This window comes from Myxococcaceae bacterium JPH2 (genome assembly GCA_016458225.1).
Lineage (GTDB): Bacteria > Myxococcota > Myxococcia > Myxococcales > Myxococcaceae > Citreicoccus.
Genome location: JAEMGR010000043.1, coordinates 1 through 101,739, shown reverse-complemented (window position 1 = coordinate 101,739; position 101,739 = coordinate 1). Strand labels below are relative to the sequence as shown.

General features: G+C 69.4%; 96 protein-coding genes and 2 pseudogenes. 59 read left to right on the top strand and 39 right to left on the bottom strand.

The window, feature by feature from the left end; translation table 11 throughout:
* Nucleotides 1-652 (bottom strand): non-ribosomal peptide synthetase (locus JGU66_34785; protein MBJ6765949.1); only part of this gene is annotated, 652 nt, incomplete at its 3' end.
* A 202-nt stretch (nt 653-854) separates the two neighbouring features.
* Here JGU66_34785 and JGU66_34780 point away from each other — a divergent pair.
* On the top strand, nt 855-1,493 hold the full coding sequence (locus tag JGU66_34780; protein MBJ6765948.1) for a hypothetical protein: 639 nt from the start codon (nt 855-857) through the stop codon (nt 1,491-1,493).
* A 243-nt stretch (nt 1,494-1,736) separates the two neighbouring features.
* Here JGU66_34780 and JGU66_34775 read toward each other — a convergent pair whose 3' ends face one another.
* Together JGU66_34775 and JGU66_34770 are read right to left on the bottom strand one after the other, a co-directional pair.
* Entirely contained in the window at nt 1,737-2,084 is a 348-nt protein-coding gene (locus JGU66_34775) for a calmodulin (GenBank protein MBJ6765947.1), read from the bottom strand.
* Nucleotides 2,085-2,231: 147 nt separating this feature from the next.
* A complete protein-coding gene (locus JGU66_34770; protein ID MBJ6765946.1) occupies nt 2,232-2,567 on the bottom strand; it encodes a thioredoxin fold domain-containing protein in 336 nt (111 codons plus the stop codon).
* A 169-nt stretch (nt 2,568-2,736) separates the two neighbouring features.
* Between JGU66_34770 and JGU66_34765 the strand changes: the two genes are divergently transcribed.
* A complete protein-coding gene (locus tag JGU66_34765; protein ID MBJ6765945.1) occupies nt 2,737-3,135 on the top strand; it encodes a VOC family protein in 399 nt (132 codons plus the stop codon).
* Nucleotides 3,136-3,144: 9 nt separating this feature from the next.
* On the opposite strand, the gene JGU66_34760 is transcribed toward JGU66_34765, so the two are convergent.
* Both JGU66_34760 and JGU66_34755 read right to left on the bottom strand, forming a co-directional pair.
* Nucleotides 3,145-3,582 (bottom strand): nucleoside deaminase, encoded by a 438-nt coding sequence (locus tag JGU66_34760; GenBank protein MBJ6765944.1) that lies wholly within the window; start codon nt 3,580-3,582, stop codon nt 3,145-3,147.
* Between the two features lie 507 nt (nt 3,583-4,089).
* A complete protein-coding gene (locus tag JGU66_34755; GenBank protein ID MBJ6765943.1) occupies nt 4,090-6,075 on the bottom strand; it encodes a rhomboid family intramembrane serine protease in 1,986 nt (661 codons plus the stop codon).
* A 74-nt stretch (nt 6,076-6,149) separates the two neighbouring features.
* Between JGU66_34755 and JGU66_34750 the strand changes: the two genes are divergently transcribed.
* From JGU66_34750 to JGU66_34735, 4 genes are all read left to right on the top strand, one after another.
* Nucleotides 6,150-7,025 carry a metallo-mystery pair system four-Cys motif protein gene (locus JGU66_34750; GenBank protein ID MBJ6765942.1) on the top strand — a complete coding sequence of 292 codons (876 nt, stop codon included), beginning with the start codon at nt 6,150-6,152 and terminating at the stop codon, nt 7,023-7,025.
* Between the two features lie 17 nt (nt 7,026-7,042).
* Entirely contained in the window at nt 7,043-8,185 is a 1,143-nt protein-coding gene (locus tag JGU66_34745) for a di-heme enzyme (GenBank protein MBJ6765941.1), read from the top strand.
* Nucleotides 8,186-8,338: 153 nt separating this feature from the next.
* Nucleotides 8,339-8,617, top strand: coding sequence for a hypothetical protein (locus JGU66_34740; protein ID MBJ6765940.1), 279 nt, complete (start codon nt 8,339-8,341; stop codon nt 8,615-8,617).
* A complete protein-coding gene (locus tag JGU66_34735; protein ID MBJ6765939.1) occupies nt 8,514-8,843 on the top strand; it encodes a LysR family transcriptional regulator in 330 nt (109 codons plus the stop codon). Before JGU66_34740 ends, JGU66_34735 begins: the two co-directional genes overlap by 104 nt.
* Before the next feature lie 25 nt (nt 8,844-8,868).
* On the opposite strand, the gene JGU66_34730 is transcribed toward JGU66_34735, so the two are convergent.
* Together JGU66_34730 and JGU66_34725 are read right to left on the bottom strand one after the other, a co-directional pair.
* The gene (locus JGU66_34730; protein MBJ6765938.1) at nt 8,869-9,501 is read right to left on the bottom strand and encodes a DUF1275 domain-containing protein; all 633 of its coding nucleotides are present in this window, start codon (nt 9,499-9,501) and stop codon (nt 8,869-8,871) included.
* A 21-nt stretch (nt 9,502-9,522) separates the two neighbouring features.
* A complete protein-coding gene (locus JGU66_34725; protein MBJ6765937.1) occupies nt 9,523-9,708 on the bottom strand; it encodes a hypothetical protein in 186 nt (61 codons plus the stop codon).
* Nucleotides 9,709-9,820: 112 nt separating this feature from the next.
* Between JGU66_34725 and JGU66_34720 the strand changes: the two genes are divergently transcribed.
* The 5 genes and pseudogenes from JGU66_34720 to JGU66_34700 all read left to right on the top strand — a co-directional run bounded on the left by JGU66_34720 (nt 9,821) and on the right by JGU66_34700 (nt 13,865).
* Nucleotides 9,821-9,982, top strand: a complete 162-nt coding sequence (locus tag JGU66_34720; protein MBJ6765936.1) for a transposase — start codon at nt 9,821-9,823, stop codon at nt 9,980-9,982.
* A gap of 50 nt (nt 9,983-10,032) precedes the next feature.
* Nucleotides 10,033-10,339, top strand: a pseudogene (locus JGU66_34715) (DUF3293 domain-containing protein).
* Nucleotides 10,339-12,273, top strand: coding sequence for a bifunctional metallophosphatase/5'-nucleotidase (locus JGU66_34710; GenBank protein ID MBJ6765935.1), 1,935 nt, complete (start codon nt 10,339-10,341; stop codon nt 12,271-12,273). The pseudogene JGU66_34715 and the gene JGU66_34710 overlap by 1 nt, the downstream one beginning before the upstream one ends.
* A 545-nt stretch (nt 12,274-12,818) precedes the next feature.
* Nucleotides 12,819-13,292 (top strand): nuclear transport factor 2 family protein, encoded by a 474-nt coding sequence (locus JGU66_34705; GenBank protein ID MBJ6765934.1) that lies wholly within the window; start codon nt 12,819-12,821, stop codon nt 13,290-13,292.
* Nucleotides 13,293-13,325: 33 nt separating this feature from the next.
* Nucleotides 13,326-13,865, top strand: coding sequence for a TetR/AcrR family transcriptional regulator (locus JGU66_34700; protein MBJ6765933.1), 540 nt, complete (start codon nt 13,326-13,328; stop codon nt 13,863-13,865).
* 87 nt (nt 13,866-13,952) lie between these two features.
* On the opposite strand, the gene JGU66_34695 is transcribed toward JGU66_34700, so the two are convergent.
* Nucleotides 13,953-14,681: a hypothetical protein gene (locus JGU66_34695; protein MBJ6765932.1), complete on the bottom strand. Its 729-nt coding sequence runs from the start codon at nt 14,679-14,681 to the stop codon at nt 13,953-13,955.
* Nucleotides 14,682-15,175: 494 nt separating this feature from the next.
* Between JGU66_34695 and JGU66_34690 the strand changes: the two are divergent.
* Nucleotides 15,176-15,554, top strand: a pseudogene (locus tag JGU66_34690) (hypothetical protein).
* Nucleotides 15,555-15,585: 31 nt separating this feature from the next.
* Here the strand turns inward: JGU66_34690 and JGU66_34685 are convergent.
* Complete coding sequence (locus JGU66_34685) at nt 15,586-15,885, bottom strand: transposase (GenBank protein ID MBJ6765931.1); 300 nt, start codon at nt 15,883-15,885, stop codon at nt 15,586-15,588.
* Nucleotides 15,886-15,911: 26 nt separating this feature from the next.
* On the bottom strand, nt 15,912-16,292 hold the full coding sequence (locus tag JGU66_34680) for a transposase (protein MBJ6765930.1): 381 nt from the start codon (nt 16,290-16,292) through the stop codon (nt 15,912-15,914).
* A 161-nt stretch (nt 16,293-16,453) separates the two neighbouring features.
* On the opposite strand from JGU66_34680, the gene JGU66_34675 reads away from it, so the two are divergent.
* The gene (locus JGU66_34675) at nt 16,454-17,245 is read left to right on the top strand and encodes a hypothetical protein (protein ID MBJ6765929.1); all 792 of its coding nucleotides are present in this window, start codon (nt 16,454-16,456) and stop codon (nt 17,243-17,245) included.
* Nucleotides 17,246-17,350: 105 nt separating this feature from the next.
* Here the strand turns inward: JGU66_34675 and JGU66_34670 are convergent, their stop codons facing one another.
* Nucleotides 17,351-17,839, bottom strand: coding sequence for a VOC family protein (locus tag JGU66_34670; protein MBJ6765928.1), 489 nt, complete (start codon nt 17,837-17,839; stop codon nt 17,351-17,353).
* 391 nt (nt 17,840-18,230) lie between these two features.
* Between JGU66_34670 and JGU66_34665 the strand changes: the two genes are divergently transcribed.
* Nucleotides 18,231-18,446: a hypothetical protein gene (locus JGU66_34665; GenBank protein MBJ6765927.1), complete on the top strand. Its 216-nt coding sequence runs from the start codon at nt 18,231-18,233 to the stop codon at nt 18,444-18,446.
* A gap of 584 nt (nt 18,447-19,030) precedes the next feature.
* Here the strand turns inward: JGU66_34665 and JGU66_34660 are convergent.
* Nucleotides 19,031-19,720: a hypothetical protein gene (locus JGU66_34660; GenBank protein MBJ6765926.1), complete on the bottom strand. Its 690-nt coding sequence runs from the start codon at nt 19,718-19,720 to the stop codon at nt 19,031-19,033.
* Nucleotides 19,721-20,230: 510 nt separating this feature from the next.
* Nucleotides 20,231-21,484, bottom strand: coding sequence for a DEAD/DEAH box helicase (locus JGU66_34655; GenBank protein MBJ6765925.1), 1,254 nt, complete (start codon nt 21,482-21,484; stop codon nt 20,231-20,233).
* A gap of 367 nt (nt 21,485-21,851) precedes the next feature.
* Between JGU66_34655 and JGU66_34650 the strand changes: the two genes are divergently transcribed.
* Nucleotides 21,852-22,610, top strand: a complete 759-nt coding sequence (locus JGU66_34650) for a hypothetical protein (GenBank protein MBJ6765924.1) — start codon at nt 21,852-21,854, stop codon at nt 22,608-22,610.
* A gap of 238 nt (nt 22,611-22,848) precedes the next feature.
* On the top strand, nt 22,849-23,439 hold the full coding sequence (locus JGU66_34645) for a S8 family serine peptidase (protein MBJ6765923.1): 591 nt from the start codon (nt 22,849-22,851) through the stop codon (nt 23,437-23,439).
* Nucleotides 23,440-23,506: 67 nt separating this feature from the next.
* Here the strand turns inward: JGU66_34645 and JGU66_34640 are convergent, their stop codons facing one another.
* The 5 genes from JGU66_34640 to JGU66_34620 form a co-directional block, all read right to left on the bottom strand.
* Nucleotides 23,507-24,643: a beta-lactamase family protein gene (locus JGU66_34640; protein ID MBJ6765922.1), complete on the bottom strand. Its 1,137-nt coding sequence runs from the start codon at nt 24,641-24,643 to the stop codon at nt 23,507-23,509.
* Between the two features lie 591 nt (nt 24,644-25,234).
* The gene (gene fdhF, locus JGU66_34635) at nt 25,235-27,898 is read right to left on the bottom strand and encodes a formate dehydrogenase subunit alpha (GenBank protein ID MBJ6765921.1); all 2,664 of its coding nucleotides are present in this window, start codon (nt 27,896-27,898) and stop codon (nt 25,235-25,237) included.
* Nucleotides 27,886-29,355 (bottom strand): NADH-quinone oxidoreductase subunit L, encoded by a 1,470-nt coding sequence (locus JGU66_34630; protein MBJ6765920.1) that lies wholly within the window; start codon nt 29,353-29,355, stop codon nt 27,886-27,888. Before JGU66_34630 ends, fdhF begins: the two co-directional genes overlap by 13 nt.
* 827 nt (nt 29,356-30,182) lie before the next feature.
* The gene (locus JGU66_34625) at nt 30,183-30,713 is read right to left on the bottom strand and encodes a hypothetical protein (GenBank protein ID MBJ6765919.1); all 531 of its coding nucleotides are present in this window, start codon (nt 30,711-30,713) and stop codon (nt 30,183-30,185) included.
* 53 nt (nt 30,714-30,766) lie between these two features.
* Nucleotides 30,767-31,705, bottom strand: coding sequence for a hypothetical protein (locus JGU66_34620; GenBank protein MBJ6765918.1), 939 nt, complete (start codon nt 31,703-31,705; stop codon nt 30,767-30,769).
* Between the two features lie 1,135 nt (nt 31,706-32,840).
* Between JGU66_34620 and JGU66_34615 the strand changes: the two genes are divergently transcribed.
* The 3 genes from JGU66_34615 to JGU66_34605 are packed head-to-tail and all read left to right on the top strand — an operon-like array spanning nt 32,841 to nt 36,099.
* A complete protein-coding gene (locus JGU66_34615; protein ID MBJ6765917.1) occupies nt 32,841-33,410 on the top strand; it encodes an RNA polymerase sigma factor in 570 nt (189 codons plus the stop codon).
* Nucleotides 33,407-34,228, top strand: a complete 822-nt coding sequence (locus JGU66_34610; protein ID MBJ6765916.1) for a hypothetical protein — start codon at nt 33,407-33,409, stop codon at nt 34,226-34,228. Before JGU66_34615 ends, JGU66_34610 begins: the two co-directional genes overlap by 4 nt.
* On the top strand, nt 34,225-36,099 hold the full coding sequence (locus tag JGU66_34605) for a hypothetical protein (GenBank protein ID MBJ6765915.1): 1,875 nt from the start codon (nt 34,225-34,227) through the stop codon (nt 36,097-36,099). The genes JGU66_34610 and JGU66_34605 overlap by 4 nt, the downstream gene beginning before the upstream one ends.
* 234 nt (nt 36,100-36,333) lie before the next feature.
* Here JGU66_34605 and JGU66_34600 read toward each other — a convergent pair whose 3' ends face one another.
* From JGU66_34600 to JGU66_34590, 3 genes are all read right to left on the bottom strand, one after another.
* The gene (locus JGU66_34600; protein ID MBJ6765914.1) at nt 36,334-36,507 is read right to left on the bottom strand and encodes a hypothetical protein; all 174 of its coding nucleotides are present in this window, start codon (nt 36,505-36,507) and stop codon (nt 36,334-36,336) included.
* 200 nt (nt 36,508-36,707) lie between these two features.
* Nucleotides 36,708-37,535 (bottom strand): hypothetical protein, encoded by an 828-nt coding sequence (locus JGU66_34595; GenBank protein ID MBJ6765913.1) that lies wholly within the window; start codon nt 37,533-37,535, stop codon nt 36,708-36,710.
* Nucleotides 37,532-39,973 carry a hypothetical protein gene (locus tag JGU66_34590; GenBank protein MBJ6765912.1) on the bottom strand — a complete coding sequence of 814 codons (2,442 nt, stop codon included), beginning with the start codon at nt 39,971-39,973 and terminating at the stop codon, nt 37,532-37,534. The genes JGU66_34595 and JGU66_34590 overlap by 4 nt, the downstream gene beginning before the upstream one ends.
* Nucleotides 39,974-40,317: 344 nt before the next feature.
* Between JGU66_34590 and JGU66_34585 the strand changes: the two genes are divergently transcribed.
* The 6 genes from JGU66_34585 to JGU66_34560 all read left to right on the top strand — a co-directional run bounded on the left by JGU66_34585 (nt 40,318) and on the right by JGU66_34560 (nt 45,386).
* Nucleotides 40,318-41,247: a ferritin-like domain-containing protein gene (locus tag JGU66_34585; GenBank protein MBJ6765911.1), complete on the top strand. Its 930-nt coding sequence runs from the start codon at nt 40,318-40,320 to the stop codon at nt 41,245-41,247.
* Nucleotides 41,248-41,443: 196 nt separating this feature from the next.
* Nucleotides 41,444-41,791, top strand: coding sequence for a hypothetical protein (locus JGU66_34580; GenBank protein MBJ6765910.1), 348 nt, complete (start codon nt 41,444-41,446; stop codon nt 41,789-41,791).
* A gap of 100 nt (nt 41,792-41,891) precedes the next feature.
* Entirely contained in the window at nt 41,892-42,434 is a 543-nt protein-coding gene (locus tag JGU66_34575; GenBank protein ID MBJ6765909.1) for a hypothetical protein, read from the top strand.
* Nucleotides 42,431-43,372, top strand: coding sequence for an HTTM domain-containing protein (locus tag JGU66_34570; GenBank protein ID MBJ6765908.1), 942 nt, complete (start codon nt 42,431-42,433; stop codon nt 43,370-43,372). Before JGU66_34575 ends, JGU66_34570 begins: the two co-directional genes overlap by 4 nt.
* 154 nt (nt 43,373-43,526) lie before the next feature.
* Nucleotides 43,527-44,537, top strand: coding sequence for a bifunctional methionine sulfoxide reductase B/A protein (locus JGU66_34565; protein ID MBJ6765907.1), 1,011 nt, complete (start codon nt 43,527-43,529; stop codon nt 44,535-44,537).
* Between the two features lie 87 nt (nt 44,538-44,624).
* On the top strand, nt 44,625-45,386 hold the full coding sequence (locus JGU66_34560) for a hypothetical protein (protein ID MBJ6765906.1): 762 nt from the start codon (nt 44,625-44,627) through the stop codon (nt 45,384-45,386).
* Nucleotides 45,387-45,440: 54 nt separating this feature from the next.
* Here the strand turns inward: JGU66_34560 and sthA are convergent, their stop codons facing one another.
* A complete protein-coding gene (sthA, locus tag JGU66_34555) occupies nt 45,441-46,838 on the bottom strand; it encodes a Si-specific NAD(P)(+) transhydrogenase (protein ID MBJ6765905.1) in 1,398 nt (465 codons plus the stop codon).
* A 71-nt stretch (nt 46,839-46,909) separates the two neighbouring features.
* On the opposite strand from sthA, the gene JGU66_34550 reads away from it, so the two are divergent.
* Nucleotides 46,910-52,018, top strand: a complete 5,109-nt coding sequence (locus JGU66_34550; GenBank protein MBJ6765904.1) for a hypothetical protein — start codon at nt 46,910-46,912, stop codon at nt 52,016-52,018.
* 50 nt (nt 52,019-52,068) lie between these two features.
* Here JGU66_34550 and JGU66_34545 read toward each other — a convergent pair whose 3' ends face one another.
* Complete coding sequence (locus JGU66_34545; protein ID MBJ6765903.1) at nt 52,069-53,697, bottom strand: hypothetical protein; 1,629 nt, start codon at nt 53,695-53,697, stop codon at nt 52,069-52,071.
* Between the two features lie 350 nt (nt 53,698-54,047).
* On the opposite strand from JGU66_34545, the gene JGU66_34540 reads away from it, so the two are divergent.
* Together JGU66_34540 and JGU66_34535 are read left to right on the top strand one after the other, a co-directional pair.
* Nucleotides 54,048-54,875, top strand: a complete 828-nt coding sequence (locus tag JGU66_34540) for an SH3 domain-containing protein (protein ID MBJ6765902.1) — start codon at nt 54,048-54,050, stop codon at nt 54,873-54,875.
* Between the two features lie 20 nt (nt 54,876-54,895).
* Entirely contained in the window at nt 54,896-56,029 is a 1,134-nt protein-coding gene (locus tag JGU66_34535) for a PQQ-like beta-propeller repeat protein (GenBank protein ID MBJ6765901.1), read from the top strand.
* 7 nt (nt 56,030-56,036) lie between these two features.
* Here the strand turns inward: JGU66_34535 and JGU66_34530 are convergent, their stop codons facing one another.
* The 3 genes from JGU66_34530 to JGU66_34520 form a co-directional block, all read right to left on the bottom strand.
* Nucleotides 56,037-56,648 carry a DUF2378 family protein gene (locus JGU66_34530; GenBank protein ID MBJ6765900.1) on the bottom strand — a complete coding sequence of 204 codons (612 nt, stop codon included), beginning with the start codon at nt 56,646-56,648 and terminating at the stop codon, nt 56,037-56,039.
* Nucleotides 56,645-57,319, bottom strand: a complete 675-nt coding sequence (locus JGU66_34525) for a TIGR02265 family protein (protein MBJ6765899.1) — start codon at nt 57,317-57,319, stop codon at nt 56,645-56,647. The genes JGU66_34530 and JGU66_34525 overlap by 4 nt, the downstream gene beginning before the upstream one ends.
* A 100-nt stretch (nt 57,320-57,419) precedes the next feature.
* On the bottom strand, nt 57,420-57,959 hold the full coding sequence (locus JGU66_34520) for a hypothetical protein (protein ID MBJ6765898.1): 540 nt from the start codon (nt 57,957-57,959) through the stop codon (nt 57,420-57,422).
* Between the two features lie 233 nt (nt 57,960-58,192).
* Here JGU66_34520 and JGU66_34515 point away from each other — a divergent pair, with 233 nt between their 5' ends.
* The 3 genes from JGU66_34515 to JGU66_34505 are packed head-to-tail and all read left to right on the top strand — an operon-like array spanning nt 58,193 to nt 61,294.
* Nucleotides 58,193-59,728, top strand: a complete 1,536-nt coding sequence (locus tag JGU66_34515) for a two-component sensor histidine kinase (protein MBJ6765897.1) — start codon at nt 58,193-58,195, stop codon at nt 59,726-59,728.
* Between the two features lie 58 nt (nt 59,729-59,786).
* Nucleotides 59,787-60,509, top strand: a complete 723-nt coding sequence (locus tag JGU66_34510; protein ID MBJ6765896.1) for a YebC/PmpR family DNA-binding transcriptional regulator — start codon at nt 59,787-59,789, stop codon at nt 60,507-60,509.
* Nucleotides 60,510-60,523: 14 nt separating this feature from the next.
* Entirely contained in the window at nt 60,524-61,294 is a 771-nt protein-coding gene (locus tag JGU66_34505) for an alpha/beta fold hydrolase (GenBank protein ID MBJ6765895.1), read from the top strand.
* 10 nt (nt 61,295-61,304) lie between these two features.
* On the opposite strand, the gene JGU66_34500 is transcribed toward JGU66_34505, so the two are convergent.
* The gene (locus JGU66_34500) at nt 61,305-61,571 is read right to left on the bottom strand and encodes an acyl carrier protein (protein ID MBJ6765894.1); all 267 of its coding nucleotides are present in this window, start codon (nt 61,569-61,571) and stop codon (nt 61,305-61,307) included.
* Nucleotides 61,572-61,743: 172 nt separating this feature from the next.
* Here JGU66_34500 and fabG (JGU66_34495) point away from each other — a divergent pair, with 172 nt between their 5' ends.
* The 6 genes from fabG (JGU66_34495) to JGU66_34470 are packed head-to-tail and all read left to right on the top strand — an operon-like array spanning nt 61,744 to nt 67,645.
* Entirely contained in the window at nt 61,744-62,472 is a 729-nt protein-coding gene (gene fabG / locus JGU66_34495; GenBank protein ID MBJ6765893.1) for a 3-oxoacyl-ACP reductase FabG, read from the top strand.
* Between the two features lie 35 nt (nt 62,473-62,507).
* Entirely contained in the window at nt 62,508-63,728 is a 1,221-nt protein-coding gene (locus tag JGU66_34490) for a beta-ketoacyl-[acyl-carrier-protein] synthase family protein (protein MBJ6765892.1), read from the top strand.
* Nucleotides 63,729-63,732: 4 nt separating this feature from the next.
* The gene (gene fabZ, locus JGU66_34485) at nt 63,733-64,194 is read left to right on the top strand and encodes a 3-hydroxyacyl-ACP dehydratase FabZ (protein ID MBJ6765891.1); all 462 of its coding nucleotides are present in this window, start codon (nt 63,733-63,735) and stop codon (nt 64,192-64,194) included.
* Nucleotides 64,195-64,216: 22 nt separating this feature from the next.
* Nucleotides 64,217-65,758 carry an NAD(P)/FAD-dependent oxidoreductase gene (locus JGU66_34480; protein MBJ6765890.1) on the top strand — a complete coding sequence of 514 codons (1,542 nt, stop codon included), beginning with the start codon at nt 64,217-64,219 and terminating at the stop codon, nt 65,756-65,758.
* Complete coding sequence (locus JGU66_34475; protein MBJ6765889.1) at nt 65,755-66,981, top strand: beta-ketoacyl-ACP synthase; 1,227 nt, start codon at nt 65,755-65,757, stop codon at nt 66,979-66,981. The genes JGU66_34480 and JGU66_34475 overlap by 4 nt, the downstream gene beginning before the upstream one ends.
* Before the next feature lie 52 nt (nt 66,982-67,033).
* Entirely contained in the window at nt 67,034-67,645 is a 612-nt protein-coding gene (locus JGU66_34470) for a hypothetical protein (GenBank protein MBJ6765888.1), read from the top strand.
* A 33-nt stretch (nt 67,646-67,678) separates the two neighbouring features.
* On the opposite strand, the gene JGU66_34465 is transcribed toward JGU66_34470, so the two are convergent.
* Complete coding sequence (locus tag JGU66_34465) at nt 67,679-68,392, bottom strand: DUF3261 domain-containing protein (protein ID MBJ6765887.1); 714 nt, start codon at nt 68,390-68,392, stop codon at nt 67,679-67,681.
* Nucleotides 68,389-68,991, bottom strand: coding sequence for an outer membrane lipoprotein carrier protein LolA (locus tag JGU66_34460; GenBank protein ID MBJ6765886.1), 603 nt, complete (start codon nt 68,989-68,991; stop codon nt 68,389-68,391). Before JGU66_34460 ends, JGU66_34465 begins: the two co-directional genes overlap by 4 nt.
* Between JGU66_34460 and JGU66_34455 the strand changes: the two genes are divergently transcribed.
* The 8 genes from JGU66_34455 (at nt 68,990) to JGU66_34420 (ending at nt 76,038) form a co-directional block, all read left to right on the top strand.
* The gene (locus JGU66_34455; GenBank protein ID MBJ6765885.1) at nt 68,990-69,814 is read left to right on the top strand and encodes a 1-acyl-sn-glycerol-3-phosphate acyltransferase; all 825 of its coding nucleotides are present in this window, start codon (nt 68,990-68,992) and stop codon (nt 69,812-69,814) included. The genes JGU66_34460 and JGU66_34455 overlap by 2 nt on opposite strands.
* Nucleotides 69,815-69,844: 30 nt before the next feature.
* On the top strand, nt 69,845-71,023 hold the full coding sequence (locus JGU66_34450; protein ID MBJ6765884.1) for a hypothetical protein: 1,179 nt from the start codon (nt 69,845-69,847) through the stop codon (nt 71,021-71,023).
* Nucleotides 71,024-71,237: 214 nt separating this feature from the next.
* Nucleotides 71,238-72,053 carry a hypothetical protein gene (locus JGU66_34445; GenBank protein MBJ6765883.1) on the top strand — a complete coding sequence of 272 codons (816 nt, stop codon included), beginning with the start codon at nt 71,238-71,240 and terminating at the stop codon, nt 72,051-72,053.
* A gap of 60 nt (nt 72,054-72,113) precedes the next feature.
* Nucleotides 72,114-72,854, top strand: coding sequence for a 3-oxoacyl-ACP reductase FabG (gene fabG / locus JGU66_34440; protein ID MBJ6765882.1), 741 nt, complete (start codon nt 72,114-72,116; stop codon nt 72,852-72,854).
* A gap of 42 nt (nt 72,855-72,896) precedes the next feature.
* On the top strand, nt 72,897-73,169 hold the full coding sequence (locus tag JGU66_34435; GenBank protein MBJ6765881.1) for an acyl carrier protein: 273 nt from the start codon (nt 72,897-72,899) through the stop codon (nt 73,167-73,169).
* Nucleotides 73,170-73,173: 4 nt separating this feature from the next.
* Nucleotides 73,174-74,340, top strand: coding sequence for a beta-ketoacyl-[acyl-carrier-protein] synthase family protein (locus JGU66_34430; GenBank protein MBJ6765880.1), 1,167 nt, complete (start codon nt 73,174-73,176; stop codon nt 74,338-74,340).
* A complete protein-coding gene (locus JGU66_34425) occupies nt 74,337-75,323 on the top strand; it encodes a beta-ketoacyl synthase chain length factor (protein ID MBJ6765879.1) in 987 nt (328 codons plus the stop codon). Before JGU66_34430 ends, JGU66_34425 begins: the two co-directional genes overlap by 4 nt.
* Nucleotides 75,310-76,038 (top strand): polysaccharide deacetylase family protein, encoded by a 729-nt coding sequence (locus JGU66_34420; GenBank protein MBJ6765878.1) that lies wholly within the window; start codon nt 75,310-75,312, stop codon nt 76,036-76,038. Before JGU66_34425 ends, JGU66_34420 begins: the two co-directional genes overlap by 14 nt.
* A gap of 36 nt (nt 76,039-76,074) precedes the next feature.
* On the opposite strand, the gene JGU66_34415 is transcribed toward JGU66_34420, so the two are convergent.
* Nucleotides 76,075-77,289, bottom strand: coding sequence for a tryptophan 7-halogenase (locus JGU66_34415; protein ID MBJ6765877.1), 1,215 nt, complete (start codon nt 77,287-77,289; stop codon nt 76,075-76,077).
* A 4-nt stretch (nt 77,290-77,293) separates the two neighbouring features.
* Nucleotides 77,294-78,475, bottom strand: a complete 1,182-nt coding sequence (locus tag JGU66_34410) for a DUF2062 domain-containing protein (protein ID MBJ6765876.1) — start codon at nt 78,473-78,475, stop codon at nt 77,294-77,296.
* Between the two features lie 134 nt (nt 78,476-78,609).
* Between JGU66_34410 and JGU66_34405 the strand changes: the two genes are divergently transcribed.
* Nucleotides 78,610-80,607 carry a glycosyltransferase family 2 protein gene (locus tag JGU66_34405; protein ID MBJ6765875.1) on the top strand — a complete coding sequence of 666 codons (1,998 nt, stop codon included), beginning with the start codon at nt 78,610-78,612 and terminating at the stop codon, nt 80,605-80,607.
* 107 nt (nt 80,608-80,714) lie between these two features.
* On the opposite strand, the gene JGU66_34400 is transcribed toward JGU66_34405, so the two are convergent.
* Nucleotides 80,715-82,211: an aromatic amino acid lyase gene (locus tag JGU66_34400; protein ID MBJ6765874.1), complete on the bottom strand. Its 1,497-nt coding sequence runs from the start codon at nt 82,209-82,211 to the stop codon at nt 80,715-80,717.
* On the bottom strand, nt 82,208-83,551 hold the full coding sequence (locus tag JGU66_34395; protein ID MBJ6765873.1) for an AMP-binding protein: 1,344 nt from the start codon (nt 83,549-83,551) through the stop codon (nt 82,208-82,210). Before JGU66_34395 ends, JGU66_34400 begins: the two co-directional genes overlap by 4 nt.
* A 213-nt stretch (nt 83,552-83,764) precedes the next feature.
* Here JGU66_34395 and JGU66_34390 point away from each other — a divergent pair, with 213 nt between their 5' ends.
* From JGU66_34390 to JGU66_34365, 6 genes are all read left to right on the top strand, one after another.
* A complete protein-coding gene (locus JGU66_34390) occupies nt 83,765-84,343 on the top strand; it encodes a DJ-1/PfpI family protein (protein ID MBJ6765872.1) in 579 nt (192 codons plus the stop codon).
* A gap of 24 nt (nt 84,344-84,367) precedes the next feature.
* Nucleotides 84,368-85,672 carry a dicarboxylate/amino acid:cation symporter gene (locus JGU66_34385; protein ID MBJ6765871.1) on the top strand — a complete coding sequence of 435 codons (1,305 nt, stop codon included), beginning with the start codon at nt 84,368-84,370 and terminating at the stop codon, nt 85,670-85,672.
* A gap of 154 nt (nt 85,673-85,826) precedes the next feature.
* Nucleotides 85,827-86,072, top strand: coding sequence for a DUF1059 domain-containing protein (locus JGU66_34380; GenBank protein ID MBJ6765870.1), 246 nt, complete (start codon nt 85,827-85,829; stop codon nt 86,070-86,072).
* 50 nt (nt 86,073-86,122) lie between these two features.
* A complete protein-coding gene (locus tag JGU66_34375) occupies nt 86,123-87,151 on the top strand; it encodes a lipoate--protein ligase (protein ID MBJ6765869.1) in 1,029 nt (342 codons plus the stop codon).
* A 193-nt stretch (nt 87,152-87,344) separates the two neighbouring features.
* Nucleotides 87,345-87,563, top strand: coding sequence for a hypothetical protein (locus JGU66_34370; GenBank protein ID MBJ6765868.1), 219 nt, complete (start codon nt 87,345-87,347; stop codon nt 87,561-87,563).
* Nucleotides 87,560-88,453: a hypothetical protein gene (locus JGU66_34365; protein ID MBJ6765867.1), complete on the top strand. Its 894-nt coding sequence runs from the start codon at nt 87,560-87,562 to the stop codon at nt 88,451-88,453. Before JGU66_34370 ends, JGU66_34365 begins: the two co-directional genes overlap by 4 nt.
* Before the next feature lie 15 nt (nt 88,454-88,468).
* On the opposite strand, the gene JGU66_34360 is transcribed toward JGU66_34365, so the two are convergent.
* Nucleotides 88,469-89,896: a hypothetical protein gene (locus tag JGU66_34360; protein MBJ6765866.1), complete on the bottom strand. Its 1,428-nt coding sequence runs from the start codon at nt 89,894-89,896 to the stop codon at nt 88,469-88,471.
* Entirely contained in the window at nt 89,893-90,681 is a 789-nt protein-coding gene (locus JGU66_34355) for a hypothetical protein (GenBank protein MBJ6765865.1), read from the bottom strand. The genes JGU66_34360 and JGU66_34355 overlap by 4 nt, the downstream gene beginning before the upstream one ends.
* 78 nt (nt 90,682-90,759) lie before the next feature.
* Between JGU66_34355 and JGU66_34350 the strand changes: the two genes are divergently transcribed.
* The 3 genes from JGU66_34350 (at nt 90,760) to JGU66_34340 (ending at nt 93,943) form a co-directional block, all read left to right on the top strand.
* Nucleotides 90,760-91,914: a histidine kinase gene (locus JGU66_34350; GenBank protein MBJ6765864.1), complete on the top strand. Its 1,155-nt coding sequence runs from the start codon at nt 90,760-90,762 to the stop codon at nt 91,912-91,914.
* Between the two features lie 22 nt (nt 91,915-91,936).
* Complete coding sequence (locus tag JGU66_34345; protein ID MBJ6765863.1) at nt 91,937-92,746, top strand: response regulator transcription factor; 810 nt, start codon at nt 91,937-91,939, stop codon at nt 92,744-92,746.
* A gap of 141 nt (nt 92,747-92,887) precedes the next feature.
* Nucleotides 92,888-93,943 carry an EamA family transporter gene (locus JGU66_34340; protein MBJ6765862.1) on the top strand — a complete coding sequence of 352 codons (1,056 nt, stop codon included), beginning with the start codon at nt 92,888-92,890 and terminating at the stop codon, nt 93,941-93,943.
* A 27-nt stretch (nt 93,944-93,970) separates the two neighbouring features.
* On the opposite strand, the gene JGU66_34335 is transcribed toward JGU66_34340, so the two are convergent.
* Nucleotides 93,971-94,915, bottom strand: a complete 945-nt coding sequence (locus JGU66_34335; protein ID MBJ6765861.1) for a LysR family transcriptional regulator — start codon at nt 94,913-94,915, stop codon at nt 93,971-93,973.
* 98 nt (nt 94,916-95,013) lie between these two features.
* Between JGU66_34335 and JGU66_34330 the strand changes: the two genes are divergently transcribed.
* The 4 genes from JGU66_34330 (at nt 95,014) to JGU66_34315 (ending at nt 98,607) form a co-directional block, all read left to right on the top strand.
* Nucleotides 95,014-95,499 carry a DoxX family membrane protein gene (locus JGU66_34330; protein MBJ6765860.1) on the top strand — a complete coding sequence of 162 codons (486 nt, stop codon included), beginning with the start codon at nt 95,014-95,016 and terminating at the stop codon, nt 95,497-95,499.
* Nucleotides 95,496-96,470, top strand: a complete 975-nt coding sequence (locus JGU66_34325) for a polysaccharide deacetylase family protein (protein ID MBJ6765859.1) — start codon at nt 95,496-95,498, stop codon at nt 96,468-96,470. Before JGU66_34330 ends, JGU66_34325 begins: the two co-directional genes overlap by 4 nt.
* Nucleotides 96,471-96,510: 40 nt before the next feature.
* On the top strand, nt 96,511-96,978 hold the full coding sequence (rnhA, locus tag JGU66_34320; protein MBJ6765858.1) for a ribonuclease HI: 468 nt from the start codon (nt 96,511-96,513) through the stop codon (nt 96,976-96,978).
* A gap of 93 nt (nt 96,979-97,071) precedes the next feature.
* Nucleotides 97,072-98,607: a hypothetical protein gene (locus JGU66_34315; protein ID MBJ6765857.1), complete on the top strand. Its 1,536-nt coding sequence runs from the start codon at nt 97,072-97,074 to the stop codon at nt 98,605-98,607.
* Nucleotides 98,608-98,614: 7 nt separating this feature from the next.
* On the opposite strand, the gene JGU66_34310 is transcribed toward JGU66_34315, so the two are convergent.
* The 3 genes from JGU66_34310 to JGU66_34300 form a co-directional block, all read right to left on the bottom strand.
* Nucleotides 98,615-99,898, bottom strand: coding sequence for an RNA polymerase sigma factor (locus JGU66_34310; GenBank protein MBJ6765856.1), 1,284 nt, complete (start codon nt 99,896-99,898; stop codon nt 98,615-98,617).
* A gap of 96 nt (nt 99,899-99,994) precedes the next feature.
* Nucleotides 99,995-100,441: a response regulator gene (locus JGU66_34305; GenBank protein MBJ6765855.1), complete on the bottom strand. Its 447-nt coding sequence runs from the start codon at nt 100,439-100,441 to the stop codon at nt 99,995-99,997.
* Nucleotides 100,438-101,664: a chemotaxis response regulator protein-glutamate methylesterase gene (locus tag JGU66_34300; GenBank protein MBJ6765854.1), complete on the bottom strand. Its 1,227-nt coding sequence runs from the start codon at nt 101,662-101,664 to the stop codon at nt 100,438-100,440. The genes JGU66_34305 and JGU66_34300 overlap by 4 nt, the downstream gene beginning before the upstream one ends.
* Between the last annotated feature and the right edge of the window lie 75 nt (nt 101,665-101,739).

Below are 101,739 nucleotides of genomic sequence, written 5' to 3'. Positions count from 1 at the left end.
AGTCGAGCTGTGTTTCGAGCGCGTCACCCTGCAGCCATTGACGCTGCCACGCGGTGTAGTCCGTGTACTGCATGGGAATCGGCGCGAGCGTGGGGGCGGTGCCGGAGGCGAAGGCTTGATACAGCTCAGCCAGCTCCCGCACGAGCACGCCCATGGACCAGCCATCCGAGACAATGTGATGGACAGTCACGAGCAACAGGTGCTCGTCGTTCGTGAGGCAGAAGCGCACCACGCGCAGCAAGGGGCCTCGCTCCAGGTCGAACGGGGTGCGGACCGCTTCCTGGATGCGCCGCTGCGCCTCGGGCTCGCGCTCGGCGTCTGGCAGGGCTCGGAGATCAATCTCCGGCAGCTCCAAGTCCAGGCTGGGGGCGACGTGCTGGAAGGGACGCCCGTCCTGCTCGACGAACGTGGTGCGCAGGGCGTCGTGGCGCGCGATGACTTCCTGGAAGGCTCGGGCGAGCGCATCGGGGACGAGCGGGCCGGTGATTCGAACCGAGACCGCCATGTGCAACGCGGTGTTTCCGGGCGTCAGCCGCTCCTGGAACCACATGCGTTCCTGGGCCGAAGAAGCAGGCACGCGTGAGGACAGACGGGTCTTCTCACGCAGCAGTTCAGCCAACCGCGCACGCATCGAATCGGAACGGGATGCCATGTCTGCACCAACTCCTTCGTGCCGCGCCGAAAGACGAAGTGCATGCCGTGAACCGGCATCTCCAAGAATTGCGCGGCAACGCAACCTGTGTTCAGTTAAGTCCCGAGTTTGGGACTTGTCCAAAACGTGGGAATAGTCCTCCTGTAGCGGAATCTGTCTCGCCTCCCGGGTTCGTGCGGGACGACGACAGCGAGGGGTGCGCGTGGACGCCGCGGCGTTGGAGGAGTTCCTGCAGCGTGTTGGCAGGGAGGGGGAGCTGGAGTGGGCCCAGGGGCGGACGCTCGCCGAAGTCTGGCGAGAGAGCCCGTCTGGCTTCTTCTTGATTCAGCTCGCCGTGGAAGCAGGGATGGCCCGACGTCGTGTCATGCGGGCGCTGTTCGCGTGCGTGCGCCCGATGTTGAAGTACACCCTCGTGGAGGGGCCGTCGTATGAGCCGCTGGACACACCATGCATGTCGATCGCCTTGGATGTCGCCGAGGCGTGGGCTCAATGCATCCCGGGGGCCGAGTTCGACGCGGTCAAGGAGCTGGCGGTCCAGGCGAAAGATGCCGCGAACGTGGTGGATTGCATGCAGGGCTATGCCCAGACGCCCTATGCGCCTGGCGCGGTGAGCGCGGCGCTGGCGATCTCATATGCCATGGAAGCGGCATGCGAGGAGAGCGCGAGCGAGTGTCTCAACAAGGTCGGGTGGGCGCGCTTCTACTCAGGGAGCGCGACGGCCGCCCAGCATGGGTATTCAGAAGAGAGTCGCCGCGAGTTCGATGAGACCTGTGCTCGGGTCGTTCGGGAGCTCATCCGCGCCGAGGACGTCGCCACGGCGGCGGAGAACTCCCAGGGGTGACCTCGCCCTACCAGCCCTTCTTGTACGCAGCCCAACGCCAGGTGCTGATGGCGTCCAAGAGCGTGTAGACCTTTCTCATCACCCGGGGCTGTGTCCATGGCCGGCGATCACCCTCTGCGCCCGGCGAGCGTGTGCGCTCGCGAACAGCCCGAGTGGCGGACGGTATCGGAGGGAGAACGGCCGGGAAAGGACTCAGGTGGGGAGTGGGCACGACCGGCGACCCACTCCCCGAAGCTGCCCGAGCTACTTCACCTCGCGCGCCAGCGTGGAACTCCACGGGCACCAGTGGCCGCCCGGGAGGAACGCACCGCCGGCCTCATCCAGGTGATCCTCGACGTAGACCATGTCCGCGTCGCAGACCTCGATGGCCATCGAGAAGAACCGGATCGTCGCCGGGTCGAGGTGGAAGGAAAACTTCGGGTTGTAGGGCTGCGTCCGCTTGATGATGCGGCCGTGCACGTGGACCTCGTTCTTCTCCTCCCCGGAGAGGATCCGGCGCGCATGGTTGATGGTGTTCTCATCGTTCAACTCGATGATGAACTCCTGACCACGGGAGGAGGGCTGCGTGAAGGCGAAGCGAGCGGTTGCCATTGCGGGACTCCTTGGGTGGGGGAGCCCCTGTGTAGTGTTGGCCGGATGTCTGGTTCAATCCTCCGGGCGTGAGGGTGTCGGATAGCCTTCAGTGTCGTGTATTGGATTCATGCGTCGGAGCGCGACCCGGGTCCCTACACCATGGCCTTACTCAGGGGTGGCGAGTGCGTCGAGCTGCCGGAGAATCTTTGGCTTGGGCTGATTGCCCAGCAGCTCCGCGACCTTCTGCCCCTCGCGCATGAAGACGAGGCAGGGCAGCTTGGTGATTTCAAACGAGGTGGCCAGGGTCCGGTTCTGCTCGATGTTGATGCGGAGGATCCGCACCGTGTCTGGGTGCTCCTGGGCGATCTCCTCGAGGGTCGCGGCCAAGGGCGTGCAGGGGCCACACCAGTCCGCGTAGAAATCCAGGAGGACGGGTGTCTTGCTTTGCATCACGTCCGCCTGGAGTTCATTGCCGGTGACTTCCAGAATGAGGTTGGACATGGGCTGCTGATTACCTGTCCGCCTCGGTGCTCGCCAGCGGTGCTCCGAGCCCGCGCATGCGTGTGTTTCCCGCGCGACAGCGCCCGGTGCATTCAAGAGGTGCGCGAGCCGCGCCTGGGGTGCGAGGATGCGGACCTTCACCGCGGTCGAGAGGGAGAGGGTCGTTCACATGGTCAGGAGGACCGCCGTGCAATCAGTCCGAGCGCAGCCGCTGATTGCCGTCGAGGATGTGCGCCGCAGCAGCGAGTGGTACCAGGCCTTGCTTGGCTGCCGCAGCGGCCATGGCGGCGCCGCTTACGAGATGCTCATGTCGGGCGAGGAGATGATCCTCCAGATTCACGCCTGGGAGGCCGATGACCATGTGCACATGGGACGGGCCTCCTTGAAGTCTCGGGGCAACGGCGTGCTGCTCTGGTTCAAGGTCGAGGACTTCGACGCGGCGGTGACGCGCGCCACGGCGCTCAAGGCCACGGTCCTGGAGGCCCCGCACTTCAATCCCAACGCGGGGCATCGCGAGGTGTGGCTGCGGGACCTGGACGGCTACGGCGTGGTGGTGGCGGGCGAGTAGCGCCGCGCCTCAGGGCTGGCTCCCCTTCCACAATTCATACAGCCCCGCTTCGCCCTCGGGCCGGAGCGGGGTCAGCTTGAGCTTGCGCGCCTCCATGGGCCGGCCGAGCTCCTCGTAGACCGCGGCGGTAGACAGGCCGAACGGCGCACCCTCCTCGTTGGAGTAGCCGTAGTACGCCGCCGAGACGCCACACATCGTCATCGCGGCGAGGCACATGGGGCAGGGATGGCCACTCGCGTAGACGATGCAGCCGTCCAGTCGGGGGCTGCGCAGGATTTGACTGGCCCGCCGCAGCGCCAGCATTTCCGCGTGCGCGGTGGGGTCGTGCGTGGCGAGGATTTCGTTGGCCGCGGTGGCGATGACCTGTCCTTCGCGGACGAGCACGGCGCCGAAGGGGCGTCCCCCCTGACGGACGTTCTCTCGCGCCACCGTGAGCGCCTGTCGCATGAACTCGATTCCTCGGGGTTGAGCGACGCGCGTGAACGTCACCGACTCCGTGCTCGCGTCGCGCCCGCCCGTGGAGTTCGGAGCCCCCGGCGAGAAGTCCGTGTCGCCGAGTCGCGCGCGCGCCTGCATCGCCACGCTCAACGGCGCGTAGAGCGCGTGCGCGATGGGCTGCCGCACCGCGATGCGCTTGAGGGCGCCCTCCGCGCCATACGCGAGGGTGAGGCCCGCGCCGGGCGCCTCGCCGCCTCCCGGCGTGCCCCAGGCGGTGAGCTGGGCCGCGCCCGTGCGCGCCGCGAGCGAGAAGAGGGCATCGGCGAGGGCATCGGGAGTCTCGACGATGGGCGCGGGCTCGGGCGGGGCGTGGCCGGCCTGAGTCATCTGCTCGCACAGGCGCGCGAGCACCGCGGAGGGCGTCGTGGGCGGTGAGGTCGTCGTCATGGCGAGACGACGATGGCACGGCTCTTCGGTCGTGTGCCATGCGCCCCGCCGCGTCTGGGCTCCGAGCTGTCAGTGCCTGACAGTGACGAGCGCCTCGGTCATGGCCTGGAGGTCGGCGTAGCGCGGATACTCGCCGCGGAGGATGGCCTCGGGAGACGACGACACGAGCGTCGCCCCCGAGCGACGCACCACGTCCTGGAGCCACCGCGCATAGCCCTCCTTGGGAGGCAGGTCGGGGTAGTGCGTGGTCAGTCGGAGCTGCGCCAATCCAAGCCGCACGGCCACCGGGCCCTGGGTTGCGTCTCCCCAATGCAGCACCAGGTCCGTCACGGGTTGCAGGCGCGGCACGGTCTGTCCGGCGACAGGCACGGGAACCAGCGCCGGTGAGACGCCAATGATGCGCGCATAGGGCAACTCGCGCTGCTCGCCCGACGTCAGGTGCATCCTCAGCCCCGTCTCCGAGGCGCCCACGATGCTGCCGCCCATCAAGCGCGGCGCTGGACGCGGGGGCGGAGCGTGGGGCTCCAGCACGCCGTCGAGGCTCAGCGCGCGTGGCCCGGCAGGACGCGCAGCGGGCAGGGGGCTCGGCTCGGGTTCATCGACCAGCGCGATGGGCCGCAGGCGCAGGTTCAGCTCGTCGGCGCGTTGAGACACGTCCCCCGGGACGCCTGTCATGCCCGCGAGCGTGTCCAGGTGCGCGCGTGCGAGATCGCGACGCCGAGACTCCATCGCCAGCTCCGCGCGTCGGAGCATCGCGCGCGCGCCCGTGGCGCCACCGGTCTGCGCCGCCACGCCCAGGAGCGCGTCCAGGTGCTGTCCCCCCAGGCCGCGCGCATCGAACAGTGTCGCCAGCCGCGAGGCCGTCAGGGGCCGCAGCGCGGTGGGCTCGAAGTCCGCGCCCAGCTGCTCCACGGCCACGAGCACCGCCTCCTGTTGATCCATCGTGAGCAGCTTGAGCAGCGTCCGATCCAGCCGCGCCCCCGCATCGGGGAGTCCCTCGCGGCGCTCGACCTGGAACATCAACAGCGAGGCCTCCGCGCTGTCGGGATAGGCCGCCAGCACGTCGGTCAGGGCCTTGCGCGCGCGAGCAAGCTGCCCCTCGCGCAGGGCCTGCTCGGCGGCATCGAGTCCCCGGTGGCGCACGTAGTTGCCCGTCTTCCGCGTCACCGCAGGGGTGAGGTAGCGATCCTCCAACCCCGAGAATCGCAGCGTCACGGCGGTGGCCAGTCCGAACGCGAAGCCTCCGACATGGGCCATGACGGCCACGCCGCTCGTGTTCCCCGTGACGAGGCTGTACACCTCCAGGCCCACCCACACCGCGCCCGCCATCCATGCGGGCATGTTGAAGGTGCCGCGGAAGGCGCGAATCATCATCCACACGAAGTAGCCCATGCGGATGCGCTTGGTGGCGAAGCGGAACGAGAACGCCCCCATGGCGCCCGCCACCGCACCCGACGCGCCGGCCATCATGGTGGTGGGCTCACCCGCGAGGAACACCTGCGCGAGGGCCGCGACGAGTCCGCTCACCAGGAAGAATGCGCCGAACACGGGCCGGTCCCAGACGTCCTCCAGCATCGGGCCCACGAGGTACAGGAAGAACATGTTGCCCAGCAGGTGCATCCACCCGAAGTGCAGGAACATGTGGAACAGCCAGCCCCACTGAAGCGCTCCGCGTTCAGGCACGAGCGACAGCCGGCGCAGGAGGGAGGCCTCGGTGGCCTGGACGTACTCGGTCGCCCAGGCGTCCATCTGGGACTGAAGCGCGGCGGAGGGCTCCCCGAGTTTCTGGACCGCCTCCGTGTGGAGGGACTCCATTCGGGCGCGCACGTCCGGGCGCAGGCGCTCGACGAGCACGGCGGGCGGCGCGAGGTTCGGGTGCTCTTGCCACGTGTCGAACATCTGCTCGAGCAGGGTATCGCTGCCGCCCATGGGCGACTCGGGGACGACCCACGTGATGAAGAAGAGGACGGCGCAGCACGCGACAATCCCGAGCGTCACCCAGGGGCGGCGATCCAGCTCCAGCTCTTCGACACCGAGGGGATGAACCAGGACCATAGGGTGCGGCAATATGCCATGGCCCCCCCGTGAGCGAGCCGCGCTAGAGGACGTCCACCCTCAAGGAGTTTCGCATGCGCTTCGCATCATTCCCCGGTCTTGCCCTCTCCCTGACTTTCCTCGGCGTCACGGGGTGTGGCGATGAGGCACCGACCCCGCCGGCGACTCGCTCGGTGACCATCCCCGTGGAGGCTCGCGTGGGCAGCGAGTCGTTCGCGTGTGGTCGCACCTATTCGAAGGTCGGGACGTCCGGGGCCAGCTACGAGCCCATGGACTTCCGTGTGTACGTCCACGACGTGCGGCTCGTGTCCGACAGCGGACAGGAAGTCCCCGTCACGCTGACGGAGGACGGGACGTGGCAGCGTGGCGGTGTGGCGCTGCTCGACTTCGCGAACAAGGATGGGCAGTGCGCCAACGGCACGGCGGGCATGAACGCCGTGCTGAAGGGCACCATCCCCGAGGGCACATACACCAGCCTGCGCTTCACGCTCGGCGTGCCTGAATCGCTGAACCACGGCGATGTCACCACCGCGTCCGCGCCCCTGGGGGACTCCAGCATGTACTGGAACTGGCGCATGGGTTACCTGTTCGCGCGGATTGAAGGCCGGACGGCGGGGGTGCCCACGGGCTACTTCATGCACCTGGGGAGTACGGACTGCGCGCCGCCCCCCGCGGGGCAGACCTCGGGCACGGCGGGCTGCGCCCATGACAACCGCGCCGAGGTCCGGCTGGAGCACTTCACGCCCGGGTCGAGCAAGGTGGTGATGGACCTGGCGGTGCTCTTCGCGGACTCGAACCTGGACATGAACGCCTCCGTGCCGAATACGGCCGAGGGCTGCATGTCGCAGCAGGAGGATCCGGACTGCGCGCCGGTGTTCGCGCGGCTGGGGCTCGCGTTCGGCGACCTGGCGGCCAATCCCGCGGGCCAGCGCTTCATCCGCGCCGAGTAGAGAAGGAACGTCTGCCCATGTCACGACGATGGTTGTGTTTGCTGCCCACGGCGGCGCTCCTGGGGGCGTGCGGCGAGTCCACGCCGCCCACGGTCCCTGAGCCCACGCCGGGATATGTCTGGAAGCTGCCCGCGGGCTTCCCCACGCCGAGCGTGCCCGCGGACAACCCGATGACCGACGCGAAGGTGGAGCTGGGGCGGCGCCTGTTCTACGACAAGCGCTTGTCCCTCAATGGCACCCAGGCCTGTGCCTCCTGCCATGAGCAGGCCCGTGCCTTCTCCGACGGACGCGTTCATGCGGTGGGGAGCACGGGACAGGTTCACCGCCGCAATGCCCAGGCGCTGGTCAACGTGGCTTATGCCACGAGCCTCACCTGGGCCAATCCCGCGCTCACCACGCTGGAGGCTCAGGCCCTGACGCCGCTGTTCGGCACGGAGCCCGTGGAGCTGGGCTTCGCGGACAAAGAGGAGGTGCTGCTCACGCGGCTGCGGGAGGACTCGCAACTGACGGCGCGCTTCGCCCAGGCGTTTCCGGACGAGGCGACGCCGGTGTCCCTGGCGACGGTGACGCGCGCGCTGGCGTCCTTCCAGCGCACGCTCATCTCCGGCACGTCGCCCTACGATCGCTACCTGCAGGGCGGCGCGGTGGACGCGCTGAGTGCGTCGGCCAAGCGGGGCCTGGAGCTGTTCCTTTCCGAGCGATTGGAGTGCGACCACTGTCACTCGGGCTTCAACTTCCAGGACGCCACGCGACACGAGGCCACGACGGAGCCCCTGCTGCCATTCCACAACACGGGGCTCTACAACGAGGACGGGACGGGGGCCTATCCCGCGACGGACCGGGGGCTCATCGAGCTGACGGGCCGTGCGGACGACATGGGCCGCTTCAAGGCACCCTCCCTGCGCAACGTGGCCGTCACCGCGCCGTACATGCACGACGGCAGCGTGGCGACGCTGTCCGATGCCTTGGACCACTACGCCGCGGGAGGGCGGGCCCGAAAGGACAACCAGGGCGCGCCCAATCGCTACCAGAGTGGCTTCGTGATGGGCTTCACGCTGACGGCGCAGGAGAAGGCAGACCTCCTCGCGTTCCTGGAGTCCCTCACGGACACGGCGTTCCTCACGGATCCGCGCTTCGCGGACCCCACCGCGTCGCCGTAGGCCGGGGGCGCTGGGCGCGGCCAGGGTTGTCATTGCGTCCGTCCGCGGAATGCCGTGGCAGCCAGCGATAGACAAGACGGCGATGAGGTCGGTCGCCGTCTTCTTCAGCCCGATACGTACGGCAGCGCCGTCGTTGAGGAAATCACCTCCGGCATGTCGATGGGGGTCGATGCCGCGGTGTCCCTGTGCCTGGATGCCTACTTTCCCCAGAAGGCGCTCATCCGCCTCTGCACCACGTTCACCCAGGAGTTCCCCGCGGTCGATCTCCGCATCAACACCCAGGTGCGGTCCGCCGTCTCCGCTCGTGTGCTCGACGGCTCGGCCACCCTTGGCGTCGCAACCCCAGCGGGGCTGGCACGGGGGCTCGAGGTGCAGACTCTGTCGCCCGTCGCCGCGGACCTGGCGCGTCGGGGACCTCTACACCAAGCATGAAATGCTGCGCGCGGGACTCGGCTGGGACAACCTGCCGGAGCACTTGATTCGCGAGGACCTGCGCAAGGGCACGCTGGTCGTCCTCCGAACGACGGCCTGGGGCAATCACGAAGACTCGCTCAGCCTCCTGGCCATCTACCGCAGCGACACCGTGTTCGGTCCGGCGCATCGCTGGCTGCTGAAGCAACTCGCCCAACTGTGCGCGAAAGAAGCACGCCTCCGATAGTAGACGCCCGAGGGCGACAGGGCCGCTACAGCCGGCTGCGCACCAGCAGCGAGAGCCCCATCGGCGCGACGAACGCCGCGAACCCCAAGTGGTGGACCCCAAAGGCTCCACCCAGGCACCCCAGCGCGAACGCCAGGATGATGAGCCCCAGTGAGCGATGCTTGCCAACGTTCTCCGGGGCGCCGGGGATCACCTTCTCCACGAACCACTGCGTGACGTTGCCGGTCATCACGGTCGTCATCGGTCCCAGCGCGGGAGCCACCCGGTGCATCGCGTTCTGCATCCCCATGGCGACGACCGCGAGGACCACGACGAACCAATGCGCCGTGTTCCCCGTGAAGGCCAGGGGGACAGCGGCCGCCGCGCCAAAGGCCGCGGCTTGGAGGAGCAGGAGCAACCGCGCGGACCGTTCCACCCGACGGTGCAGGTGCGTGGAGAGGAAGACGGCCAGGACGAAGATGGGAAAGGTCGCCAGCTTGAGCCACTCGTCGGCATTCGCATGGCGCGCGAGGTCCGCCGCGAGCACGACGAAGTTGCCGGTGACGTGCGCGCAGAAGATTCCTCTCGCGCCGACGAAGGTGACGGCGTCCGCGTAGCCGGCGATGAATGCCAGGGCGGTGGGAATCAGCAGCGGCGGAGGCGAGGAGGTCGGGGTCATCGAGAGGGGCGGTGCCGTCGGTCAGTAGGTGAAGGTCGTCCAGGTACCCAGGAAGTCAACGTCTTGTCCGGTGACTGCCCGCAGCGAGGGGCCGGCGACGACGTGCGCGGACTCGGCGTTGAACGTGAAGTGGCGGGTGACGCGATACCCGAGCGACACCGAGAGCTGCGCGCCGGTGTACCGCGAATCCGAAACCGCGGGCGACATGAGGACGCCCCCTGGCGGTGTGCAGACGGCGTCGTGGACCTGACATGCCCTGGGATTATCGGACCACCTGAAGCTTGAGAGGATGTCGCTCCGGTTACGACGGAGGCAGGCGGTGAAGAAGAGTCGGTTCAGCGAAGAGCAGATGGTCGCGATTCTGCGCGAGGCGGAGCGGGCCTCGGTGCTGGCGACCGTGAAGAAGCACGGAGTGAGTGAGCCCACGGTGTACGCGTGGCGCAAGCGCTTCGGCTGTTCGCGCCTCGCGCACTCGCATTGACGCGCTGCCCATGGTGGCCTTGAGTCACCCATGACGCAGCGACCGAGTTTTTGGGTAGGCACAGGGCCTTCCTGACCGCGTGGAACCCGGGCTCACGGCCTCGCGGCAAGGAAGAGAATCAGCGGGCGCAGGAGCGGCTGACGTCCCAGCTCGTCGCGGGCGGCTGAGTGGTGGCGCCCGCCATTGGTGAGGCAGGGCCTCTTCATCCCGGGTCGGCCCCGCGCGGAGGCGGAGCGCTTCGGTCGCGCGCACGGTCAGGTGGCCGTCCTGGTGGGGCGCCCGTGCCGCCATGAAGACGCGCCATCATCCACGAACCAGAGTAGGTTCCCCCCTCCCTGCTCGTTGGAGTCCCGCTGATGCCACAATCCACACCGCGCTCGTCACTTCCGGGATCGCGCCCCAGCGTCTTCCTGCTCGCCGGAGCGTTCGTCACCGGCATCTTCCTCTTCGTCCATGGCGGCTGCGGAGGTGACGAATGCCAGGACGCCGCCGACTGCCGTGAAAGCAAGGGACCGCCGACTTCGAACACGGAGTGGGTCTGCGAGGACAATCGCTGTGTGCATCATCCCGTCCAGATTCCGCCCCCGGATTCCGGCACGGACGCGGGGATGCCCGACTCGGGGACGCACGACTCGGGGACCCCCGACTCGGGGACGCACGACTCGGGGACCCCCGACGCGGGTCCCACCACGGTGAGCGTGCAGGTGTTGGCGTTCAATGACTTCCACGGGCAGCTCGAGGAGCCCGCGGGCCAGATTCTGGCGGGCGTGGCTCCCGACGGTGGGTCGGTGCGGGTGAACGCGGGCGGCGTGACGTACTTCGCCCGGCACATCGCGGCCCTGCGGGCCACCAATCCGAACACGGTGGTGGTGGCGGCGGGAGACCTCATCGGCGCTTCGCCGCTGCTGTCGGCGCTCTTCCACGACGAGCCCACGGTCGAGGCGATGAACCTGATTGGCCTGGACCTGGTCGCGGTGGGCAATCACGAGTTCGACGAGGGCAGCACGGAGTTGTTGCGCATGCAGTCGGGCGGCTGCCACCCGGTGGATGGCTGCCTGGACGGGGATGGCTTCGCGGGCGCGAAGTTCAAGTTCCTGGCGGCCAACGTGGCCACGGGCGTGGACCGCACGCTGTTCCCCCGCTACGACGTGCGCGAGTTCGAGGGCGTGAAGGTGGCCTTCATCGGCATGACGTTGGAGGACACGCCGGAAGCCGTCACGCCCACGGGCGTGGCGGGGCTCACCTTCAAGGACGAAGTGCAGACGGTGAACGCGCTGGTGCCGGAGCTGCGGCGGCAGGGCATCGAAGCCATCGTCGTAGTGGTGCACCAGGGCGGAATTCCGACCTATGGCTCGCTGGTGAACGATTGCAAGGGCGCGGGGTCGGACGGGCGCATCTCAGGTGCCATCGTGGGCATTGCCAAGGGCCTCGATGACGCGGTGGACGTCATCGTCAGCGGCCACACGCATCAGGCCTACAACTGCGTCATCGATGGCAAGGTCGTCACGAGCGCCTCGTCGATGGGGCAGCTCGTCACGGACATCGACCTGACGTTGAGCAAGGCGACGGGCGACGTCGTGGAGGCGCGCGCGAACAACGTCATCGTCACTCGCGACGTGCCGGAGGTCGGCGCGGTGAAGGATCTGGTGGCGAAGTACCAGGGGCTCGTCACGCCGATGGCCAACCGGGTCATCGGCTGGGTGTCTCAGACGCTCAGGACACAGTCGGACTCCGTGGGCCAGTCCACCCTGGTCTTCGTCATCGCGGACTCGCAGCTGGAGGCGACGAAGCCCGCGAACCTGGGTGGGGCGCAGGTGGCCTTCATGAACCCGGGCGGCGTGCGCGCGGACATCGCCCAGGGCGAGGTTACCTACGGCGAGGCCTTCACCACGCAGCCGTTCGGCAACACCCTGGTCACCCTGACGCTGACGGGCGCGCAAATCGATCAACTGCTGGAGCGGCAGTGGCGGCCGTCGGGAGCTACCCTCATGCTGCTTCCGTCGGCGGGCTTCACCTATGCGTTCAGCGCGTCGGCGCCCATCGGAAGCCGCGTCGACCCGGCGTCCATTCGGATCAACGGCCTGACGGTGGACCCGGCGGCGAACTACCGCGTCACCGTGAACAGCTACCTGGCGGCTGGGGGTGATGGCTTCCCGGTGCTCGCCGAGGGGACGAACCGGCTGGGTGGCGCCGTGGACAGCGACGCGCTGGAGGCATACCTGAAGGCACACAGCAGCCAGGCGAGCCCCTTGCCCGCCCCCGCGCTCAATCGCATCACCATGCTGCCCTAGAGTGGGAACGAGCTTGAGAATGCGCGGCGTTTCGAGCGCGTGAGTCACGATCGGAGGGGCTGCGCGGCCATCGCAGAGCGCAGCCGCTCGAGCGTGCGCTCCATCCGCGCGGGTGAGACAGTCTTGAGGAGGGAGTCGAGCGCATTCACCTCGAAGGCCCGCACGGCGTGCGGGGGCCTCGCGGTGACGAACACCACCGTGATCTCCCCAGCTCTTCGTCGAGGAGCTCGAAGCCGGAGGCGTCCGCTCAGTGGATGTCGAGGAACACCACGTCGGGATGCCGGGCACACAGCGCGCTGGCGGCGCCAGGTATCCCCAGCGTCTTGGACGTTCGGGCCTGTCGAGGAGGAGGAGACGTCGGCAGTTTAGCCCCCCTCGGTGGTAGCCCCACATCGCAGCCACTCGCGCGCACCTGCCTCGTGCGCGCCTCGCTCACTCGCCCTGATGTACGCATGACGCAGCGACCGGATTTTAGGAAGGCACAGCTTGACGGGACCAAGTCGCAGGACTAGTTATCGGTCGACCACTAACTGATGGAGTCGAGCGTGAGCGCAATCGAAGACGTCACCGGATGCCGCGCTGCAGCTCAGCGCACGGTCGCCGAGCACCTGCGTCTTACGGCTGAAGGACGCACCGAGGAATGGGTGGGCCTGTTTGCCCCGAATGCGGTCCTCGAGTTCCCGTTCGCTCCCGCCGGGGTGCCGACAAGGGTAACGGGGCGCGACGCACTGCTCGCGCACATGAGCAACTTTCCCAAGATCTTCGACGTGCAGTTCGTCGACTTGGTCTTCCACGACACGGTTGATCCCCGTCTCGTGGTTGCCGAGTTCCGCTCGACGGGCACAGCGCGTACGACCGGCAAGCCATACGAGCAGAAGTGCATCTCGGTGGTCCGAACCGATGAGGACGCGCGGATCACCCACTACCTCGACTACTGGAACCCGCTCGTGGCCATCGAAGCGCTCACCCCCACCAACGTTGCGTCCGGTCCTGGCCTTGGCGTGACTTTCGGCGACTGATGGAACTCGTTGGTGAATGCTTACGTGGCACGTATGAAGAGCACTGAGCGACGTCAGGCCGTCGTGGCCGCTGCGATTGGCTGCTTCGCGCAGAAGGGCTTCTACGGAACGACGACCCACGAGATTGCCGAGTTGGTTGGCATCTCTCAGCCGTATCTCTATCGCTTGTACTCAAATAAAGAGGCGCTCTTCGCGGCAGCGGTTGACCATGTCTCCGTTGTGATGGCCGACACCTTGGTCTCGCACTCGCGAGACATGAGGAATGGCAGGGTTGCGTTCGACAATGTGCGCAGGGCTTACGCCACTCTCGTCGCAGATCGGACAATCCTGCGCTTCCTCATGCAGGCCAACTGTGCGGTGGGTGAGCCGCTTGTGGGTGAAGCTGTGCGCCGATGTTACGCAAAGCAGGTTGATATCGTTCGGCGGATGCTTGGCAATGACGACGCCGCCGTGCGACGCTGGTTCGGTGCCGGAATGCTTGACAATGTAGTCGCTGTGCTGGGCCTCGCCGACATCGACGAGCCGTGGGCCCGTATCCTCTCTGCTCGCGAGGGTGGCCTCCCGGGATCGTGAGCACCGCACGCGAGCAGCCGCTTGGGGGGGCGGCTCAAAGGGGGCAGCGCGAGCCCGCAGGCCACATGGCGGGCGTGAGGCACCGCGTCACTCGGAGTGCGTCCACACGGCGCCGTCGAACGAGGCCACGTCGTCGCGGCCAATGGACCACAGGATGTTCTCCGCCGTGGCCAGCCCATAGCACGAGGGCGTTCCCGCCGCGCCGAAGTCCACCTTGACGAGCCTGTTGCCATCCAGCGAATACCGCGCGGACAGGGTGGCGACGTAGAGTTTGTCGCGGAACCAGCACAGCTCCCACAAGTCACTCGTCACTTCTTCGGCCCAGGGAACCACGGCGAAGGAGGTCCCGCGCCCCTTGAGCAACGCGCCCTGCCGCCTCGCCACATAGACGGTGCCGTCCGGCGCGCAGCAGACGGCGCTGAGGATGCCGCCCGTGGGGCTCTCGCAAGGCGACCAGCTCTTCCCGTGGTAGCACCACACTGCTCCGCCCCAGCCCGCAGCGTAGAGGTCGTTTTCGGAGGAGCCATCGATAGCCTCGAAGCCGGCCGCCTCCGTGGCCGCCGCGAGCGGCGCATGCGTCGCCACCCAGTTCGCATCGCCGACGCGCTTGTAGACCTGCCGCTTCATCCCGCAAGGATAGACCCACCCCGCGATTTCGCGCGCATTGCGAATCATCACGGGCGCGGGCTTCAGCGCCTCCTTCTTGCTCTCCCCGCTGGCAAAGGTGACGACCTCGCCGTCCTCCCCAATGACAACCCTCTTCTCCGTTGGCCGCCGGGCCACCGCGATGGCCGTCGAGTTCCAGGTCGTGTCCACAGCGTCAGCCCAATCCCCCCGTCGATGGCCACTGCACTGGTATGCGGAATCTCGTCTTTGAACAGCGTCTTGCCCTTGCTGATGACATAGACGAGGTCATGAAGCCGTGCTGCACCTCGGACGAGCTCTCGTGTTGCTATTAAGCGAGCAGATGGGGAGGCTGTCGCGGGAACGGCATTTGCTTGGATAACTCACATTTCAGAGCTATGCTAAGGCTTGGGGCAGGCTCACGCCGGTGTGGGCCTGCCCGTTGCCGTGGCGGGACAAGCGGCGAATTGCCGCTCCGCTTCCGTCGCCTTGACCCAACACGGGTGCCTCCGATGCGGCGCCCGCCCCAGGAGGCCCCAATGAGCACACGGACGACCCTATCGATTGTCATGTTGGCTATGCTGGCAATGCTCTCGCGCCCGAGTCTCGCTGCTCCGCCCAACCAGATCACCGTGTGCACGGATCAAGGCTTGCCGCCGAACGGATTTCCGAGCTGCGTATGGGCGATCCCCGCGACGGGCGGAGAGGTACTGCTCGACACGGTGGGCAGCACCAGTGAGACGGAGGTCCGACAGGCAATCGCCGAGAGGCGCGCGCCGAAGCTCGCGCCGCACTCGGTGACCCATGCGGAAAGCGCGCTCGCGGTCGACGCCGTGCAGCGCTCGACATTCGAGTTCACCGGCGTGCTCGACGACAATCTGCCGGGCTACGCGCCGCCGGGCGGCACCGAGCCGGTGACGGTGATGGTCGGCCAGTTCGAGACCGATGTCGGGGGAATCCACATCACGATCTTCGTGCACAACAACGGCGGCGTCACGATCGTGTACGAGTTCGCCAACGGCGGTGGTCTCATCTACGACAGCGAGCACGGTTGGTTCACCCTGATGTGACCCGCTCGTCTAGGGGTCCTCCCTGACTAATGCAGCCACAGAGCCATGGCCGCGACGTGGAGGACGGCGAGGTTGCAGGTCGCCGTCTTTTCGTAGCGGGTGGCGACGGCGCGGCATCGCTTGAGGTCGTGGAAGCAGTACTCCACCCGGTAGCGCAATCGGTAGCGCGCTCGGTCCAACTTCAGCGAGTGCTTTCGGCTCGGGTGCGGGTGAATGACTGGCTTCATCCCGAGCTTGCGAACGCTGGCGCGAATGAAGTCGGCGTCATGGGCCGTATCCGCGATGAAGGCGTCTCCCTCGGTATGCACCAGGAGTTCCTCGGCCATGGTGGACTCGTGCTGCTGGCTTTGAGTCAACGCGAGGTGGAGTGGCTTCCCGCTCGTCGTTGTGACGGCGTGAATCTTCGTTGAAAAACCGCCTCGAGAACGCCCCAGAGCATTGCTTCGGTTCCCCCTTTTCCGCCCGAGGCATCCTGGTGTGCCCGGACGACAGAGGCATCCGCCAGCGAGCCGGCCGCATCCACTTCGAGCCGAAGCTCCTTGAAAATGGCCTCCCAACGCCCGGTTCGCGCCCACCGGTGGAAGCGATTGTAGACGGTCTTCCAGCTGCCGAACCGCTCGGGGAGGTCCCTCCACTGAACCCCGGTCTTCACTCGCCGCACCGCCGCGTTGATGAAGTTGCCATCCCCTCGCTTCGAGCGCGGGCCAGTCCTGGGACTCAGAACAGCCTCAATGCGGCTTCACTCGGCATCGCTCAGTTCATGTCGGCGCATGGGCCTGTGCTGAGCATTCAGGGCCCCTGCCAACAACCGCGCCCGATGGAGAGTTGGTCGAACTGAACGTTCGGCCAACGCCGAGTTGTTTTCCCGACACAAAACCAGGGACAGCCCCTAGCATGAAAAGCCAAGAGGCCGCCGAGTGGGTGAGTCGGCGATTCGAGAACGTGCATGCGCGGTTCGCCGTGACGGCGGCGGCGAGCAACGACAGCATCGTCTGCACGGTCACGACGTACGATGAACAGGGCGCGATCTCGGATATCAAGGAACAGCCACTCGGTGGGCTTGCCGCCGCTGGGCATGTGACGGAGCCCGCGCGGTTCGACGCGTTCCTGCGCGCGAGCGCAGCGGCACTCCGCACCATGCTTGCCGCGAGCGACTTTGAGAGCATCTCCTTCGAACTCCTCCCGCACGAACTGTTCGTGCTCGAATTGCTCGCCGATGCGTCCCTTCTCCTCGAGGAAGACTTTCTTCGTGTGCTTGAGGATTCAGCCCGCCGTGAGGTCTATGTCGCGCGCGCAGCGCTCGCGGACTTTCTTGTCCGAACGGGCGTTGAGTCGATCGACGACGACACGCTGCGCTCCCTTCATGCACTCACGCCAGCTGGCCGCGTCCACGGTCTGGCTCACGCCGTCGCGAGCGTGAAATCTCTCGCGGCGCGCGGCCACCCAGCGCACGCGTTGCTCGTTGCGATGATGGAGGAGTGGGTCGAGGAGGAATCCGACCCATCTGATCAAGCGTGGGCCAAGGGACCCCTCGTCACGGACTTGCTTCTCGCAGGCACGTTCGAGCTGCTCGAGCCAACGCTCACAGGCGAGCTTCGGCGACACGCCATCGAATGTGTCGACCGGCTCGCCAGGCGCCCGTCCTGCCCCATGCTGGACCGCGCGGGATTCCTGTCGCCATCGTGAAGGTTGAGCAGGACGAAGCAGCAGGTCGCCTCATCACCCGGCCGCCCACATGCCACTGGCGCATCACGCCGCCGAGCCACCTCCGAGGCTCGGCGGCCCTGCGCATCAGCCTCCCCCGCGGACCGCGGCCTCAATCTTCGCGATGTCGATCTTTCGCATCGTCATCATTGCGTCCATCGCACGCTTGGCCGCCGCCTTGTCCGGGTGGGTCGTCGCATCGAGCAGCGCGCGCGGCGTGATCTGCCACGAAAAGCCCCAGCGGTCCTTGCACCAGCCGCACGCGCTCTCCGCGCCGCCATTGCCGACGATCGCATTCCAATAGCGGTCGGTTTCTTCCTGGTTCTCGGTGACCACCATGAAGCTGACCGCCCCGTCAGGCTTGAACGCCGGCCCGCCGTTGAGCCCGATGAAGTCACGGCCGAGGACGGTGAACTCCACGGTCAGCTCGTTCCCCGCCTTGCCATCAGGAAAGTCACTCGCGGCTTCGTGGACCGGACCAACGCGGCTGTTGGGGAACACGCTGGCGTAGAAATTCGCGGCTTTGCGCGCCTCGCCATGGTCGAACCACAGGCAATTGATAATCTTCTCCGCCATTTCGTCTACCCTTTCCTTGCTCCGACCCGCGCGAACATCGCGCCTTTCGGATCGACCCCGTTCATCGACAAATCGCCGCCGGGGATTTCGTTCGGACCGTTGAGTACCTGCCCGCCAGTGACCTCGATTGCCGCCTTCGCCGCGTCGATATCGGCGACGCGGAAATAGAGGGAATCTCAGAGTTGCCTCAAGCGGATGAGGATGTACCCCAGGTGCGGCCCCATTTCAAATGGACAGGTCCCTAACGTTCTGACAGCCCTCTTGTTGGGAGGCTCACTCGACTTGCTCCCGAAGGTGCTGTTCTTGCTGCGGACTTTCAAGTCGTTCCAGACGAACCCCGAGGCGAACCTTTCGCCGCCGCAGCTCTTCGGCATCTTGTTGGGCGCGGTGAATGCAGAACAAATCACTGCCTACGGAATTCGATGAAGACCGGCGTGCCGTCCTTGAGAATCCAGACGGGGCTCAACATTTGGTGGGCGTGTCTCCCGACCAATGGAAGCAGGTGGCGAAGTCCGGCGACGAAGCGCTGAGCAATCTGGGCGCGTGCCTGGCTTCGTTGAAGGAAGACAAGATCACCTTCACCGCTGCGGAGCAGAGGGAAGGGTAGGCAGTGCTGGACCCAGGCGGCGAGCTTCGTGAGAGGAGTCGGCGCACCGCCTGATTCACGCCTCGGCAGATGAGCCGTGAATGAGGGCCGGGCTGGCGACTGTTCTTGTCAAGCGTCTGGGGGACCACTCGATGCCGAGACGAGGCACGGCATCGAGTCCCGAGGGTTTGATGGGATGAGTGCTTTGAACGAGAAGTGGCTTTCATTTGCAGCCCGTTCAGGCACTCACGGTCCTCCAATAGGAATGCGGCGGGGCGTGAGCGTTTGGGCGCCAGGGCGCGAAGCTTGCTCCTGGCACCACCCAGCAACTCCAGCGTCCCTTCACGGCCGCTTCATTGGCAGCTCTTGCCGCAGACGCTCCCGGTCTGCTCGACACAGATGCTGTCCCAAGAGACGGAGCAGCAGAATGGGTCGACCGCGCAGATCGCTGAAACGCAGTCAGCCTTCGCGCTGTCGCAGGGGTTCACGAGAGAGGCGCCTGGCGTGCAGAGCAAGTGCCCACACGTGCCGTCCGATTCTGAGCACGTCAGGCTGCCACAGACCGTTCGGACCGCGCCGACACAACGGCTGTCCCATGAGGTGCTTCAGCAGTACGCGTCGGCCGCGCAGACCGACGAGACACACGGGTCGGAAGCCGGCGCCAACGCAATTCCGGATGTGCACTTGTCGTGTATGGGGGCGCGCGCGCCGGCGGAGAAGGACGTTCCGTTGCTCACGGCCACCGCGGCCACCGCCGTGGGGGCCGAGGCGGAAGCAAGGCCAAAGAAGAAGCTCCTGTTTCCCGTCCCGGGACTTGCTCCACCGCAAACCGGTGTTGCGAAGGTGAAGGTGATGTCATTGCCCACCTTGTTGGCGGAGGAGAGTCCGATGGTGCCACTCCCGCCAGAAGTGACGACATAGACCTGATCGGCCGGCCCCGTGCCGTTGTACTGAAAGGAGGCCACAGGACCGAAGGAGACGCGTAGCGACTGGACGCGAGGGAGGTGGGTGATGCCAGTGGCGTTGGTCAGGTCGACTACGTACTCGTAGCCGTAGTGCCCCTGTGCCGGGGCACCGGTCGCTCCTGTGAACGTGCGCGTCTGCAAGCGCGCGGTCCCGGAGATTCCTGGCAGAGGGATGGTGGTGCTCGAGTCGGTGACAGGCAGCGAGCAACTGGTATCGAAGACACAGTTGATCGCCGGTGCGCCGACATTGACGACGCTGAGCGCTTCCGCTGCGGCAGGCTTCGACAGTGCGAGCAGCGTCAACGACAGAGTCAATTGGATGCGAAACATGTCATGACCCCCATGTCTATTCACTGCGTTCGACGTCAGGCTGGGTCTTGCTTTTTCCGCGGCTCTGCCTTTGCCAGCCCACAACCCGGATCGCGCCTGCGCGGCAATGCTAGATGGAGAGCGCGCAAAGAAAACGGTTCGGCGCTATGACAATGGTCATGAAGGGCAGGGCCCTCTCGTTGGTGGAGCGATGAGAGAGTCATGGAATTACCCTCTGGGTGGCCGTTTCCGACTTCGCCGGACATGTTGGTGCTTCATGTCCACGCGATGCCGCGCGGGTTCCAGGGGAGACGGTGTCGCTTGCGAAGGTGCCTGAACCCAATGCCGATCAGTTGAGGCCGAGGCAGGGCTCTCGCTCGCGTCACGACTCTCCCGGACTGGCGGCCCCGACGCATCACCGCGTCCAGCGCCACCCTGTCTGCCTGCTTCACCTTCGGCCGAGGCTCCTGCATGTCGGCCCTCCTGTCGGGGCCAATACGCAGGCTCGGCGGACTTCATCCGGGCCGAGAACTAGGGCTTGCGTGCAGGGCCCTGGGCGGCCGCCGCCTCGCGCAGCTTGTCCTTCTTGCTCTTGCGCTTGCCCTTCACGCCGCCCTGCGGGTCGAGCACGGGCGCGGCCACCTCCGTGGGCTCGAAGCCCGGGAGTCGCTCGCGCTCGAGGCGCAGCCCGTGGCGCTTTTCGATGACGCGGAAGTGGGCCTCGGTGTCCGCGGTGACGAAGCTCAGCGCGGTGCCGGGCTCTCCTGCGCGGCCCGTGCGGCCGATGCGGTGCAAGTAGTCCGTGGGAGAGCGGGGCAGGTCGTAGTTCACCACCGCCGGAAGGCTCGCGATGTCCAGCCCGCGCGCCGCGACGTCCGTGGCGACCAGCACCCGCACGCGGCGGGCCCTGAAGTCCTCGAGCGCCTGCGTGCGCGCGCCCTGGCTCAGTTCCCCGTGCAGTGCGAGCGCCGCGAAGCCCGCGCGCTGCAGCTTCAGCGCGACGTGGTCTGCGCCGTAGCGGCTCGCGACGAAGACGAGCGCGTGCGACCACGGGTACGTGACCAGCAGGTGGCGCAGCAGCATCGTGCGCTTGTCGGTGTCCACCATGAGGGCCCGCTGCTGGATGTCGGGCGCGGGAGCCGCCTCGCTCGCCTCCACGGTGATGCGCGCGGGCTCGCGCAAGAGCCCCGCTGCGAGACCCTGCACGGCTGGCGGGAAGGTGGCGGAGAAGAGCAGGTTCTGCCTGCGCGCGGGCAGCAGCGCGAGCACCCGGTCCAGCTCCTCCGCGAAGCCCAGCGAGAGCAGCCGGTCCGCCTCGTCCAGCACCAGCATCTCCACCGCGCCGAGCCTCAGCGCGTTCTGCTCCACGAGGTCCAGCGCGCGCCCTGGGGTCGCGACGACGAGGTCCGCGCCGCCACGCAGCGCAAGCATCTGCCGGTTCGCCGAGACGCCGCCCACCGCGAGGACGCTCTTCAGGGCCCGTGGCAGGTGCCTGCCGTACTGTTCCACCGCCTCCATCACCTGGGCCGCGAGCTCATGGGTAGGCACCAGCACCAGCGCGCGGACGGGGCGCGGCGAGCGCGACGCCCCGGCGCTGAGCCTGTGCAGCAGCGGTAGGAGGAAGGCGGCCGTCTTGCCCGAGCCCGTCTGTGCCGAGGCCCACACGTCCTGTCCGCGCAGCACGGCGGGGATGGCGGCGCGCTGCACGGGCGTGGTGGCGTCGTAGCCCAGGTCCGCGACGGCGCGGACGAGCGGCTCGCAGAGGCCGAGCGAAGAGAAGGTCATGGAAGGAGCCTATATCTCGGCGCGGGCCCACGTGGCGCGCGGACTGCCAGCTCGGCCGCGGGGCAGGCATGACTCCTGCCGGGCAAGCGCCGTCCGTCCCAGGGCCCCACGGGGACTTGCAGCCCTTTACTTAATGCGTTTCATCGTCGTGGCGGCCAAGCAAAGCCTTGCGGCATGGACATGCGTGGAGCCCATGATAGTGATTGTTTGATGCGATCCAGGAATAAGTGGTAATGGGCGCTGTGTTAGTGAATGAGGTGTTCATGTCAGTGAATGCAAACCTTTCCAGCCGTATTGCCTTCATCCGTGCACCACCCAGACCACGGCTCCGGACCGCTCCTATTACTGGACCGCGCCCTCCACCGGCATGTTCACCTTCGCCACGACGGGCTCCACCTTTGACACGGTGCTCCTGCTCCTCGATGCGGCCACCAATGCGTCGCTGGGCTGCAACGACGATGCGAGCAGCACGACGTTCCAGTCCTCCTTGACGGTGAACCTCACCGCTGGAACGCGGGTGAAGATTGTCGTCGATGGCTACGGCACCCGCTGCGGCGACTTCGCGCTCAACATCTCCGCGCCGACCTTCGCGAACTGCGCGGCGGTGAAGGCCGCGATTCCCAGCGCTCCGGATGGGGAGTACGTCATCAACCCGACCGGCACCCGGCCCATCTCCGCCTACTGCGACATGCGGTTGGGGGTCGAGCTCTGCACGGAAGACGTGGGCGCTCACCGGGGGCGGACGCGTGAGGGCTCGAACCTCGACGACGTCATGATGAGCCTGCTTGCGCGCGCGACCGGGCTCTGCAGCGTATGGGCCCTCCGCGGCGCGAGCGACAATCGTCCCATCGACGCCCTCGTCGCCGCTGGGAACCCGACCATGGGGACCTGTCAGGCCCTGGGTTTCGTGAGTGATGGGACCCTCACCCTGTGTGATTTCGGGAGCGAGTGGGGAACCTGCGGCTACAACGTGAGCAGCGGCTATTATCGATATGGCAATGGCTGCATGGGCTGTTCCTTGAACGACGGCTATTACACCTCGTACAAGCCCCAGGGCCCGATGCGGATCTCCACGGTCATCTCGAGCATGGATGGCAGCACCCGTTCGGTCTGCCGCACGCGCTGACGAGATGGGGCGTGTGCCGCACCTGATGGTTGAGAGCGTGTTGAAATGGGGTGAATGGGTCGGCGCGTTGCCGGAACAAGATGCCCGACCTCGCAATGCCCGCGCGCACGCCGTACCCGAGCGACCTGACAGACGAGCAGTGGGTTCTCTGGGGAGGCCGCTTCAAGGGCCTCCCGCAGTATTCAGCGCAGGGCCCGGGCATCCCCCTGGGGGGGCACCGGGAGGGGATGCGTACCGGGTGAATCCGAACAACAAGACGGGGGAGGCGGGGTTCGGAGCGCTCATCGGTTGCACGGACCCGGAGGAGGTGCGTGGCATCGGTACGCACGGCATCGTGTCGTCGTGGACCACGAGCACGGGTGTGGACTGCGATCGACACTGGGCGGGGACGTCGATGGCGGCGACGCACGTGTCCGGCACCGTCGGCTTGATGCCCTCGCGCAATGCCTCGCTCACGCTCGCGCCAATCAAGACCCTCCTCGCCTCGACGGCGCGCTGGGTCGTCCCGTGCGTCGGGCCGGGCTGCCCGCTGAAGACGCTGGATGCACACGCGGCGGTCTCCGCTTCCAGGTTCGACGCCACCGCGCTGTCGTGCTCAAGCTCCACGAGCAATCAATTCCAGTGCGCGGTCACGAAGGCGGGGGGCCTGGCGCCGTTCACGGGCGCGTGGACGACAGTCGCTCCGGCGGGCGTCTACTCCCAGTCGCTGACCAACCCCGACCAGTCGTTCGGCATCTGCACCCCCGGTGTCCTGAACACCGTGAGCGCCACCCTCACCGACGCCCTGGGCCGCGCGCAGACCCGGAGCCGCACGTTCCTCTGCTCCTGAGTGCCGCAGTCCTCACGTGAGGTTCGAACGGACTCCTCGGAGCATCGGGGGGGCGCCCGTCGCTGAGCTAGCGACCCTGCATGGATTCAACCCTGTCGAAGAGGGGCGCCAGCGCGCCTTCCATGGCGTTAGCCGTTGCATCGCCGCTCTGGTTGGTGATGATGAACACCCCCAGCTGATACTTCGGCACGATGTAGAGATAGCATTGCGCGCGAGGCACGCCGCCGTGATGCACGTAGTGGGTGCCCAACTGGCTGCTCTGGCCGATGTTCCAGAAGTAGCCAATGCTGAAGTCCTCCGCGAAGCGCACCAGCGGCTTGTGTGACTCTGCCACCGCGGGATGGTTGCTCAACTGCAAGCGCAAGTACTTGACCATCTCCGGCATCGTCGCCTTCAAGGCTCCCGCAGCACCCCAGGGCAACAGTGGCATCGGCGTCGTGCTGACCGGGTTGTCGCTGTGGTAGCCAGGCGCCAGACGGCTGGTGTCCTGGGCACGCAGGCGCAGCCACGTGTCGTGCATACCGGCCTCCCTCGCCAGGAACTCCGCGAGCAACGATTCGTAGGGAGCCCCGTGGATCTTCTCGAGGGCGTGCGCGACCAACTCGGTGCCGGCGCTCGAGTAAGCATAGTCCTTGCCGAGCGGGCCCTTGATGCTGACGGTGTGCAGGTCCTGCCAGAATTGCGCCTGTCCGTAGTTCGCGTAGGCGGCATTGAGCTTTGCCGGGGTGGCATGCTCAGTGAAGTCCCTCAACACCTCATTCACTTGCAGTGGCAACATCCCCGGCATGCCGCTGGTGTGGGTGACCAGATGGCGCAGACGGATGGGCTCGCCGTCTGACTGCAGGTTCGGATAGGCGGACGGCAGATACTTTTGTATCGGGTCGTCGAGGGTCGCCTTGCCTTCGAGGACAGCGTTCGCCAACAGCAGACCGGCGAAGGTCTTGCTGACTGACCCGATCTCATAGAGGGTCGTGTCGTCGGGTGGATTGGACTTGCCGGTCTCCAGCTCGCCCCGATGCAGGATGAACTCCTCGCCGCGATAGACCACCGCGATCGAGGTTGCGTGCAGCAGTCTTGACTGAAGCAGGGTCGTCGCGGCCTGGTTCATTGCCGTGGGAATATCGCGAGCGGCCGCGGAGCCAGTCGTCTTGCAAGCGGCCAGCACCAACATCATTCCAGCAATGGCTACAGAGAGTTTGTTCATCAGCCGCATCGTCCAGAGGGGGATGGTCAGTCTCGCACACCCCCCAGGTCGGAACCAGACGCGCGAGGACCGCCGGCTCATGCGCAGGCGTTGCCGAGCCATGGCCTGGAACACGAGAAGTCCTCGGCGTCATCGAGCAGGACCAAGACCGCTTGCTCGCCGTGGACCAGCGCCTGGCGAGCTGCCGCACGGTGACATGCCCTGAGATTTTCGGACCACCTGAAGCTTGAGCGGATGCCGCTCCGGGTACGACGGAGGCAGGCGGTGAAGAAGCGTCGGTTCAGCGAAGAGCAGATGGTCGCGATTCTGCGCGAGCCGTCGGCGCCCCACATGATGCCGGACGTGTCGGCGGCAATGATGCCGTCATGGTGACGCGGGCCCAGCGCTCGGCGGGCCAAGCATGGTGCCTGGAGCCCCGCCTTGATCATCCCCGACCCAGGCCCACGAAGGCCTCGCGCGCCTCGCTCATGCTCTTTGACGCGCTGCGGGGCTGGCCTTGACGCACCCATGACGCTGCGACCGAGTCTTGGATAGGCAGAGGGCCTCTGCTCCGGAGGTCAGCGCGCCGCGGCGACCGCGTTTCTGCTCGACTCACTCCACACGTTCTACTCGGACGGCCGTCACCTTGTACTCAGGCGTGTGCGTGTCGCCATCCTGATGCGGGCCGGTGACCGCGTTGATGAAGACCTCGGCGGTATGGAAGGTGGTGAACGTCTCGCCGGGCCGCACGCGCGCGGACCGGCGCATCGTTAGTATTGCCTCACCGTAGCGGCTGCGCACCCTCACGCGTGCGCCGTCTTCCAGCCCCAGTTGCTCCGCGTCCACCGGGGCCATGTCCAGCCAGTCTCCGGGTTGGAGCACCGCGTTCGGTGTTCGCTGAGTCATTGTCCCTGCGTTGAACTGGTAGAGCCTGCGGCCTGTTATCAGCGTGAACGGGTACTCTTCCGTGGGTGCTTCCGGTGAGGGCCGGTGGTAGACGCGTCGCAGGGCCGCCCGGGGCCCGCTGGAGAATTGGCGCTCGTGCAGTATCTGGGTACCCGGGTGCTCCTCTTCGGGACAGGGCCACTGCATGCCCCCTGCCTCCAGGCGCGTGTACGAGAGCCCCGCACCTGCTGGCCATACCCGCCGTACCTCATTCCAGACATCCTCTGGGGACTGGAAGGCGAAGCCCTCGGGGTGTCCCAAGGCTCGCGCCGCGCGGCAGAAAATCTCCCAGTCTGGCAGGGATTCGCCCATGGGAGGTCGCGCCCTGCGCACGCGCTGGACCCGCCGCTCGCCATTCATGAAGGTTCCGTCTTTCTCGAAAGAGGTGCAGGCGGGCAGGAAGACGTGGCCGAACTCTCGTGCCGTCTCGGTGAAGAACAGGTCCTGTACTACCAGCAGCTCCAGCCGCTTTAGGGCCTCTCGGGTGATGTGCGCGTCGGGGTTGGTGAGCAGCACGTCGTAGCCGAAGGCCCACAGTGCTTTGAGCCGCCCTTCGTGCGCAGCGTCCATCATCTCCATCAAGTCGAGGCCTCGCGCCGAGGGAACCGGTGCGCCCCAGCGCGCCTCGAAGCGGGCCCGGCTTGTCTCCAGCGGGGCGTAGCCGGTGAGGTGGTGGGGCTCGCAGCCCATGTGCGCCGAACCTTGTACGTTGTTCTGCCCGCGCATCGGGTTGACACCTGTGCCCGGCTTGCCGATGTTGCCCGTCAGCAGCGCTAGGTTGATGAGCGTCATGACGGACTCCGTGCCTTGCACATGCTCGGTCATGCCCAGCCCGTGCAACATCATGGATGGGCTGTTCGTGGCATAGAGGCGCGCCGCTTGGCGAAGGGCCCCCGCGTCCACCCCGCAGAGGGCCGCTGCGCGCTCGGGCGTCCAGGATTGGATGAAGACTCGGAAGTCCTCCATCGCGTCTACGCGCTCGCGCAAGAAGGACTCGTCACACAGTCCCTCGGACACCACCACGTGGGCCAGCGCGTTGAGCAGCGGCACGTCCGTCCCCGCCCGGGGTTGGAGGTGCACATCCGCATACTGGGCGAGCTCAGTGCGCCGCACGTCGATGACGATGAGCTTCGCTCCGCGCAGTACCGCCTGCTTCACCCGGGCACCGACGACGGGGTGACACTCGGTGGTGTTGCTGCCGGCCACCAGTAGCGTGCGCGCGACCTCCACGTCATTGAAGGAGTTGGTGGACGCCCCCGTGCCCAACATGGCGTTGAGGGCTGCTGCGCTGGGGGCGTGGCACACCCGCGCGCAGCAGTCCACGTTGTTCGTCCCAAGCGCCACGCGGGCGAGCTTCTGTGCCAGGTAGTTCTCTTCGTTGGTGGCCCGCGCCGAACCCAACATGGCCACCGCGTCCGGCCCATAGCGCTCCCTCAGGTCTCGCAACCGTTCCGCCACGAAACCCAGTGCCTCGTCCCAGGAGGCGCGCCGCCAGCCGTCATGCTCGCGCAGCAGCGGCACGGTGACTCGGTCCGGGGCCTCTGCGAAGCCGAACGCATAGCGGCCTTTGGAGCACAGGTGTCCCTGGTTGGACGGCCCCTCACGAGAAGGGCGCACGGTAGAGATTCTCCCGTCGCGCGCGCCTACGTCCATCTCGCAGCCCACCCCGCAGTAGGGACAAGTGGTGCGCGTCCAAGTCTGGGGCCACCCCTGGTCGAGCACTGTCTTGTCCTCCAGCGCTCCGGTGGGGCAGGTGTCCACGCATGCCCCGCAGGAGACGCACGAACTGTCGCGCAGTGTGGCTCCATCCGGGCGGATGCGTGTCTCGGTGCCCCGGTTCCAGACGCGCCAGACAAATTGCCCCTGCACCTCGTCGCAGATGCGCACGCAGCGATAGCAGTAGATGCACTGGGACATGTCCACGTGGATGTAGGGGTGCGAGTCGTCGCGCAGCTCCGGCTGGTATGCGCCGCGCAGCGCGCCCGCCAGGCCGTACTCACGCAGGAGCCGGTGGAAGGGCTTGTCCGGGTGGCGCACCACCGCCTCGGCCGGGTACTCCGAGGCCAGTAGCGACAGCAGCACCCTGCGCTGCGCTTCCACCGTGGGCGAGCGTGTGCGCACCACCATGCCGTCCACCACGGGCTCGGTGCAGGCCGCCACCGGGCGACCGCGGCCCTCCACTTCCACGATGCACGTGCGGCACGCTCCCACCGACGTGAGACGCGAGTCGTGACAGAGCGCAGGCACTTGGATGCCGAGCGCCTCCAGGGCTTGCAGCAGCGTCCCCGGCGGGCACTCGCATGGCTGCCCGTCGATGGTTACGCGAAGCACGCTTCCACCTCTTCCCGATAGTAGCGAAGCACGCTTCCGGCGAACTCTCCCAGGCCGATGCCGTGTCCGCACAGGCTCGCAAGGCGCAGTGCCTCCAGAATGTCCTCCCACCCGCCCGCCTCGCCGCGAGGCACAGGGCACGCCTCCAGCACGCGCGCGAAGAGCTCCTCCACCTTGTGCGCCCCCAGGCGGCACGGCGTGCACTTTCCGCAGGACTCGTAAGCCCCAAAGGAGAAGACGTGGTGCACCAGCGCGGCGATGGAGGTGCGAGCGTCGAAGGCCACCACCCCGCCATGGCCGACTGACGCGCCGATGGCCTTGAGCTCTTCGAAACCCAGCGGAGTGTCCAGCAGGTGTGGGGGAATGACTCCCGCCAGTGGCCCGCCGATGAGGACGCCCTTGAGCGGCCCGGTGCGCAGTCCGCCCCCGAGTTCCTCCACCACGCTGCGCACCGGCACGCCCAGCTCCACCTCGTAGAGCCCCGGGTGGTGGAAGAGCGAATTGAGTGACAGCACCTTCGTCCCGTGGCTGCCAGGAATCCCCAGCGCGGCATACGCGCTGCCCCCATGGCGTGCAATCCACGGCAAGTTGGCGAGTGTCTCCACGTTCTGCACCAACGTGGGCTGGCCGAATAGGCCTACCTGTGCCGGGTACGGTGGCCGCGCGCGTACGAAGGGGCGGCGGTTCTCCAGCGCATTGAGGAGTGCCGTCTCCTCGCCGCACAAGTAGCTGCCTCGGCCCACCTCCATCGCGACCTCGCAGGAGAAGGCCTTGCCCAGGATATGCGAGCCCAGCATTCCCTCGCGTTGCGCCTCGTGCAGGGCAACGCGCAAGATATTTGCGGCGCGCGGATACTCCTTGCGCACGTAGATGAAGCCCCGGCGGGCACCCACCGCATACGCCGCCAACAGCAGCCCTTCCAGCACCGCGTGGGGATCGTCTTCAAGAAGGAAGCGGTCAACGTAGGCGCCTGAGTCACCCTCATCCGCGTTGGCCACCACGAATTTCTCCTCCGCGGGGAATGCGGCCACTGTGCGCAGCTTGCGTCCGGTGGGGAAGCCCGCGCCTCCCCGGCCGCGCAGCCCAGACACCTCCAGTTGGGAAATGAGCGCTTCCGGAGGTGAGTCCAGTGCCCGCGACAGCGCCTCGTAGCCGCCCCGGCGAGTGTAGTCGGCCAGCGCGCGTGCGCCGCCGGTAGCGAGGCGCTCGAGTACAATGGCTTTCGGTGAATGGACTCGCATCGCGGGCAGCGTGCCGTCTTCGGTGGAGGACGGCGATGCGTAGCATTGACCCAGACAGTAGACGCGGGCATCGGCGGAGGTTGCTTGCCGCCAGCGCTCGGGGCGGAGCTGGCGCGCCACGAAGCAAGCCGTGCCACGGCAGGCACGGTCGGCGAGGGGCTCGTTTCCGAGGTGGTAGAAAGACTCGAGTTCTGGCGCGTCGAATCCGGTCTTCATGGGGAACTCGGGGACGGAAGAGGGGCGCGTCAGGGTACGGGAAGCGACTTCCCTGCTCCTTTGGGGAGAGAGTGCCGCGTCTGCCACCGGACGCTTCTCACGTTGCGTTGCTCAGCGGGTTGGTGCGTGCCACCCACCCACAGGCCTCCCTCTTCCTCGGCGGCCAGCGCGTTCAGGTGGTCCGAGACTCGGGCCCACCCCCAGCTCCAGCCGCCTGCGCGCAGTCAGGTCCGCCGAGCGCAATGGTTTCAGGCGTATGGATACCTCCCGCTCCACCTTGAAGCGGGGCACCGCCCCCCGGCGTCGTGCCATGGGTGAAAGGGGCGCACGACGTGCGCCGGGCCGCCTGCCCGCCCCGGACCGTGCGCACTCTGTCGTGGGCTCAGACTTCCCTGGAAAGGGAACAGTCGGCCACCCGAGACATCCCTTCGGGTGGTGGACCTGGGCGAACAGGGGCCGAATGACTTGGAGCGGCGCGAGTTGCGGAGGCTTCTCTATGGCTTGGGCGCCATCCTCCAACTCCACTTTGCCCAGGAGGAGGAGGTTTTCGAGGCGGTCTCTTGAGCGCGGCGCGCCCGGGAGCAACCCCAGACATCGCCGCCTGATGCCCCCAAGGAACTTCCCGCCCCGAATAACTACACCCGATTCGGGACTTGACCTCGCCGGGATGCTCGACCATGCCGACCATCACATCGGCCGCACAGAAACTCGAGGACCACGCGCGCGCCTCGCTCGAAGTGACGGGCTCCCCAGTGTGGCCTCGACGCGCTCATGACGCAGCGACCGAATTGGGGGAGGTATCGTGCTGTGGCGCTGTCATTCGAGGGTCAGTAGTTGACGACTCCATTGGGCAGAAGGAGGCGATGCTCCCCCTTGACAATAAGGGAGCGCGCCACGTCCAGTTGCACCACGGCACGGCCTCGCTGCGCGAGCTCACGGACGGGCGCATCGAAGTGTATCGGAGCGACCCGCGCGTCGATGGCGCCCACCTTCTCCCCCTGGGTGTATTCACCGAGGCCTTGAAGTTGGAGCGTCACTCGGACGCGCTCCACGCCGTCGGGCACGTAGAAGTAGCCCACCAGCGGCGCGTGGTCTGAGTTGGCGAGGTCCACTTGGTGTTGGGCGAGCTGGACCCGGATGGGACTACCGTTTCCGGTGACGCTGATGTCCCTGATGGGAACCTCCAGCTTGTCGTAGCCTTCTGTCGAGGTGCCTCGGAGCCGCAGTTCGAAGCGCTGGCCTGGAATGACTTCCGTCTCCTCGGGGCTTCCATCCGGATGGGTGGCGAGTCGGTCACTGCCGCAACCCGCGAGGGTCAGCGCCGCTGCAATGTATGTCGTCAACACGAGCTTGTTCATGGTTTGCTTTCTCGAATTCTTCGAGTGAGGTGTGGGATTGATGCGGGCTCGCCTCAGGGCGTGCAGCTCTCACCAGAGGGCGAGGTCGGGTCGTCCGCGAGTGCTTGCGCGGCGCCAGGCGTGGCCGGGCCGGGATCGAAGTCCGGCGGCAACGACTCGGAGTCACAGCCGTTGTTGAAGGCATCCACCTGGCCGATGAGGGGCGAGATGGCGGACGTACACTGCGTGCCATTCAGTGCGGCGACGGCGTCCGTGAGGAGCGTGCTCGGCGTAGGAGTCGCGCCGAAGAGTCGCTGGTTGCAGATACCCACCAAGGTCTGCCGCGCGAGCAGAAAGCGGAGCCGGTCTAGTTGGCTGCGATTTCCCCCCGTGGAGTAGACGGCTGGGTCGCCCCATAGAATCCCCTCCGCCTCGGGTAGCGTGGAGATGGTCCCGATGGCTCCGAGCCCGATAGGCCCGATGAGCAGGCACTGCTGGAGCGTAGTGATGTGCGTCTTGTAGAAGCCGAGCGTCCGGGTTGCTCCGGTGCACTGCCCCGGCGGCGTCGTGGGCGGCTCACAGGTCAGGCGCGCTGAGCACATGGCAGAGCCCAGGTCGAACGTCACCTCGAAGGTGTTGTCGATGTTCGCGTCGACCAGGCCGTCGAGCTCCGCGAACGCCTCGCACTCGTCGAAGCTGCCGATCGTCAACGTGAACGTCGAGGTCACCGAGCCGCCGACGGGAATGCTGACCGGTGGCGCGGGCGTGAACGTGAATCCCACGCCCGAGAGCACATCGTCCGTCGCCGTCAAGAGGATGGACGGCAATGTCGGGTGGACGTTGTTGACCTTGAAACTGTACTCGGCCGTGAACGGATAGGTATTGGCGACCTCCACCGTCTTGCCATTCACTGTCTTCTCGCATGTCAGGTCGTGTGCGTTCGCGATGCTGCTCGCCCCCAGCACGACCATGAAGGCAGAGGTACTCCAAAGCCGCTTCATCCCCATCCACATCGTTCGCCGACCTCTTTCACGAGCCACCGTGGCTCTGGCGTGGCCGTATTCAGTCGCTGTGCCAGGACGGAGAGCAGAAAAGGTGCGAGTGCACGACACAAAGTTGTCTTGACGCAGGTGGGCATCGGTCGTCTTCGACACAGGGTGTGCAAGAGGGCTCCCTGTCTGCGGTCCGGCCTGGAACGAGGTGGGCAACGCTGGCACCCCAACGAGTCGGGGCATGTCCACTCCGAGGACCGGCAGGGCTCCACTGTCGAAAACCTGTCGGGCCATCCGGTCAACCCATGCGTCATCCTCCATGCGCACCTGCCATGCGCTCGCGTTCGCTCTGCTGGTCGTCGCGAGTCTCCAGTGCTTGGCGGCCTACCGTGGAGGCGACCTTCAAGGAGCGGGGAGCTTCGAACCACTCGAGCGCGGCGCCTGCTCAAGATCCTGGCATGGGCTTGCGGTTGAGACCTCCTGTTGCGGCCGAAAACTAGCGGCAGGGAAGGCTTGGGCCACGCTGGGCTGTACGAGTGGACGAGATGAGCAAGCGGGAAGAAACCGAGGTCGCCGGGCGAATGCCTCTTGAAGGTCGCATCCATCCGCCATCGCGGCCCTCTCGTGCACAAGGGATTGCTCGTCCGGATTTCTGGCAAGTCTCGCCGCTCGAACCAGGAGCAAGAGCTCGACGCGGCCTGATTCAATCCCTCCGCAACTCTGACGGCCGGCAAGCGTCGCGCGCTCGCAATCGCCCCGTCGGCCGTCCTGCTTCCACCGATCGTGGCTCACGCGATCGAAACGCCGCGCCTTCTCAAGATCGTCTCCAGATTGGAGCCCAGCCTCGGCGTGGCATGGTGCCCCCCTTGTCAGAGAAGATGTAGCCTCGGCAGATGGGCCGCGCTGACGACGCCCTTGTGCGCCTCGCCGACTCACCTTGACGCCCTGGTGACTATGGGTCGACGCACGAGTGACTCAGTGCCCGGGCTTCGGGGCGGCAGAGTCTGCTCCCAACCTGCCCCGGTGAGACACCTGCGGTCTGATTGCGGCGCTCCGGTGGCGCGGCCCCTCTTCCTCTTGGAGAAATCTGCATCTAGGGACTCAACGGACTTCGCTCTACGGTGTTCTCCTGCCGATGTCCGAGCGAAATCCGAGAATGTTCGTCGTGCCGCCTCCAGACAGGCCGGTCGAGGAGCGCACTGACGCGGAGCTGATGCTCCTGGCCAGCGCGGGGGCAGAGGACGCCTTCGCGGCGCTCGTCCGGCGGCACCTGGCGCAGGTTCAGCAGTTCGCGACCCGCTATCTGGGCGACGCCGCCGCGGGGGCGGAGACCGCGCAAGAGGCCCTGCTCAAGGTCTGGCATGCGCGCCGGGAGTTCCGGCCAGCGCGTCCCTTCTCCGTCTATCTCTACACGGTGGTGCGCAACCTCTGTCGCAATCAGTATCGCGACCGCGTGCGCCGGAAGCGGCACCTCACACAGGAGGAGGGCGTCACTGCCCACTCCCCCCTCGACACCCTCCTCGACGTCGAGCGCCGCCGCCGCACCCTGGTGGCCCTGCATGAGCTGTCTCCCAAGCTGAAGGAGGCCGTGCTGCTGCGATTCAGCCAGGGGCTCGACTACCCCGAGATTGCTCGGATCCTCGATGTGCCTGTCAGCACCGTCCGTTCGCGCGTGTTTCTCGGCATCCGCCAACTGCGCGCGCACACCCAGGAGGATGGCGAATGAGCGCCCCCTGTCCCGACCCCATGGAGCTGCTGGAATGGCTGGATGGCGAGAGCACCCTCCATCGTTCCCGGTGGCTCGAAGGACACCTGTCCTGCTGCGCATCCTGCCGCCGAGAGCTGAACGCACAGAAGCAGCTGGTGGCCCGCCTGAGCGCGCCACCGCCTCCCGTGGATGAGCGCGACGTCCAAGCTCTCATGGCCCGTCTCAAGGACAAGCCCCTCCGCCACCCCGTGGCCTGGTGGGCACCGGGCTGGCGCGCAGGACTCGCCACGGCATGCCTGGCGGTGACAGGCGTCTTGTGTGGATATGCGGTGCAAGCGTTCTCTCCCCTCCGAACGCAGTTCGCCGCGCGTGGCGGGCAATTCGTTGCGCCACTCCAACGGTATGTTGGAGTGGACCTGCTCTCCGCCGGCAGCCCACCCGTGCTGCTTCGTCCCGGAGCGGTCCTCTCGCCGTCGACCCCGCTCTTCGCGCGCTTCCGCAACCTGGGCGAGACGCCCGCTTTTCTCCTCCTCTTCGCCAGTGACGCAGCCGGCCAGCTTCACTGGCTCTACCCCGCGTACCTCACGCCGGGGGAGGACCCTCGATCTGTCGAGCTGTCGCCCTCGGTACGCGACCCCCCCATGCCGGAGGCGGTGCTGCTCGACCAGCCCGCGTTGGGCCCCTTGCAAGTCTTTGCGCTGGTGACGTCCGAGCCCCTCCGCGTCCTCGACGTGGAGGCGCTCGAGAAGAGCCCGAACCTGGAACCACTCCTCCGCGCGCGTTGGCCGGAGGCCGCACTCACCCACTGGACGTTGATGCTCGAGAAAGCGCCATGAATCTCTCCACGGCCATGAAGTCGCTCACGTACACGTTGCTCCTCCTCCCCATGCTCTGTTTGGCCGAAACGCGCGAGCGCTTCGTCTTGATTGTCGGCAACAACACGAGTGCCACCCTCGGACGCCCCCGGCTCCAGTTCGCGGACGATGACGCTGCCAAGTACGACACCGTCTTTCGGGTGCTCGCCCCGGGGGCATATGTGCGCGTGCTCACGGAACTCGACAAGGACACCGCGCGGCTGTTTCCGGAGGTGCGGCAGCGGGCGGAGCCACCCACCCTCGCACGGCTTCAGGAGGCCTTCGAGGATATCTCGCGGCGCGTCCGAGAGAACACGCGCCAGGGACGGGAGAGTGAGCTGTACTTCCTCTTCGCCGGTCACGGGGATGTCGAGCAAGGAAAGGGCTTCCTCGAGCTTGCCGATGGCGCCTTCACGTCCGACGCGCTCGAGGAGGCGCTGTCCAAGATTCCGGTTCAACGGGCCCACGTGGTCCTCGACAGTTGCAACTCGTTCTTCATGCTCAACCCGCGCAAGCCCGGCGGCCGGCGCTACGCCACGCCCGTGGACTCCGCGGAGGCCATGGGGCGCAGGCTCCAGAATGTCGGGGTGCTGCTCTCCACGAGCGCGGAGGCGGAGGTGTATGAGTGGTCGGAGCTCCAGTCCGGAATCTTCAGTCATGCGGTCCGCTCGGGGTTGCTCGGCGCGGCGGACGGGGACGGGGACGGGGCGGTCTCCTACGAAGAGCTGGCTGCCTTCGTGGAGACCGCCAGCCACGAAGTGAAGAATCCCGCCTTCCGCCCGCATGTGTTTGCCCGAGGTCCCTCGGGCGACAACCAGGTCCATCTGATGGAGTCCGGGGGCGCGGACGGCGCGGTGCTCGATGTGGGTGAGACAGAGCCCGTCCGGCTCGTTGTGCGGGATGCGGAGGGGCTGCGCTGGATAGACAGCCACAGCGAGGCGGGCCATCGTGTCCACTTGCGCCTGCCCCAGGCCATTCGCGGTGGGAGCGTCGAGCGGGTGCTCGCGGATGGGAGCTCCGAGCGCTTCGGGTTGCCTGCGGAACAGGGGACCCTCTCCTCACTCGTCTCCGTCGAGCGCGTGCTGGAGGCGCGGGGAATCACGGACCCTCTGCGCATGCTCTTCGCTCAGCCGTTTGGCCCCCGGGCGCTTGGTGACTTCCGCAGTGCACAAGCGGCGACCCCCACCCCCGTGTACGGCATCTCGCGCGAGGACGGTGAACGCATGGGATTGCTTCTGGGGCAACTGGGGCGACAGCAGCGCCAGAGCAGACACGTCGAAGGCGCGCTCCGGCTCACGGGTGGCGCGGCAATGGCTCTCGCGGGAGGGCTCAACCTGAGGGCGGGCGGGTACAAGGCGGCGAGCTGGAGCTATCTGGGGGCAAGCGCGCTCCTCCTTGGGGCCGGTACGTGGTCGTTGCTGAGCAGCACGGAGGGGGAGGAGGTGGAAGCGGAGTATCGGCGGGCGCTCTTGACTCAGGAGGACCACGCCTTGGTGGTTGCGCGCACCGAAGAGCGCCTCCGGAGCATCGCGGTCACCGAGGAGCGCAACAGGTTTGCTCTCAAGTTGACGGGCGCCTTCGTACTCGCCACAGGTGCGGCCCTCACGGTGTGGATGGAGGACGCGAAGCCCCCGTTGCCGGAGAACTATGGTCGCGCCCTCAATCGGCTGGCAGGGCCGGCCTTCATGATTGCTGGGACGAGCTTCCTGCTGGACGCCTTCCTGCAACGGTCACCCGCCGAGCATGTCCTCGAAGCCTGGCGCTCCGACCGCGCACCTCGCGAAGTGCCTCGGATGTCCATCTCGCTGCTCCCCGAGGGTGGGGCCATGATGGGGATGTCGGGCCAATTCTGAGTCACTCAAAACCTGTCGTGCTGCTCGACGTGCCCATGGCTGGTGCCGATACGAGTGGACGGGGTGGGTTGCTCCCTGCGTTTGCCAAAGATAGATGACGCCTTGTTCGCGACTGCACCCCTGAGCCTCTTCTCTTGTTTCGCGACCCGGAGCCCGACCGATGGTTCGAAGTGTCACCTCCTTCCCCTTCTTCTTCGCGCTCATCTTCCGGCAGGGGGGAGCCTCCGCTTTCGGTCAGACCGTGCCGTCCGCGGGCTTCGACGCCCACGTCAACGCCGCCATCCGCGACTGGAACGTACCGGGGCTGGCCATCTCGGTCGTGAAGGACGGGAAGGTGGTCCTCTCGGAGGGGGACGGCGTGCGCAGAATCGCGACCATCTGCTCTTCGCTGAACCGACGCTTCTTCACCGCCTGCCTCCGTCGTACCCGGAGCGGCATCCTCTCAAGCTTCAGGTGGTCCGAGAATCTCAGGGCAGGTCACCAACTCCCAGGCCAGGAACCCGCTCCCTCCTGTTTGGACGTGGAGCGCGTTCCCCACGAGGGCTCATGCTTTCAGCATGAGCAGGGCGGGGCACGTGTGCACGGCCCCGCCACAAGTCGCGTGAGGTTCAGGGCGCGGCGGACTTGTTGACGAGCACGTCGTGGAAGTAGGCGTTCGCGTAGCCCAACGGCACGGGGTCGCCGGCGGGGCAGGTGGGCAGCTCGTGTGTCACCCGCAAGCCCTTGCCTGAGAGCGCGGGCGTCTGGATATCAGCGACCGCGTAGGCGCCGTACACCTCTGCCTGCTCGTCGCGCTGAAAGATGAAGCGGTGGTTCGCCGCATCCCACTGCATCCTCAGCCGCGTCTGTTCGCCCTGGTGCACGAGCCCCAGGTCCTGGGTGAAGAGCGTGTTCCGAGTGGCGCACGTCGCGTCCAGGCACTGCGCGACCGTCGCCTCCACGCGCAGCTCCTGGGAGCCTGGAATGTCCGTCGAGCGCGAGACGACACGAAGGGCCGCGGTGACGTCGTCCTTCGCGCTGCCCGCCGTGACGGTGCCCGCGTTGAAGAAGCTGCCGCTCAGCTCGGCGGTGCTCGTCGCGGTGCCGGCTTGGGGCGAGAGGCACCCCACGCTGCGGGCATTGTTCAGGCGCACCTTGGCTTCAATGGCCGTCACCCGCGCGGGATTCGTGAATGCCAACCCGTAGCGCCCCGAGCCCGTGGTGGCGCGGCTCTTCAGGTGCAGGCGGGTGAAGGCCAGCTCCCGGACCGATTCGACGCGCGTCCCTGTCTCCTCGTTGGACCAGCGCGCCGGGTCGAGGCCGCGAATCTTCACCGTGCGCCCCGTGCTCGGGCGCATGGGATTGAAGTTGTCATAGGGCACCATGGGCTCGAGTGCGTGGGCCGTGCCGCCCAGCGCGAGGGTGAGCAGCGCGTACCCCAGGTTCTTGGCTCTCATGGCGCTTCCAGCTCCTTGACGTTGAAGTAGTGCCGCACGCGCGCGTTGTTCTCGGTGGCCTGGTCCTGGCCCGACGTCTCCAGGGTGACGCCGTGTTCGTATCCGCTCTGGAAGTTGGCCACCGTCTCGATGGCGGTGAGCCAGTCATTGGCGTTCGCCTCGCCCTTCACGCGCCGGAAGAGGCCGCTGCTGGCGAAGAACGTGAAGTGGGCGTCGCGCTCGTCCACCGCCGTGCCCGCGCCACCCTCGGGGATGGAGTCGTAATGGTCAGACGGGCCCACGTCCTCCTCCCAGATGGCCGAGGTCATGGACACCGTGCCCAGGAACAGCGAGGGCAGGTCCGGAAACTGCGTGGGATTGTCCGGCCCGGTGTGCACGAACCAGTTCGGATAGATGATCTGGTCCTCCATGATGTTCAGATAGGCATTCTCCCGCCAGAACCCATTGGTCTGCATGCGCACCCGGGGCGTGTACCAGTCCGCGCAGCAGCCGCTCGCCGTCTCCAGGTCCGTCACCTGCTTCACCGCGTACTCGACGCGATGGGGGCGCGAGGGGTTGTACTTCAAGACATCGCGCACGCGGGCCAGGGTGACATTCACATCCACCATGGCGTGGTCCGACAGGCATTGCGAGATGGTCTGCCCGAGCTGCGGGATGTAGAAGACGGAGTCCGGGTCGAAGTGCGGGTCCACGCTGGCCGTGGGCTCCTTGAGCAGCGCGAAGCTGGGGAACTCCGGCCCGTCCGCTGGCGGGAACACGAGGACGTAATCAATCCGGTCCTTGGTGCCCAGCTGGGTCGCCACATCGGACGTGCACTGGCTGGACAGCCAGGTGCCCGTGGCCATGGGGTCCGCGCCGGAGGCCGTGCGCGCCAGGTCCCGAGCCTTGGAGAAGGTGGAGTTGGCCTTCTCGAACTCCGTGCGGGCGGTGAGGTCGAGCCTGCCGGCGCCCATCATCCGCTGGTAGCCCGAGAAGCCGCTGTCGGCCTGGGTGGCCTTGGGGCCCACGGTGTTGAGGTCGCCCATCAGGAACGCGGGGCGGTCGAGGCCGCTCGGCCACGTCCCGCTGGGAAACACGTCGTTGTCTCCGAGCTGATAGGCGCCGCTGTTGGCCGTCAGCGGGCCACCCTGGCGGACCTGATGGACATACGCCGCCATGTCGGTGAACTGCTTCTCGCGCGCGTCGGTGTCGTCGCCCGGGGTGTTGTCGCCCGCGTTGGCGTGGGTGCAGAAGACGTCGACGAACTCGCCGTAGTCCGTACCTGAGGCGATGTGCGGCGCGCCCGTGTCGTCATTGGCGAGCACGGGCGTGGTGGCCGCGGGCGTGGCGATGCGCGCCCAGATCACGCCCTTGTCCTGGAGGCAGTCCGAGCCCGTGCAGAAGTCCGAAGGGAAATGGTGCACGCCGCCCTCGAGAATCTGTCGCGAGGACAAGAGCACCAGGCCCGTGCTCTCGGTGGAGGGCTGGAGGATTTCGTCGTTCTGCTCGGTGATGGCCTGCATGGGCGGCATGAGCGCGGCCGCGCGCAGGGCGTTGACCTTTTCGATGAGCTCGCCGCGCTCATGAGACATCCAGATCTCCGAGACGCAGGCGACCTCCTTCTTGAAGAGCTGCTGCGCGACGGTATCGATTTCTCCCGAGCCACCATCCGGGACCCAGAACGTCACGTCCGGCATCTGCCCCACGTTCCACATGGTGAGGCTCAGGGGGATGGGCGTGGGCGCCTTGAACTCGAGCGTCTCCCAGGTGCCGGGCAGGTTGTCGACGGGGAGCCGGTTCTTGTTGTTGTAGAAGATGCCGCCGCCCACCTTCTGCGTGGCGCCCGCCAAGGCGAACGGCGTGCTCTGGATGGCCAGGCCCATCTTCCGCACGCTGGCGGTGAGCGGCTCGCTGATCTGCAAGAGCGACTTGGTGGGGCGCAGCTTCACGGACAGCTCGAGGTGCACGAACCCCGGCTCCGCGGCGGGCAGCGTCACCACGGCATTGGTGGCCCACGCGGATCCAGACGTACTGCTGACCCAGGCTCCCGTGCCGTCGCCCTGGCTTTGCGTGACGCTGCTGATGCCCGAGGGGCCCGTGCTGTAGCGGAGCACGATGCGCCGGTCCTCGGCGCGAGGGAGGTCCGCGCCCGCCACGTTGTTCAACGTGTCATCGCGGTTGGCGTCCATCCAGACCGTGACGAGGCCCGAGGGATTCAGGAAGTTGCCATTGGCATCCTTGGGACGCGGCAGCCGCAGGCCAATGAACAGGGTTTGGTTGACGCAAGGGTTGGCCACCGTCGCGGGGATGCCTGCCGCGCGCGTGGCTCCCGTGTTGCAAACCGTGGTGCCGTAGGTCGCGTCATCGCTGACCATCAGGTACAGCTCGCCGTTGGGGCCGCCGTTCACGTAGTCCTGCATCGGGAACTTCTTGCCATCCGCATACTCGAGCGGAGGCACCCAGCCATCCACCGTGGGCTGGGTACACGGCGTGCGCGAGGTGCATTGGGTGGCGGCGTTCTGGGGTGTCAGTTGCGTCGTGTGAGGAGCCGCCCAGGCCTTCCACGGTAGAAAGCCCGCAAGGGCCAGGAGAAGCGCACCGCGTTGCATGAGACCTCCGAGTTCTTCCGAAGGAACGTCGCGCGCGCTGCATCTTCCCGCGCCTCACTTCCCGTGCCTCACTTCCCGAGCCGCGTGTCCGCGCCGTCATGCGAGGCCCTGGCTTGTCTCGCATTGGCGCGCGTGGCTAGGATGCCGGGCGACTGCGCTGACCTGGCCGGGGGTTGGATTGAAGGACGAGTCCAATGTACCTGCCGAAGAATCCCCTCCTGCGACGCACGTTTCATGGCCTGTGGCTGGCGGCTCCCGCGCTCTCCTTGTGGGCCTGTGGCTCGGAGCCGGAGTGCTCGAGCGGTCCCTTGTCGATGACCGCCTCGTCCATCGAGCTGGCCTCGACGGACTCGGCGACCCGGTGCAAGCAATGTCCCGAGCATCCGGGCGGCGCCATGGTCACGAGCTGTTCCGCGAAGCCGCTGGAGGGCACCACGAAGGTGGACCTCGTCTGCAATTACCTCACGTGCTCGAACGATGGCCGACGTCCGGAGGGGCTCCAGGACGTGGGCCCGCCAGGCGAGGCCTGTGAGCTGGGGATGTTGTTCGCGCACGCGGCGTGGCTGGAGGCGGCCTCGGTCCCCGCGTTCCTGCGGCTCGCGGATGAGCTGCGCGAGCACGGCGCGCCCGCGCAACTGATCCAGGCCGCTCGGCGCTCGGCGGCGGACGAGGTGCGGCACACGCGGGCCATGCGGGCGCTGGCGGAGCGGCACGGCGCGCGGATGCCCGAGGTGGAGGTGGCGTCGTTCCAGCCGCGCGACCTGGAGGCCATGTGCCTGGAGAACGCGGTCGAGGGCTGCGTGCGCGAGGCCTATGGCGCGCTGGTGGCGGGCTGGCAGGCGCGCGCGGCGGGAGACGCCGAGGTGCGCCGGACGCTGGTGCCCATCGCGCGGGATGAGCTGCGGCACGCGGAGCTGGCGTGGGCCGTGGATGCCTGGGCGTCCGAGCGGCTGGCGCCCTCCGCGCGCGAGCGGCTGCGCGAGGCCCGGCGCGAGACGTTGCGTGCGCTGGAGCACGAAGCCTCTCGCCACGCGCCTCCCGAGTCCCTGGTGCGCGACGCGGGCGTTCCGTCCCAGGCGCACGCGCTCCGGCTGATTCAGGGGATGGCGGGCCTGGTCGCGTAGCGCTCCGGGGCTCCTGGATTCAGAGAGCGCGGCATGTCCACCCGCGGGCGATACATTCGCGCTGTATCGCCCGCTTGCTGGCCTCGGAGCCGCGCTTCGCCCTCCGTCAGACACATGGCCGCGATTCGGGGGATGGTTGCTCTTTCATGTCACGAGCCGAGATTGGCCCAGCTGTACTGACAAAGGAGAGCGGCCAATGCGTGCAAACTGGAAGAAGCTTCATCTGATGGCGGGTCGGGCTGCGGTGCTGTGCGTCGTCGCGCTCGGGACCACGGCGGCCGTCGCCAAGGGACCGGACTTCAAGGTCAACAACCCCCGCGAGGCCGTTCCGCTCCAAGAGGTCGTTCTCGTCTCCAAGGACACGAACCCCGCCGCCGAGAAGGTGAACGCGCTCGGCAACGGCGACGGCAGCACCTGTGGCTGCGGTGGTCTGCTGGGCAGCCTGCTGGGCGGTGGCGGTCTGCTGGGCAACCTGCTCGGCACCGGCAACGGGGGCGCCCTGTTGGGCGGCATCCTCGGTGGCACCGGCGGTTGCGGCAACTGAGCCTCCGGCCCCGCCTCAATCCCCGGTGAGCGGGGCGCCGTCTCGATGGACCTGACCTTGCGCGCACCGGAGGTTTGCCTCCGGTGCTTCGAGGACCCCCATGCGCCTGCCCTTCACCACCCTGACGGCGCGCCACGCGCTCATGACGTCGCTGGCGGCATTTCATCTGTTGCTCGTGTTCTCCAGCGCGCTCGGTCTGCGGCCCCTCCAGGTCCTGGGGCCGTTGGGCTCAGTCGGCCAGGCTTATGCCGCCTGGTCCGGAGCCAGCAGCCAGTTCAGCTTCTTCGCGCCGGGCGTGAGTCCGGCGGTGCGGGTGTCGTTCCGCGCGGAGCGGGAGTCAGGCGGAGCGATTCGCGATGACTTCCGGTTCGACAGCGCGGCCATGAACCTGCGCATCCACTCCATGCTGCTGCGCTTCGGACTCAAGGACGTGCAGGATCCGCTTGCACGTTCTTGGGCCGCGGCGATGTTTGGCCGTCACCCGGACGCGCGCTCGGTGACGGTGCGGGTGGAGGCGCTTCGGCTCCCCTCCATGGAGGAATACAGCGCCGGGGCCCGCCCGGAGTGGATCGACGCCTATCGCGCCGTGTTCGAACATCGCGCTCCGGTCTCGGAGCCGCAGACGGGAGTGGGAGCGCCATGAGCACGCTCGCTTCGTCGAGGTCCGTCACTGCTCCGCGCTGGGTGGCCTTCGTGTCCACCCCCGGCTCCCCCGAGCCGCTCGCGGTCTTCCGAGTGGGCGTCGCGCTGCTCCTGCTCATCCAGGTGGGAAGTCTGGCGGACACGCTGCCCGAGCTGCTGGGCAGTCGTGGGCTGGTGCCGTGGAGCGTCTCCGAGTCCCTGGCCGCGCCCTGGATGCTGCGGCTCGACCGGGTGACGTCGTTCTTGGGCCAGTGGGGACTCTCGCCCGACCAGGGCGTCCGCGCGGTGGTGTTCACCTATGGCCTGGCGCTGGTGGGCCTCCTGCTCGGATGGAGGACGCGCGTGTGCGCGCTCGTCGCGTGGCTGGCCCACTCGGTCCTGCTCAACAGCGGCAACTTCTTCGCCTATGGCGTGGAGACCTTCGCGCACATCAGCCTGTTCTATTGCGTGGTCATGCCGGTGGGCGCGGCGTTCTCGTTGGACCTCCGCGCGGGCCGGGCCGCCGGGGCGCCGTCGTCCGAGGCCACCTTGGCGCTGCGCGTGTTGCAGTTGCATCTGTGTGTCATCTACTTCGCCACCGGGGCGGAGAAGCTCGTAGGGCCCACCTGGCGGGACGGGACGGCGCTTTGGGAAGTCCTGATGCAGCCGCAGTATGGGCAGTTCGACTTCGCCTGGCTGGCGCAGGTGCCCTGGCTGGTGAAGCTGGCGAGCTGGGGCACGCTGGTCATCGAGGCGGGCTATCCGGTGCTCATCTGGCCGGCGCGGACTCGGCCGCTGTGGGTGGTGCTGACGTTGGGGATGCACCTGGGCATCGCCGTCCTCATGGGGCTGTGGTTGTTCAGCGGAATGATGGGCGTGCTGACCTTCTCCGCCTTCGGGTGGGAGTGGGTGCGGCGGTTCCTGCCCGCTCGCCGGGGGAGAGTCCTCGCGCTGGTCTGAAACCAGATATTGGCCTCGCGCGTATCCGGGAGAGAGGCCGTCCCAAGGGGCGGCGTGCCTGGAGGCCGAGACCATGTCGTCGGATGTCCTGGTTGTTCCCACCGCGCCTCGTCGTGAGCGGCGGGGGTCGTTCCGTCGCTGGAGCGCCGTGGGGCTGGTGACCCTGGGATGGGTCCTCGCCCTGGCGGCCTGCACCGAAGCCCGAGGCGCGGCGCCAGGGACTCATCCCTCGGACGCGGAGCTGCGGCGAACGCTCTCTTCCGTGTCCTACGAAGTGACGCAGAAGGGCGCGACGGAGCCGCCCTTCCGCAACGCCTACTGGAACAACCACGAGGAAGGCCTCTACGTGGACGTGGTGAGCGGCGAGCCGCTCTTCTCCTCGCGCGACAAGTTCGACTCAGGCACGGGCTGGCCCAGCTTCACGCGCCCGGTGGAGGCGGCCCACGTCGTGGAGTCCCGGGACGAGAGCCTGGGCATGACGCGGGTGGAGGTTCGCTCGAAGGAAGCGGGCTCGCACCTGGGACACGTCTTCGAGGATGGGCCGAAACCACTGGGCCTGCGCTACTGCATCAACTCGGCGGCCCTGCGCTTCGTGCCCGTCAATGCGCTCGCGAAGGAAGGGTATGGGGCGCTGTTGCCGTTGTTCGGCCGCGCGGCTCCGGCGGTGGCCACGCGCGAGACCGCGCTGCTCGCGGGCGGGTGCTTCTGGGGGATGGAGGAACTCTTGCGCAAGGTGCCGGGCGTCATCTCCACGGAGGTGGGCTACACGGGCGGAGCGCCCACGGGCTCGGCTCCCACCTACGCGGACGTGAGCACGGGCCGCACCGGCCACGCGGAGTCCGTGCGCGTCGTGTTCGACCCGCGGCTGCTCACCTACGAGGGGCTCCTGGAGAAGTGGTACTTCCGGATGCACGACCCCACCACGCTCAATCGCCAGGGCAACGACGTGGGCACGCAATATCGCTCCGCCATCTTCACCCTGTCCGATGAGCAGCGGCGCGTGGCCGAGAAGGTCCGGGCGCGGGTGGATGCCTCCGGCAAGTGGTCGCGGCCGGTCGTCACCCAGATCGTTCCCGCGGGCGAGTTCACGCCGGCCGAGGAGTACCACCAGGACTATCTGGAGAAGCACCCGGGTGGCTACACCTGCCACTACTTGCGCGACTGAGGACTCTTCGCGCCGCTCGCGGACTTCGTGGGTGCTGAGGGGAAGTGGATTGACGGCGGGAACGGGGAACGCCTTCATGCCGGCACGATGAACAAGCCCCTCGACTATCGACCGGATTTCTCCGCCGCGGATTGGAGCGCGGCCTGGGCTCGGGTGCTGGCCCGACTCACGGAGGCGCAGCGCGAGGTGCTCGCCGCCACCTGGGCCTTGCCGACGCCCGAGGCGTTCGCGGCGGTGTCACAAGAAGGTCCGGCGCAGTGGCTGCGGGAGGGGGGCAATCCCTCGCTTCAGGCCATGTGGTCGCTGGCGCTCCGCGAGCTGCTGCCCGCGGAGTTGCCCACCGTCACGGTGGATCAGCCCGAATGGCGCGAGCCGCGGATTGTCGCGGCGAACGTGGTCCTCACCCAGCCGACGCGGTGGATCGCGCCCATCGTCTTCCTGGGCTCGGTGCGCGCCGCGCAGCCCGTCTCGGATATGGGGCCGGATTCCTGCGTCACCGTCGTGGGGGCCTTGTCGGGCCCGGGGCTCTTCACCTCGGGGGACATGCAGTTGCTCGGCGACGTGGACGTGCCGTTCATCGAGGGGCGCGGCAGCAACAACATGCTCCTCGTGCTGGGCAATGTGCGCGCGCAGGTCATCTTCGAGGAAGGCCATGCGAGCAGCTGGGCCGGGCAGGTCGAGGCGCGAGCCCATGCGACCTTCGATGAGCTGCCCAAGACCCAGGACAAGAAGCTCGAGGAAGCACTCCTCCCCGAGTTCCTGTCCGAGTCCGCTCCCTATCTCGGGCTCGCGATGCGGGCCGCCGCCGAGGGGCGCGACCCCCTGCGACAGCTGCCCACGGGGATGTGATTCCCGCTCGGCGTGAGCGCGGCGAGGCGACGGGGGCCTCGCCGCGAGGACGCATCAGAACAGGCGGTTCACGCCGTTGAGGGCGGCCACGCGATAGGCCTCGGCCATGGTGGGGTAGTTGAACGTCGTGTTGATGAAGTAGTCGATGCAGTTGCCCGGCCCCTCCTGCGACATGATGGCCTGGCCGATGTGGATGATCTCCGACGCGTTGTCGCCGAAGCAGTGCAGGCCGAGAATCTCTCGCGTCTGACGGTGGAAGAGGATCTTCAACATGCCCACCGTGCGGCCGGTGATTTGCGCGCGCGCCAGGCTCTTGAAGAACGCGTGGCCGACTTCGTAGGGCACGCCCGCCTGGGTCAGCTCTCGCTCGGTGCGGCCCAGGCTGCTGATCTCCGGGCTGGTGAAGATGCCCGTGGGGATGTCCTTGACGAGCTTGTGCTCCAGCCGGCCCTCGACGATGTGCGTGGCGGCGAAGCGGCCTTGGTCATACGAGGCGCTCGCGAGTGACGGCGCGCCCACCACGTCGCCCACCGCGTAGATGTGCGGCACGGCGGTCTGGTACGCGTCGTTCACCTGGATGCAGCCGCGCGAGTCGGTGGCGATGCCCAGCGACTCCAAGCCCAGGTCGCGGCTGTTGCCCGAGCGCCCGTTGGCCCACAGGAAGATGTCCGCGCGCAGGCGCTTGCCGCTCTTCAGGTGGAGCACCACCCCGTCATCGCGCGGCTCCACCTGGGCCATCTCCTCCTGGTGGCGGATGAGCACGCCCTGCTCGCGCAGGTGGTAGGAGAGCGCGTCCGAGATTTCGTCGTCCAGGAAGGACAGCAGCCGGTCGCGCGTGTTCACCAGGTCCACCTTCACGCCGAGCATCCGGAACATGGAGGCGTACTCGCAGCCGATGACGCCCGCGCCGTAGATGATCATCGTCAGCGGCGCGTCGCGCAGCGCGAGGATGGTGTCCGAGTCGAAGACGCGCGGGTGATTGAAGTCCACGCCGGGCGGCCGGTAGGGCTGGGAGCCCGTGGCGATGACGAAGGACTTGGCGGAGAGCAGCTCGCTGGAGCCGCGTGGATCCGAGACCTCCACCGTATGCGCGTCCTTGAAGCGGGCGCGGCCCACGACGAGGTCCACGCGGTTGCGCTCGTAGAAGGTGGTGCGCAGCTGCACCTGGCGAGACACCACGGACGTGGCCGCGCGCAGCAGGTCCTTGAACGTGGTGTGGCGCGCCAGCTCGGTGCGCAGGTGGGGATGGTCCTGCTGCACATCCATCAGGCGCTGGATGGCATGGCGCAGCGCCTTGGAGGGAATGGTCGCGGTGTGGGTGCAGGCTCCGCCCACCAAGGGGCGCTGCTCCACGGTGCAGACCTTGCGGCCCGACTTCACCGCCTTCATCGATGCGCCTTCACCGCCAGGGCCTGAGCCGAGGATGACCACGTCGAACTGCCGTACGCTCATGCCCCGAGCATTTCCTCTCGCTGGCGACTTGGAAAGAAACATCCGCGGAGAGGCGGTATGCTCGCCGGGACATGATTTGCCTTGTTTGTGCGCGCGTTCGTGAGGAGGGGCCTGGGGGGGCCTGCCTCGAGTGTGGCGCCGTCCTCGTGCCCCTCTCCGAGCCGCATCTCGACCACGTGGTTCAGGGTCGGCTCCTTCGACACATTGGCCAGTGGCGGGCCGAGGGGTTGCTGCCTTCGGGCCTCGCGGATCGCCTGGAGACGGCCGTTCGCGCTCCGAATCCGCCGACAGTGTCTGTCGTTTCCGTGGAGGCTCCGCCGCCCCCGGTGCCGGATGCGGCCCAGCGAGTGGAAGCCTGGGCGGATGGCGTGGCGGCCTCGCTGCAGCGCAAGGAGGGCTGGGGGCTGGGGTGGGGCGCGGCGCTCGCCCGCACGCTGGAAGAGGCGGCGCGCGAGGAGCGCGAGCAGGCAGCCGTGCGGAAGGCGGCGGCTCGGAGTGCGGGCGAGGCCGGCGATGGCGGCGAGGGGGACCTGGGATTGGCGCTGGGCGCGGGCTCGGCGATCTACTCGAGCGGCGACTCGGGCTCGCTGGGCGGAGGGCTCGAGGCGGTGGTGGCGCTCGACGACTTGCCGTCGGGGCAGCGCGGGGGCGAAGAGGGCGCGCCTCGGCTTCACGAGTACATCTGGTGGTTCCTGGGCGCGGTGCTGGTGTTGGGCGGCTCGCTCATGGGCGTGCGCGAGGCGTGGCGCGCGCTGGGCGGGGCTCCGCGTCAGCTCCTGGTGACGGGCGCGCTGTTCGGCTACCACGCGGCCTTCATCGGGCTGGGGCGGTTCCTGGGTCGTCGCTCGTCGTCCGCCGCGCGCATCCTCGCGGGCATTGGGTTGGCGCTGCTTCCCGTCGTGTTCGTGGCGCTCTCCGCGCTGGTGGAGCTGACACCGGGGCTCGGTGTGGCCGTGGCGCTCGGGTGCGCGGGGTTGGCGCTCGTGCCGATGCGGACCGCGGGGCGCTTGCTGCATGGTGCATCCCCTGCGTCGCTGGCGATCGCGCTCGTGCCCTCGCTGCTCGCGGGGCTGCCGTTGATGCGTTGGGGTGAGGCCCCCGCTTCGCGAGCCCTCTGCGCTTGCGTGGGTGTGGTCTCGCTCGCCGTCACGGTGTGGCGCGAGCGACGTCGGGGTGTGGAGAGTGCGTCGCTGGTCAGCGTGGGGGCCGCGCTCTATGGGGCCGTGTGCTTGGGCCTCTTCGTCGTGGTGAGCGCACCGTCGGGCTTCCAGGCGCTGGCCCCGGGCGGGCTCCTGTTCGCGGACATGACGCTCTGGGCGATGTTGCTCGCCGCCGTGGTGGCGGTGGCCGCGAGCCTGGAGTCGGTGCGCGCCGCGCATCCTCGCGCGGCGCCCGTGTTCGAGACGCTGGCGCACGCGGGTCTGGCCAGTGGCGCGCTCGCGGGCGCGCTGGGCGCGTTCTCGGGTGAAGCGGGCGCGAACCTCGGGGTGGATGGTGCCTCCGTGGTGGCGCCAGCGCTGGCCGCGGCGGTGTTCTTCCTGTGTGAGATTCGTCGCCGCGCGCTCATTCACGCGGGCGTGTTGGCGGTGCTGCTCACGGGCGGACTGGCGGCGCGACTGGTGACGCCGTGGGCGGTGGATGGGTGGCTGGCGGGCGTGGGAGTGGCGGCAGCGGGGCTCATGCTCGTGGCCCGTGCCACGTCGGCGCAGGGGCCGCGCGTTCGGCTGTTGATGTGGAGCCTCGTCGTGTCGGTCGCGATGGTGCCCGCGTTCGCGGTGCTGGCCTCGGGCTGGGACGCCGTGTGGTTCGCGCCTCGGTGGGTGACGGGGTTGGCCATCGCCGGAGCCGCGCACGTCGCGGGCGGTTGGCGCTGGCGTGGGCTTCATGTCGTGGGCGCGATGGCGTTGCTGCTGGGCGTGCTGGCCTCGCTGTCCGGAGAGGACGCGGGGCCGGGCGTGTTGGTGATGCTGGGCGCGGGGTATGGGCTCGTCGGGTGGGTGCAATCTGTGTGGGCTCGCCGTGCCGTGCAGAACGGACATGAGCTGCTGCCGCTGGAGGATGTGTCGCTGGGTTTCACCCTCGCTGGGGTGGTGGGCTCGGTGGTGGGGCGCGACTCGGGTCTCCCCATCGCTGTCCTGCATGTCCTTCCGTCCTGGGATGTGCTCGTCGCGTGCGCGGTGCCGGGCCTCGCGGCGCTCGTCCTGTTCATCCGCTTGCGGCGCGATGCGAGCCGACTGCTGTCCTTCGCCGCGGCCTCGGCGCTCGCGCTGGCGGTGTCGCGGGGCGTGGGGGTCGCGCTGGCGGCATCGCGTGCGGCCAGCGCGGCGCTGGCGAGTGACGAAGAGGTCGTGGGAGTCGGGGCGCTGTCGGCGCTCGTCGCCGCGGCGTTGGCGCTGGCGTTCGCGCTCATCGCGGCCGGGCGCGGGCGTGAGGACGCCGCACCGGGGGCGCCCGCGCTCAAGGGCCGACGGGTGCTGGGCGCGGTGCCGCTGCCGTGGGGGGCGCAGGGACGGCGATTGCTCACGGATGGTTTCGCCGCCGCGGCCTTCATCCAGGCGGCGCTCGCCACGCAGTTCTTGATGCCGTGGCTGCTCGCGCCGGTCGCCGCCGAGCGTTCCACGTTGCTGTTGACCGGTGGATTGCTCACGGGGGCCGCGGTCGTGGCGTTCGTGTCGCGAGGCTTCGTCTCGTACGCGGTGCGCGGCTCGGTGGCGACGCTCGCGATGGTCGCGGGCTTCATCGCGCTCACGGCGCTCGTGCTGCGCGCGGGGAGGCCGTTGTCGCCCGATATCGCCGCGTGGCGGCAGTCCTGGGGGGGGATGGGGCTGTGGGGCGTGGCGCTGGCGACGCGGCGGTGGGGGCCCGCGCTCGCGCGCCGACTGGAGAACCCCACGCACGGTCCGCTGTATCACGGCGTGCCGCATGCGGGCGTGGCGGTGCTGGGCCTCGTGCTCTTGCAGAGCGCGGCGCGTCTGGCCTATCCGGACCCCACGCGCGCGCTCGCGTTGGTCCCGCCGCTTCTCTTGCTGGGGCCGGCGGTGCTCTCCATGCTGCTCGCGGTGTCGTTCCGCGCCGTGGGGTTGGCTCGGGCTTCGCTGTGGCTCGGCCTGCCTGGCGCCGCGCTCTGGTGCGCGCAGGGGAGCTTGGGGCGCGGGCCGTTGATGATGTTCGCGCCTCCCGGTGGACAGTGGGCCACCGTGTCGGTGGCCGCGTCGGATGGGATGTGGGGCTGGCTCAAACCTTGGACGTGGCTGGCTCCGGGGGCCACGCCCGAGGAGTTGTGGCTGCGCGCCTTCATCGGGGTGTCGCTCGCGGGGCTGGCCTACGCGGGCGTGGCGGTTGTCGTGGCGCACGTGAACTCCTGGCGCCATGTGCTCGCGCGCGTGTTGGCGCCTCGGATGGCGGTGCTGCCGGGGCCCATCCTGGGGGTCCTGCGCGAGGCCTCGCTCATCGCGGTGGTGCTCGTGGCCCTCGCCGCTTTCTTCCAGCCCGGCCTGGGCTCGGCCAGTGTGGTGTTCCTCACGGGGGCCGCGCTCCTCGTGGGGTTGGCGGCTCGGGCGGGTCGCACCGTGTTGGGGCTGGGCCTGGTGCTGCTGGTGCACGCGCAGGCGCATCGCGCGGAGTTCTTCGGATCCTGGCCGGGCCCGGTGCTCGTGTTGCTGGCGCTCGCGGTGGTGGGGGGCGGGCCGTGGCTGGCGCGTCGCCGGGGAGCGACTGAGAGCGAGACTCGCGTGCGCATCCAGCTCTCCATCCTCCCGTTCCTCGTCGTGGCGGGCGTCTACGCGCTGGCGGCAGGAGGCACGCCCTCTGCGACCTTCGCGGTGCCGAACCTCCTGCTGGAGGCGGTGGTCCGGTTCGCGCTCGGGCAATGGTTCCCCTTCACCGCGTTGCCGGTGTCGCTGGCGCTGCTCGCGGTGACCGTGTTCGTCGCGGCGCGACCGTGGCGCGGTGCCTTCGCCACGGGGATGGCCGCGGTGGCCGCGATGGTGGCGGGCAGCGCAGGGGTCGCCGGGGTCACGACGTTCCTCACCGCGCGGCTCGCGGAGCTCGCGCCATCGAGCTACCTGGAGTGGGTCGCCCAGCGAGGCGCGGCGCTGTCGCTGGCGGCCACGGTGGGAGTCCTCGGGCTCCACGTCGCGCACCGGCTGCTGCGCACGCGGCGGGAGGACTTGTCGACGGGACTGGGCTGGGGCCGTGATGCGGGCCTGCTCCTCATGGGCTTCCTCTTGGCGGGAGGCGCGGCGAGCGGCAGGGCGTCGGCGGACTCGCTGCCGCTGGCCGTGGGCGGCATCGGGCTCGCGGTGGGCGTGGCGCTGCACTGCGCGTGGCGCGAGCACACGGGGCGCCATGTCTACTTCGTGCAAACGGCGGTGGTGGGCATCTACGCCCTCGTGCGCCACCTGTACGCGCCCGGACTGAGCCCCGAGACCGATGCGCTCTTCGCGCTGCTGCTTGGCTTCGTGCTGGTGGGCGTGACGGTGCTGGCGCGTCGGGCAGGCGTGCGGCCCGTGGCGGAGGCGACGCGGCGCTTCGCGGCGCTCCTGCCGGTGGGCATGGCGCTGGTGTTGCCGGGCGATGCGACGGCGCACGCGGCGCTGCTCGCGGCGGGCTCGGGCCTCTTGTACGCGGCGCTGGGCGCGCTGGAGCGCAGCCGGTTGTTCGGCGCGTTCGCGGCGATGGCGACCAACGTGTCGCTGTTGGTGGGCGCGCTCGCGTTCGGGCTGGAGGGGCTGGAGATCTATCTGGCGCCGCTGGGGTTGCTGCTCCTCATGCTGGGGCAGCTCTTCGCGTCCAGCCTGCCGCAGGCGGCGCGCAACGCGGTGCGAGTCCTCGGCGGCCTCTTGCTCTACGTCCCCGCCGCGGCGCGCTTGTCGCTCAGCGTGGGCGCCTCACCGGATGGCACCGCCGCGCTCGTCTTCGGGGGCGTGTGCCTGTTGGGCGTGGTGATGGGAATGGTGCTGCGGATCCGCGCCTACCTGGCGATGGGCACGCTCTTCCTCACGCTGGACGTGGTGGTGAACCTGCTGGACGCCGGCCTGAGAGACCACCGCATCGGCTTCCTGGTGATGACGCTCGCGGGCCTCACCATCGTCGGCGGGCGCGTGCTGGCCACGGTGCGGCGTCAGGAATGGGAGCGCTGGGTCCTGGGCATGCGCATGCGGCTGAGTGGCTGGGATTGAGAACCGCGCCCGCCGAGGCTCGCGGGGCCTCGGCGGGCGGCGGAGTGGGACTACTCGGCGTAATAGAAGGCGTTGCCCCACTTGAAGGCGGTGGTGCCTGCCGGCGCGCTCATGATGTAGCAGTTGGCGCCGTCATAGACGCCCTCGCTGCAGCTGTGATTGGGGCCGGCGGAGACGTAGTAGTTGTTGGACCAGACGAACGGCGTGCCCGAGGGCGGCACGGGCTTGATGTAGCAGTTGGCCCCGTCGTACCAGGCGCTCAGGTTCGCGCCCGTGTAGTAGTGCACCAGCTTGGTGCAGGGCGCGGGCGCGTTGCCCACCTTGGCCAGCCGCATCTCCGTGTTGGTGCTCCCGAAGACCATGGCGTGGATGAGGAGGGCCGGGTTGCCGTTGTTGTTGTAGCTGTAGGAGTTGGCGTTGTTGTGGTCCTCGTCATCCGTGTGGATGTAGCCCTGCGCCAGCCAGTACGCGGAGCTGTAGTTGGAGGCCGCGAAGACGCCGTACTCCATGCCCAAGGACGGGAAGCCACCCATGGCGCCGTTGTTGCTCGGCATGAACATGCAGAAGCGCAGCGAGGTGTTGTTGTTGGAGACGTTGGGCCAGATGTTGCCCACGTGCGAGTTCTGGTTGTTGTGGTCCTCGTTGTCGAAGTTGCGCACGAACTCCATGCTGCCCGGCGGGCACGTGCCGCCCAGCTTCAGCACGGCGTAGGTCTCCTTGCGCAGGTCCGTGTTCCAGCTGTGATAGAGCGGATGGAACTTCGCGCCGTCCACCCGGCAGAAGCCCAGCGTGGTGCCCTGGTTGTTCTGTCGCGTGGCGCCCACCCAACCCCAGAGGTAGTTGTTGTTGTGGTTGTCTTCATCGTCCATGTAGAACTGGACGTACTCGCTGCCCGCGGGGCAGCCCCACGGCCGCTTCGGAATCACGCCCACGTCGTAGGGCCCCAGGGCCTTGACCAGGCCCTGCTTGCCGGAGGCGGAGCCATCCACGAAGGCGCAGTTCTGCTTGGAGAGCGCCGAGTCATCCGCGTAGCACCGCGAGGCATCGCAGTAGACGCCGTCCTTGCAGGACACCGGCTCGGCGGGAGGCGAGGCGACGCACTTGTCCAGCACCGCGCCCCGGCACATGGCGCGCGACACGTCCGCCTCGGGCTTGAAGCAGTGGCCGGCCTCGCTCGCGAGGTCGTCGCAGTAGCCGCCGTCCACGCACGAGCCCACGCCCGCGCGCGGGTCCGCCAGCTTGCACGCGCACAGGGCCTGCGAGGGCGCGGAGTCGAGCGGCTGGCAACCGCACCCATCGCAGTAGGCGCCGTCCACGCACGAGCCCGCGCCGCAGGTGCTCGCGGGCAGCGTGCAGGTGGCGTCCATCTTCGCGCCCGCGCACATCACCTGGGAGATGGGCGAGTCGATCGGGTGACACATGCCGGCGTCACCGCAGGCGCTGCCGTCACAGTACGCGCCCTCCACGCAGCGGCCCACGCCGCACGTCGGGTCCAACAGGCCGCACCCGCACGCCAGCATCGAGATGGAATCTTCCGCCGCGTAGCACTGCGTGCCGTCGCAGTAGCGCTTGTCCACGCAGCCTTCGGGGATGCTGTCTCCATCGGCCGCCGAGGCCTGAAGGCCTCCGAGCAGCGCGAGGGCCATCAATGAGGTCAAGAAAGACAGTCGCATTCGCATGACAGGGAATGGCTCCAAGGGGCGAGGAGTGCGACGACCGCCCGCCCCCCGACGGGCCGTCGCTTCCAGGTAGACCCATGAGGTCATCCGTCGCGGTGTAAACAGTGAAGCCTGGATTGGCGGCCCTTGAGCACGCGGCATGCCACGCCCCGGACGCCTCGGGACGTCGGAGCCTCCGAGGGGGCGGTGTGGCGCGCCGGGTTACTCCGCGCATCGGGTTCGTGACAGGTTCTGCTACATCGGGCTCGGCGGTGTGAAACAGAAAAACATCGTCTACTTGTTTTGCGGGCTATGCGCTGTCTGTCGGGCGCCGTAGGCTGCCCGCCCCCCTGTCGCATGTGGAGGTCTCGATGAGCCGGTGGAACCCAAGTCGTCATGCATTGAAGTGGATGGCCGTGGTGGCGTGGATGGCGGGCTGTGGTGGTGCGTCATCGTCCGTGGACAGCGTGGAGCTGCAGAGCGCGGACGAGAGCGTGGGCGCGACCCAGGGCGCGCTCACGGTGTGCGTCACGCCGGGCTCGAACCTCCAGACGACGACGGGCCTGAACCTGCGCAGCGGGCCTTCGACGAGCTACGGCATCCTCTTGACCATGCCGGACGCGGCCATCGCCACGGAGGCGGGTGACGGCTGTCCCTCGAGCGGCTGGTACAAGGTGACGTACAGCGGCGTGACGGGCTGGGCCTCGGGCACGTACCTCAACCAGGTGTCTGGCTCCTCCACCGTGCGCGACGCGGCGGTGGCGCGGGCGACGGGCGCCATGGGCTTCTCGTACTGGTGGGGCCACGGCGCGTGGAAGGCGGGCCAGGCGGCGGGCTCCTGCGCGGGTGACTGCCCCAGCTGTACGCACACGGGCTCGTACGGCGCGGACTGCTCGGGCTTCCTCGCCAAGGTGTGGGTGGTTCCCAGCACGAACTCCACCATGTCGACGGACTCGCATCCCTACAGCACGGTGAGCTTCAACTCGGACACCACGCAGTGGACGACCATCACGCGTGAGAGCCTGCTGACGGCGGACGCGCTCGTCTACAACATCGACGGCGCGGGCCACATCTTCCTCTACGAGTCGGGAGATGGCTGGGGCAACATGTGGGCCTACGAGTGCAAGGGCTGCGCGTACGGCTGCGTGCACAACCTGCGCACCGCCAACACCACGTATCACGCCATCCGCCACTACTAGGCCTCGGCGGGAACGGAGACATGCCGGTGCGACAGCGCGGGGTCATCATCCTGGGAGTCATCATTCTCGTGTGCGCCGTGGCGGCGTGGCGGTGGCGCGCGGGAGATGGACGGACCCAGAAGGACGCCTCGCCCGCGGTCGCGCCGGATGCGCCCGGTGAAGCACGCGCCCCAAGCGCCTCGCCGGGGGGACGTGGCGCGGGTGGGGCAGGCGCGGCCTCGGGTTCGGGTTCGGCGGACGCCGCCGAGCCTGCCCCCGCGCGTCGCGACGGCGTGGTGGCCGAGCTGGGCTGGGGCAGCGGGTCCGGACAGCTCGGCCGCAGTCGGCCTCGCGAGGGCAACCCCGAGGCGCCCATGTCGCTGGCGCCCACGTCGCGCGGGGGCGTGGTGGTGTTGGATCAGCTCAACGGTCGGCTCATGCGGCTGGGCGCGGACGGGGGCATGGTGGGCACCACGCGGCTGACGCAGCAGACGCCCCAGGACGTCACGGTGGCGAAGGATGGGACGCTGCTGGTGTTGGACCGGCTGCGAGACAAGACGGTGGCGCTGTTGGATCCCGAGACGGGAGCGCTCAAGGGCGAGCTGCCCCTGGAGGGCGCGGGCATCCGCGACACGGGCGGCATCACCGGCACGTTCGTGGACGGAGACTCGGTCTACGTGGAGAAGGAGCACGGTGCGCTCGTGCGCATCGGCGACCTGTCGGGCAAGGCGGACCCCACGCGGCCCGAGATTCCGGGGCGGCCCAGTCGAGATGGGCGTTCGTACCTGCTGGCGCGCATCATCGACGCGCGCAGCGGTCGCGTCTTCGTCAACGCGGTGGACCGGCAGAGTGGCACGCGCCGCTACACGCGTGAGTATCGGTTGCAGTTCCCGGTGATGAGCCTGCTGTTGTTGGACTCGGATGCGTCCGGCACGGTGTACCTGGCGGTGGCGGGTGAGCTGCCGAAGGCGGCGGGCAGCGCGGAGGGCTCGCCCGGCGTGCGGCTGTTCTGTCTGGATGCACTGGATGGCAAGGTGCTGGGCCAGACGGACCTGCCGCTCACCACGATGCCCGAGGAGACCTTCCGCGACTTCGTCGTGCTGGACGAGGGCGGGGTGCTCTACCAGTACCGCACCGAGGCGGGAGTCTCGCTGCGCCGCGCGAACTGCCACTGAGCGGGCGTCAGCTCCACGTCAGCTCGTAGGCGCTGTCGAGCAGCCCCGTCTGCCGCCCCTTGACCTGCACGTTGCGCGCGCCCACGTGCTGGAGCACGGCGGTGAGCACGCCCACGTGATAGCTGGCGGGCATGAAGTCACGCTGCATGACGAGGTTGCCGCGGCGAAGCCCGGACCACACCACGCGCCGCTCGCCGTAGCTGACCACGGTGCGGTAGCCGGCCTGCAGACACGTGAGGAGGTGGCGGGGGTCTCCTCCGACAATCATCAGGAAGCTGCGGCCCACCGCCGAGTCGAGAAAGTCCGCCGTGGCCTGCGCGCCCAGCCGATGCATGGCGCCGTCGAAGCCTTCGTCTCGCGAGGCCAGCAGTCGGGCCGCCATGAACGCCAGCTCCAGGAACCCGTGGATGGGGTACATGAAGAACGGCACGTAGCGCGTCTCCGCGCAGACCTGTCGGCACTGGCGCTCGGCCTCCTCGCCCGCATGCGCGCGCACCACGCCCAGCACGCCGAGGAAGAACATGCCTCGCGCGGTGTCCCCAGGACCCGAGGAGGACTTGCGTGCCTCCAGGTCGCCCTCGTCCGCCTGCCACGGGTCGACCTTGGCCGCCGCGGTCATGCGGCCCCCCGGAAAGGACTCGCGCCGCGCTCGCCGCGCCCCGCGGCCCAGCTCAGCGTGTATTCACAATCCAGCAGGCTGGTGCGGTGTCCTCGCACCTCCACGCCGCGAGCGCCCACGCTCTCCAGCGCCGTCTGGAGGACGCCTTCGTGGTAGCGCACGGGCATGAAGTCACGCCGCATGAACAGCCTCGCGCTGCGGGCGGTGGTCCACAAAACGTGGCGCTCGCCGTAGCTCACCGAGCGCAGATAGGCACCCGGCAGCCCGTCCACCAGCCGCCGGGGGCTGCCCGAGGCCGCGCCCAGGACGTTGTAGGCCATGAGGAAGTTGAAGCCGGACGTCGCTGTCAGACAATCGAGCACCGCCTGCGCACCCATGCGCCGCATGGCTTCCTCGTACCCCCCACAGTGCGGTGCCAGCACATACGCCGCCGAGTGGGTGAGCTGGAGGAAGCGGGTGACGGGATACCTCCCGAACCGACTGAAACGGAGTTCCCCACACGCCCCACGACACAACTGGGCCTCGGCTTCTCCGCCGAGCCCCTTCACCATGTCCAGAACGCCGATGAAGTAGATTCCTCGCGTGGTGTCGTCCGACTTGGCTGCATCCAGCCGCAGTCGCAGCTCTTGATCCTGCCAGCGATTCATCTCCTCAATCATCAATTGCATCATCGCCGCCTCTCGAGGGAGTCGGTTTGGACAGACATCAAACACTCGTGGCTTCACCGGGTGCCCGGGCGTGCGCGCGTCCCCTCCGTGTGCCGGTGCGGCCCTACATGTCGGCCAGATGGTCCGCGGCCCTTCCACCCGAGTCCGGGCGAGTGGGCCCACAACGACGGAAGTGCAGCCCCGCGAGGCGCAAGGGCGTCAGCCGCTCGACCAGCGAGACATGAAAGAGATACACGGCTGGCGCGTCCTTCAGCCGGAACAGCAGACGCTTCTCCAGCGGCGGCGCGTCCGGGCCGGTGGACGTCGCGTCCTTCCACTCCAGCCGATTCCAGACATGGAGGAGCCAGTAGCGCACCAACCCGGACGCCACCTGCACGTCCGCCGGCACGAACTGCGTGGCGAACAGCTCCAGCGGCTCCAGCGCGTTCTTCACCTGGGGGGACACCACCGGCTCCGGCAGCCCGTAGCCGTCCAGCAACGTGGCCGCGCGCGGCGCGGGCTCGGCGAAGCCCAGGAGGATGGGGGAGTTGAGGAACAGTCCCTTGCCCGTGAAGCAGAAGGCCTCGTCCTTCTCCCAGCGCAGCGGAGGCAGGTGGCGGCCCCCACGCAGGTCCAGCATCCTGTATTCGGCTGTCGCGCTCACTCCCTTGGCTCCTTCTTCGTGGGCTGACGCCCTTCCGGCAAGACGTTACGCAGTCGCGTTCCGTTCCGGATTCGAGCCCTCGGGGCGTGTCTGTCGTTGGATGGAAGACTTGCGGTAAACCGCGACAAGTTAGACTTGACCGTAATTGCTGTCGCGTTACAACAGCGGCTCCATCCCGGGGGAAGCGCGCCCGCGTCGAGGCGCCCACGCCAATGGACAGCCCAGAAAGAAACATGGAAGCACCCTTGCTGGAGGGTGGGCCTGGCTCGCGTGAGCCTCGGGGCGCGCTCGGTGTGGGGGGGCCTCTGAGGGCGGGCTACCCGAGCGCCGGGTCGGTCGAGGTGTGCGACGGGGCGGAGACACCCCTTCCGGAGCGAGGCGCACCCTGGAGCGGGGCGGGGCGTGAGACGCGCGCGGCGCAATTGCTGACAGAGCATCTGTTGGACGTCCGGCGCAGGACAGACCGGGTGTTCGCGTGGCTGCTGTTGAGTCAGTGGGTGTCTGGGATTGGCGTGGCCTGGCTGTTTTCGACTCCCGCCTGGGTGGGACGGGCGCGCCCGGTGCATCCGGGCGCGGTGCTCGCGCTGGGGCTCGTGTTGAGCGCGCTGCCCATGGCGCTGTCCGTGGTGCGGCCGGGCACGCCGCTGACCCGACATGTCGTCGCGCTGTCGCAGGTGTCGTGGTCCACGCTGCTCATCCACCTGACGGGTGGCCGCATCGAGACGCACTTCCACATCTTCGGCTCGCTGGCCTTCCTGGTCCTCTACCGGGATGTGGGCGTGCTCCTGGGGGCCGGGGCCGGGGTGTTGCTGGAGCAGGGGCTCTTGGAGGTGTGGGGCGGGCAGGGGCTGGCCGCCAGCGCACATGGCGGTGTGCTCGAGCACTGCTTCTGGGTGGCCTTCACCGTGGTGGGGCTCATGTGCGTGTGCCGGGCCATGGTGCGCGAGATGCGCCAGCGGGCGGTGGACCGGGCCGACCTGGAGCACATCCACGCGCAGGAGCAGCGCGCCCGCGAGCTGGCGTTGGAGCAGGCCCGAGGGGAGCTGCGCCACGTGCGCGAGCGGGTGGCCCGCATCGAGAAGCTGGCCACGCTGGGGCAGCTCACCGCCAGCGTGAGCCACGAGCTGCGCAACCCGCTGGCCGCCGCGCGCACCGCGCACGCCTACGTCACCCGAAGGCTCGCTCAGGCGCCAGGGAGCCTGGACGACACCCGGGTGCGGCGGTTCCTGGACATCATCGACCGGGAGCTGGCGGTGTGCGCTCGGCTCACCTCGGAGCTCTTGGACTGTGCCCGCGAGCGGCCGCTCCAGCTCCAGCCCTGCGAGCTGCGCCTCTTGGTGGACGAGGTGCTGGACGTCATCTCGCCGCGCGAAGGCATCCGCATCCACAACGCGGTGCCGGAGTCCCTGCCCGCGCCGCTGGTGGACCGGGAGTACCTGCGGCAGGTGCTCATCAACCTGGTGCAGAACGCCATCGAGGCCTTCCCGCTCCAGCGGCTGGGGGACGTGACGGTGCACGCGGCGGGCGGGGGGCTCCAGCCCTGGCACATCCGCGTGGTGGACAACGGCCCCGGCATCCCCGCCGAGGTGCTCCCGCGCATCTTCGATCCGCTCTTCACCACCAAGGTCCAGGGCACGGGGCTGGGGCTGAGCATCGTGGCCAACGCGGCGCAGCGGCTGGCGGCCCGCATCTCCGTGCAGAGCGAGGAGGGCAGCGGCACGGAGTTCACCCTGGAGCTGCCCCCGCTGGCCACCGTCCCCGCGCAGTGAGCCCGAGGGGGAGCGTGGACTTGAGGGGGCGGGCTGGTGTAGCCGTGGGGTCCGAGCCATGGGAAGAATCTTCGAGACCCGGAAGACGACGATGTTCGCCCGCTGGAACCGGATGGCGAAGCTGTTCGCCCGGATCAGCAAGGACATCGCCATCGCGGTGAAGTCGGGCAGCGCCAACCCGGACACCAATCCGGCGCTCCGGCGCGCGCTCCAGAACGCGCGCGCGGGCAACATGCCCAAGGACAAGGTGGAAGCAGCCATCAAGCGCGCCACCGGCCAGGACGAGCACGCGTACGAGGTCGTCCTCTACGAGGGCTACGGCCCCCACGGCATCGCGGTGCTGGTGGAGACGGCCACGGACAACGTGGTGCGCACCGTGGCCAACGTGCGCATGCACTTCAAGGACGGCGGCGGCAACCTGGGCACCACGGGCAGCGTGGGCTTCCTCTTCCAGCGCATGGGCGTCTTCCGCCTCGCTCCGGAGGGGCTGGACCTGGAGGCGCTGGAGTTGGACCTCATCGACCACGGTCTCCAGGAGATGGGCGAGAGCGTGAACGAGAAGGGCGAGAAGCAGATCGTCATCCGCGGCGCCTTCAACGACTTCGGTCAGCTCCAGGCGGCCATCGAGGCGCGCGGGCTGACGCCCCTGTCCGCCGAGTCCGAGTACGTGCCGATGAACCTCGTGGAGCTGCCCGAGGACAAGGCGCACGAGGTGCTGGAGATGGTGGACGCGCTGGAGCAGGACGACGACGTGCAGCGCGTCTTCCACAACCTGGGCTGAGCGGGCTGTCGCCCATGCGCATGCGACTCGAGTTGCCGGGTGGCCCCTCTCTGGAGGGAGGCCGCACCGAGGGCCGTGGCCCCTTGCTGGTGTACCTGCACGGCCTGGGCTGCGCGGGGAGTCAGGACTGGCCGCCCGTGGCCAAGGCCCCCGCGTTGGCGGGCCGGGCCAGCCTCTGGGTGGACCTGCCGGGCTTCGGCCTCACCGCGCGCCCGCCAGACTTCGACCCCGACCTGGACGTGCTGGCGCGGCTGCTCGCCGGAGCGCTCGTGCGCGAGAGCATGCCCGTGGCGCTGGTGGGGCACAGCATGGGCGGCACGCTGGCCCTGCGGGTCGCGGAGGAGATGGTCGCGCGGGGGCATCCACCGAGCGCCTTGCTCCTGGCCGAGCCGAACCTGCGCGCCGAGGACGCGACGGGCAGCGCGGTGGCCGCGGCGATGCGCCTGGAGGACTTCGTCGCGGGCTGGGGCGCGTGGTGCTCGGGGTCGTCTTCTGAGGCGTATCGCGCGAGCCTCCTCCAGAGCGACCCGGTGACGTTCCACCGGAGCGCGTCGTCGTTGGTTCGCGTGGGGCAGGGGCTGATTCCGCGCTTCGCCTTGCTCGCCGTCGCGCACAAGGGCTACGTGCTGGGCGGCCTGTCGGACGCGGCGACGCACGAGACGGCGCGCCAGGTGGCGGAGGCGGGAGTCCGCGTGGTGACCGTGGCGGGGTCCGGCCACGGCTTCTCCGAGGAGGACCCCGAGGGACTGGGCCGCGCGCTCGCGGAGCTGCTCGCGGGCGCGTGAGCGAAGGCGGCTACTGCCCGCGCTCGGCCGCCATCTTCAGGACGTACTGGTGCACGTCGCCCACCGTGCGCATCTCGCGCGCCTCGGTCTCGGGAATCTGCACGCCGAGGGCCTTCTCCAGCGCGACGATGAGGTCCACCGCGTCCAGGCTGTCGAGGTGGAGGTCCTCGCGCATCCGCGCCTCGGGGACGACGGCGGCGGGGTCGAGCTCGAACTCGGAGACGAGGGTCTGGTTGACAATCTGGATGGCCTTCTCGGCCAGGTTCTGTTCACCCATGGGGAGCGCCTCGGTAGCAGTCTTGGGCGAGCAGGGTCAATCCTGGCGACGTCCGGAGTTGTACCGGGGCGGGGGCAGGCGGCCGTCCGCCTCCCTCGTTGGTGCCGGTCCGCCGGTATGTTAAGTGGGGCACTGCGTCCACGGGTGGACGTTCCCGGACCGAGACACGCCAGTGAAGCAGGCCCTCATCACAGGAGCGAGCAGGGGTATTGGGGCCGCGACGGCGGAGGCCCTCGGGGCCGCGGGATATCGGGTCTGGTTGCACTACCGCAGCCGCGAGGACGCCGCCCTGGAGGTGGCCCGTCGCATCGTGAGCGCGGGGGGACCGGAGCCGCTGCGGGTCTCCTTCGACGTCGCGGATCGCGCCCAGACCCAGGACGCCATGCGGCGGCTCCTGGATGAGCAGGGTCCGCTGGACGCGGTGGTGCTCAACGCCGGCATCACCCGCAACGGACTGTTCGCCCTCACGGATGACGCGAGCTGGGACGAGGTCATTGGCACCAACCTGGGCGGTTTCTTCGCGGTGGCGCGGCCGGTGGTGAAGTCCATGGTGCGTCAGCGCCGCGGGCGCATCGTGCTGATGTCGTCGGTGGCCGCCCAGCGCGGCAACCCCGGGCAGGTCGCGTACGCGGCCACCAAGGGCGCGATGGTGGCGGCGGCGCGCTCGCTGTCGCTGGAGCTGGCGCCCCGGGGCATCACGGTCAACGTCGTGTCGCCGGGCCTCATCGACACCGAGATGCTGGAGGGCGCGCCCGTGAAGGAGCTGCTCTCGCTCGTCCCGGTGGGCCGCGTGGGGCGCCCCGCGGAGGTGGCCCATGTCGTGCGCTACCTGTGCTCGGACGAGGCCGCGTACGTCACGGGGCAGGTGCTGAGCGTCAACGGCGGGATGTGGATGGAGTAGCAGCTCGCGGGGCTGTGCGAGGGGGCTTTGCGTTCATGAAGCGTGTGGTCATCACCGGACTCGGGGTCATTTCCGCCATCGGGACGAACTTGCCCGAGGTCACCCAGTCCTTGCGGGAAGGTCGCTCGGGCATCGGCATCGACCCGGAGCGCAAGGCGCGGGGGTTCCGCTCGAGTCTCACCGGAGTCGTGCGCGGGTTCGACCCCGCTCGCCGGTTCGATCGAAAGGCGCGCCGGACGATGGGCGAGGCCGCCGCGTATGGCTGTGCCGCGGCGCTGGATGCCATCGAGGACGCGGGGTTGGATCGCGCCTCGCTCGCGTCGCCGGACGTGGGCGCCATCTTCGGCAACGACTCCACCTGCCAGGCCGCCGAGGTGATGTTCACCGAGCTGTCCGCCGCGGGTCGCACCGGCGCGCTGGGCAGCGGGCACATCATCCGGGTGATGAACTCCACGGTCACCATGAACCTGGCCACGCTCCTGGGCTTGCAGGGGGCCTGCTGGTCGCTGTCCGCCGCGTGCGCCAGCGGGCTGCACGCGCTGGGACAGGCCGCCATGCTGATCGCCACCGAGCAGCAGCGGGTGGTGCTGTGCGGCGGCGCGCAGGAGACGTCGTGGCAGGGCATGGCCGCGTTCGACGCGCTGGGCGCGCTGTCCGCCAATGACTCGGATCCGGCGCGCGCGTCGCGGCCGTTCGACTCGAAGCGCGATGGCCTGGTGCCCTCGGGCGGCGGCGCGGCGCTGGTGGTGGAGTCGCTGGACTCGGCGCGCGAGCGCGGGGCGCGCATCTACGCCGAGGTGTCCAGCTACGCGTTCGGGTGCGACGGCGAGCACCTCACCAACCCCAGCGGCGGGGGCGCCACGCGGACCATGACGCAGGCCCTCCAGCGCGCGCACGTGCACCCGGCCGAGGTGGACTACATCCACGCGCACGCGACCTCCACGCCGGTGGGGGACGCGGTGGAGGCGGGCGCCATCGCGCGCGTCTTCGGCAGCGCGCGCGTGCCGGTGTCGTCCACCAAGGGGCTCACGGGCCACGAGTGCTGGATGGCGGGGGCCAGCGAGGTGGCGTACTGCCTGTTGATGATGCGCGAGGGCTTCATCGCGGGGAACCCGCACCTGGAGGCGCCGGACGAGGCCTCGGCGGTGCTGAACCTGCCGGTGTCCACGCTCGCGGTGCGCCCGCGCACCATCCTGAAGAACTCTTTCGGCTTCGGAGGGACCAACGCGTCGGTGGTCCTCCGGGCGGTGGACTGACACGGTGTCCGAGCAGGCTCCTCCTCCCTCCCCTGGCGTGTATCCCCCTGTCCAGTCCGTGCTGCCCCACCGGGAGCCCTTCCTCCTGGTGGACCGGGTCATCGAGATGGCCGAGCGGCGCATCGTCGCGGTGCGCCTGTTCCGCGCGGACGAGCACTACTTCGCCGGCCACTTCCCGGAGCAGCCCGTGGTGCCCGGCGTCCTCCTGGTGGAGGGGCTCGCGCAGACCATGGCGTACTTCGCGCTCACGCAGCGGGCCGCGCCGCGGGTCTTCCTGGTGGGCATCGACCGGGCGCGCTTTCGCTCCGTGGTCGAGCCGGGCCAGGAGGTCACCTACGAAGTCGAAGTGGGCGAGGAGCGCTTCGGCATGCTCACCGGCCACGGCAAGGTGCGCGTGGGCACGCGGCGCATCGCGGATGCGAGTCTGAGCGGCTACGCGGGCCAGCCCGGGGGCGTGCTCCGGTGAGGGGCGCGCACGAGGTCTACACATGGTGAGTTCCGCCGAGCGGTTCCTTCCGGCCACGGGCCTGGAGCCGGATGCCTTCGACGTGGTCATCGTCGGCTCTGGGATGGCGGGCCTGTGCTCGGCGCTGGTGCTGGCCAAGGAGGGCTTCAAGGTCTGCGTGCTGGAGCAGCACTACCGGCCCGGGGGCTGCCTGCACCGCTTCTTCCGCAAGGGCGTGCCCTTCGAGACGGGCTTCCATTACCTGGGCGGCGTGGGGCCGGATGGCACGCTCGCGCGCTACCTGCGCTACCTGGGCGTGTACGAGCGCATGAGCTATCAGCCGCTCGACCCCGACGGCTTCGACGAGCTGCGCTTCCCCGAGTACTCCTTCCGCGTGCCCAACGGCTGGCCCCGCTTGGTGGAGCGGCTGGTGGACGCGTTTCCCTCCGAGCGCGCGGCGATTCATCGCTACGCCGAGGTCTGCCAGGAGATCTGCCGCAGCAGCCCGGCGTACTCATTCCAGGCGCCCACGATGGACCTGGGGGACTACAGCCAGGTGTCGCTCGGGTCGTTCCTGCGCGGGCTCACGTCCAACCGGCGACTGCTGGCGGTGCTGTGCGGCCAGAGCATGCTGTACGGCACGCCGCCCGAGGTGACGCCGCTGGAGGTCCACGCGCTCGTCATCGACTCCATGCTCCAGGGCGCCTCGGGCATCCGGGGCGGCGGTGACGCGCTCGCCAAGGCGCTGGTGGACACCATCCGCGCGCATGGCGGCGTGGTGCGCATCCGCTCCGGCGTGAAGGCGCTGGAGATGGACGGCACGAAGGTGACGGGGGCCCGGCTGGAGAAGGGCGAACTTGTGCGAGGCCGCTTCTTCATCTCCAACGCGCACCCCAAGCTGACGCTGGGCCTGCTGCCGGAGGGCGTGCTGCGGCCCGCCTATGTGCACCGCGTGGAGAGCATGCGCGAGGGCATCTCGTGCATCGGGGGCTTCTTCACCACGGAGGACCGCTCCGTGCCCCGGCTCCACAACATCTACAGCATGCCCACGGAGGACGTGGACGCGGTCTACCGCGACGCGGTGTTCGGTCAGGAGAAGGACGGAGAGAAGGCCATCTTCGTCAGCTTCCCGAGCGACCGCGAGCCCGAGCAGAAGGGCCCGCGCGTGGTGCTGGCCCTGGGGCTCCTGGGGTACGAGGAAGTGGAGCGCTTCGCCGACTCGCGCACCGGCAAGCGCGGCGAGGAGTATGCCGCGTTCAAGGATGCCCAGGGCCAGGCGCTCCAGGCCACCGTCGAGCGCGCGCTGCCGGACCTGGCGGGGAAGCTCAAGCGCGTGGAGGTGTCCACGCCGCTCACCCACCGCGACTACACCGCCGCGCCGCGCGGCTCCATCTACGGCGTCAGTCACGCGTTGGACCAGTGGGGCAAGTACTCGCTCCAGGCCCGCACGCGCATCCCCAACCTGCTGCTCACCGGACAGAACGTGCTGTTGCCGGGCGTCGTCGGAGCCACCGTCAGCGCCTTCGTCACCTGCGGGTTCGTGCTGGGCTTCGATTCCCTCTTCCAGAAGGTTGCTCGCGCATGACTCGGCGCCGCGTCGTCATCACCGGCATGGGCCTGTTGAGCCCCATTGGCAACGGGCTGGAGGCGGTGCTTGCGGCACTGCGCTCCGGGCGCTCGGGCGTGCGCGCCATGCCCGCCTGGGCCGAGTGGAAGGACCTGCACACGCGCGTGGGCGCCACCGTGGAGGGCTTGGACGAGAAGGCCATTCCGCGCGAGTCGCGCCGCTCCATGGGCCGCGTGGCGATGCTGGCCGCGAGCGCCGCCGAGCAGGCGCTGGCGCACGCGCGCGTGGACCGGGAGATGCTGCGCACCGGACGGGCGGGGCTCTCCATCGGGCAGACGGTGGGCAGCCCCGCGGCCACCGAGCTGTTCTTCAACGTGCTGCGCAGCGAGGGCGTGCGCAGCCTCAAGTCCACCACCTTCCTCCAGCTCATGAGCCACTCGGCCGCGGCCAACCTCGCGCTCATGTTCAAGGTGACGGGCCGGGTGTTCGCGCCGTCCGCGGCGTGCGCGTCCAGCAGTCAAGCCATAGGCCAGGGCTTCGAGGCCATCCGCGACGGCTACCAGGACCTGATGCTGTGCGGTGGCGCGGAGGAGCTGCACGTGAGCACCGCGGCCACCTTCGACATCCTCGGAGGCACCTCGCGCGCGTTCAACGAGAGCCCCACGTGCACGCCCCGGCCGTTCGAGCGGCGGCGCGACGGGTTGGTGGTGGGCGAGGGCGGCGCGGTGCTCGTGCTGGAGGAGCGCGAGGCGGCGCTGCGGCGCCATGCCACCATCCACGCAGAGGTGCTGGGCTACTCCACGCTGTGCGACGCGGAGCACATGTCCGCGCCCGCGCGCGAGGGCATGGCGCGCACCATGGCCACGTGCCTGGAGTCCGCGGGGCTGCGCGCCAGCGACGTGGACTACGTCAACGCGCACGCCACGGGCACGCTGCTGGGGGACGCGGTCGAGGCGCAGGCCACGCTGGACGTGATGGGGGGCTCCGTTCCCGTGTCGTCCACCAAGGGCTTCACCGGGCACACCCTGGCGGCGTGCGGCGCCATCGAGGCCATCTTCAGCGTGCTGATGATGCGCGAGGGCTTCATCGCGCCCACGCTCAACCTGGAGGAAGTGGATCCCGCCTGCCAGGGCCTGCGGCATGTGCTAGAGCAGGAGTCGCGTCCGGTGCGCACGGTGCTCTCGAACAACTTCGCTTTCGGGGGAGTGAACACGTCGTTGCTCCTCGGTCTGCCAGGCTGAGCGGGGCATTCGTGGGTCCGGGTCGCGTCCTGACTCGACTGCGGAGGTCCTGATGTCCCGCCGTTTGATTGTCCTGAGCGCCTTGTCCCTCGCCGCCTGCACGGGTCCGCGCGAGGGCGCCACCGCCTTCCCCGCCAACTACAGCCCCTCGGACGAGGTGCCGCCCGCCCTGCGCGAGTGTGCCCCGTCGCTCGTCGTGTCCGTCGCGGATGTGCGCACGGATACGTCCTCCGTGGGCCAGCGCTTCCAGGAGGAGAAGCCCGACCAGAAGTACCCCATCCAGCTCCAGGGGGACGTCACGGCCTACGTGCGCGGCGCCTTCGAGAGCGCGTTCAAGCGCGTGCGGCAGGTGAAGCCCACGGCCAACCCGGGCAGCCTCGCCCTGCGCGTCACGCAGTTCAACATCGAGGAGCAGGTGTCTCGCAACGCGGTGTACCGGGGCCGCGCCACGATGGACGTGTCCTACGTGCCGGCCGGCGCCTCGGCGCCGTGCTGGACGGGGCAGATTACCGGCAGCGCGAACAACTACGGCCGCGCGGGCAGCCCGGAGAACTACCAGGAGACCATCAGCTGGTCGATGGACCGGGCCGCCGCCGAGCTGTTCGCCAGCAAGGAGTTCAACGACGCGCTCTGCGGCAAGTGCGCGCCGCCCGCGAAGCCCTGAGCCTCGAAGCCTGGCGCTTCGCTGGGGAGCGGCTCACGGTTGGACGTGCAGCCGCTCCTCGGGCACCGCGAAGCCGGGCTCGTAGTGGGTGACGTTCAGCTCCAGCTCGAAGCCCCGCTGGTCTTTCAGCTTCACGTGGCGGGCAAGCCAGTGGCCCGCCACGGCCTCGAGCTGGGTGTAGTCGATGTCGAGCACCGGGGCGCCTCGGAGGAAGAAGCGCTTGTGGGTGAGCGCCAGCGTGTGGCCGTCGCGGAAGACCTCCACCGCGTCGATGTCGTCGTCGCCCTGGACGTTGGCGCGAGACACCCACTGGCCCTCCTCCAGCGACAGCGGGCCGGACGCGGTGGTGAAGTAGATGCGCTGCACGGCCCGGCCCATGTGGCGCGGGTCGAGGCGCTCGGCGAGCTGGCGCAGGTGCACCTTCGCCTCCCACTGTCCGCCCACCCAGGCCACGTCGAAGAGGCGCGGGCCCATGTCCGCGGCGGCGGACACGCGGAAGGCGCCGTCCTCGCGGCCGAGCAGGTAGCCCGTCATCACGTAGGACTTGCCGTCGTGGCGCGCCACCACCTGGTGGACCATCTTGAAGGTCGCGGGCTCGTGCTCGTGCAGGGCGGTGAGCGCCGCGCTCGCCGCGTCGACGGACTCGAGCGGCGGGAGCTTCTCGGGCGGAGGGACGACGGCGGCCGGGTGCGCGCAGCCGACCCAGGTGGTGAGCACGAGGGCCCAGGTCGCGAGTCGGAGCTTCACGGCTTGGCCACCGGCTGGATGACGTGGGCGGAGAAGGCGATCTCCGTGTGGTCGCCGCCGGGCTCTTCGAGGACGACGCGGGTGAGGCGGAAGTCGGCGTCGAACTCCAGGTGGATGCGCTCCACGACGCTGGCCAGCTCCGAGGCGCGCGGCTTGAGGGCGAGGCTCAGGGGGGCCTTGCGCTCGACTGCCAGCTCGAACAGGGGCCGCAGGCGCTCCAGGTCCGCCTCCACCACGGCCTTGATGCTCTCGAAGACGCGGCCCATGGCGGGCTCGGCCGAGAAGTCGATGGCTTGGGTGGTCCCCAGGGCGGGGTAGCGCAGGGTGGCCGTGCTGCCTTCGAGGATGAGCTCACTCTTCGAGGGGGCTTCGGTGTGCCATACCAACCGTCCGCCCTTCTGGTATTGGATGGTGCCCTGGGTTACGAGCGCGTCCTGCAGCGCCGCCCAGTGGCGTGTCTGCTTGAATCGAGCGGAGAGCTTCTGCGTTCGGGCCAGCGAGTCACGCAGCGCTGTCAGTTCACGCGGGGCGGGCTCCGCGGATGAGGCGGGCGTTGCCTGGAGCATCCAGGCGGCGAGGAACGGGATGAGGACAGGCATGAGGGCCGACAACATATCACGCGAGGATTCCATCCCACCGCCGCGCCCGAGCCCGCGCGCGGCCCCGCACATCACCGAGCAGCCGCTCCTGCGCGGCGTGTTGTCGTTCCTGCTCTGGTCGTGGGTGGCGCTCTCCGGGCTGGTGTTGTCGCTGGTCGGTCTGGTGCTCAGCATCCCCTTCAATCCGTGGGTGGATCCGCAGCGACGGATGATGGAGCGGCTCAACCAGCTCTGGGGCAAGGGCGTGCTGTGGGTCATGCCCGGCATTGGCATCGAGGTGGTGGGGCTGGAGCACCTGCGCGTGGCGGGTGCGGGTCCGTTCGTCATCTGTCCCAACCATCAATCCGTGGCGGACATCCCGCTGATGCTGGCCCTGGTGTCGCCGGTGAAGACAATCGCCAAGGCGTCCGTGTTCTGGCTGCCGCCGGTGGGGCTCCAGCTCCGGCTGTCCGGGCACGTGCCGTCCGGACGGGGTGAGGCGGGGGGCGCGGAGCGGGTGCTCTCGCGTTGCCAGGCGTGGCTGCGGCGCGGGGTGAGCATCCTCGTCTTCCCCGAGGGGACGCGCTCGTACGACGGAGAGGTGCTGCGCTTCGGGCAAGGGCCCTTCGTGCTGGCGGCGCGCGCGGGCGTGCCGGTGCTGCCCGTATCCATCTCCGGCAGCCACGGCGTGGTGGCCAAGGGGCGCTTCCTCTTTGGCTTCAAGGGCCACATCCGGGTGCAGATTCTTCCCCCCGTCCCCGTGGAGGGGGAGCCCAAGGCCGTGGCGAGCCGGGTGCGTTCGCTCATCGTCCAGTCGATGGCGACGCACGGCGAGCGCACCTGAGGCCGAGGCGGTGATACACCTCCCACGCGCATGCCCGCTGCAATCACCTCGATTGGCGCTGTCACTGGACATGGCCTGGGTCGCGCGCGGCTCCTGGCCGCGGTGCTCGAAGGCCACAGTGCCATCCGGCCGTTGACCCGCTTCTCCGCCGAGGGGCTGTGCAGCTCGCTCGCGGCCGAGGCTCCACCCGATGCGGAGCTGCTCACGGTGGCGCGAAGCCTGGGGGACGTGGTGCCCGAGGATCGGGCCTCGCGTCTCGTGTTGGCCGCCGCCGCCGAGGCGCTCGCGGGCCGCGCGCTGACGCCGGATGCGCGGCGGGGCGTGGTGGTGGGGACGACGAAGGGCGCGTTGGAGTTGGCGACGCGGGCGTGGGCGCAAGGCGCGACGCCACCCGAGGATGTGCTGGGTGTGCCGGCGCGGATGCTCGCGGGCGTGACGGGCGCGCGCGGCCCCGTGCTGACGGTGAGCGCCGCGTGTGCCTCCAGCGCGGCGGCCCTGGGCGAAGCCCTGGCGCTCATCGACGAGGGGACCTGTGACGAGGTCATCGTGGGTGGCACCGAGGCGCTCCATGCCTTCGTGTATCGCGGCTTCCACGCGCTGAAGGCCCTGTCCGCCAGTCCCGCGATGCCCTTCGATGCGGCGCGCTCGGGGCTGTCGTTGGGCGAGGGCGCGGGCGTTCTGGTGTTGGAGTCCGTGGCGCACGCGCGGGCGGCGGGGCGTGAGGTCATCGCCGTGCTCGAAGGCTTCGGCGGTAGCACGGATGGGTTTGATCAGACGGCGCCGGACCCCTCGGGCACGGGGCTCTCGGTCGCGTGCCGGCGTGCGCTCGGAAGGGCGGGGCTGGGCGTGGAGGAGGTGGGGCGATACCACGCGCACGGCACCGCGACGCTGCACAACGACCGGATGGAGGCGGCGGCGCACGCGGTGTTGTTCGGCGGCCGCGAGGTGCCGGTCTGCGGCATCAAGGGATCCATCGGGCACACGCTCGGCGCGGCGGGTGTGTTGGATGTCGCGGTGTGCGCGCTGACGCTCCAGCGGGGCGTGCTGCCACCCATCGCGAACCTGACGCGTGTGGACCCCGCGGCGCGAGTACCCGCGGTCGAGGGCCGCGCGAGAGACGGCGGTGGCTCGGTGGCCCTAGTCGCGAACGCGGGCTTTGGAGGCATCAACGCGGCGGTGGTGTTGCGCAGAAGCGCGGTGGCGCCATGAGGGTCGCAGCGGGTGCCAGTGCCTTCGCGGCGCGGGGGCTGCTGGGAGTCGAGGACCGAGGGGCGTGTCGCAGCGGAGCCGAGTGGCTTCTCGGCCTGGGCGCTGGCAGCTGGCGAGGGCCGACGGGGAGTTGCGTCGTGAGTGGTTCTGAAGCTGGCGATGGCTTCGCGGCGGGGGCTCTGCCGGGCATGGCGCACCGTGCGGAGGTGGCGCCGTGAGCATCCCCGTGGCTGTCAGCGCCTTCGCGGTGTGGACTCCCGCGGGCGTGTTCATCGACACGACTCCTGAGGCCGGAGCCCCGAACTCACCTCTGGCCGCGTGGCCCGATGGACCGGTGTTGGCGCAGGTACATCCGCGTGCGCGGCGCCCGCATCCCCATGCGGTTTCACTTGTGCGATTGGCGCATCGGCTCCTGGTCGAGCGCGAGCGACTGGCTCCTCCGGCGATGCCGCTCGTCCCTCGGGATGCGGTGGAGTTGTCGTTGGGCACTGTGGCGGGGAGCGCCTCGGCGGACCTGGAGTTCGTCGAGGGGCTGAGTCAGCGCGGGGTCGCGTTCGGTTCACCGTCGACGTTCGTCTACACGCTGCCCACGGCGGGCCCCGCGGAGGTCGCTCTGGCGCTCGGGCTTCGCGGCGCGCTGACGACCGTGACGGCGGGCACGACGAGCGGCTTGTCGGCGGTGGCTCGGGCGGCCGCGCGCATTGCTTCGGGTCGCGCGCGTGCGTGTCTGTGCGGCGGGGTTGAGCTGGCTCGCGTGGGCGAGCGGGGGGCAGGGCTGGGCTCGGGCCATGAATCGGTCGCGCTGTTCCTGCTGGAGGCCGTGGACGTGGGCTCACCTTGGCCTCGGGTCGAGGGATGGGCCCTGGGCTTTGGCGAGGCGGAGTCGACCGGTACGGACTCCCTGCTGGACATGGCTCGGGCCGTGGTTCGGGCGCGCGAGCAGGGAGGGGCCCAGGCGGTGGTCGGCTCCTCCCCCGAGGGCACCTGGGCCAGACTCCAGGTCGTCCCGTCGCTCCCCAGGGGGCCATGACAAACCTCGAAGCGGGGTGGTAAGGATTCCGTCTCAACCCTCGCCTCTCCCACCAGACTCATGTCGGTCCCTTCTCGCAACGCGCTCGTCACTGGTGGCACCAAGGGCATTGGCCGCGCCGTAGCGCTGCGGCTCGCACGCGAGGGGTGGCGCGTCACGTGTGTCTACAAAGGCGACGATGCGGGCCGCGATGCGTGCGCGCAGCTGTTCGCCGAGGCCTCGCTGCCCGTCTCGTTCGAGAAGGTGGATGTGTCCGCGCCCGCCGAGGTGTCCGCGCTCTTCACGCGGCTGGCGGACGGCGACTGCGAGCCGGACTGTCTGGTCAACGCGGCGGGCATGTCTCGCGACGCGCCGCTCGCGTTCCTGAGCGTGGCGGACTTCGACGCGGTGCTGTCCGCGAACCTGCGCTCCACCTTCCTCATGTGCCAGCAGGCCGTGAAGCCCATGGCGCGACGGCGCTTCGGGCGCATCGTGAACTTCGCGTCCCCCGCCGCGCTGCTCGGCAACGAGGGACAGGCCGCCTACGCCGCGGCCAAGGCCGGTGTGCTGGGGTTGACGCGGACGCTGGCGCGCGAGGTCGCGCGCATGAGCATCACCGTCAATGCCGTGTCGCCGGGCCTCGTGAAGACCGAGATGACGGCCCACCTCTCCCCGGAGCAGGTGGAGAAGCTGGTGCGCCGCACGCCGTTGCAGCGGATGGGGACTCCCGAGGAGGTGGCGGGCATGGTCCGAATGCTGTGCGCGGACGAGGCCAGCTACATCACCGGGCAGTGCTTCTCCATCGACGGTGGACTGAGCTAGTCGCGCGCGCCCGTCGCCGCGCCCCTTCCAGAGAAAGAGCCGATGCAGGACTCCCAGCCCCAACTCCGACAGCAGCTCAAGGAACTCATCGTCACCACGCTCCGCATCGAGGGCGTGAAGCCCGAGCAGATCGGCGACGAGGAGCACCTCTTCTCGCCCGAGAGCACGCTGGGGCTCGACTCGCTCAGCGCGCTCGAGCTGCTGTCCGCCATCGAGTACACGTTCAAGGTCCGCTTCGAGAACGACGGCTCGGCGCGGCAGCACTTCGAGTCGGTCGCGACGCTCGCCGCGTTCGTGACGTCCGCGAGACGCTGACACCATGCGCGGGGTGGCCATCACCGGGGTGGGCATCGTCTCGGCGCTGGGCTCGGGAGCCCGGGTCCACCAGGAGGCGCTGCGCGCGGGCCGCTCGGGTCTGCGGCCCCTCGGACTGTTCAGCCTCGCGGGCCTGCCGGCGCTGCCGGTGGGCGAGGTGGAGGGCGCCGCGCTCGAACGGGAGCGAGGGCCACGTAGCATCGACCTCGCGATGATCGCCGCGAGGCAAGCGCTCGCGGGAGCCGATTTCTCGGGCTCGGGCGTCCTGGCCCTGGGCACCACCACGGGGGGCATCCTGGAGTCCGAGCAGCACTACCTCACGCATCGCGGGCAGGAGGGCGCGGCGGATCGCGAGCTGCTGCGGCACCACGCGGCGGGGACGGTGGCGGACCTGCTCGCGTCGAAGCTCGATGTGAGCGCCGAGCGCCACACCTTCTCCACGGCGTGTTCCTCGAGTGCGAACGCAGTGGGCTACGGCGCGTCGCGGGTGGAGCAGGGCGCGCCCTGGGCGCTGGTGGGTGGGGTGGACTCACTGTGCAGGCTGACGTACGCGGGCTTCCACTCCCTCAAGTTGCTGGCGAGTGATGCGTGCCGTCCCTTCGGGCGCAATCGCCAGGGGCTGTCGCTGGGCGAGGGCGCGGCCTTCCTCTTCCTGGAGCACGAGTCGCGCGCGCGAGCGCGTGGGGCGCCCATCCTCGGATACGTGGCGGGGTGGGGGTGTTCCGCGGACGCGTGGCACATCACCGCGCCGCATCCCGAGGGTCGAGGTGCCATCGCCGCCATGCAGGCCGCGCTCGCGGACGCGGGGCTGTCCGCTGCACAGGTGGACTACGTCAACGCGCACGGGACGGCCACGCCCGCGAATGACAAAGCCGAGGCACTCGCGCTCAACGCGGTGTTCGCCGGAGAGGGCCCGCTGACGAGTTCGACGAAGGGCACCACCGGGCACACGCTCGGCGCGGCTGGAGCCATCGAAGCGGTGTTCTGCCTGTTGGCGATGCAGTCAGGTCACGCGCCGGAGACGGTGGGGCTCGTGGAGCCGGACCCCGAGTTGCGCGTGCGCCATGTGCCGCGCGGTGGAGTCGATGCGCCGCTGCGCGTGGCGCTCTCCAACTCGTTCGGCTTCGGCGGCAACAACGCCGCCTTGGTGCTCACGAGGTCCGAGTCATGAGCGCTGCCATTCTGGGCGTGGGGGTCGTGGCTCCGGGCGCGACGGACTGCGCTTCGTTCCTGCGCGTGCTGTCGTCGCCTCCTGGTGCGCCCGCTCGCGTGGAGTCCATTCCGGATGGCGGCGATGCGAAGACTCGGCGGCTTCCTCGGCTGGAGCGGATGGCGCTCGCGGTGGCGCGGCAGGCGTTGCCTCAGGGGGTGGACCGGGACTCGCTCGCGCTCGTCTTCGGCACTGGCTACGGCGGACTGACGGCGACGGTGGACTTCCTGGAGGGCATGGCCACCCGAGGCGCCGAGTTCGGCAGCCCCACCGCGTTTCATCAGTCCGTGCACCACTCGCCCGCAGGGCAACTGTCCATCGCGCTGGGACTGCGTGGCCCGTCGCTCACGGTGTCCGCGCGCGAGGTGTCGGGTGAGACGGCCGTGAAGGTGGCGCTCGACTTGCTCGCGACGAAGCGTGCACGGCATGCGCTCGTGGTCGCCGCCGACGAGCGCATCCCCGCGCTGGACAACGCCTACCGCGCCTTCGGCGTGCATGCCGAGTCTCCCGACGTGTCGCCGCGAATCCGACTGGAGCCCGGTGAAGGTGCCGCCGCACTGCTGCTGGGCGCGGAGTCCGGGCCACTCACCATCGAAGAGTGCGTGCTGACCGCGCATCCCACTGCGCCGCTGCGCTTCGCGCGCCCCGAGCGCATGTCTCCATTGCTTCGCGAGGGACTGTCGCGAGCGTCCGCGGGCGCCTCCGTCTCGCTGTCCGCGCCGAATGGCGAGGTCCACGACGCGGAAGATTCAGCGCTGGGGGACGGGGTGCCTGTCGGGTCACGATGGGTGGACACGCCGCATCTGGGCTTCCACCCCTCGGCGGGGCTGCTTCGCCTGGTGGCCGCGGTGCTGCGGTTGGAGGCCCCGGGCGAGTGCGTGCATCATGGTCTCGCGCTCGGAGGTGGGCAGTCGCTGACGCGGGTGCGGCGTGTCGCTGGGTGAGCCGCTGCTCGGAGTGGCCACTGCGCTCGTCGCGGGCGGAGGGGTGCTGGCCGGCATGGCGGCAGGGGTTTTCCATCCGCGCGTGATGCTCTTCGGACCGGGCATCTGGCGCGGCCCCTCGACTCGTCCCGTGGTGGCGCTCACGTTCGATGATGGCCCCCATCCGCACTACACGGAGCGCATCGCGGACATCCTCCACCGGCATGGCGCGCAGGCCACGTTCTTCTGCATCGGTCGCGAGGTGGAGCGGCATTCCGGGCTCGCGCGGGCACTGCACGGCGCGGGACATCAGCTCGCCAATCACACGTGGCGGCATGGGACCGGCGCGGACCTCTTCGTCGCATCACGCCTGGAAGAGGACCTGCGGCGCTGCCAGGAGTCCCTCTTCACCGTCACGGGTGAGCGCCCGCGGTACTACCGGCCCGCCGTGGGCGTTCGGAACCCCGCGGTGCACCAGGCCGCGCGTCAGGCCGGGCTGACGGTGGTGACGTGGACGCATGCGGCTCGGGATGGCGCATGGGCCTTCACGGCGCGCCGAGCACGCGCGCTCGCGGCGAGAACGAGCGCGGGGCACATCCTCACGCTCCACGATGGCAGCCCACACGAGCGCTCCGAGTTGCGAGAGCAGACGGTGGAGAACCTCCCGTTGCTGCTCACGGAGCTGCGCGCGCGCGGGCTCGGCACCGTCACTTTGCGCGAGCTGCTGGCCGGCTGAGGACAGGGCGTCCTCGCCGGCCACCTGCGTGCACCGTCACGCCAACTTCAGGAGGGCGGAGAGGGTGCCCTCGGGGTTGCGCACGAACGGGTTCTCCTCATCCAGCACGTAGCCGCCGAGGATGGCGGTGATGGCGCGCTTGATGGCCTGCGTCTTGTTCGGGCGCAGCAGGACTCGCGGCAGCTCGCCGGTGTACCAGGTGCGCACGAAGACGCGGAAGACGCTCACGGCCTTCTCCACGACGGCGCCGTACTCGGTGTTCCAATTCACCGTCTCGCCCTGGAGCGTGCGGTGCACGAGCGCCGCGGCCCGGCTGGCGGACTCCAGCGCCACCGTGACGCCCGAGGAGAACACGGGGTCGAGGAACTCCGCCGCGTTGCCGGTGAGGGCCCAGCCCGGTCCGTGCAGCGACTCCACCGCCGCCGACCACGCCTCCAGCTTCATCGTCTTCAACACCGGCACCGCGTTCGCCAGGCGCGCGCGCGCGTTGGGGTCCTCTCGCAGCAGGCTCATCAATCGGTCGCGGTCGCAGCCCGACACGCTGTCGTACAGCGAGCGCTCCATCACCACGCCCACCGAGGTGCGGCCGTTGGAGAACGGGATGATCCAGATCCACGCGCCCCGCGGATGCAGGCACACCCAGATGTCGCCCTCCTCGGCGCCCTCGGGACGGCGGTCTCCCTCGATCCACGTGAAGAGCGCGATGCGCGGCGCCAGCGACGACGGCTTCTCCAACTTCAGCAGCTTGGGCAGCACGCGGCCGTAGCCGCTGCAGTCGATGACGAAGCGCGCTTGGAGCTGCTCGGTCGCGTTGCTCTCCAGGTCCGTGGCGCGGATGACCGCGCCACCGTTGGGTTGGAACTCGACCGCGTCCACGCGCTGGTTGAAGCGCAGGTCCACGCCATGACCGCGCGCCGCCGTGGCGAGCGTCTGGTCGAAGTCGAAGCGCGGCACCTGGAAGGTCTGCGTGCGCTGGCCGGGGAAGACCTCCGCGAAGCAGAAGCGCTCGCGGGCATCTCCCTGGAGGAACAGGGCGGCGTTCTTGGGCTGATAGCCCCGCGCCACCACGGCCTTCAGCAGGCCGGCCTCCTCGAGGATGTCATTGCAGCGGGGCAGGAGCGACTCGCCAATCTGGAAGCGGGGAAACGTCCCGGCCTCCAGGCAAGTCACGCGGTGGCCTTTTTGAGCCAGCAGGGAACCCGCGACACTGCCCGCGGGCCCGGCGCCAATCACCAGAACGTCTGTATTCATGGAATCAGGATGCGGAGGGCTTGCGTGCGACCACCAAGGAGTTCGCGCGAAACGCGCCCGAGCCCGCTGGATGGATTACGGCGGTGAAGCCCAAGGCTGTCAAGGCATGGGCCATCTCGGAGGGGGCCCAGGCTTGGACTGTCGCGCCCTGGTTCCATCCCCAGCGCACCGCGAGCTTCTCCAGCCGAGTGGCCCACGTCCTGCGCGAGCGCGCGGGCTCCAACTCGCGGATGAGCAGCAGCCCTCCCGGCGCGAGCGCATGCGCGCACCGCTCCAACCACTGCCGCTGCTCCTCCACGGGGCTGTAGTGCAGCACGTCCACCAGCGTGATGGCCTGCGGCTGACCCAGCGCGCCGGCTCGGGCATCGCCCTCCACCACTTGCATGCCCGGGAGGTCCGCGAGCAGCTCTCGCGCGACACGGGCCTTGCGGGCGTCCCACTCCAGCGCGCGCACCCGGGCTCGCGGTGAGCGCAGCGCGAGCAGCAGCGGGAGAAGGCCCATGCCGGAGCCCAGGTCCACGAGGTCCACGTCCTCGGGAAGCTCGGTCAGCACCAGCCCGTAGACCGGATCCAACCGCAGCTTCCATCGTGCATAGGAACGCCACGCGCGGGGCAGCGCGCCCAGTCGTCGCTGGAGTTCCTTCCATCGCGGCGTCGAGAGGTGGGGCGCCAGCTCATCTGGCGCACGCACGAGGCTCACGAAGTGCGCGGTCGCGCCCCCGAGGATGAGCGCGAGCGCGCCGCCCACGACGAGCCCACCCACCAGCAGGTCCGCGAACAGCTCCGCGACCAGTTGCTTGGCCGGCACCTCGCGCAGTGCCTGAAGGGAGAGGGGCAGCCAGCGTCCCGTGAGGAGGAAGGCGCCCACCTGTGCGTTGGCGAAGAGGACCAGCGGCGTGAGCGGAGGCACCGACACCTGCGAGCCCAGCAGCACGGCGAAGCGATTGAGTCCAAAGAGGGTCGCCAGGGCCACGGCCAGCACGAGCTGAAGCCCGAGGAAGGGACTCGCCCCGATGAGGACGCCCACCGCGACGGCGAGGCCCAGGCGCCCGGGGCTGGCGTGCTCGTCCTTCAGCGCGTGGATGCGCGCGAGCAACTGCCGGGGGACCGCCCGGAGCCGCTCGCGCAGGCCCGGAGCGGCCGGGATGGGGGGCGGGGGTGGGTCGGTGGGGCCAGGGGTCTGCATGGGGGGCGCAGCGTCGTTGCTCGGCGGCGGGAAAGGCAAGGTCCACGTCAGGGGCTGGGGCATGGCTGCCCGGGGGGCCGGCCCGTCCGCCTGAGTGTTGACGGGCGCGGGGCCCACGGGGCATGAGGCGACGTGTGACCGACCGCCCCACCCGTAGCTGCGACCAGGCCGGCGCCTGCGTCGTCATCCCCGTCTACAACCACGCGCGGACGGTGGGCGCGGTCGTCCGGGGCTCGCTGGAGCATGCCTCCACCGTGCTGGTGTGCGACGACGGCTCGACGGATGGCTCGGGCGACGAGGCGGAGCGCGCGGGTGCCACTGTGCTCCGGCAGCCCCAGAACCGGGGCAAGGGCGTGGCGCTGCGCCGCCTGCTCGACGAAGCGCACCGCCGGGGCTTTCGCTCCGCCATCGCGCTGGATGCGGACGGGCAGCACCTCCCTTCGGACCTGCCCACCTTGGCGGCGGCCGTCACGGCGGAGCCGGGCGCGTTGATCATCGGCGCGCGGGACCTCATCGCCGCGGGTGCCCCGGCCTCCAGTGAGTTCGGTCGCAAGTTCTCCAACTTCTGGGTCTGGTTCGAGAGCGGCGCGCGCGTGGAAGACAGCCAGTCTGGTTTTCGCGCCTATCCGCTCGCCGCCTGCGCGCGCCTGCCCACGCGCAACACACGCTACGACTTCGAGGTGGAGATCCTCCTGCGCGCCGCGTGGGCCGGCGTGCCGCTGCGCTCGGTGCCTATCGGTGTCATCTACCCGAAGGACCGCATCAGCCACTTCCGGCCCTTCGTCGACAACGCGCGCATCTCGCTGCTCAACACGCTCACCTGCATTCGTCTCTTCCTCCCTTTGCCCCTGGCGCCGCGCTTGGGGCCGCTGCCGCATCGGCCCGGCTTGTCGCTGTTCGCGCTGCGGCGTTGGGCGTGGCTCGGGGGCGAGGGGCTCGTGTGGCGCGCGCTCTCCGCGGCGGTGGGCATCGCGCTGGCGCTTGGCGCGGTGAGTGGATGGGGTTGGGCGCTGGCGGCGCTCGCGTGCGCCGTCGCGGGGTTGGGCGCGGTGCCGGCGCTGGCGGCCGGGTCAGCGGTCTCCGCGTTGCTGGGGCGCGGGCTGCCTCCGCTCGGCGCGGCGGGCGTCGTCGCGGGCGTGGGGCTGGCGTGGGGTGCGTGGGAGAGTGGGGCGCGCAGGCGCGTGGAGGGGCCTCGGCGGTGGACGGGGCGCAGCCGGGGCGGCGTGCTGGGGCACTGGTTCTTCTTCCAGGTGACGCGCGTGTTCGGCATCGGCGCGGCGTACGCGGCGCTGTACCCGGTGGCGTTCTACTTCCTGCTGACGTCTCGCGCGGCCCGCCAGTCCTCGGCGGCGTTCCTCGACCGAGCGGTGGGGCCCGCGCGCGGGGTGGCGAAGTGGCGGCGGGCGTACCAGCACATCCTCTCCTTCGCGCGCACGTTGGTGGACCGCGCGCTCCTGTCCACGCGGGGCCGTGGCGTCTTCCGGTACGAAGAGGAAGGCATCGAGCACATCCGCACCGCCGCCACGTCGGGCAAGGGCGCCGTGTTGCTCACCGCGCACCTGGGCAACTGGGACGTCGCGGCGGGGCTCCTGGGGCAGGGGAGCACCAGCGGCAAGCTGGCCATCGTGGCGTTCCGGGGCGAGCAGGAGCGGCTGTCCCGCTTCTTGGAGAAGGCGCACGGCAAGGGCCCACGGGTCATCGCCGTGGGGGATGAGTTCCTCGGCTCGCTGGAGATGGTGCGCGCGCTGCGCGAGGGCACCCTGCTGGCGGTGCAGGGAGACCGAGCCACGGATCGCCACTTCGTGCGAGTGCCGTTCCTGGGGCGCGAGGCGCCCTTTCCCGTGGGGCCCTTCATGCTCGCGGCGGTGAGTGGCGCGCCGATCATCACCACGTTCTCGCTGCAGGTGGCGCCGGCCACGTATCGATTCTTCGCGCGGCCCCCACGAACGCTGGCCTTCGTGCGAGGCGTCGACCGCGATGCGCAGCTCCGCGCGTGGGTCGAGGACTACGTGCGCGAGCTGGAGTCCGTCGCGCGCGAGTACCCCTACCAGTGGTTCAACTTCTACGACTTCTGGGACGCGGCGCCGCCCGCGCAGCTCACTCCAGCCGCGCGTCCTCCACCGAAGGGCTGAGCAGTCAGCCCCGGAGGCTCACCGGGGCTTGCGTCTTCCGTCGAAGGGCTGAGCAGTCAGCCCCGGAGACTTGCCCGGGGCGCGCGTCCTCCGCCGAAGGGCTGCGTTCAGCCGCGCAGATAGATTGCCGAGGCCATGCGGCGCACGTCCTCGGAGAGCGGACGGTCCGGATCCACCGGCGTCACGGTCTCGCACAGGAGCGCGAGCAGCGCGGCGCCCGCCGGGGACGAAGGAGGCCGCGCGCCGAGATAGGCCGCCTGCCGCAGCCCGAGCGCGAGTGATGCCTGCACGAGCTGCAGCCGCTCGCTCTGGCGCAGGGCCTCCATGGCGGCCTGCGTTCCGAAGGGCACCACGTCCTGGTTGTGGCCGTTGGTGGGCAACGTCTGGATGCTCGCGGGCGTGGCGTAGCGACGCATCGCCGCGACGATCGCCGTGGCCGCGAGGTTGACGCCCGCGAGTCCCGACTGCGCCCCGGGCCGCGCGGACAGCAGCAGCGGCAGGCCGCCGTTGCGCCCTGGATCCAACAGCATGTCCAACTGGCGCTCCGCCAGGTTGGCCAGCTGCGTGAGCGCGAGGTTCAGCGCGTCCGCGGCGAAGGCCACCTGCTGCCCGAAGAAGTTGCCGCCGTGGATGACCTTGCCCTGCTCCGGGAAGAAGAGCGGGTTGTCGCTCACGCCGTTGAGGTCGGACTCGACGACGTGCTCCACGTGGCGCAGCGACTCCTCCACCGCGCCCACGAGCTGCGGCACGCACCGCAGGCTGTACGCCTCTTGAAGCGGGCGGCCGTCCTTCACCGTGGCGCCCCGCAGCCGCTCGCGCAGCCGCACCGCCACGTCATGCGCCGAGCGGTGGCCCGATGCCTCCAGCAGCTCCGGCGAGGTGAACGTGTCCGCGGCGCCGAGCGACTCCGCCAAGAGGCCCGTGAGGTTCAACGCGAGCGTCACGGCCCGCCGCGCGGAGTGCACCGCGAGCCCCGCCGCGGCCGCCGTCAACGACGTGCCGTTCACCAATCCCAATGCGTCCCGGCCCTGGAGCACGAGCCGCCGCAGCCCCGCGCGCTCCAATGCAACGGAGGCCTGCACGCGCTCCTCGCCCCAGAAGGCCTCGCCCTCGCCGCGCAGCGCGCCCGCCGCATGGGCCAGGGGCGTGAGGTCTCCGCTGGCGCCCACCGAGCCCCACTCCGGCACCGCCGGCGCGAAGGGCGTGGCGAGCGCGGCGCACAGGTCGTCGATGACGGGCAGGCTCACGCCCGAGTGTCCCTGTGCGAGCGACCACACGCGGGCCAACAACATGGCGCGCGCCACGCCCGGGGACAGGTAGTCTCCCTGGCCTGAGCGCAGGTGGTTGAGCAGGCCATAGCCCTGCTCCACGGGACTGGGGGCCGCGCCGAAGGCCACGAGCGGGCCGAAGCCCGTGGTCATCCCGTAGATGGGTGTGCCCGCGGCGTTCTGCTCGCGCACGAAGCCCTCGCAGCGCGAGACCCGCGCGCGCGTCTCCTCGGAGAGGGTGAGCTGGACGGGCTCGGCCGCGGCCACGAGGTCCGCCGGAGTCAGCCGGCGGCTGCGGTCGAAGGTGAGCGAGTGAAGGGGAGGGCGGGCAGTCATGATTCCTCGAAGAGACGTTGGGCGCGCCGCCGGGAGACCTTGCCGGTGGGCGTCGTGCACGCGCTCCAGAACGACTCGGGCATCAGCCGGGGGGGGAGGTGGGGGATGGGGAGCGCGAAGCCCGAGGGGACCTCGCCTCGGGCGAGCGGCTGGATGAGGTTGCGCCCCATGCCCACGAGCAGGATGCGGCCGTCGAAGGGCAGCTCCAATGGCACGGGGTTCACCATCCGCCCGTTGTCGAGCTTGAACAACTCGTCGCGCCGGCCCTCGGAGACGAAGCCGCCGTCCACGGCGCTCGCCAGGTCTCCGGTCGCGCGCCAGCCCGCGTCCAGCGGGAAGGGCTGGATGCGCGCGCCGTCCACGTAGCCAAGGCCGAGGTTGGCGCCGCGCACGCGCAGCTCCTGGTGCTCGCCGTCGCCCGCGGGGTGCAGCTCCAGCTCACAGCCCAGCGCGCGGCCGAGGAAGTCGTCGTGGTTCCACTCGCCGGCCTCGCCCAGTGAGGCGCCCGGGGCGCACTCCGTCTGTCCGTAGCCCACGCGCAGCTGGCTGCCCCGCAGGTGCTCGCGCAGCGCACCGCGCACGGGAGCGCCGCCCACGATTCCTCCGCGCAGCGCGCGCAGCGTGGACGTGTCGAGCCGCTCCAGCATGCGCGGCACGGTAAACAGGAAGCCCGGCGGCTCCGAGGCGAGCACCTCGGGGAACGAGGGCGGTGGAACCGAACGCACCCGGGCGCCGTGCAGCAGCCCCATCAGCAGTTCGAGGGTGAAGCCGAAGGCGTGGCTCCACGGCAGGTAGCCCGTGACGCGCGTGCCCGGCTCATACGCGAGCGCGGGGTGGTGCGTGTCGACGACGTGCAGGAGCGCGGACTCCGGCAGGGCCACGGGGCGCCCGTCTCCTTCGCTGCCGCTGGTGAAGAGGATGACCGCGGGCACGGGGACATCCGGCTCGGGCGGCGGTGCCTCCCGGCGCACCACGCCCTCCGCGTCCACCAGGGCCGCCGCGTGGATCCGCTCCAGCCGGCGGTCGCGAACCTCGGGCGACAGGGCGAGGCTCAGGGGCACGAAGGTGGCGCGCGCCTCCAGGCAAGCCACGAGCGCGATGACGAACTCAGGCCCGTTGGGCAGGGCCACGCCGACGCGGCCACCGGGGGGAACTCCCGCGTCCCGGAGCGCTCGGGCGAGGCGCGCGGCGCGCTCGCGCACGTCCCCCGTGTCCCGACCCTGCGCGTCGAGCAGGGAGAGGGTGGGCAGCGAAAGGAAGCGGTCGAGGAGCGAGGCGCCGGACGGTCGTGCCTCGCCCGAGGCAGGAGGGCCGGCTGGGGGCAAATCCACTGGAGTCATGAATGCGCCGGGCACCATAGCAGGGACCCGGCCCGGCGCGGTGTGCGGCCGAGCAGGCGCGCGCGGTCGGGGGAATGGCGGGACTCGCCACCCTCGGTCGAGCCCTCCCGAGGCCGTCTTGCCTCGAGCGCCCGCGAGGGGGACGCTCGGTGCCCGTGCGGGTGCCTCACGGCATCGCGCGAGCGCGCATGGGGCGCGCCCAAGGGAGGCGACATGGGAAAGAAGATCCTGATGCTGGTGGGCGACTACGGCGAGGACTACGAAATCATGGTCCCGTTCCAGGCGCTCCAGATGGTGGGCCACACCGTGCACGCGGTCTGCCCGGACAAGAAGTCGGGCGACAAGATTCGCACCGCCATCCACGACTTCGAGGGCGACCAGACGTACAGCGAGAAGCGCGGGCATGACTTCGTGCTCAACGCTTCCTTCGACGCGGTGGAGGCCAGCGGCTACGACGGGCTCGTCATCGCCGGAGGCCGGGCTCCCGAGTACCTGCGCCTCAACCGCCGCGTGCTCGACATCGTGCGCGGCTTCGCGGCGGCCCAGAAGCCCATCGCGGCGGTGTGTCACGGCGCGCAGATCCTCACGGCGGCGGATGTGGTGAAGGGCCGGAAGATCTCCGCCTACCCGGCCTGTGCGCCGGAGGTCCGTTCCGCGGGCGCCGAGTTCGCGGACATCGCCATCGACAAGGCCGTGGTGGACGGGCCCTTCGTCACCGCGCCCGCGTGGCCCGCGCACCCGGACTGGCTCGCGAAGTTCCTGGAGGTCCTGGGGACCCGCATCCACGCCTGAGCAGGGGCTGTGGTATTTCCGGAGCTGATGAGACCGATTTGGAAGAGCCTCTACGTCCAGGTGCTGGGGGCCATCGGGGCCGGCGTGTTGCTCGGCTACCTCTGGCCCGACCTGGGCTCGAAGATGCGTCCCTTGGGGGACGGGTTCATCAGCCTCATCAAGATGATGATTGCCCCCATCATCTTCCTGACGGTGGTGATTGGCATCGCGCGGATGGGCGACATGAAGCACGTCGGCCGCATCGGCGTGAAGGCCATCCTCTACTTCGAGGTCCTCACCACCTGCGCGCTGGCGCTGGGGCTCGTGGTCGCCCACGTGCTCCAGCCTGGCGCGAACATGCACATCGACGTGTCGCGCCTGGACGTGAAGTCCATCGACGCGTACCGCACCGCCGCCGCGCACCAGGACTTCACGTCCTTCGTGCTCAACATCATCCCCACCAGCTTCGGTGACGCGTTCGCCAAGGGGGACCTGCTCCAGGTCCTCCTCGTGGCGCTGCTCTTCGGCAGCGCGCTCACCCGCCTGGGGCCGGCGGGGCACGCGCTGCTGGAGTTCCTGGAGCGGCTGTCCCAGGTGTTCTTCGGCATCGTGACCATGCTGATGAAGCTGGCGCCGATTGGCGCGTTCGGCGCCATGGCCTTCACGGTGGGCAAGTTCGGTCTGGGCACGCTGGGCTCGCTCGGCTTCCTCCTGGTGTCCGTCTACGCCACGTGTCTGCTCTTCGTGGTGGGCGTGCTGGGGCTCATCGCGCGGCTGAGCGGCTTCTCGCTGTGGCGCTTCCTGCGCTTCATCCAGGGCGAGCTGCTGCTGGTGCTCGCCACGTCGTCGTCCGAGCCCGCGCTGCCCCGGATGATGAAGCGCCTGGAGGAGGCCGGGTGCGACCGGGCCGTGGTGGGACTGGTGCTCCCCACGGGGTACTCGTTCAACCTGGACGGCACCTGCATCTACCTCACCATGGCCTCGCTCTTCGTGGCGCAGGCGCTCGATGTGCCCCTGACGCTCGGGGAGCAGCTCACCCTCCTGGGCGTGCTGTTGCTCACCTCCAAGGGCGCCGCGGGCGTGACGGGCTCGGGCTTCATCACGCTGGCGGCCACGCTGTCCGCCCTGCACGGCAAGGTTCCCGTGGAGGGCGTGGCGCTCATCATCGGCGTGGATCGCTTCATGTCCGAGGTGCGCGCCATCACCAACACCATTGGCAATGGCGTGGCCACCCTCGTCGTGGCCAAGTGGGAGGGCCTGCGCGATGACGCGCGCATGGAGGAAGCGTTCCGCCACGGGCCTCCCGCCGAGGAGCCCGCGCCCGCGCTCGAGGCCGCGCGGCCCGGCTGAGTCGAGCCTCCGCGCAGCGCGGGGACAGGGCGGGCAGCCGTGCCCTCGTCCTCGCCGCGCGCCGTCCGACTGGACGCTCCACGACAGCGCATCCGAGCGCGCCTTGCGTGAACCTCCGCGCGTGTCCACTCCCAGAGGAAGAGGGAGGAACGACATGACGCGCAAGGTGATGGATTGCCGCCAGGCTCCGAGCGAGTCGCACTGCACGCTGACCATCGCGGGCGAGGAGGAGGAGGTGTTCAACGCCGCGGTGGCGCACGCCATCGCTGTCCACGGCCACGTCGACGGTCCCGAGCTTCGGGAGATGATCCGCGTCTCGCTGCAGGACGAGTCGCCCGAGGAGGTGACGGTGGTGGCCCGAGGCATCGCGGTGGAGCCGGCCCAGCCCAGCCGGCACTGAGCGCCGCGGGCCTTGGGATGGGTGCCAGGAGCACGCTAGGTTAACGGCCCATGGCCCCACCGCCGCGCATCCGCATCCTCGTGTCGGAGACCTTCAATCCCTGGTTCAACCTCGCGACCGAGGATTGGATCTTCCGGGAGATGGACTCGAGCACCCAGACGCTGTTCCTCTGGCGCAACGCCGAGACGGTCGTCATCGGGCGCAACCAGAACCCCTGGTCCGAGTGCAACCTGAAGCGCATGGAGGAGGACAACATCTTCCTCGCGCGGCGCACCAGTGGCGGCGGCGCGGTGTTCCATGACCTGGGCAACACCAACTTCACGTTCCTGTCGCCCAAGCAGGGCTACGACAAGTCCGCCAACGTCACCATCCTGCTGGACGCGCTGCGCCGGCTGGGCGTGTCCGCCGAGGCGTCCGGGCGCAATGACCTGGTGATTCCCACGGCGGATGGTCCTCGGAAGATCAGCGGCAGCGCGTACCGCGAGTCGCGTGACCGGGCCTTCCACCACGGCACGTTCCTCATCTCCACGGACCTCACGCGCCTGTCCAACTACCTGACGCCGCACCCCAAGAAGCTGGAGTCCAAGGGGCAGGCCAGCGTGCGCGCGCGGGTGATGAACATCAACCAGCACCAGGTGGACGTCACCCACGAGCGGCTGTGCGACGCCGTCATGGGCGCCTTCTGTGACGCGCACGGCGCGCCCGCGAAGCCGGAGGTCCTCAACCACGACTTCCTCCAGCAGCAGCCCACGCTCCAGGGCATGTTCGATCAATTCTCCTCGTGGGACTGGCGCTTCGGCAACGCCCCGCGCTTCAACCACCAGATGATTGAGTACCTGTCCTGGGGTTTCTTCGAGGTGCACGTCGACTCGGAACAGGGCCACATCACCCGGGCGCAGGTGTTCTCCGACGCGCTGTTCCCCGACCTCGTCCAGGATCTCCAGGCCACCCTCGTGGGCAAGCCCTACCGCCGCTCGGGCGTGAAGGCCGCTGTCGACGAGGTGCGGGAGCGCCACCCGGGCCAGGCGCGCGAGCTGGAAGAGCTGGCCGTGTGGATGATGGATCAGGTCGAGGTGTAGGCAGCGCTCGGCCGCCTGCTGCCTCTTTCGGAAGTCGCTGGGAATTCCCGGGTGCGATGCAACGCGCTGCGCGCGGAGCGCTCGTGTTTGGTCGGAAATGACTCTACGCTGGGCGTTGCCCCTACGCGGAGGTGGCGTGACTTCCCCAACTGCTTCCACCCAATCCTCGCCGTCTGGCTGGCACGACATCCTCGTGCGCCACCTCGAACCACTCCTCGGAGGCTTCACCGCGAAGATGGCCATTCACACGGCCGCGGTTCGCGCGCTCAAGCGTCCCCCCGAGCAGGTCGCGGTCCAGGACCTCCCGCAATTGCTCGAGGGGCTCAAGCCCATGCTCAACACCTTCATTGGCGCCCTGCACACCAAGGTCATCCTCACCGAGTTCACCGCGGCCATGGAGAAGCAGCGATGAGCGCCTCCACGACTGGCCGGTCCAGCGCGCCCCTCGGGCTGTGGGTGGGCATCGCGGTGGTGCTGCAGCTGGGCCACCTGATTGCGGTGTCCGGCACGCTGGGTTCGCCTCGGCAGCTCCTGCTCGTGCACGACGCGGCGGGGTGGAGCGCGGGCCTCCTGGCCGTGTTCGGCACCGTCGCGGCGGCGATGGCCTTCGGGCAGGGCGACTACCTGCGCAAGGTCTGGGCGGGGTTCTCCTCGGGGGCCATCCTCTCGCTCGTGAGCACCGCGCTGCGCAGCTACTGGCTGCACGCGGTGCCGGATGTGCCCTTCACCGAGTCACCGCTGTTGCCGCTGCGCATGGTCGTCGTGGTCCTGGCGAACATCTCCACCACCTACGCGCTCATCCTCTTGGCGATGACCTACCGCCAGTCCGGACTCCAGCCGCCGTCGAGCGCGCGGACCCACCTCTTGTGGGGCCTCATGGCGGTGGCGGCGCTCGCGGTGGGCGGCCCTCCGCTCGTCACCGAGGCGCGGCACCTGGGGGCGTCCTCCACGCTCACGTACTCGGCCATCATCGTCATCGCGTCGACGCTGGCGGACATGGCGACCATCCTGCTCGTCGTCCCCATCCTGCGCGTTGCGTACATGCTGCGCGGTGGACGGCTGGCGTGGGTGTGGTGGGCCATGGGCATCTCGGGCGCGGTGTGGCTCGCCTACGACGCGCGCGAGTGGCTGCCCGTCGTCCTCCCCGGAGAGCCCACGCACGCCATGGAGCTGCTGCGCACGCTGCGCACGTCCGGGCTCGCGTTGCTCGGGCTCGCCGGTTGGCTCCAGCGCTCGGCGCTCGGGCCCCAGCATGAGGCCTCGGCGGACGGGGCCCTGCACGCGTCCTCCGGCACGCCGTGAGCTGAGCCCGCCGGGCTAGTTCTCCTCGTCTTCCGGAAGGAGGACGAGGAGGCGCTGCTCGGCGGGGCTGCCCGCCGCGCCCTGGGGATCCACGGCGCGAAACTCCTCCATCCGCGCCCGGGCCTCGGAGAAGCGCCGGAGTCCGATGAGCGAGATGATCTCAAAGGAGCGGGCGTTGCGGGTCAGCTGGCGCTCCTCGTGCGGCGGGGTGTTCCACGTCAGGTAGTAGCGCTGGCAGGGCTCCAAGGCCAACGCATAGGTCCCGTCGGATGTGGCCAGCATGCAGCGGTCGTAGTCCCGGCCGCGCAGCTCCAGGGTGCTGGACCATCCCAGGCGCTTGAGCTGGGTGAATGCCTCCGCGTGGGCTCGCTCTGCCTCTTCCAACCGCTGGAGCGTCGAGCGGATGCTCTGCTCGCGCAGGTTTCGTGCGATGGCGACGCTGCGCAGGATGGATGCGACGACCTGCGTGTGAAGCGTGGCGGGCCAGTCTCGGAGAAAGGCCTCGCCGTCTTTCAGGGTCGCGGTGGGATCATCGAGGTGCGACATCGCCAGGACGTGCGCGTACGCGGCCTCCTCGGCGGGGAGCCTCCCCTGGGAGAAGGGCAGGTCGAGCTTCCGAATCTGCTCCGTGTCGCGGACGATGGCTCGCCAGGAGCCGCGCAGCATCTGGAAGTTGATGAGGTCGAGCGCGGCCTCCGAGCGCTGGAGCGAGGTGAGGTTCGGGTCGTTCATCCGGGCCCGGAATCCCTCGGCCTGGTTCATCAGGCGCGGGTGATTGAGCTGCTCGAACTCCGCGATGCGCCCCGCCACGCGCGCCATCTCCTCTCGGGCATAGGGGAGCTCGGGGGCTTCGTTCTGCGCCTCACGCAGCAGTCGCAGGCGCTCCTCGACGGACGTGCTGGCGAGCGCACGGCCATAGCTCTCGAAGGCGCGCACGATGCGCGCGCCCGAGGGGCGCTTGCTGCTGGGTGGAGCGGCGGCGCCCATCAACTGCGCGACGACCTTGTCCTGGAGCGAGAAGATGCGCTCCATGGGGCCGGTCACCTTGGCCGTCTCCATGACCTCGCCCGTCTCCACGACGATGAAGCGCGCGTTGATGCGCACCTGGGGGCCCGCTCGCTGCACGCTCCCCAGCAGCACCGTGCGCGCGCCCACGAGCTTGCCCACGCGCGCGGCGGTGGAGGGCGCGGGCTCGTCTCGCGTCTGCAGGGCCAGCTCGTTCAGCGCGTGGTCCAACTGCTCGCGCTCCACCACATCGACCCGCCCGCTCGCTCGGAGGTCCGACACGAGCGTCTCCGTCATGCCTCGCCCGAGCCAGTCCAGGTCCGTGTCGCCGTTGAGGTTCCGGAACGGCATGACCGCCACGGGGCTCAAGGGCGGGGACGCGGGCTCGGCGGCGACGGTGAGCGACACCAACAGCAGCGCGCACACGAACGGCTTCATGGTCGCAACCGAGGGAGGAGGGCTGGCAGCAGCGTGCGCACGCGCTCCGCGAGCAGGTCTTGGAGGACGAAGGGCGCCTGCGCGGGTGCCTCCACGCGCACCGAGTCCAGCACTTCGCCGGACTCCACATGGACGAAGCGCGCGGCGGCCCGGAGCACGTCCCCAGAGCGCTGGACGCTCCCGATGACCACCACCTCCGCGCCCGCGATGCGGCCCAGTCGCGCGCGCGTCTCGGGCGCCACGCGAGGCCCATTGGAGAAGTCCTGCTCGCGCAGGTCGAGGTCGAGCTGACCGCGCTCGATGATGCGCAGGCCGGGCTGCTGACCCACGTCCGTCACCACGGCCTCGGCCAGGGCCTCTTCCAAGGGCGGGAGCATCGCGTCCTCGCCCAGGCTCCGGAAGCGCAGCACGCAGACGCGCACGGGCCCCATCGGAGCGGGCGCGGGTTCGCGCGGTGCCGCGGGGGCCTGCTCTGGCGGCGGACGCTCATGCGCGGGATGGCTCTGAGGCGCCTGCTCGGGCGGAGTGGGGCGCAGGAGGAAGGCCGCCACGCTGGGCAGCGCGAGGCCCGCGGCCACCAGCAGGGCGGTGCTGCCCGACACACGGGAGGGGCGGGGACGCTCGGGCTCGACGGCCTCGACCTGGAGGGTTCCGCCGTGGACGCGCCGCGACGTTTCGCGCTCGGACGTGGAGGCGACGTCCTCGGCATGGAGGGTGCCGCCGCGGAGGCGGGGTGGACTCGTGGGACTGGAATCGGGCGCGAGGCCCCCGGGGCTCCTCTTCACGGCGCGGCGGCAGCATAGCCCAAGCCCAGGACATGTTTGTCTCGTGCGTCGCGGTAGGCTCTCAGTCCGAGGAATGCCATGAGCCACGCGGTGGGCAGGGACAGGGAGTCACCGCTGGAGCTTCTGGCGCGCGTGCCGCCGACGGTGCGCGTCTGGGCGTTGGGCATGGCGGCGGGCGTGCTGGGGGCGCTGCCGCACGCGCTCGGGGCCTATGCGCGGGAGCCTCGGGACTTCGCTTTCAAGCTGGCCCTGGAGCTGGTGCCCTACAGTGCCTGGGCGTTGCTCGGCCCGTGGCTCATCGCGCTCTTCCGGCGGATGCCATTGGCGGGACCTCGGTGGGCTCGCAATGGGATGACGCTGTTGGGCGCGGGCGTGGGCTTCGCGCTGGTGCATGTGCTGCTGCTCGCGCCGGTGCTGTGGGTCCTCCAGTCCTGGGAGGCGCGGCGGATCGCGTTCATCGACGGGCTGTCGTCGCTGCTGCTGGAGCGGGGCGCGGCGGGCTACTTCGAGTACCTGTTGTTCCTGGCGGCGTGGACCGCGCTGGCGGCGGCGCGACGCGTGCGCGAGCAGGAGGTGGAGGAGTTCCGGTGGGCCGCGCGGCTGGCGGAGGCGCGACTGCAGGCGCTGCGCTCGCAGTTGGAGCCACACTTCCTCTTCAACACCCTCAACGCGGTGACAGGGCTGGTGCGCCAGGAGCGCAACCCGGAGGCGGTGGAGGCCTTGGCGGAGCTGGGGCACCTCTTGCGCGCGAGCCTGGAGGGGCGCGGCGACCACGAGGTTCCGCTGGCCGAGGAGCTGGAGATGGTGCGGCGCTACCTGGGCATCGAGCAGCTGCGCTTCGGGCGGAAGCTCGACGTGCTGCTGGAGCCCGACCCCGAGACGCTCGGGGCGCGAGTGCCCTCGCTCATCCTCCAGCCGCTGGTGGAGAACGCGGTGAAGCACGGCACGTCGCGTCGCGCGTCGCGAGGGCGGATCCTCGTGCGCGCCTCGCGGTGGGGCGAGCGGCTGCGGCTGGAGGTCCGCGATGACGGACCGGGGCTGCGGGCCGGGGGCGCGGGCGGCACGGGCATCGGCGTGGTCAATACGCGCGACCGCATCCGCGAGCTGTATGGCGAGGGATATGGATTGACGCTGGAGGACCTGCCCGAGGGGGGCGTGCGAGCGCGCGTGGAGCTGCCCTACCTGGAGGCCTCCGCGCGCGTGCAAGACGGGAAGGAGTGGAGCCGTGGCTGAGCAGGAGTCGAGAGGCCCGGGGATGCGAGTGCTGGTGGTGGATGACGAGCCCCTCGCGCGGGACAACGTGAAGCACCTGCTCGCGCGCGCGCCGGATGTCGCGTCCGTCCTGGAGTGCGAGGGCGGTCGCGAGGCGGTGGACCTCATCTTGAGCGCACGGCCGGACGCCGTGTTCCTGGACGTGCAGATGCCGGAGCTGGATGGCCTGGGCGTCCTGCGCGAGGTGGGGCCGGAGCGCATGCCGCCCGTCGTCTTCGTGACGGCGTTCGACGCGTATGCCGTTCGCGCGTTCGAGGCGAGCGCGCTCGATTACCTCCTCAAGCCCTTCACGGACCGCCGCTTCCACGAGTCACTGGAGCGCGTGCGCCGACAGGTGACCCGTGGGAGGGACCGTCAACTGTTGGAGCAGCTGTCCGCCTTGCTCGACGCGCGGCGCCTGCCGCCTCCGAGCCTGTCTCCGGGCCCGCCGCCGCCGCCAGCCGGGCCGCGCGAGGGCCTGGTCGAGCGCATCGCGGTGAAGACGGGAGGCAAGGTGCTGCTGTTGCCCGTCGCCGACCTGGACTGGTGCGAGGCGGAGGGCAACTACGTGGTGCTGCACGCGGGTGGCCGCAGCCCCATGCTGCGCGAGACGCTGGCGCAGGTGGAGGCGTGGTTGGATCCGCGGCGCTTCGTGCGAGTGCACCGCTCCACGCTCGTCAACGTGGAGCGCATCCGCGAGCTGGAGCCGGACGTGGACAAGGGCTGGGTGGTGGTGCTGCGCGACGGCACGCGCCTGCGCCTGAGCCCCGGACGCAAGGCCGCCGTGGAAGCGCTGCTGCGCCAGTCCTTCTGACTCGCAACATACACCTCGGGACACCGGCCTTCGGGGCGGGACTTTCTTGCGAGACACGGCGCCGGACATGACGTTTGACTGAGCCGGGTTCGAAGGTTCGGGCTCGGATGGAGGCGGGGTGACGTGTCGGACTCCCAAGGCGTGAAGGGCGCGGTGTTCGGGCTCTCGGCCGCGGCGCTCTTCGGGTTGAGCGCGCCGGTCGCGAAGCTGCTGTTGCCTGGCAGCACACCGCTCATGCTGGCGGCCCTGCTGTATCTGGGCGGAGGGTTGGGCCTGTCGGGGCTCGGCTGGGTGCTCCGCGCCCGCGCCTCCGTGCCTCGCTCCGTCGGTCGTGAAGCGCGGCTCGGGAGGCAGGACGTTCCCTTGTTGCTGGCCATCATCCTCTGCGGCGGCGTGGTGGGGCCCGTCCTCATGTTGGTGGGGCTCCAGCGCATGTCCGGAGTGGCGGGGGCGCTCCTGCTGAATTTGGAGGGACCCTTCACCATCGTCCTGGCGCTCCTCGTCTTCGGGGAGCACCTGGGCCGCGCGGGCTTGATGTCCGCGGGCGCCATCTTGCTCGGGGCCGCGGTGCTGGGCGTCCAGCAAGGCGAGCTGCACGGCGACGTGCTGGGCGTGCTGGCGCTCGCGGGGGCCTGCCTCTCGTGGGCGGTGGACAACAACCTCACGCAGCGCGTGTCGCTGAAGGACCCCATGGCCATCGCGCGGCTCAAGGCGCTGGGGGCCGGGGCGTGTTCACTCGTCCTCGCGCTGCTCATGGGACAGCACGTGCCCGCGTTGCCCCTGGTGGGCGCGGCGTTGGTGTTGGGGTTCGCCAGCTACGGCGTCTCCATCGTGCTGGACGCGCATGCCCTGCGCTTGCTGGGGGCCGCGCGCGAAGCGGCCTACTTCGCGACCGCGCCATTCGTCGGAGCGCTGGCGGCGGTGCCTCTCCTGGGTGAGCACCTGCGCCCCACGGATGCGCTGGCGGGTGGCCTCATGGCCGTGGGCGTGGTGCTCCTGCTGCGCGAGCGACACAGCCACCTGCATGTCCATGAGCCGCTCGAACACGAGCACCTCCATGTCCACGATGCACACCACCGTCACGCGCATCCTCCGGGCGTGGCGCTGACCGAGCCGCACAGCCATGCGCACCAGCATGAGCCGTTGGCGCATGCCCACGCGCACGTCTCCGACCTGCACCACCGGCACGAGCACTGAGGCGATTCGGGCCGTGGGCTCGGAGGACTACGGGCGCTCGTCGGAGGGGAGCGTGCGCTGGAAGTAGCGGATGCAGAAGTCCGTGAAGGCGCGCACCTTGGGCGGGACGAGGCGGCGGTGCGGATAGACGAGGAAGATGCCGCGACCCACGATGGGCGTGTCGGTGAGCACGGGCACCAGCGTGCCCGCGCGCAGCTCCTCGGCCACGAGGTAGCGCGGCAGGTTCGCGATGCCTCGCCCCTTGAGCGCCGCGCACCGGAGGACCACGTTGTTGTTGGACTGGAAGGCGCCCGTCACGCGCACGGCGCGGGGGCCACCCTTCTCCTGGAACTGCCAGTCCAGCGGCCCTCGGCTCCGCTTGAAGAGCAGGCAGTCGTGCGTGACGAGTTCGTCGATGTCGCGCGGCGTGCCGCGACGCCGGAGATAGTCGGGGCTCGCGCACAGCAAGCGCTGCTCGGGAGCGAGCCGACGCACCACCAGCGTGCTGTCCTTCAGGTCATCCGCGATGCGGATGGCGACGTCGAAGCCCTCCTCGACGAGGTCCACCACCCGGTCGCTCGCGTCCACGTCCACGTGCACGTCCGGGAAGTCCGCCTGGAACGCCGCCGCCGCGGCGCCGATGTGCAGCTCCCCGAGCACCGCGGGCGCGGCGATGCGCAGGAGTCCGCGAGGGCGCTCATCCAGGGCTGACACGGAGAGGGCCGCGTCCTCCAGCTCCGCGAGGACTCGGCGGCAGTGTTGGTAGAACAGGCTGCCTGCCTCCGTGAGGCTCACGTGGTGCGTGGTGCGGCGGAGCAGGCGGGCGCCGAGCTTCGCCTCCAGGTGCGCCACCTGCTTGCTCACCGCGGAGGGCGTCAGGCCCAGCCGGCGCGCGGCGGCGGAGAAGCCACCGTCCTCCACGGCGCGCACGAACGCGTGCAGGGGCATGACCTCGTCGAAGAGCAGGGCGCTGGGGTTTTTCCGGGCGGGCACAGGCGTGATTCCTCGCGCCCACGTTCCCAATCCAGACCTCGGGGCGCAAGAGAGAGTCTCCCGGGCACGTCACGCCCGGCTCTTTCCTGGAGCAACCCATGCCCACTGATTCCGTCCCCTCGTCCGAGCGCTGGCTCGGGCTCACCGATGCCGAGGCGGGCCATGCCCTGCTGCGCGTCACGCTGGGCCTCAACATCTTCCTCCACGGCGTGGTGCGCCTGGTGAGTGGCCCCGCGGCCTTCGCCGACGCGCTGGTGAAGGCCTTCGCCGGCTCGCTCATGCCCGAGCTGATGGTGCGCCCCTTCGCGCTCGCGCTGCCGTTCGCCGAGACGGCGGTGGGCCTCCTCGTCGCCCTGGGATGGCGCACGCGCCCGGCGCTCGCGGCCGGTGGGCTGCTCATGATGGCCCTCGTCTTCGGCACCGCGCTGCGCAGCGAGTGGGAGACGTTGGGCGTGCAGATGATCTACGTGGCCCTCTACGCGGCGCTCCTCGGGACCGCGCGCTTCGGACGCTTCTCGGTGGATGGCCTGCTGTCGTCGCAGCCCGCGCGGACTTCACACCCGGACGCCCGAGCCTCCCGATGACGACCCGACGCGAGTTCCTCTCCCACACCGCGCTCGCGGGAAGTGCCCTGGCGATGGCCGAGGCCCTGCCGCTGTCCGCGTCCGCGGAGCCGTCGAAGTCACGTCCGCGCGGCTCCGTGGACCGGCCCCGCTTCTGGCCGGATGGCGCGCGGCTGGCCATCTCGCTGTCCATGCAGTTCGAAGCCGGCGCGCAGCCCGAGCGAGGCGCCAGCAGCCCGTTTCCGCCCATCGACGAGAAGTATCCGGACCTGCCCGCGGCCAGTTGGTACGCCTATGGCGTGAAGGAGGGCATCCCGCGCCTGCTGGAGATGTTCGCGCGCCGCGGCGTGAAGGTGACCTCGCACATGGTGGGGCGCGCCGTGGAGCGCCACCCCGCGCTGGCGCGCGAAATCGTCGAGCGCGGCCACGAGGCCGCGGCGCACGGGCAGACGTGGACGCCCCAGTTCTCCATGTCGCCCGAGGAGGAGCGGGCGTCCTATTCGCAGAACGTGCGCGTCATCCAGCAGGCCACGGGGCAGACGCCGGTGGGCTTCAACGCGTTCTGGATGCGAGGCACGCCGCGCACGCTGGAGATCCTCCAGGACCTGGGCTTCCTGTACCACATCGATGACGTGAGCCGGGACGAGCCCTTCCTCGTGGACGTGCGCGGCAAGCCCTTCGCGGTGGTGCCGTACACGCTGGGCATGAACGACATCGTGAACTTCGAGCTGCGCAACGCCACCGCCGACCAGTTCGCCAGCGAGCTGAAGCACGAGTTCGATGCTCTCTACGCCGAGGCCGCGGGACGCCGGCGGATGATGTCCATCAGCATGCACGACCGCATCTCGGGCCGGCCCGGGCGGGTGAAGGTGCTGGAGGAGTTCATCGCCTATGCGCAGCGCCAGCCGGGCGTGTGGTTCGCGCGCAAGGACGAGATTGCCCGCTGGGCCCTGGACAGCCCGCTGACGCCGCGTGAGCCCTCGGCCACGTAGAGGTGGACGGATGGGGTGGAGCGCATAGCATGCGCGCCCGATGTCGCTCCCCCTCGTCCATATCTACTGCGATGGTGCCTGCTCGCCGAACCCAGGGTTGGGCGGATGGGGCGCTGTCCTCATCGCGCCCGAGCGCTCCGGCTATCGCAAGGAGCTCAGCGGCGCGGAGCCGGACTCCACCAACAACCGGATGGAGTTGACGGGGGCGCTCGTGGCGCTCAAGTCGCTGAAGATGGCGTGTCGTGTCCAGGTCTTCACCGACTCGCAATACCTGCGCAACGCCTTCGAGTCGAAGTGGTTGGACAAGTGGCAGCGCAACGGGTGGCGCACGTCCGACAAGAAGCCCGTGTCCAACGCGGACCTCTGGCGCGAGCTGCTGGAGGCCACGCGCTCGCACGAGGTGTCCTGGCATTGGGTGCGTGGCCACTCCGACGACGTGGAGAACAACCGCGCGGATGCGTTGGCGGTGGCGGCTCGGCTCGAACTGGCGGCTCGGCTGGGCCGGTAGGCAGGCGATAGCCGGGGTCGCGCGCGGGGGGTTGTTTCCACCCTCGCCGCTTCCTACCCATTCGCGCAGGCCGGTCGCGGAGGGGAAGGACGCATGCGCGCTTGGGGCGTTGGGGTGGTGGGGTGCCTGCTGATGTTGGGCTGTGGTGGCACGCTGCCGGAGGCAGGGGTGTCGGCCGATGAACAGACGGAGCCTCGGGCAACGGAAGACGCGTCCGGATGCGTGGCGGACGCCTGGTGCCTTCCGGGCCCGGCGGACACCGCGCGGGTGAAGCGGATCCTCCCGCCCTCGCCTTTCCCGGGGCGCCTCTCCGAGGCGCCGGAGAGCCTGACGGACTTCAAGGGCACGCTCTTCTTCGCCATCAACTTCGAGGACGGTCGTCGCGCGCTCTGGAAGAGCGATGGCTCCGAGGCGGGCACGACCGAGGTGAAGTCCTTTCCCCTCGTGGGATTGGGCATGCGCGTGGGGGACCTCACGGCCGCCACGGACCAGCTCTTCTTCACGGTGATGGATTACCTGCGCGGTGATGAGCTGTGGGTCACCCGAGGCCTGGCGGCGAACACGAAGCGCCTCTTCACCTTCGGCCCCGGCATCGAGCACTCTTCCGTGACGCACCTGACGGCCCTGGGCAATCGGCTCGTGTTCTTGCGCGAGTACGCGCCGCCCGACCCCGCGCTCCCTCACACCGAGGTCTGGACCTCGGATGGGAGCGCGAATGGAACGGTCCAGCTCCGCGACCTGGGGCTGGGCTCCTCCGGGTCTGGGTGGAGTCTCTCGCTGCCCTCCGGAATGCTCTTCTTCATCCAGGGCCCGACGGGCGCGTCCCTGTGGCGGAGCAACGGAACGTCCGCGGGCACCGTGCCGCTCAAGCAGTTCTCGTCGACCCCCAGCGCGGTGTATCCGGGCCGTTTCCTCTCGGCGGGCACGGAGGGGTTCTTCACGCTGTCGCGACTGGATGGCTCCACCGAGGTCTGGCGCACGGACGGCACCAGCGCGGGCACGGTGCGCCTGGACACCTTCGGTCCCGCGCGTCGCCCGTCGCTGCTCGAGGTGATGAACGGCGCGCTCTACGTGACGGTGACGTCGGTGCCCACGCAGTTGCTGGCCATCTACCGGATGGACGTCCAGACCGGTGACCAGACGCACATCGTGACGCTGCCCAATCCGTACGTCCGGTTCGGTGAGGCCTACCCGTACCTGGACGCCGCTTCGCTGGGGCGCGGGCGCATCTTCTTCAGCATGGGGATTGGGAGCGAGGGGCCGGGGCCTCGGGACACGCAGCTCTGGGTGACGGATGGAACGGTCGCCGGGACGAAGCTGCTGCGGCGGCCGTTGAGTCTGTCGGATGAGTACGGCTCGCCGGTGGTGACCGTGCGCGACAACCTCACGTTCTTCGCCTCGCAATCCGACAGAGGCATCGAGCCCTGGGTGACGGATGGCACGCTGGCCGGGACGAAGCTGCTGAAGGACATCCTCTCCATCGGCTCCTCCTATCCTCGCGAGTTCATGCGCATCGGGGACCGGGTCTTCTTCTCCGCGCTGGATGACTCGCTCGCCAATCAGCTGTGGTCCACGCGGCTGCGTGACTCGTGCCGGACGGGCGAGGAGCCAGCGGCTCAGGCCCAGTGAGCGCGACCTAGGTGTTGGAGGAGCCCTGGGGCTTCTCGCAGGCGGCCGCGCGCGACAGCAGCAACGCCTGCTCCCGGGCGTTGCGTGTCAGCGAGGCGGCCCGCTCGAACTCCGCCTTCGCCTCCTTCAGCCGACCGAGCTTCACCAGCAGGTCCCCGCGCACGCTGGGCAGCAGGTGGTAGTTCTTCAGCGACGGCTCGTTGCGGATCGCATCCACCAGCTCGAGCCCCACCGCGGGCCCGAAGGCCATGGCCAGCGCGACCGCGCGGTTGAGTTCCACCACGGGGGTGGGCAGCCGCTCGGCGAGGGCCGCGTAGAGCGCCGCGATGCGCGGCCAGTCCGTCTCCGCGGCGGTGCGGGCCCGCGCGTGACAGGCGGCGATGGAGGCCTGGAGCGTGTACGCCCCGCGCACCTCGCTCAGGGCCTCGGCGCGCTGGAGGGCGGCGAGGCCGCGCCCGATGAGCAGGTGGTCCCACTTCGCCCGGTTCTGGTCCAACAGCAGGATGGGCTCGCCCGAGGGGCCCACGCGCGCCCGTGAGCGCGAGGCCTGAATCTCCAGCAGCGCGACGAGCCCGTGCACCTCCGGCTCCTTCGGCGCGAGCCCCGCGAGGATGCGCCCCAGCCGCAAGGCGTCCTCGCACAGCGCGGGCCGCATCCAGTCGTCGCCCGCCGTCGCGGAGTAGCCCTCGTTGAAGATGAGGTAGATGACCTCCAGCACGGAGGACAGCCGCGCCTCCATCTCGGCGCCGCGAGGAACCTCGAACGGCACCTGCGCCTCGGCGAGGGTCCGCTTGGCGCGGACGATGCGCTGGGCGACGGTGGGCTCGGGCACGAGGAACGCGCGGGCGATCTCCTCGGTCGTCAGGCCACCCAACAGGCGCAGGGTGAGCGCGACGCGGGCCTCGGTGGACAGCACCGGGTGACAGGAGATGAAGACGAGCCGCAGCAGGTCATCGCCCATGTCCTCGTCGATGGCGGTGTCCAGGTCTGGCGCGTTCAGCTCGCTGCGCAAGTCCAGCTCGTGGCCCAGTTCCTCGTGCTTGCGCTCCAGCAACTTGCCGCGGCGCAGCGAGTCCAGCGCGCGGTGCTTGGCCGTGGCCATGAGCCACGCGCCCGGGTTGCTCGGGATGCCGGCGGTGGGCCAGCGCTCCAGCGCGGCGACGAGTGCGTCCTGGGCGTACTCCTCGGCGAGACCTACGTCGCGCACGAGCCGCGTGAGTCCGGCGATGAGGCGGGCGGACTCAATCCGCCAGACTGCGTGGATGGCGCGCTGGGTGTCGGTGGCCGTCACGCCCGTCGCCTTACGCAGTTCCCCCGGGCAAGACAAGTCCGGCCTGTCGCCGAGGCCCGGAGTGTGTGCGGAGGCGTGCTCTGGGAGGTGGGGCCGTCAGCTCGCGCGAAGGGGCGTCGAGGGGAGGAGGCGGGCCACGGTGGCGAGCAGGTCCGCGCACTGGGCGGGCTTGCGCAAGAAGGCGCTCACGCCCGCGGCCACGCCCTCGGCCTGGACGTGCTGGGGGCGCTCGTCGCTGGTCATCATCAGCACGGGCATCTTGCGCACGCGCGGGTTGTCGCTCAGCCGCAGCAGGCGCACGAAGCTCGCGCCGTTGACGCCGGGCATGTTGAAGTCGGTGATGACGAGGTCCAGGGGCTCGTGCCGCACCACCGCGAGGGCCTCCTCGGCGGAGTTGGCCTCGAGGAACTCGAAGCCGCGCTCCATCAAGTACAGCTTGAGCAGGGTGCGGATGGAGCGGCTGTCATCCACCAGGAGCACGCGCTGGCGTGTCGCCGGGGGCTTGCTGGGGACCGCCGTCGTGGCGTTTCGGGTCGTGGTCATGGGGAGGTGGGGGTGGGCGGTGGGGGGGGCGGGCGCTGGAGCGCGATGCGGCGGGCGGCGTTCAACAGGGTGTTTCCCATCTGCGAGAGCGGCACCACGTGCTGGGCGGCGCCGCGCAGCACGGCTTCGCGGGGCATGCCGTAGACGACGCAGGAGGCCTCGTCCTGCGCCACCGTGACGGCGCCGGCCTGGCGCATCTGGAGCAAGCCGTCCGCGCCATCCGCGCCCATGCCCGTGAGCAGGGCGCCCACGGCGCGAACACCCGCGGCGCGCGCCACGGACTCGAAGAGCACGTCCACGCTGGGCCGGTGTCGATTGACGGGGGGGCCGTCGTGGATCTCCACGCGATAGACGCCGCCCTTGCCGCGCACGCGCAGGTGCAAGCTGCCCGGCGCCACGAGCGCCAACCCTCGGCGCGGGATGTCTCCGGCGCGGGCCTCGCGCACCTCGATGCGACAGGAGCGCGACAGCGCGAGCGCGAAGCCCACCGTGAAGGGCGCGGGCATGTGCTGCACGATGACGATGGGCGGCGCGTCCTCGGGCATGACGGTGAGCACCTCGCGCAGCGCCTCGGCTCCGCCGGTGGAGGCGCCCAGGGCGATGAGCACGTCGCCGTCCAGGGCGGATGGCTCCGAGGCGCGTGGCAGCGAGAGTGGGGTCGCCAACGCAGGCGGGGGCGTCACGGGGGGCGCGGCCGCCAGGGCCGGCGGAGGCGCGGCGGGGGAGGGAGGCGCGACAGGCGGTGGTGCGGGGGAGCGAGGCGCCGCGTCGCGGGCGCGAGGCCGAGGGCGGGCCTGCGCGGCGGCGCGCACGGCGTCAATCAAGCCCGTGGCCTGCGTGGCGAAGGTGGTGGGGTCCAGGCGCGGCTTGCCCAGCACCTCCACCGCCCCGAGCGCGAGCGCCTGCAACGCGCGCCACGTGCCGCGCGGCGCGGTGCCCGAGCAGACGACCACCGGCAGGGGCGAGTCGCGCATCAGGCGCCGCAGGAAGGTGAGCCCATCCATGCGCGGCAGCTCCAGGTCCAGGACGATGACGTCCGGCCGGAGACGCTGGAGCTTGTCGAACGCGATGAGGGGATCCGCCGCCACCGTGACGCCGAGGTCGGGTTCGCGCGAGAGCACCTGGGTCATCAGCTCGCGCATCACCGCCGAGTCGTCCACCACCAGGACCTCGATGCGTCTGCGGCCCGTGCCGCCGCCGAGTGCAGAGGGGCCGGGCTTCATGCGCCCGTCCTCTTCGCACCCGAGAGCGGCGGGGGCGTGCCCGCTTCCGCCACGCGCATGTAGATGGTGGGCCGC

What these genes read in the sequence shown, in the direction of transcription:
- JGU66_34775 (MBJ6765947.1), bottom strand. Translation starts at nt 2,084, where the DNA reads ATGGCAACCGCTCGCTTCGCCTTCACGCAGCCCTCCTCCCGTGGTCAG.
- JGU66_34770 (MBJ6765946.1), bottom strand. Translation starts at nt 2,567, where the DNA reads ATGTCCAACCTCATTCTGGAAGTCACCGGCAATGAACTCCAGGCGGAC.
- JGU66_34765 (MBJ6765945.1), top strand. Translation starts at nt 2,737, where the DNA reads ATGGTCAGGAGGACCGCCGTGCAATCAGTCCGAGCGCAGCCGCTGATT.
- JGU66_34760 (MBJ6765944.1), bottom strand. Translation starts at nt 3,582, where the DNA reads ATGCGACAGGCGCTCACGGTGGCGCGAGAGAACGTCCGTCAGGGGGGA.
- JGU66_34755 (MBJ6765943.1), bottom strand. Translation starts at nt 6,075, where the DNA reads ATGGTCCTGGTTCATCCCCTCGGTGTCGAAGAGCTGGAGCTGGATCGC.
- JGU66_34750 (MBJ6765942.1), top strand. Translation starts at nt 6,150, where the DNA reads ATGCGCTTCGCATCATTCCCCGGTCTTGCCCTCTCCCTGACTTTCCTC.
- JGU66_34745 (MBJ6765941.1), top strand. Translation starts at nt 7,043, where the DNA reads ATGTCACGACGATGGTTGTGTTTGCTGCCCACGGCGGCGCTCCTGGGG.
- JGU66_34740 (MBJ6765940.1), top strand. Translation starts at nt 8,339, where the DNA reads ATGTCGATGGGGGTCGATGCCGCGGTGTCCCTGTGCCTGGATGCCTAC.
- JGU66_34730 (MBJ6765938.1), bottom strand. Translation starts at nt 9,501, where the DNA reads ATGACCCCGACCTCCTCGCCTCCGCCGCTGCTGATTCCCACCGCCCTG.
- JGU66_34725 (MBJ6765937.1), bottom strand. Translation starts at nt 9,708, where the DNA reads ATGTCGCCCGCGGTTTCGGATTCGCGGTACACCGGCGCGCAGCTCTCG.
- JGU66_34710 (MBJ6765935.1), top strand. Translation starts at nt 10,339, where the DNA reads ATGCCACAATCCACACCGCGCTCGTCACTTCCGGGATCGCGCCCCAGC.
- JGU66_34700 (MBJ6765933.1), top strand. Translation starts at nt 13,326, where the DNA reads ATGAAGAGCACTGAGCGACGTCAGGCCGTCGTGGCCGCTGCGATTGGC.
- JGU66_34685 (MBJ6765931.1), bottom strand. Translation starts at nt 15,885, where the DNA reads ATGGCCGAGGAACTCCTGGTGCATACCGAGGGAGACGCCTTCATCGCG.
- JGU66_34675 (MBJ6765929.1), top strand. Translation starts at nt 16,454, where the DNA reads ATGAAAAGCCAAGAGGCCGCCGAGTGGGTGAGTCGGCGATTCGAGAAC.
- JGU66_34670 (MBJ6765928.1), bottom strand. Translation starts at nt 17,839, where the DNA reads ATGGCGGAGAAGATTATCAATTGCCTGTGGTTCGACCATGGCGAGGCG.
- JGU66_34665 (MBJ6765927.1), top strand. Translation starts at nt 18,231, where the DNA reads ATGCAGAACAAATCACTGCCTACGGAATTCGATGAAGACCGGCGTGCC.
- JGU66_34660 (MBJ6765926.1), bottom strand. Translation starts at nt 19,720, where the DNA reads ATGTTTCGCATCCAATTGACTCTGTCGTTGACGCTGCTCGCACTGTCG.
- JGU66_34655 (MBJ6765925.1), bottom strand. Translation starts at nt 21,484, where the DNA reads ATGACCTTCTCTTCGCTCGGCCTCTGCGAGCCGCTCGTCCGCGCCGTC.
- JGU66_34650 (MBJ6765924.1), top strand. Translation starts at nt 21,852, where the DNA reads ATGTTCACCTTCGCCACGACGGGCTCCACCTTTGACACGGTGCTCCTG.
- JGU66_34640 (MBJ6765922.1), bottom strand. Translation starts at nt 24,643, where the DNA reads ATGAACAAACTCTCTGTAGCCATTGCTGGAATGATGTTGGTGCTGGCC.
- JGU66_34630 (MBJ6765920.1), bottom strand. Translation starts at nt 29,355, where the DNA reads ATGAAGACCGGATTCGACGCGCCAGAACTCGAGTCTTTCTACCACCTC.
- JGU66_34625 (MBJ6765919.1), bottom strand. Translation starts at nt 30,713, where the DNA reads ATGAACAAGCTCGTGTTGACGACATACATTGCAGCGGCGCTGACCCTC.
- JGU66_34620 (MBJ6765918.1), bottom strand. Translation starts at nt 31,705, where the DNA reads ATGTGGATGGGGATGAAGCGGCTTTGGAGTACCTCTGCCTTCATGGTC.
- JGU66_34615 (MBJ6765917.1), top strand. Translation starts at nt 32,841, where the DNA reads ATGTTCGTCGTGCCGCCTCCAGACAGGCCGGTCGAGGAGCGCACTGAC.
- JGU66_34610 (MBJ6765916.1), top strand. Translation starts at nt 33,407, where the DNA reads ATGAGCGCCCCCTGTCCCGACCCCATGGAGCTGCTGGAATGGCTGGAT.
- JGU66_34605 (MBJ6765915.1), top strand. Translation starts at nt 34,225, where the DNA reads ATGAATCTCTCCACGGCCATGAAGTCGCTCACGTACACGTTGCTCCTC.
- JGU66_34595 (MBJ6765913.1), bottom strand. Translation starts at nt 37,535, where the DNA reads ATGAGAGCCAAGAACCTGGGGTACGCGCTGCTCACCCTCGCGCTGGGC.
- JGU66_34585 (MBJ6765911.1), top strand. Translation starts at nt 40,318, where the DNA reads ATGTACCTGCCGAAGAATCCCCTCCTGCGACGCACGTTTCATGGCCTG.
- JGU66_34580 (MBJ6765910.1), top strand. Translation starts at nt 41,444, where the DNA reads ATGCGTGCAAACTGGAAGAAGCTTCATCTGATGGCGGGTCGGGCTGCG.
- JGU66_34575 (MBJ6765909.1), top strand. Translation starts at nt 41,892, where the DNA reads ATGCGCCTGCCCTTCACCACCCTGACGGCGCGCCACGCGCTCATGACG.
- JGU66_34570 (MBJ6765908.1), top strand. Translation starts at nt 42,431, where the DNA reads ATGAGCACGCTCGCTTCGTCGAGGTCCGTCACTGCTCCGCGCTGGGTG.
- JGU66_34560 (MBJ6765906.1), top strand. Translation starts at nt 44,625, where the DNA reads ATGAACAAGCCCCTCGACTATCGACCGGATTTCTCCGCCGCGGATTGG.
- sthA (MBJ6765905.1), bottom strand. Translation starts at nt 46,838, where the DNA reads ATGAGCGTACGGCAGTTCGACGTGGTCATCCTCGGCTCAGGCCCTGGC.
- JGU66_34550 (MBJ6765904.1), top strand. Translation starts at nt 46,910, where the DNA reads ATGATTTGCCTTGTTTGTGCGCGCGTTCGTGAGGAGGGGCCTGGGGGG.
- JGU66_34545 (MBJ6765903.1), bottom strand. Translation starts at nt 53,697, where the DNA reads ATGCGAATGCGACTGTCTTTCTTGACCTCATTGATGGCCCTCGCGCTG.
- JGU66_34540 (MBJ6765902.1), top strand. Translation starts at nt 54,048, where the DNA reads ATGAGCCGGTGGAACCCAAGTCGTCATGCATTGAAGTGGATGGCCGTG.
- JGU66_34535 (MBJ6765901.1), top strand. Translation starts at nt 54,896, where the DNA reads ATGCCGGTGCGACAGCGCGGGGTCATCATCCTGGGAGTCATCATTCTC.
- JGU66_34530 (MBJ6765900.1), bottom strand. Translation starts at nt 56,648, where the DNA reads ATGACCGCGGCGGCCAAGGTCGACCCGTGGCAGGCGGACGAGGGCGAC.
- JGU66_34525 (MBJ6765899.1), bottom strand. Translation starts at nt 57,319, where the DNA reads ATGATGCAATTGATGATTGAGGAGATGAATCGCTGGCAGGATCAAGAG.
- JGU66_34515 (MBJ6765897.1), top strand. Translation starts at nt 58,193, where the DNA reads ATGGAAGCACCCTTGCTGGAGGGTGGGCCTGGCTCGCGTGAGCCTCGG.
- JGU66_34510 (MBJ6765896.1), top strand. Translation starts at nt 59,787, where the DNA reads ATGGGAAGAATCTTCGAGACCCGGAAGACGACGATGTTCGCCCGCTGG.
- JGU66_34505 (MBJ6765895.1), top strand. Translation starts at nt 60,524, where the DNA reads ATGCGCATGCGACTCGAGTTGCCGGGTGGCCCCTCTCTGGAGGGAGGC.
- JGU66_34500 (MBJ6765894.1), bottom strand. Translation starts at nt 61,571, where the DNA reads ATGGGTGAACAGAACCTGGCCGAGAAGGCCATCCAGATTGTCAACCAG.
- JGU66_34490 (MBJ6765892.1), top strand. Translation starts at nt 62,508, where the DNA reads ATGAAGCGTGTGGTCATCACCGGACTCGGGGTCATTTCCGCCATCGGG.
- JGU66_34480 (MBJ6765890.1), top strand. Translation starts at nt 64,217, where the DNA reads ATGGTGAGTTCCGCCGAGCGGTTCCTTCCGGCCACGGGCCTGGAGCCG.
- JGU66_34475 (MBJ6765889.1), top strand. Translation starts at nt 65,755, where the DNA reads ATGACTCGGCGCCGCGTCGTCATCACCGGCATGGGCCTGTTGAGCCCC.
- JGU66_34470 (MBJ6765888.1), top strand. Translation starts at nt 67,034, where the DNA reads ATGTCCCGCCGTTTGATTGTCCTGAGCGCCTTGTCCCTCGCCGCCTGC.
- JGU66_34455 (MBJ6765885.1), top strand. Translation starts at nt 68,990, where the DNA reads ATGAGGGCCGACAACATATCACGCGAGGATTCCATCCCACCGCCGCGC.
- JGU66_34460 (MBJ6765886.1), bottom strand. Translation starts at nt 68,991, where the DNA reads ATGCCTGTCCTCATCCCGTTCCTCGCCGCCTGGATGCTCCAGGCAACG.
- JGU66_34450 (MBJ6765884.1), top strand. Translation starts at nt 69,845, where the DNA reads ATGCCCGCTGCAATCACCTCGATTGGCGCTGTCACTGGACATGGCCTG.
- fabG (MBJ6765882.1), top strand. Translation starts at nt 72,114, where the DNA reads ATGTCGGTCCCTTCTCGCAACGCGCTCGTCACTGGTGGCACCAAGGGC.
- JGU66_34435 (MBJ6765881.1), top strand. Translation starts at nt 72,897, where the DNA reads ATGCAGGACTCCCAGCCCCAACTCCGACAGCAGCTCAAGGAACTCATC.
- JGU66_34430 (MBJ6765880.1), top strand. Translation starts at nt 73,174, where the DNA reads ATGCGCGGGGTGGCCATCACCGGGGTGGGCATCGTCTCGGCGCTGGGC.
- JGU66_34425 (MBJ6765879.1), top strand. Translation starts at nt 74,337, where the DNA reads ATGAGCGCTGCCATTCTGGGCGTGGGGGTCGTGGCTCCGGGCGCGACG.
- JGU66_34415 (MBJ6765877.1), bottom strand. Translation starts at nt 77,289, where the DNA reads ATGAATACAGACGTTCTGGTGATTGGCGCCGGGCCCGCGGGCAGTGTC.
- JGU66_34410 (MBJ6765876.1), bottom strand. Translation starts at nt 78,475, where the DNA reads ATGCAGACCCCTGGCCCCACCGACCCACCCCCGCCCCCCATCCCGGCC.
- JGU66_34400 (MBJ6765874.1), bottom strand. Translation starts at nt 82,211, where the DNA reads ATGACTGCCCGCCCTCCCCTTCACTCGCTCACCTTCGACCGCAGCCGC.
- JGU66_34395 (MBJ6765873.1), bottom strand. Translation starts at nt 83,551, where the DNA reads ATGACTCCAGTGGATTTGCCCCCAGCCGGCCCTCCTGCCTCGGGCGAG.
- JGU66_34390 (MBJ6765872.1), top strand. Translation starts at nt 83,765, where the DNA reads ATGGGAAAGAAGATCCTGATGCTGGTGGGCGACTACGGCGAGGACTAC.
- JGU66_34380 (MBJ6765870.1), top strand. Translation starts at nt 85,827, where the DNA reads ATGACGCGCAAGGTGATGGATTGCCGCCAGGCTCCGAGCGAGTCGCAC.
- JGU66_34375 (MBJ6765869.1), top strand. Translation starts at nt 86,123, where the DNA reads ATGGCCCCACCGCCGCGCATCCGCATCCTCGTGTCGGAGACCTTCAAT.
- JGU66_34365 (MBJ6765867.1), top strand. Translation starts at nt 87,560, where the DNA reads ATGAGCGCCTCCACGACTGGCCGGTCCAGCGCGCCCCTCGGGCTGTGG.
- JGU66_34360 (MBJ6765866.1), bottom strand. Translation starts at nt 89,896, where the DNA reads ATGAAGCCGTTCGTGTGCGCGCTGCTGTTGGTGTCGCTCACCGTCGCC.
- JGU66_34350 (MBJ6765864.1), top strand. Translation starts at nt 90,760, where the DNA reads ATGAGCCACGCGGTGGGCAGGGACAGGGAGTCACCGCTGGAGCTTCTG.
- JGU66_34345 (MBJ6765863.1), top strand. Translation starts at nt 91,937, where the DNA reads ATGCGAGTGCTGGTGGTGGATGACGAGCCCCTCGCGCGGGACAACGTG.
- JGU66_34330 (MBJ6765860.1), top strand. Translation starts at nt 95,014, where the DNA reads ATGCCCACTGATTCCGTCCCCTCGTCCGAGCGCTGGCTCGGGCTCACC.
- JGU66_34325 (MBJ6765859.1), top strand. Translation starts at nt 95,496, where the DNA reads ATGACGACCCGACGCGAGTTCCTCTCCCACACCGCGCTCGCGGGAAGT.
- rnhA (MBJ6765858.1), top strand. Translation starts at nt 96,511, where the DNA reads ATGTCGCTCCCCCTCGTCCATATCTACTGCGATGGTGCCTGCTCGCCG.
- JGU66_34315 (MBJ6765857.1), top strand. Translation starts at nt 97,072, where the DNA reads ATGCGCGCTTGGGGCGTTGGGGTGGTGGGGTGCCTGCTGATGTTGGGC.
- JGU66_34305 (MBJ6765855.1), bottom strand. Translation starts at nt 100,441, where the DNA reads ATGACCACGACCCGAAACGCCACGACGGCGGTCCCCAGCAAGCCCCCG.
- JGU66_34300 (MBJ6765854.1), bottom strand. Translation starts at nt 101,664, where the DNA reads ATGAAGCCCGGCCCCTCTGCACTCGGCGGCGGCACGGGCCGCAGACGC.